96 protein-coding genes, 1 pseudogene and 1 riboswitch (2 of these 98 only partly in view) are annotated in these 115,343 nt (G+C 75.1%); of the genes and pseudogenes, 54 read left to right on the top strand and 43 right to left on the bottom strand.

The window, feature by feature from the left end; translation table 11 throughout:
• The 8 genes from ATL51_RS04900 to ATL51_RS04865 form a co-directional block, all read right to left on the bottom strand.
• Positions 1-1,256: the 5' portion of a M1 family aminopeptidase gene (locus tag ATL51_RS04900; RefSeq protein ID WP_301548894.1), read on the bottom strand. The gene continues 196 nt to the left of window position 1, outside the view; the window shows 1,256 of its 1,452 coding nt (coding positions 1-1,256); its start codon is at positions 1,254-1,256; its stop codon lies beyond the left edge, outside the window.
• Positions 1,257-1,313: 57 nt separating this feature from the next.
• Positions 1,314-2,918, bottom strand: coding sequence for a heparan-alpha-glucosaminide N-acetyltransferase domain-containing protein (locus tag ATL51_RS04895; protein ID WP_100877796.1), 1,605 nt, complete (start codon positions 2,916-2,918; stop codon positions 1,314-1,316).
• Positions 2,915-3,616, bottom strand: a complete 702-nt coding sequence (locus tag ATL51_RS04890) for a BPL-N domain-containing protein (protein WP_301548893.1) — start codon at positions 3,614-3,616, stop codon at positions 2,915-2,917. The genes ATL51_RS04895 and ATL51_RS04890 overlap by 4 nt, the downstream gene beginning before the upstream one ends.
• A complete protein-coding gene (locus ATL51_RS04885) occupies positions 3,613-8,184 on the bottom strand; it encodes a Pls/PosA family non-ribosomal peptide synthetase (RefSeq protein ID WP_301549233.1) in 4,572 nt (1,523 codons plus the stop codon). Before ATL51_RS04885 ends, ATL51_RS04890 begins: the two co-directional genes overlap by 4 nt.
• 241 nt (positions 8,185-8,425) lie before the next feature.
• A complete protein-coding gene (locus ATL51_RS04880) occupies positions 8,426-9,355 on the bottom strand; it encodes an alpha/beta hydrolase (RefSeq protein WP_100877795.1) in 930 nt (309 codons plus the stop codon).
• 67 nt (positions 9,356-9,422) lie between these two features.
• A complete protein-coding gene (locus tag ATL51_RS04875; RefSeq protein ID WP_100877794.1) occupies positions 9,423-10,151 on the bottom strand; it encodes an FAD-binding oxidoreductase in 729 nt (242 codons plus the stop codon).
• Between the two features lie 2 nt (positions 10,152-10,153).
• On the bottom strand, positions 10,154-10,759 hold the full coding sequence (locus ATL51_RS04870; protein WP_100880487.1) for a sulfite oxidase-like oxidoreductase: 606 nt from the start codon (positions 10,757-10,759) through the stop codon (positions 10,154-10,156).
• Between the two features lie 43 nt (positions 10,760-10,802).
• On the bottom strand, positions 10,803-11,297 hold the full coding sequence (locus ATL51_RS04865) for a DUF3237 domain-containing protein (protein WP_100877793.1): 495 nt from the start codon (positions 11,295-11,297) through the stop codon (positions 10,803-10,805).
• 259 nt (positions 11,298-11,556) lie between these two features.
• Between ATL51_RS04865 and ATL51_RS04860 the strand changes: the two genes are divergently transcribed.
• From ATL51_RS04860 to ATL51_RS04845, 4 genes are all read left to right on the top strand, one after another.
• Positions 11,557-13,488, top strand: coding sequence for a methylmalonyl-CoA mutase family protein (locus ATL51_RS04860; protein WP_208622918.1), 1,932 nt, complete (start codon positions 11,557-11,559; stop codon positions 13,486-13,488).
• Positions 13,485-15,695 (top strand): methylmalonyl-CoA mutase, encoded by a 2,211-nt coding sequence (gene scpA, locus ATL51_RS04855; protein WP_100877792.1) that lies wholly within the window; start codon positions 13,485-13,487, stop codon positions 15,693-15,695. The genes ATL51_RS04860 and scpA overlap by 4 nt, the downstream gene beginning before the upstream one ends.
• A 119-nt stretch (positions 15,696-15,814) precedes the next feature.
• On the top strand, positions 15,815-16,798 hold the full coding sequence (gene meaB / locus ATL51_RS04850; protein WP_073574919.1) for a methylmalonyl Co-A mutase-associated GTPase MeaB: 984 nt from the start codon (positions 15,815-15,817) through the stop codon (positions 16,796-16,798).
• A 54-nt stretch (positions 16,799-16,852) separates the two neighbouring features.
• Positions 16,853-18,034 (top strand): VanZ family protein, encoded by a 1,182-nt coding sequence (locus tag ATL51_RS04845; RefSeq protein ID WP_100877791.1) that lies wholly within the window; start codon positions 16,853-16,855, stop codon positions 18,032-18,034.
• Between the two features lie 4 nt (positions 18,035-18,038).
• On the opposite strand, the gene ATL51_RS04840 is transcribed toward ATL51_RS04845, so the two are convergent.
• The gene (locus ATL51_RS04840) at positions 18,039-18,779 is read right to left on the bottom strand and encodes an HpcH/HpaI aldolase family protein (protein WP_100877790.1); all 741 of its coding nucleotides are present in this window, start codon (positions 18,777-18,779) and stop codon (positions 18,039-18,041) included.
• 217 nt (positions 18,780-18,996) lie between these two features.
• Between ATL51_RS04840 and ATL51_RS04835 the strand changes: the two genes are divergently transcribed.
• Positions 18,997-19,839 carry a DUF1932 domain-containing protein gene (locus ATL51_RS04835; protein WP_100877789.1) on the top strand — a complete coding sequence of 281 codons (843 nt, stop codon included), beginning with the start codon at positions 18,997-18,999 and terminating at the stop codon, positions 19,837-19,839.
• Between the two features lie 43 nt (positions 19,840-19,882).
• Here the strand turns inward: ATL51_RS04835 and fdhA are convergent, their stop codons facing one another.
• A complete protein-coding gene (fdhA, locus tag ATL51_RS04830) occupies positions 19,883-21,097 on the bottom strand; it encodes a formaldehyde dehydrogenase, glutathione-independent (RefSeq protein WP_100880485.1) in 1,215 nt (404 codons plus the stop codon).
• A 234-nt stretch (positions 21,098-21,331) separates the two neighbouring features.
• On the opposite strand from fdhA, the gene ATL51_RS04825 reads away from it, so the two are divergent.
• Entirely contained in the window at positions 21,332-22,540 is a 1,209-nt protein-coding gene (locus tag ATL51_RS04825) for an acyl-CoA dehydrogenase family protein (RefSeq protein WP_073574915.1), read from the top strand.
• Positions 22,541-22,556: 16 nt separating this feature from the next.
• Here ATL51_RS04825 and ATL51_RS04820 read toward each other — a convergent pair whose 3' ends face one another.
• Together ATL51_RS04820 and ATL51_RS04815 are read right to left on the bottom strand one after the other, a co-directional pair.
• Positions 22,557-22,910, bottom strand: coding sequence for a GntR family transcriptional regulator (locus ATL51_RS04820; protein WP_062394920.1), 354 nt, complete (start codon positions 22,908-22,910; stop codon positions 22,557-22,559).
• Entirely contained in the window at positions 22,904-23,833 is a 930-nt protein-coding gene (locus ATL51_RS04815) for a hypothetical protein (RefSeq protein ID WP_100877788.1), read from the bottom strand. The genes ATL51_RS04820 and ATL51_RS04815 overlap by 7 nt, the downstream gene beginning before the upstream one ends.
• Positions 23,834-23,926: 93 nt before the next feature.
• Here ATL51_RS04815 and ATL51_RS04810 point away from each other — a divergent pair, with 93 nt between their 5' ends.
• From ATL51_RS04810 to ATL51_RS04800, 3 genes are all read left to right on the top strand, one after another.
• Positions 23,927-24,865: an alpha/beta hydrolase gene (locus tag ATL51_RS04810; RefSeq protein ID WP_073574913.1), complete on the top strand. Its 939-nt coding sequence runs from the start codon at positions 23,927-23,929 to the stop codon at positions 24,863-24,865.
• 203 nt (positions 24,866-25,068) lie between these two features.
• Complete coding sequence (locus ATL51_RS04805; protein ID WP_100877787.1) at positions 25,069-25,941, top strand: DUF742 domain-containing protein; 873 nt, start codon at positions 25,069-25,071, stop codon at positions 25,939-25,941.
• Positions 25,942-25,997: 56 nt separating this feature from the next.
• Complete coding sequence (locus tag ATL51_RS04800; RefSeq protein WP_100877786.1) at positions 25,998-26,783, top strand: LLM class F420-dependent oxidoreductase; 786 nt, start codon at positions 25,998-26,000, stop codon at positions 26,781-26,783.
• A 2-nt stretch (positions 26,784-26,785) separates the two neighbouring features.
• On the opposite strand, the gene ATL51_RS04795 is transcribed toward ATL51_RS04800, so the two are convergent.
• Positions 26,786-28,930: a putative bifunctional diguanylate cyclase/phosphodiesterase gene (locus ATL51_RS04795; protein WP_100877785.1), complete on the bottom strand. Its 2,145-nt coding sequence runs from the start codon at positions 28,928-28,930 to the stop codon at positions 26,786-26,788.
• 132 nt (positions 28,931-29,062) lie between these two features.
• Positions 29,063-31,612 (bottom strand): DEAD/DEAH box helicase, encoded by a 2,550-nt coding sequence (locus ATL51_RS04790; RefSeq protein ID WP_100877784.1) that lies wholly within the window; start codon positions 31,610-31,612, stop codon positions 29,063-29,065.
• Between the two features lie 160 nt (positions 31,613-31,772).
• On the opposite strand from ATL51_RS04790, the gene ATL51_RS04785 reads away from it, so the two are divergent.
• From ATL51_RS04785 to ATL51_RS04770, 4 genes are all read left to right on the top strand, one after another.
• The gene (locus tag ATL51_RS04785; RefSeq protein WP_167409963.1) at positions 31,773-33,602 is read left to right on the top strand and encodes an ATP-dependent DNA ligase; all 1,830 of its coding nucleotides are present in this window, start codon (positions 31,773-31,775) and stop codon (positions 33,600-33,602) included.
• 73 nt (positions 33,603-33,675) lie between these two features.
• On the top strand, positions 33,676-34,410 hold the full coding sequence (locus tag ATL51_RS04780; RefSeq protein WP_100877782.1) for a beta-phosphoglucomutase family hydrolase: 735 nt from the start codon (positions 33,676-33,678) through the stop codon (positions 34,408-34,410).
• Positions 34,407-36,791: a glycoside hydrolase family 65 protein gene (locus ATL51_RS04775; RefSeq protein WP_073574908.1), complete on the top strand. Its 2,385-nt coding sequence runs from the start codon at positions 34,407-34,409 to the stop codon at positions 36,789-36,791. Before ATL51_RS04780 ends, ATL51_RS04775 begins: the two co-directional genes overlap by 4 nt.
• A gap of 276 nt (positions 36,792-37,067) precedes the next feature.
• Entirely contained in the window at positions 37,068-39,341 is a 2,274-nt protein-coding gene (locus ATL51_RS04770; protein ID WP_167410069.1) for a HelD family protein, read from the top strand.
• Positions 39,342-39,360: 19 nt separating this feature from the next.
• Here ATL51_RS04770 and ATL51_RS04765 read toward each other — a convergent pair whose 3' ends face one another.
• From ATL51_RS04765 to recQ, 3 genes are all read right to left on the bottom strand, one after another.
• On the bottom strand, positions 39,361-39,936 hold the full coding sequence (locus tag ATL51_RS04765) for a DinB family protein (RefSeq protein WP_301548892.1): 576 nt from the start codon (positions 39,934-39,936) through the stop codon (positions 39,361-39,363).
• Between the two features lie 115 nt (positions 39,937-40,051).
• Positions 40,052-40,822 carry a gamma-glutamyl-gamma-aminobutyrate hydrolase family protein gene (locus ATL51_RS04760; RefSeq protein WP_208622917.1) on the bottom strand — a complete coding sequence of 257 codons (771 nt, stop codon included), beginning with the start codon at positions 40,820-40,822 and terminating at the stop codon, positions 40,052-40,054.
• Positions 40,819-42,645, bottom strand: a complete 1,827-nt coding sequence (gene recQ, locus ATL51_RS04755; RefSeq protein ID WP_100880482.1) for a DNA helicase RecQ — start codon at positions 42,643-42,645, stop codon at positions 40,819-40,821. The genes ATL51_RS04760 and recQ overlap by 4 nt, the downstream gene beginning before the upstream one ends.
• 370 nt (positions 42,646-43,015) lie before the next feature.
• Here recQ and fgd point away from each other — a divergent pair, with 370 nt between their 5' ends.
• Both fgd and ATL51_RS04745 read left to right on the top strand, forming a co-directional pair.
• Complete coding sequence (gene fgd, locus ATL51_RS04750; RefSeq protein ID WP_073574906.1) at positions 43,016-44,020, top strand: glucose-6-phosphate dehydrogenase (coenzyme-F420); 1,005 nt, start codon at positions 43,016-43,018, stop codon at positions 44,018-44,020.
• Positions 44,017-44,796, top strand: a complete 780-nt coding sequence (locus tag ATL51_RS04745; RefSeq protein WP_073574905.1) for an enoyl-CoA hydratase/isomerase family protein — start codon at positions 44,017-44,019, stop codon at positions 44,794-44,796. The genes fgd and ATL51_RS04745 overlap by 4 nt, the downstream gene beginning before the upstream one ends.
• A gap of 63 nt (positions 44,797-44,859) precedes the next feature.
• Here ATL51_RS04745 and ATL51_RS04740 read toward each other — a convergent pair whose 3' ends face one another.
• The 4 genes from ATL51_RS04740 to ATL51_RS04725 form a co-directional block, all read right to left on the bottom strand.
• Positions 44,860-45,729 (bottom strand): AfsR/SARP family transcriptional regulator, encoded by an 870-nt coding sequence (locus tag ATL51_RS04740; RefSeq protein ID WP_100877780.1) that lies wholly within the window; start codon positions 45,727-45,729, stop codon positions 44,860-44,862.
• Between the two features lie 218 nt (positions 45,730-45,947).
• Positions 45,948-46,898 (bottom strand): ATP-binding protein, encoded by a 951-nt coding sequence (locus tag ATL51_RS04735; protein ID WP_100877779.1) that lies wholly within the window; start codon positions 46,896-46,898, stop codon positions 45,948-45,950.
• Positions 46,895-47,812: an MEDS domain-containing protein gene (locus tag ATL51_RS04730; RefSeq protein WP_073574902.1), complete on the bottom strand. Its 918-nt coding sequence runs from the start codon at positions 47,810-47,812 to the stop codon at positions 46,895-46,897. The genes ATL51_RS04735 and ATL51_RS04730 overlap by 4 nt, the downstream gene beginning before the upstream one ends.
• Before the next feature lie 295 nt (positions 47,813-48,107).
• Positions 48,108-48,635, bottom strand: coding sequence for an OsmC family protein (locus tag ATL51_RS04725; RefSeq protein ID WP_073574901.1), 528 nt, complete (start codon positions 48,633-48,635; stop codon positions 48,108-48,110).
• A 189-nt stretch (positions 48,636-48,824) separates the two neighbouring features.
• Between ATL51_RS04725 and ATL51_RS04720 the strand changes: the two genes are divergently transcribed.
• The 5 genes from ATL51_RS04720 (at position 48,825) to ATL51_RS04700 (ending at position 52,212) form a co-directional block, all read left to right on the top strand.
• A complete protein-coding gene (locus ATL51_RS04720; protein ID WP_062403017.1) occupies positions 48,825-49,463 on the top strand; it encodes a CDP-alcohol phosphatidyltransferase family protein in 639 nt (212 codons plus the stop codon).
• 10 nt (positions 49,464-49,473) lie between these two features.
• Complete coding sequence (gcvH, locus tag ATL51_RS04715) at positions 49,474-49,866, top strand: glycine cleavage system protein GcvH (RefSeq protein ID WP_073574900.1); 393 nt, start codon at positions 49,474-49,476, stop codon at positions 49,864-49,866.
• Positions 49,867-50,049: 183 nt separating this feature from the next.
• Positions 50,050-50,502 (top strand): glycogen accumulation regulator GarA, encoded by a 453-nt coding sequence (garA, locus tag ATL51_RS04710; protein WP_073574899.1) that lies wholly within the window; start codon positions 50,050-50,052, stop codon positions 50,500-50,502.
• A gap of 382 nt (positions 50,503-50,884) precedes the next feature.
• Positions 50,885-51,361, top strand: coding sequence for a bifunctional nuclease family protein (locus tag ATL51_RS04705; RefSeq protein WP_010224693.1), 477 nt, complete (start codon positions 50,885-50,887; stop codon positions 51,359-51,361).
• 230 nt (positions 51,362-51,591) lie between these two features.
• Positions 51,592-52,212 carry a MerR family transcriptional regulator gene (locus ATL51_RS04700; protein ID WP_073574898.1) on the top strand — a complete coding sequence of 207 codons (621 nt, stop codon included), beginning with the start codon at positions 51,592-51,594 and terminating at the stop codon, positions 52,210-52,212.
• Between the two features lie 16 nt (positions 52,213-52,228).
• On the opposite strand, the gene ATL51_RS04695 is transcribed toward ATL51_RS04700, so the two are convergent.
• Entirely contained in the window at positions 52,229-52,528 is a 300-nt protein-coding gene (locus ATL51_RS04695) for a YiaA/YiaB family inner membrane protein (protein ID WP_062394965.1), read from the bottom strand.
• A 73-nt stretch (positions 52,529-52,601) separates the two neighbouring features.
• A riboswitch (glycine riboswitch) is annotated at positions 52,602-52,696 on the top strand.
• Between the two features lie 168 nt (positions 52,697-52,864).
• Here ATL51_RS04695 and gcvP point away from each other — a divergent pair.
• Complete coding sequence (gcvP, locus tag ATL51_RS04690; RefSeq protein ID WP_100877778.1) at positions 52,865-55,756, top strand: aminomethyl-transferring glycine dehydrogenase; 2,892 nt, start codon at positions 52,865-52,867, stop codon at positions 55,754-55,756.
• Between the two features lie 53 nt (positions 55,757-55,809).
• The gene (locus tag ATL51_RS04685) at positions 55,810-57,195 is read left to right on the top strand and encodes a chloride channel protein (protein ID WP_100877777.1); all 1,386 of its coding nucleotides are present in this window, start codon (positions 55,810-55,812) and stop codon (positions 57,193-57,195) included.
• An 85-nt stretch (positions 57,196-57,280) separates the two neighbouring features.
• Here the strand turns inward: ATL51_RS04685 and ATL51_RS04680 are convergent, their stop codons facing one another.
• Positions 57,281-59,173, bottom strand: coding sequence for a bifunctional sugar phosphate isomerase/epimerase/4-hydroxyphenylpyruvate dioxygenase family protein (locus tag ATL51_RS04680; RefSeq protein WP_455342403.1), 1,893 nt, complete (start codon positions 59,171-59,173; stop codon positions 57,281-57,283).
• A 4-nt stretch (positions 59,174-59,177) separates the two neighbouring features.
• Positions 59,178-60,110, bottom strand: a complete 933-nt coding sequence (locus ATL51_RS04675; protein WP_322789655.1) for a shikimate dehydrogenase — start codon at positions 60,108-60,110, stop codon at positions 59,178-59,180.
• Between the two features lie 142 nt (positions 60,111-60,252).
• Here ATL51_RS04675 and ATL51_RS04670 point away from each other — a divergent pair, with 142 nt between their 5' ends.
• Together ATL51_RS04670 and ATL51_RS04665 are read left to right on the top strand one after the other, a co-directional pair.
• Positions 60,253-60,909 carry a TetR family transcriptional regulator gene (locus ATL51_RS04670; protein WP_073574895.1) on the top strand — a complete coding sequence of 219 codons (657 nt, stop codon included), beginning with the start codon at positions 60,253-60,255 and terminating at the stop codon, positions 60,907-60,909.
• Positions 60,910-61,058: 149 nt separating this feature from the next.
• Positions 61,059-62,423, top strand: a complete 1,365-nt coding sequence (locus ATL51_RS04665; protein WP_100877776.1) for an MFS transporter — start codon at positions 61,059-61,061, stop codon at positions 62,421-62,423.
• 37 nt (positions 62,424-62,460) lie between these two features.
• Here the strand turns inward: ATL51_RS04665 and ATL51_RS04660 are convergent, their stop codons facing one another.
• The gene (locus tag ATL51_RS04660; RefSeq protein ID WP_100877775.1) at positions 62,461-63,366 is read right to left on the bottom strand and encodes a LysR family transcriptional regulator; all 906 of its coding nucleotides are present in this window, start codon (positions 63,364-63,366) and stop codon (positions 62,461-62,463) included.
• A gap of 81 nt (positions 63,367-63,447) precedes the next feature.
• On the opposite strand from ATL51_RS04660, the gene ATL51_RS04655 reads away from it, so the two are divergent.
• Both ATL51_RS04655 and ATL51_RS04650 read left to right on the top strand, forming a co-directional pair.
• Positions 63,448-65,196, top strand: a complete 1,749-nt coding sequence (locus ATL51_RS04655; RefSeq protein ID WP_100877774.1) for an acyclic terpene utilization AtuA family protein — start codon at positions 63,448-63,450, stop codon at positions 65,194-65,196.
• On the top strand, positions 65,193-66,716 hold the full coding sequence (locus ATL51_RS04650) for a CoA transferase (protein WP_100877773.1): 1,524 nt from the start codon (positions 65,193-65,195) through the stop codon (positions 66,714-66,716). Before ATL51_RS04655 ends, ATL51_RS04650 begins: the two co-directional genes overlap by 4 nt.
• 37 nt (positions 66,717-66,753) lie before the next feature.
• Here ATL51_RS04650 and ATL51_RS04645 read toward each other — a convergent pair whose 3' ends face one another.
• On the bottom strand, positions 66,754-67,839 hold the full coding sequence (locus ATL51_RS04645; RefSeq protein ID WP_100877772.1) for a DUF368 domain-containing protein: 1,086 nt from the start codon (positions 67,837-67,839) through the stop codon (positions 66,754-66,756).
• 150 nt (positions 67,840-67,989) lie between these two features.
• On the opposite strand from ATL51_RS04645, the gene ATL51_RS04640 reads away from it, so the two are divergent.
• The 4 genes from ATL51_RS04640 to ATL51_RS04625 all read left to right on the top strand — a co-directional run bounded on the left by ATL51_RS04640 (position 67,990) and on the right by ATL51_RS04625 (position 71,697).
• Positions 67,990-68,670, top strand: a complete 681-nt coding sequence (locus ATL51_RS04640; protein WP_100877771.1) for a DUF4232 domain-containing protein — start codon at positions 67,990-67,992, stop codon at positions 68,668-68,670.
• Between the two features lie 84 nt (positions 68,671-68,754).
• Entirely contained in the window at positions 68,755-70,458 is a 1,704-nt protein-coding gene (locus tag ATL51_RS04635) for an ABC-ATPase domain-containing protein (RefSeq protein WP_100877770.1), read from the top strand.
• 54 nt (positions 70,459-70,512) lie between these two features.
• Complete coding sequence (locus ATL51_RS04630) at positions 70,513-71,373, top strand: SDR family oxidoreductase (RefSeq protein ID WP_100877769.1); 861 nt, start codon at positions 70,513-70,515, stop codon at positions 71,371-71,373.
• A 126-nt stretch (positions 71,374-71,499) separates the two neighbouring features.
• Entirely contained in the window at positions 71,500-71,697 is a 198-nt protein-coding gene (locus ATL51_RS04625) for a hypothetical protein (RefSeq protein ID WP_100877768.1), read from the top strand.
• Between the two features lie 4 nt (positions 71,698-71,701).
• Here the strand turns inward: ATL51_RS04625 and ATL51_RS04620 are convergent, their stop codons facing one another.
• The 3 genes from ATL51_RS04620 to ATL51_RS04610 are packed head-to-tail and all read right to left on the bottom strand — an operon-like array spanning position 71,702 to position 75,102.
• A complete protein-coding gene (locus ATL51_RS04620) occupies positions 71,702-72,655 on the bottom strand; it encodes a 3-methyladenine DNA glycosylase (protein ID WP_376772484.1) in 954 nt (317 codons plus the stop codon).
• 27 nt (positions 72,656-72,682) lie between these two features.
• A complete protein-coding gene (locus ATL51_RS04615) occupies positions 72,683-73,744 on the bottom strand; it encodes a hemolysin family protein (RefSeq protein ID WP_073574885.1) in 1,062 nt (353 codons plus the stop codon).
• Complete coding sequence (locus ATL51_RS04610) at positions 73,741-75,102, bottom strand: hemolysin family protein (RefSeq protein ID WP_174565866.1); 1,362 nt, start codon at positions 75,100-75,102, stop codon at positions 73,741-73,743. Before ATL51_RS04610 ends, ATL51_RS04615 begins: the two co-directional genes overlap by 4 nt.
• 313 nt (positions 75,103-75,415) lie before the next feature.
• On the opposite strand from ATL51_RS04610, the gene coaA reads away from it, so the two are divergent.
• Complete coding sequence (gene coaA, locus ATL51_RS04605; protein WP_100880479.1) at positions 75,416-76,345, top strand: type I pantothenate kinase; 930 nt, start codon at positions 75,416-75,418, stop codon at positions 76,343-76,345.
• Here coaA and ATL51_RS04600 read toward each other — a convergent pair.
• Entirely contained in the window at positions 76,317-77,432 is a 1,116-nt protein-coding gene (locus ATL51_RS04600; RefSeq protein WP_100877767.1) for a M20/M25/M40 family metallo-hydrolase, read from the bottom strand. The two genes, coaA and ATL51_RS04600, sit on opposite strands and share 29 nt — an antisense overlap.
• A gap of 77 nt (positions 77,433-77,509) precedes the next feature.
• Here ATL51_RS04600 and ATL51_RS04595 point away from each other — a divergent pair, with 77 nt between their 5' ends.
• The gene (locus ATL51_RS04595) at positions 77,510-78,001 is read left to right on the top strand and encodes a MarR family winged helix-turn-helix transcriptional regulator (RefSeq protein ID WP_100877766.1); all 492 of its coding nucleotides are present in this window, start codon (positions 77,510-77,512) and stop codon (positions 77,999-78,001) included.
• A 16-nt stretch (positions 78,002-78,017) separates the two neighbouring features.
• On the opposite strand, the gene ATL51_RS04590 is transcribed toward ATL51_RS04595, so the two are convergent.
• Positions 78,018-78,848 (bottom strand): DUF427 domain-containing protein, encoded by an 831-nt coding sequence (locus tag ATL51_RS04590; RefSeq protein WP_100877765.1) that lies wholly within the window; start codon positions 78,846-78,848, stop codon positions 78,018-78,020.
• Between the two features lie 73 nt (positions 78,849-78,921).
• Positions 78,922-80,796: an asparagine synthase (glutamine-hydrolyzing) gene (gene asnB / locus ATL51_RS04585; protein ID WP_100877764.1), complete on the bottom strand. Its 1,875-nt coding sequence runs from the start codon at positions 80,794-80,796 to the stop codon at positions 78,922-78,924.
• Positions 80,797-81,067: 271 nt separating this feature from the next.
• Between asnB and ATL51_RS04580 the strand changes: the two genes are divergently transcribed.
• Together ATL51_RS04580 and ATL51_RS04575 are read left to right on the top strand one after the other, a co-directional pair.
• Positions 81,068-81,577, top strand: coding sequence for a MarR family winged helix-turn-helix transcriptional regulator (locus ATL51_RS04580; RefSeq protein ID WP_157818225.1), 510 nt, complete (start codon positions 81,068-81,070; stop codon positions 81,575-81,577).
• A 124-nt stretch (positions 81,578-81,701) separates the two neighbouring features.
• On the top strand, positions 81,702-83,765 hold the full coding sequence (locus ATL51_RS04575; RefSeq protein ID WP_100877762.1) for a serine/threonine protein kinase: 2,064 nt from the start codon (positions 81,702-81,704) through the stop codon (positions 83,763-83,765).
• Positions 83,766-83,811: 46 nt separating this feature from the next.
• Here the strand turns inward: ATL51_RS04575 and ATL51_RS04570 are convergent, their stop codons facing one another.
• A complete protein-coding gene (locus ATL51_RS04570; RefSeq protein ID WP_073574879.1) occupies positions 83,812-84,552 on the bottom strand; it encodes a sulfite exporter TauE/SafE family protein in 741 nt (246 codons plus the stop codon).
• Between the two features lie 5 nt (positions 84,553-84,557).
• Between ATL51_RS04570 and ATL51_RS04565 the strand changes: the two genes are divergently transcribed.
• Positions 84,558-85,262, top strand: coding sequence for a DUF4232 domain-containing protein (locus ATL51_RS04565; protein ID WP_322789653.1), 705 nt, complete (start codon positions 84,558-84,560; stop codon positions 85,260-85,262).
• A gap of 19 nt (positions 85,263-85,281) precedes the next feature.
• Here the strand turns inward: ATL51_RS04565 and ATL51_RS04560 are convergent, their stop codons facing one another.
• A complete protein-coding gene (locus tag ATL51_RS04560; RefSeq protein ID WP_100877760.1) occupies positions 85,282-86,784 on the bottom strand; it encodes a PucR family transcriptional regulator in 1,503 nt (500 codons plus the stop codon).
• 122 nt (positions 86,785-86,906) lie between these two features.
• Here ATL51_RS04560 and ATL51_RS04555 point away from each other — a divergent pair, with 122 nt between their 5' ends.
• From ATL51_RS04555 to ATL51_RS04515, 9 genes are all read left to right on the top strand, one after another.
• Entirely contained in the window at positions 86,907-89,294 is a 2,388-nt protein-coding gene (locus ATL51_RS04555; protein WP_301548891.1) for a xanthine dehydrogenase family protein molybdopterin-binding subunit, read from the top strand.
• A 23-nt stretch (positions 89,295-89,317) separates the two neighbouring features.
• The gene (gene pxpA, locus ATL51_RS04550; protein ID WP_100877759.1) at positions 89,318-90,043 is read left to right on the top strand and encodes a 5-oxoprolinase subunit PxpA; all 726 of its coding nucleotides are present in this window, start codon (positions 89,318-89,320) and stop codon (positions 90,041-90,043) included.
• A 15-nt stretch (positions 90,044-90,058) separates the two neighbouring features.
• On the top strand, positions 90,059-90,304 hold the full coding sequence (locus tag ATL51_RS04545) for an acetyl-CoA carboxylase (RefSeq protein WP_020625095.1): 246 nt from the start codon (positions 90,059-90,061) through the stop codon (positions 90,302-90,304).
• The gene (locus ATL51_RS04540; protein WP_073574874.1) at positions 90,301-91,653 is read left to right on the top strand and encodes an acetyl-CoA carboxylase biotin carboxylase subunit; all 1,353 of its coding nucleotides are present in this window, start codon (positions 90,301-90,303) and stop codon (positions 91,651-91,653) included. Before ATL51_RS04545 ends, ATL51_RS04540 begins: the two co-directional genes overlap by 4 nt.
• A complete protein-coding gene (locus ATL51_RS04535) occupies positions 91,650-92,522 on the top strand; it encodes a 5-oxoprolinase subunit B family protein (RefSeq protein ID WP_100877758.1) in 873 nt (290 codons plus the stop codon). Before ATL51_RS04540 ends, ATL51_RS04535 begins: the two co-directional genes overlap by 4 nt.
• Complete coding sequence (locus ATL51_RS04530; protein ID WP_073574872.1) at positions 92,519-93,490, top strand: 5-oxoprolinase subunit C family protein; 972 nt, start codon at positions 92,519-92,521, stop codon at positions 93,488-93,490. The genes ATL51_RS04535 and ATL51_RS04530 overlap by 4 nt, the downstream gene beginning before the upstream one ends.
• Positions 93,491-93,651: 161 nt before the next feature.
• Positions 93,652-94,524: a hypothetical protein gene (locus ATL51_RS04525; protein ID WP_100877757.1), complete on the top strand. Its 873-nt coding sequence runs from the start codon at positions 93,652-93,654 to the stop codon at positions 94,522-94,524.
• A gap of 138 nt (positions 94,525-94,662) precedes the next feature.
• The gene (locus ATL51_RS04520; RefSeq protein ID WP_100877756.1) at positions 94,663-95,472 is read left to right on the top strand and encodes a hypothetical protein; all 810 of its coding nucleotides are present in this window, start codon (positions 94,663-94,665) and stop codon (positions 95,470-95,472) included.
• 69 nt (positions 95,473-95,541) lie between these two features.
• Positions 95,542-96,168, top strand: a complete 627-nt coding sequence (locus ATL51_RS04515; RefSeq protein ID WP_157818223.1) for a hypothetical protein — start codon at positions 95,542-95,544, stop codon at positions 96,166-96,168.
• A 6-nt stretch (positions 96,169-96,174) separates the two neighbouring features.
• Here ATL51_RS04515 and ATL51_RS04510 read toward each other — a convergent pair whose 3' ends face one another.
• The 4 genes and pseudogenes from ATL51_RS04510 to ATL51_RS29260 form a co-directional block, all read right to left on the bottom strand.
• Positions 96,175-96,843 carry a pentapeptide repeat-containing protein gene (locus ATL51_RS04510; protein WP_157818222.1) on the bottom strand — a complete coding sequence of 223 codons (669 nt, stop codon included), beginning with the start codon at positions 96,841-96,843 and terminating at the stop codon, positions 96,175-96,177.
• A 19-nt stretch (positions 96,844-96,862) separates the two neighbouring features.
• Positions 96,863-97,819 (bottom strand): esterase/lipase family protein, encoded by a 957-nt coding sequence (locus tag ATL51_RS04505; RefSeq protein ID WP_301548890.1) that lies wholly within the window; start codon positions 97,817-97,819, stop codon positions 96,863-96,865.
• A 98-nt stretch (positions 97,820-97,917) separates the two neighbouring features.
• Positions 97,918-98,349 carry a hypothetical protein gene (locus ATL51_RS04500; RefSeq protein ID WP_083658273.1) on the bottom strand — a complete coding sequence of 144 codons (432 nt, stop codon included), beginning with the start codon at positions 98,347-98,349 and terminating at the stop codon, positions 97,918-97,920.
• A gap of 474 nt (positions 98,350-98,823) precedes the next feature.
• Positions 98,824-99,027, bottom strand: a pseudogene (locus ATL51_RS29260) (GNAT family N-acetyltransferase); the annotation flags it as partial.
• A gap of 166 nt (positions 99,028-99,193) precedes the next feature.
• On the opposite strand from ATL51_RS29260, the gene ATL51_RS04490 reads away from it, so the two are divergent.
• Together ATL51_RS04490 and ATL51_RS04485 are read left to right on the top strand one after the other, a co-directional pair.
• Complete coding sequence (locus ATL51_RS04490) at positions 99,194-99,847, top strand: antibiotic biosynthesis monooxygenase (protein WP_073575330.1); 654 nt, start codon at positions 99,194-99,196, stop codon at positions 99,845-99,847.
• Between the two features lie 53 nt (positions 99,848-99,900).
• Entirely contained in the window at positions 99,901-103,317 is a 3,417-nt protein-coding gene (locus ATL51_RS04485) for an arabinosyltransferase domain-containing protein (protein WP_167409962.1), read from the top strand.
• A 57-nt stretch (positions 103,318-103,374) separates the two neighbouring features.
• Here the strand turns inward: ATL51_RS04485 and ATL51_RS04480 are convergent, their stop codons facing one another.
• Positions 103,375-103,902: a histone-like nucleoid-structuring protein Lsr2 gene (locus ATL51_RS04480; RefSeq protein WP_157818221.1), complete on the bottom strand. Its 528-nt coding sequence runs from the start codon at positions 103,900-103,902 to the stop codon at positions 103,375-103,377.
• A gap of 70 nt (positions 103,903-103,972) precedes the next feature.
• On the bottom strand, positions 103,973-104,122 hold the full coding sequence (locus ATL51_RS28605; RefSeq protein ID WP_167409961.1) for a hypothetical protein: 150 nt from the start codon (positions 104,120-104,122) through the stop codon (positions 103,973-103,975).
• A 138-nt stretch (positions 104,123-104,260) separates the two neighbouring features.
• Between ATL51_RS28605 and ATL51_RS04475 the strand changes: the two genes are divergently transcribed.
• On the top strand, positions 104,261-104,746 hold the full coding sequence (locus ATL51_RS04475) for a GNAT family N-acetyltransferase (protein ID WP_100877752.1): 486 nt from the start codon (positions 104,261-104,263) through the stop codon (positions 104,744-104,746).
• A 188-nt stretch (positions 104,747-104,934) separates the two neighbouring features.
• Entirely contained in the window at positions 104,935-105,414 is a 480-nt protein-coding gene (locus ATL51_RS04470) for a hypothetical protein (protein ID WP_100877751.1), read from the top strand.
• Between the two features lie 4 nt (positions 105,415-105,418).
• Here ATL51_RS04470 and serA read toward each other — a convergent pair whose 3' ends face one another.
• Positions 105,419-106,618, bottom strand: coding sequence for a phosphoglycerate dehydrogenase (gene serA / locus ATL51_RS04465; protein WP_073574861.1), 1,200 nt, complete (start codon positions 106,616-106,618; stop codon positions 105,419-105,421).
• A 141-nt stretch (positions 106,619-106,759) separates the two neighbouring features.
• Positions 106,760-107,671, bottom strand: coding sequence for a LysR family transcriptional regulator (locus ATL51_RS04460; protein ID WP_100877750.1), 912 nt, complete (start codon positions 107,669-107,671; stop codon positions 106,760-106,762).
• A 123-nt stretch (positions 107,672-107,794) separates the two neighbouring features.
• Between ATL51_RS04460 and ATL51_RS04455 the strand changes: the two genes are divergently transcribed.
• A complete protein-coding gene (locus ATL51_RS04455) occupies positions 107,795-108,544 on the top strand; it encodes an SDR family NAD(P)-dependent oxidoreductase (RefSeq protein WP_100877749.1) in 750 nt (249 codons plus the stop codon).
• Between the two features lie 78 nt (positions 108,545-108,622).
• Here the strand turns inward: ATL51_RS04455 and ATL51_RS04450 are convergent, their stop codons facing one another.
• On the bottom strand, positions 108,623-108,850 hold the full coding sequence (locus tag ATL51_RS04450) for a DUF3072 domain-containing protein (RefSeq protein WP_073574858.1): 228 nt from the start codon (positions 108,848-108,850) through the stop codon (positions 108,623-108,625).
• Between the two features lie 113 nt (positions 108,851-108,963).
• Between ATL51_RS04450 and ligD the strand changes: the two genes are divergently transcribed.
• The 5 genes from ligD to ATL51_RS04425 form a co-directional block, all read left to right on the top strand.
• Positions 108,964-110,922, top strand: coding sequence for a non-homologous end-joining DNA ligase (gene ligD, locus ATL51_RS29660; protein WP_208622916.1), 1,959 nt, complete (start codon positions 108,964-108,966; stop codon positions 110,920-110,922).
• 5 nt (positions 110,923-110,927) lie between these two features.
• Positions 110,928-111,695 (top strand): glycerophosphodiester phosphodiesterase family protein, encoded by a 768-nt coding sequence (locus ATL51_RS04440; RefSeq protein WP_100877748.1) that lies wholly within the window; start codon positions 110,928-110,930, stop codon positions 111,693-111,695.
• Between the two features lie 63 nt (positions 111,696-111,758).
• Positions 111,759-113,084, top strand: coding sequence for an MFS transporter (locus ATL51_RS04435; protein ID WP_167409960.1), 1,326 nt, complete (start codon positions 111,759-111,761; stop codon positions 113,082-113,084).
• A gap of 241 nt (positions 113,085-113,325) precedes the next feature.
• Entirely contained in the window at positions 113,326-113,667 is a 342-nt protein-coding gene (locus tag ATL51_RS04430; protein ID WP_020627709.1) for an RNA polymerase-binding protein RbpA, read from the top strand.
• A 105-nt stretch (positions 113,668-113,772) separates the two neighbouring features.
• Positions 113,773-115,343, top strand: the 5' portion of a protein-coding gene (locus ATL51_RS04425; protein ID WP_100877747.1) for a DUF885 domain-containing protein. Its footprint extends 181 nt past the window's final position; 1,571 of the gene's 1,752 nt are visible here — the first part of the coding sequence; the start codon lies at positions 113,773-113,775; the stop codon falls past the right edge of the window.

Below are 115,343 nucleotides of genomic sequence, written 5' to 3'. Positions count from 1 at the left end.
TGGTCGTAGACGCCGTCGACGAGGTCGGTGAACCCGCCGCGGGAGTCCCAGAACGACATGGGTGCGCCGATCGGGCCCGCGACGTCGCCGGGCCCGAAGCTGCCGATCCGGTACAGGTCGCGCTGGTCGGCCACCAGGGCCTGGGCCCAGGTCGCGAACGCCTCGTCCAACCACGGGTCGCGGGCCTGGTCGTTGCCGACCAGCGCGTAGAACCAGGAGTGGGCGATCTCGTGCGCGGCCAGCGACGGGCGGGTGGCGTCGTCGACGTCGCCGAACTGCAGGTGGGTCGGGAACTCGACGCCGTCGCTCTGGGTGGGCACGACCGTCAGCCACAGGTCCGGGTACGGGTAGGGCCCCAGGAGCCGTTCCAGGGCGGGCAGGAAGCGGGCGACCTCGCCCTGCCAGTCCTGCGCGGAGCCGCGGAGCTCACCGCCGCGCCGGGCGCCGGCGCGGCCCGCGGTGGGCAGCGCGACGTGCACCCTCGTGGCGCCGACCGTGGACTCGGTGACCTCGTAGGCGCCGACGGCGACCGCGACGTCGCGGACCGCGTCGGCGGCGAAGGTGCGGGTGAGCCGCCCGCCGCCGGCGTCGCGGGTGCCGGTGGCCGTCCCGACCCCGACGACCTGCTGGTCCGCCGCCGCGGTGACGGCGAGCGAGGCGAGCCGGTAGTCCTCGGCGACGACGGTCTCGCCGGACATCCGCACCGCGGGGGTGCGGACCCAGCCGCGGCCGCGGACCCAGTCCAGCACCGGCAGCGGACTGCCGAGCCAGGCGGTGCCCGCCGACGGGGAGTGCCCGATGCGTTCGGTGGAGTCCTCGCCGAGGGTGAGGGTGAACCCGAGCTGCGCGGTGACGGTGGTGCCCGCGTCGGCGCAGGACGGCAGCGGCAGCTCGACGAGCGTGCCGGGCGCGCCGTCCGGGGCGCCCGCCTGCTCGGTGCGCGGGGTGACCGGGGTGCCGTCGACGCTCGCGTCGGTGACCCGGGACGAGCCGCCGTCGGAGACGACGGTCGGCCGGTTGGTCCAGAGCCGGAAGACCAGCTCGCAGATCCGGGCGTCGGGGGTGAAGCGGACGGTCTGGCGGCCGGTGGCCGAGGACAGGTCCGGGGCGAGGTCCAGCGACGCGTCGACGACCGGGCGCTGCGGCCACGGGGCCGCCCGCTCGACCTGCGGCACGCCGGCCGCGCAGCCCCCCAGCACGGCCAGGACGACGGCGACGCCGACGAGGGCCCGGCGCCGCCGGGTCAGGTCGATCATGAGGGCGAGGCTAGCCGCGGTGCGCACGGGCGGCGACCGGCGTGCGGCACCGCCCGGCTACGCCACCCGATCGCGGGCCCGGCCGCGGAGCCGGTCCCGGACGGCGTGCGCGGGCGCCGACACGACGGTCTCGAGGGGACCGCGCCCGACCGCGCGCCGCCAGGCGAGCCCGATCCCGACCGCGACGGCGATCTGCCAGAGGTAGCCCTCCCAGGGGCCCAGGTCGTCGAGCGGGGAGTTCATGAACAGGATCGAGCCGAGGTAGAGGGTCAGCGTCATCGACCCGGCTGCGGCGAGCGGGCGCAGCAGGTGACCCAGCAGCGGACCGGCGCCGCGGACGGTGACCGAGGCCAGGAGCAGGACCGCGCCGAGCACGGCGAGTGCGGACCCGGTGGTCTGGACGACGTCGAGCGGCGTGCCCGAGTGCGGCGCGACGGTCGCCAGCCACCACCACGTCGAGGTGGGGGTGACGCCGTCGGGGTAGCCGGTGACGGCATCGGCGATCGTCGGCGCGCTGTCGAGGATCTCCGGCGGGCTCACCGCGGCGATCGCGGCGTACCCGCCGCCCGGGCCGAGCAGCCACATCGACAGCCCGGTGGCCGCCGCCGCCGCGACGACGCCGCCGGCCAGCAGCGCCGCCGCCGTGCGCCGGTCCGAGAGCCGCAGCCGTCCGACCACGATCCCGGCCGCCATGTAGGCGAGCCAGACCACCGCCGGGTAGGCGCCGGTCAGGGTCAGCTCCGACAGCAGCGCGCCGGGGTCGGTGACGAGGTCGAGCACCGAGGGGTTGCCGAGGTCGGGCACCGGCAGGAACGGGCGTACCAGGTGCGATCCGACCGGTATCCCGAGACCCAGCAGCACCGCGAGCGGCGCGAGGACCCGGGTCGGCAGCGCGACCAGCGGTATCGCGAGCAGGAATGCGATCGCGTAGTAGGGGAGGATGAGCGCCGCGATCGACGGGTCGGTCCAGCTCAGGGCCAGTGCCAGCACCATGAGGACACCGGCGCGGGTGGCGAGCATCGCCGCCGCGGCGCGCAGGTCGGGGCCGGTGCGGACCCGGGCGCGTCCGGTCATGAACGCGAACGAGACCCCGGCGAGGACGGCGAACAGCGCCGCGGAGCGGCCGCCGAACACGAGGTAGCTGGGCGTGGGGGTGCCGTCGTCGGTGGCCTCGACGAGGGCGTGCACGGCGATGATGCCGAGCAGCGCGACCCCGCGGGTGGCGTCGACGCCGAGCAGGCGCGAGGCGCGCTCGCGGGGCGGCGCGGGTTCCGGCGCGGCCGGGGGAACCGGGTCCGGGGCGGGCGTGGCCCGGGTGGTGGCCGGGAGCACGGTGGTGGTCTCCGTGGTGTCCGGTGGTGCGGACGCGGCGTGCGGGGGCCGCGCGGGTGCCGACGGGGCACCCGGGGGACCCGCGGTGCGGGGGGCCGGGACGGCGACGGTCGTCGCGGGCGCGGTGCCGGGCGGACCGGACGGCCGGCGCGGCCGGCTCGCGGTCCGGGCGGCGGCGGCGTCCGGCCGTCCCTCCGGGGCGCGGTGGGTGCCGGTGCCGGTCCGCCGGGGCGCGCCCGGTACGGGGACGAGGGCGGGCGCCGGTGGACGGGGCGGCGCGGGGCGGTCGGCGCCGCGGCGGTGGGTGCCGGGCGGTTGCGGTCGGGTCATGTCAGAACCTCGTCGATCAGCTGGTGCCCGAGGTCGCGGGCGTCGGCCGGGGGCAGCCCGGCGTCGGCGAACCAGTCGGGTCCGGCCTCGGGATGCGGGCCGACGACGCCGACCCGGCCGTGCCCGAACGGGGTCACGGCGGCGGCGACGAGCCCGTCGGGGTAGCGGGCGAGGACGGTGCCGGAGTCGAGCAGGAAGTGCGGGCCGTCCTGGAAGAACAGGGTGCGGTCGCGGCCGCGCCAGTCGAGCCGGACCAGGGCGTCGCCGTCGTGGCCGACGGTGGCGCCGGGGGAGTCGATCCAGCGGTCGGTGTCGCCGGGCAGCAGGCCGAACCCGGGGGTGGCCCCGGCCAGGTAGCCGCCCAGGCAGAACCCGAGGTAGCGGCCGCCGTCACCGACCCAGTCGCGCAGCGGGCCGGCCGCGGGCCGCATCGTGCGCCACGCCGCGGACAGGGTGCCGCCGCCGGGCTGGGCGTAGAGCGTCGCGCGGGCGAGGGTGTCCGCGGTGAGCGGGAGCCGTTCGCGCGGGCCGGTGTAGTGCACGTCGAACCCGTGCCGCGAGGACGCCAGCAGCGCCGCCACCGACTCCGCGCACCCCGTCGGCCGCGACGCCGGTCCGCGGTAGACCAGCGCCACCGGGCGGTCGCCGGCGGAGGGGGCCGGGCCGCGGCGGCCGAGCAGCCGCCCGAACAGGCTCACCGCGGGCCCGGACCGGAGCGGGCGGGACGGTGGTCGCGCGGCTGCGGCACCGGGGGCGGGGCCGTCCCCGGTCCCGGCCGGGGCGGCACGGCGGGGAGGGTCCGTGCGGTGCGTTCCGCGGACCGCGCCGCGGGGACCGGGACGCGTGCGGCGGTACCTGCTCCGGTGGTCGCTCCCCCGTCGCCCGCACCGACGACCGCGCCGGCGCCATCGTCGTGGCCCGCGGCGGCGTGGCGGTGCCGCGCACGGGGCGTGCTGCCCGGCCGGGCGGGGGCACGGCGGTCGTGTCCGGCGCCGGCGGGCCCGGTCCCGGGGGCACCGGCCGAGCCGGCGGCACCCGCGCGGTGCCGGCCGGTGCTGCCGCGGCGCGGGGCCTGGCGCCCGGCCAGGACCGAGCGCATCCGCAGCGTGCGGCCCGGATCGTCGGTCCCCTGCACCCGGGTGAGGACCATCGTGCGCTCCGGGTCGACGGCCGCGACCCGCACGGTCCCGGCCACGGTCTCCGGCGCCGCGGCGGGCTGCACGGCGGGCGGCACGGCAGGCGGCACGGCCGGTGCCGCGTCGGCCGGTGCGGCGTCGGGCACCGCGCGGGCGGTGATGCCCCGGTACCGGGAGCCGGGCGGCAGGTGCTCGCCCTTCATCACCAGCGACAGCGGGTCGAGCCGCGCCCCGGCGCCGACCACGGCGTCGTAGAGCACGATCGCCCGGTCCCCGACCGACGCGCCGTCCGCGACCGACACCGTCGACATCTTCATGACCCGGTCCTCGAACAGGTGGGTCTGCAGCGACACGTCCCGCCCGACGACGGCGTCGTCCCCGATCTCCACCAGGTCGTACTCGGTGAGGTAGGTCGTCGACACGCAGGTCCGCCGCCCGATCCGGGCGCCGAGCAGCCGCAGCATCGGCGGCAGCAACGGGGTCCCGGACAGCATGCTCAGCAGCCCGGGCACCGCGGAGGCCTCGTAGAGTCCGGTGACGAACTCCGAGCGGCGCACGAACCGGCTCCACAGCGGCTCGGTCCGCGGCCGGTAGGTACCCACGACCAGCCACTTCACCGCGGCGACCAGCAGGACCAGCGCGAGCGCCGAGGCGAGCGCCAGCAGCGGTGCCGCGAGCACGACCTGCCACGCGGCGCCGGTGCGGGCCACGCCGGACAGCCCCTGCAGGAACAGGTAGATCGACACCGAGATCGCCGAGGCGGGCAGCGTGGCCCGGAGGAACTCGATGCCGAGCCGCTCCGCGACGCGGCGCCGTGAGGGCGCGAACGTCAGCGACTCCGGGTGGTCCCCGGAGTCCTGGCGCACCGGCAGGTGCATCGCCGGGGACCCCAGCCAGGTGGTGTCGTGCGGCACGCCCGACGCCGGGGGCACCGTCGCGACGCCGATCAGCGACTCGTCGCCGAGCGTCGACCCGGCCGGGACGACGGCGGCGTTCCCGACGAACGCGCGCCGCCCCACCAGCGTCGGACGGCGGACCATCCAGCCGTTGTGGAAGGTCGCGCTGCCCACGCTCGCCATGTCCGCGACGAAGCTGCCCTGGGAGATCGTCAGCATCTCCGGGTCGATGTGCGAGGCGGTGGACACCTCCGCGCCGCGCCCGATCCGGGCGCCGAGCAGCCGCAACCAGCCGACCGTGTAGAGCGTCGAGTACAGCGAGTTGGTGTAGCTCAGGCTCATCTCGAGCAGCGTGTCGCCGAACCACTTGCGCAGCCCCAGCGCGGAGCGCGCCGGGAAGACCCCGGGCCCGGTGCGGGGCGCGACGGCCCACCGGCCGACGGCCACCAGTACGCACACCGTCACCACGAACACCGGCCCGACCAGGGCCGCGACGAGCAGGGCGGGGCCGTCGCCGAACAGCAGCAGCGACGACCACACCAGCAGCACCGCCGGGACGAGCGCCAGCAGCGACACCAGCTCCAGCGCGACGATCCCGGCCAGCGCGGCCGCCCGCTGCGGCCGCGTCCAGGACGGTGCCGGGCCGCGTTCGGTCAGCTCGGCGACCGCGGCGTCGGCGGCGTCGGGCACCGCGGGGGACCCGGCCCAGTGCTCGGCGGGCGGCACCACCTGGTCCGCGGCGAGCGCGGACTGCTCCCCGACGACGGCGTCCGCGCCGACCACCGCACCCGGTTCGACGACCGCGCTGGCGCCGACGTGGGCGCCCTCGCCGACCGCGATCGGGGCGACGGTCACCCAGCCGTCGGCCAGCGTCCAGGGCCGCAGCGCGGCGCCGTAGCCGACGGTGGCGCCGTCGCCGATCCGCAGCAGCGCGGGCATCGACAGCACCGAGGTGCCCAGGTGCACGTCGCGGCCCACGGTGGCGCCGAGCATCCGCAGGTAGGCCGGGGCGAGCGGACCGCCGGACAGCACCGGCAGCGGTGACATCGACAGCAGCAGGTCCGCGGCCCACAGGCGCAGGTGCACCCGTCCCCACATGGGGTAGCGGCCGGGTGCGACCCGGGCGGTGAGCGCGCGCACCGCGAGCGGGGCGAGCAGCCAACGCTGCAGCAGGAAGATCGCGGTGGCGCCGAGGGCGAGCTGGGCCAGCACGTCCGGGGCGACCCGGCCGCCGTGCCAGGCGTACACCCCGGCCGCGGGCAGGGTCATGACCAGCATCAGCACGAACAGCGCGGCGCCCTGCGTGGTCCCGGCGGCGGAGTAGCGGCGCCGCGAGTGGCGCAGCGGCTCGGGGCGCGGTGGCGGGGGCACGGAGCCGTCGCCGCCGTCGCCCGCCGCGTCGGGGTCCAGTGCCGCGGCCAGGCCGCGGACCGTCGGGTGCTCGTACAGGTCGCGCACCGCGGGGGAGCGGCCGACGCCGCGCTCGCGCAGCAGGGTCACCAGCCGCGCGGCGAGCAGCGAGTGCCCGCCGAGCTCGTCGAAGAAGTCGGCGGTGACCGAGACCTGGCCGGCGTCGAGCGCCAGCACCTCGGCGAGCACCGCCCGGACCCCGGTCTCCAGCTCCGTCGACGGCTCGACGTGCGGGCCGTGGGTCACCACGATCCGCGGCCCGGACGGGGCCGGCAGCCTCGGCCGGTCGACCTTGCCGCTGGGCATCATCGGCAGCGCGTCGAGCACCTCGAGGTAGCCCGGCACCATGTACTCGGGCAGCCGGGTCCGCAGCAGCTCGTGCAGCGCCGCCCGGTCCACCGGCCCGCCCGGCCCGCCCGGCCCGGCGGCCGGGACGACGTAGACGGTGAGCTCCTCACCCGTGCCGTCGTCGGTCCTCGCGACCGCGGCCACGGCGCTCTCCACGTCGGCGTGCTCCAGCGCGACGGTCTCGATCTCGCCCAGGTCGACGCGGTGCCCGCGGATCTTGACCTCGTCGTCGGCGCGGCCCAGGTAGACGATCTCGCCGTGCTCGTCGAACCGGGCGAGGTCACCGGTGCGGTAGAGCCGCCCGTCGCCGTCAGCCGGCGCCGCGGGGTGGTGGACGAACCGGTCGGCGGTCTTCTCCGGCAGGTTGACGTAGCCGATGCCGACCCCGGGCCCGCCGATGCAGAGTTCGCCGACCTGACCGCGGGGGACCTCGCGCAGGGTGTCGTCGAGGATCACCGCGGAGTAGGTCGGCACCGGACGCCCGATCGTGACCGGCTTCCCCGGGTGCAGCTCGCCCCAGGTGCAGGTCACGGTGGTCTCGGTGGGGCCGTAGGTGTTGAGCATCCGCCGCCCGGGGCGCGCCCAGCGCTCCACCAGCCCGGCCGGACAGGCCTCGCCGCCGACGAGCAGGGTGCGCAGCGCGGGCAGCTCCCGCGGGATGGTCGCCAGCAGGGTCGGCACGCAGCACAGCACGGTGACACCGGTGTCGGCGAGGAAGTCGCCCAGCTCCGCGCCGATCCGGCGCGAGTCCGTCGGCCCGACGACGAGCGTCGCCCCGGCCGCGAAGGTCGGCCAGATCTCCTCGATCGAGAAGTCGAAGGAGATCGTCATGCCCTGGTGGACGCGGTCGTGCGGGCGGACGTCGTAGACGCGGGTGATGACGTGCACGAAGTTGCAGATGCTCGGGTGGGCGATCGCGACGCCCTTGGGCCGCCCACTGGAGCCCGAGGTGTAGATGATGTACGCCAGCGGCGCCGGGTCCGGGTCGGGGGCGACCGGGGCGAGCGGGTGACGGGGGAGCGCGGCGACGGCGTCGACGCAGGTGTCGAGCAGCACCAGCCCGGGCGTGGGCAGCTCACCCGCCAGGTCCGAGGTGGTGACCAGCAGGTCCAGCCCGGCGTCGTCGCGGATGTAGCCGACCCGGTCCGCCGGGGCCGCCGGGTCGATCGGGACGAACGCGGCGCCGGTCTTGCCGATCGCCAGCAGCACCGCGTAGGTCCGCCAGGTCCGGTGCAGCAGGATCCCCACGCGCCGGCCCGGGCCCGCGCCGAGCCCGGCCAGGTGGCGGGCGAGCTGGTTCGCGCGCGCGTCCAGCTCGGTGTAGGTCAGCTCCAGGCCGCCGTCCTGCAGCGCGACCGCCCGCGGGGTCCGGGCGACCGTGGCCTCGAAGAACCGGTGCAGGCGGTCCGGGTGTCGCGCGGGCGCACCGGCCGGGGCCGGGCGCGCCACGGCGACCCCCGCGCGGGGCGGGGACATCGTCACGTGCCGTCATCTCCCTACACGGCGACGGAACGCTTCCTCCGGTCCGGCGGGGGAGCACCCTGTGGGTTCAGGGGTACGGACCGGTGAGGCCGCCGTGGTCCCCCGTGACATCGCCACGGGGGCGGGGGCCCGTTACGGCGAGCGAGTAAGCGATAGGTGCTCAGTTTTACGGAGTGTGGCCGCTCACAGATGGTGCTACCCCAGCCGGGGTCTGCGGGTCCTCCGTCCGGCCCAGTCAGGCGACGGCGAGCGTGCGGCGCAGGAAGTCCACCTGTGCGGTCACGGACCGCTCGAACATCGCGCCGAGATAGATGTCGAAGTGCCCGCACGGCAGCTCCAGGACCTCCGAGCCCGCCCCGGCCCGCGCGGCCACCGCGCGCACCGACGCCGGCGGCGCGATCGAGTCCCGCGCCGCGACGACGACGAGGATCGGCGCCCGCAGTCGCGCCGCCGCCGTCACCGGGCGGTTCAGCGGGATCCGCAGCGCGCCCCGGGCCCGCATGGTGTTGCGGAACCCGGGCCCGGTGATCGAGGAGTAGCCGCTCTCGGCGTCGTGCGAGGTGATCGCCGCGGTCGACCCGGGCGGTCCGAACACCGCGATCCGGTGCGGCGGTCGTCCGAGCAGCCCGGCGGCGGCGTCGCGCAGCCCGTGCCCGGTGAGGCGGGCGAGCTGTCCGGGTCCGGCGTAGCGCAGGATCTCCAGCAGCGCGGCGGTCCCGTCCATCGCCGCACCCTGGGAGATCACCGCGGCGACCTGGCCGTCGCGGGCGGCGACCGGGACGACGTGGCCGCCGGAGTACGAGCTGCCCCACAGCACGATCCGCTCGGGGTCGACGCCGGGCAGCGTGCGGGCGTGCGCGATCGCGGCGTGGTAGTCGGCGCGGTGCCTGCCGTGGTGGACGTCCTGGTCCAGGCGGGGATCGCCGGTGCCGTCCGAGGCGCCGAACCCGCGGTAGTCGAACACGAGCACCGCGCAGCCCGCGGCGGCGAAACGCTGCGCGAAGGGCAGCAGCCCGGAGTCGCGGGTGGCGCCGAAGCCGTGCGCCATGACCACGCAGGGGCGGCCGCGGTCGTTCGCGAGCGCGTCGCCGACCGGGGCGAGGTGCCAGGCCGCACAGCGCAGCCCGCCGCTCGCGAACGACGTCTCGGCGGGGGTGACGGTCATTGTCGGCTCCTGCGGTGCGCGGGCGGGGCGGCGTCATCCTGCCGCACCCCCGCGACGGGCCGCAGGGTCAGGCCCCGGTCGGGCCGAACTGCTCGATCCGGATCGCGTGGTCGGGGACCCCGGCGGCGGCGAGCAGGTCGGCCGCGGCGGCGGCGAAGGCGGGGGAGCCGCACACGAACGCGGTCTCCCCGCCGCGGACGAGCGGGGCCAGGTCGTCGAGGGTGAGCCGGCCCGCCGGGCGGACCGCGCCGGGTGGGGCGGTCCGGGTGAACACCGTGGTGACCGGGGGCCCGGTGAGCTCCTCACCGTAGAACAGGTCGTCGGGGGTGCGGACCGAGACCAGCATCCGGACCAGGTCGGGACGGCCGGTGGCGCGGGCGTGGCGCAGCATCGCGGCCAGCGGGACCTGGCCGGAGCCGCCGCCGACCAGCAGCGCGGGGGAGACCCCGTCCCAGGCGAACCAGCCGCCGACCGGGCCGCGGACCTCCAGCACGTCCCCGACCACGACGACGTCGTGCAGAAACTCCGACACCTCACCGTCGTCGAGACGTTCGACGGTCAGCGCGATCTCCGGCCGCCCGTCGGGAGCGGAGGCCACCGAGTAGCTGCGCTGTGCGGTGTAGCCGTCCTCGGCGGTCAGGCGCAGCACGTAGTACTGGCCCGGCAGGTGCGTGGCGGGCTCGGCCAGGCCGAGCCGGAACGTCCGCACCCCCGGGGCCTCGTCGTGCACCGACAGCACGGTCGCGGTCTGCCAGCGCAGGGTCCGGCGAGGGGTGGTGGCCGGGGTGGTGTCCACGGTCAGTCGCCCTGGAAGCGCTGCTCGGACCACGGGTCGCCGCGGTCGTGGTAGCCGTTGCGCTCCCAGAAACCGGGCTCGTCCTCGGCGGTCAGGCGCAGCCCGGCGACCCACTTCGCGCTCTTCCAGAAGTACAGGTGCGGCACGAGCAGCCGCGCCGGGCCGCCGTGCTCGCGGGTCAGCGGCGCGCCCTGCGCCTCGAACGCCAGCCACGCCCGGCCGCCGGTGAGGTCGGACAGCGGCATGTTGGTGGTGTAGCCCGAGTGCGAGTGCGCGACGGCGAACCGTGCCTCCGGCAGCGGCCCCGCGGCCTCCAGCAGCGTGTCGACCGCGACCCCGCTCCAGCGCATCCCGAACTTCGACCAGGTGGTGACGCAGTGGATGTCGCCGTCCCAGCGTTCGCGGGGCAGGGCGCGGATCTCGTCCCAGGTCCACTCGACCGGGCGCTCGACGAGGCCGTCGATGCGGAAGGTCCAGCGGGCGGTGTCCAGGGTGGGGGCGCGCTCGGCGGTCAGCACCGGCCACTGGTCACCGGCGTCGTACTGGCCGGGTGGCAGCCGCCGGTCCCGCGGCCTGCGCCCGACGAATCCTCGGGTCACGGGGGGCATGCCGACCACAATGCACCCCCACCCCCGGTTGTTCCCACCCGCCTCAGGTCACGAGGTAGGCGTCGTAGGCGACCGCGTCGGCGGTGCGGACCGCGGAGCCGACGAGCACCGCGGTGTTGAGCCAGGCCAGGTCCGGGTCGGCGGTCCGGGCGTCGACGACGACCCGGAAGTAGTAGCGGGCCGGGTCGACCGGCTCCCCGGCGAGCAGCGCGTCGAGGACCGGGGCCGGGCCGGTGCGGTAGCCCGCCGTCGCCAGCTGCAGCAGGTGCCCCGACCGCAGCGCCACGGTGTAGCGGGTGTCGATCACGGCGGTGCCGTCGTCGAGCACCCGCTGGCGGTCGGCGCCGCCCCGGAGCACCTCGCCGTGCAGCCCCTCGCCGTCGCGGCCGGGTCCGGCGACCGTGCCGCCGACGATGGGGATCTCCCGCTCCCGGCCGAACGGGGTCCGTCCGACCTCCAGCGGCGGGTCGAGCAGGACGTGGACGCGGGCGACCGGGGTCAGCCCGGGGACGGCGGGTGCGGGTCCGGGAGTCGACACGGCCTCAGACTGACGTCCGGGGCCGCCCGGGGCTACCCATGAGGACTACCGGCGGGGAACCGCCGGGTGTACGCCGCGAGCCCCCCGGACGGTCCCGTTGCGCCAGTCGGGTGCATCACAGGCCGTGCGCGCCTCGCCACAGCGCATGCCCCCGGCGGCACCGGCTCACTAGACTCCGCTGCACTTCGGTGGCGTCGACGACGGCGCCATCCGGCGGGCAACGAGGCCGCCCCGCGGGCCGGTGAGGAGAACAGAGCGGATGACGGACAGTGACCGCAGCGCGGTCGACCGCGCAGCCGGTCCGGAGGGCTCTGCCGTGGACGGTCCGGTGGAGCCGGAGGAGCTGGTCCTGGCCGGTGGCTTCGACCCGGTCACCCGTGACCAGTGGCTCGCCGCCGCGGACGCGGTGGTGCGCAAGTCGGGCCGGATCGGCGAGGACGCCGAGCTCGGGGCCGGGGTCGAGACCCTGACCCGCACCTCACCCGACGGCATCCGTGTCGCGCCGCTCTACGCCGACGAGGACACCACCGACCTGCCGCCCACCGGCGTGCCGGGGTCGTGGCCGTTCACCCGCGGCGCCCGCACCGACGGGCACGTACCCGACGGCTGGGACATCCGCCAGCGCCACGCCGGCACCGATCCGGCGGCCGTCCGCGAGGCCGTGCTGGCCGACCTGGAGTGCGGCGTCACCTCGGTGTGGCTGCGCGTGGGCGAGGGCGGCGTCGCCGTCGCCGACCTGGCCCGCGCCCTGGAGGGCGTGCACCTGGACCTGGCCGGGGTCGCCCTGGACGCCGGGACCGAGCAGGTCGCCGCCGCGCACGCCTACCTGGACCTGGCCGCGCGCAACGGCGTCGAGGACGCCGAGCTGCTCGGCTCGCTGGGCGTGGACCCGATCGGGCTGCGCGCCCGCGCGGGGTCCGGCCCGGACGTCGACTCGGTCGTCGAGGTCGCCCGCCGCGTCCACGGCACCTTCGACAAGGTCACCGCGATCACCGTCGACGCGACCGTGATCCGCGAGGCGGGCGGCTCCGACGCCCAGGAGCTGGGCTGGTCCCTGGCCGCGGGCGTCGCCTACCTGCGGGCGCTCGACGCGGCCGGGATCGCCGTCGCCGACGCGGCGCGGCTGCTCGAGTTCCGCTACGCCGCCACCCCCGAGCAGTTCCCGACGATCGCCGCCCTGCGCGCCGGGCGGCGGCTGTGGGCCCGGGTGCTGGAGGCCTCCGGCGTCACCGACGTGCCGCAGACCCAGCACGCCACCGTCCCCGAGGCGCTGTTCACCCGCCGCGACCCGTGGGTCAACATGCTCCGCGGCACCGTCGCCGGGTTCGCCGCGGGCGTCGGCGGGGCCGACGCGGTCACCGTGCCGCCCTTCGACGCCGCCCTCGGCGTCGCCGAGCCGTTCTCCCGCCGCATCGCCCGCAACACCCAGAACCTGCTCGTGGAGGAGGCGCACCTGGCGCGGGTCATCGACCCGGGCGGCGGCTCCTGGTACATCGAGCACCTCACCGACGACCTCGCCGGGCCGGCCTGGGAGTTCTTCGTCGAGATCGAGGCCGCGGGTGGGGCCGTCGCCGCCCTCGACTCCGGCCTGGTCGCCGAGCGGGTCGGCGAGGTCCGCGCCCGCCGCGAGGCCGACGTCGCGAAGCGGAGGACGCCGCTCACCGGCGTCTCGGAGTTCCCCGACCTGAACGAGAAGCCGGTCGAGCGCACCCCGCTGCCGCCGGCCGTCGAGCGCGGGGGACTGCCGCTCTACCGCCCCGCCGAGGCCTACGAGGCCCACCGGGACCGCTCCGACGCGCTGCTGGGCGAGACGGGCTCGCGCCCCACCGCCTTCCTCGCCACCCTCGGCCCGCTCGCGGTCTACACCGCCCGCGCCGGGTTCACCCGCAACCTGCTGGCCGCCGGTGGCGTCGACACCGTCGACGCCGGCCCGACCGACTCCACCGCGGACGTCGTCGACGCCTACGGCAAGGACGGGACGCCGGTCGTGGTGCTCTGCTCCTCGGACACGGTCTACGACGAGCGCGCCGCCGAGACCGCCGCCGCGCTGCGCGAGGCCGGTGCCGCGCGCATCCTGCTCGCGGGGAAGCCGAAGGACGAGGTGCCCGGCGTCGACGGCCACCTGTTCGCCGGCTGCGACGCCCTCGCCGTCCTCGACGACGTGTACACCCACCTGGAGGGCTCGAAGTGAGCATTCCCGACTTCACCGGCGTGCCGCTGCTGGGCGACACCACCCCCGCGACCACCTGGACCGGCTCCGCCGACGCCTGGGAGGCGCCGGAGGGGATCGGCGTCAAGCCGCTCTACACCGCCGACGACCTCGCCGGCGTCGACTTCCTGCACACCTACCCGGGCATCACCCCGTACCTGCGCGGGCCGTACCCGACGATGTACACCAACCAGCCGTGGACGGTGCGCCAGTACGCCGGGTTCTCCACCGCCGCGGAGTCGAACGCGTTCTACCGGCGCAACCTCGCCGCCGGGCAGAAGGGCCTGTCGATCGCGTTCGACCTGGCCACCCACCGCGGCTACGACTCCGACCACCCGCGCGTCGCCGGCGACGTCGGCATGGCCGGGGTCGCGATCGACTCGATCCTCGACATGCGCCAGCTCTTCGACGGCATCCCGCTGGACAAGATGTCGGTGTCGATGACGATGAACGGCGCCGTGCTCCCGGTGCTGGCGCTCTACATCGTCGCCGCCGAGGAACAGGGCGTGAGCCCCGAGAAGCTGACCGGAACCATTCAGAACGACATCCTGAAGGAGTTCATGGTCCGCAACACCTACATCTACCCGCCGCAGCCGTCGATGCAGATCATCTCCGACATCTTCGGCTTCACCAGCCGCGAGATGCCGAAGTTCAACTCGATCTCCATCTCCGGCTACCACATCCAGGAGGCGGGGGCGACCAACGACCTGGAGCTCGCCTACACCCTCGCCGACGGCGTGGAGTACCTGCGGGCCGGGGTCGACGCCGGGCTGGACATCGACAAGTTCGCCCCGCGGCTGAGCTTCTTCTGGGCGATCGGCATGAACTTCTTCATGGAGGTCGCCAAGATGCGGGCCGCGCGCCTGCTCTGGTCCAAGCTCGTGAACCGGTTCGAGCCGCAGAACGCCAAGTCGCTGTCGCTGCGGACGCACTCGCAGACCTCCGGCTGGTCGCTGACCGCGCAGGACGTCTACAACAACGTCGTCCGCACCTGCGTCGAGGCGATGGCCGCCACCCAGGGCCACACCCAGTCGCTGCACACCAACGCCCTCGACGAGGCCCTCGCGCTGCCGACGGACTTCTCCGCGCGGATCGCGCGCAACACCCAGCTGCTGCTGCAGCAGGAGTCGGGCACCACGAACGTCGTCGACCCGTGGGGCGGCTCCTACTACGTGGAGAAGCTCACCTACGACCTCGCGAAGCGGGCGTGGGCGCACATCGACGAGGTCGAGAAGGCCGGCGGCATGGCCCAGGCCATCGACGCCGGCATCCCCAAGATGCGCGTCGAGGAGGCCGCGGCCCGCACCCAGGCCCGGATCGACTCGGGCCGCCAGCCGGTGATCGGCGTCAACAAGTACGTCGTCGAGGCCGACGAGCAGATCGACGTGCTCAAGGTCGACAACGCGAACGTGCGCCGCGAGCAGCTCGAGAAGCTGGCCCGGCTCCGCGCCGAGCGCGACGACCGCGCCGTCGACGAGGCCCTGCGCGCGCTCACCGGCGCCGCGGAGAAGATCGCCGAGGGCTCGTCGCGCTCCGACGACGAGAACCTGCTCCAGCTGGCCGTCAACGCGGCCCGCGACCAGGCCACGGTCGGGGAGATCTCCGACGCACTCGAGAAGGTCTTCGGGCGCCACGCCGGACAGATCCGCATCATCTCCGGTGTGTACTCCGCCGAGGCCGGGCAGAACCCGGCGATCGACCGCGCCCGCGAGCTCGTCTCCGAGTTCGCCGGCCACGAGGGCCGCCAGCCCCGCATCCTGGTCGCGAAGATGGGCCAGGACGGCCACGACCGCGGCCAGAAGGTCATCTCGACCGCGTTCGCCGACATCGGCTTCGACGTCGACGTCGGGCCGCTGTTCCAGACCCCGGCCGAGGTCGCGAAGCAGGCCGCCGAGTCCGACGTGCACGTGATCGGCGCCAGCTCGCTGGCCGCCGGGCACCTCACGCTGGTCCCGGAGCTGCGCCGCGAGCTCGCCGAGCTGGGGCGCGACGACATCATGGTCGTCGTCGGCGGGGTCATCCCGCCCGCGGACGTGCCGGAGCTGCTGGAGATGGGCGCGGCCGCGGTGTTCCCGCCCGGCACGGTCATCGCCGAGGCCGCGGTCGACCTGCTCGGCAAGCTGGCCGCCGCGCTCGGTCACGACGACCCGGACACGTCCGCGCGGACCGGCAGCGTCTACGCCGACTGAGTCACCGCCGCCGTGACGGCGCCGCCGTCACGGTTGCTCGTCATCGTGCCGCGTCGCCGCGCCCGGTGCGCCCACCCGCGCACCGGGCGCGGTGCCGACCCGCAAGGAGAGTCCCGCCGATGGCCCCTCGCGTCCCCGACCCCGCGGAGCTCGCCCGCGGGGTCCTGGCCGGCGACCGCACCCTGCTCGCCCGGGCGATCACCCTGGTCGAGTCCAGCAGGCCCGACCACCAGCGGGCCGCCCAGGAGCTGCTCCTGGAGCTGACCCCGAAGGCCGGGCACGCGGTGCGGGTCGGTATCTCCGGGGTACCCGGGGTCGGGAAGTCGACCTTCATCGAGGCGATGGGCTCCACACTCACCGCCCGGGGGCACCGGGTGGCGGTCCTCGCCGTCGACCCGTCGTCTACCCGTACCCGCGGGTCCATCCTGGGTGACAAGACCCGGATGCCGCGCCTGGCCGTCGACCCGCACGCGTTCGTGCGGCCGTCGCCGTCGGCGGGCACGCTCGGCGGGGTCGCCCGCCGCACCCGGGAGACGATGGTCGTCATGGAGGCCGCCGGGTTCGACGTCGTCCTCGTCGAGACCGTCGGGGTCGGCCAGTCCGAGACCGCCGTCGCCGGGATGGTCGACACCTTCCTGTTCCTCACCATCGCCCGCACCGGCGACGCGCTGCAGGGGATCAAGAAGGGCATCCTGGAGCTCGCCGACGTCGTCGCCGTGAACAAGGCCGACGGCCCGCACGAGCGCGACGCCCGCGCCGCGGCCCGCGAGCTCGCCGGCGCGCTGCACATGATGACCCCCACCTCGGCGCACTGGCGCACCCCGGTGCTGTCCTGCTCCGCGCAGACCGGGAAGGGCCTGGACACCGTGTGGGAGAAGGTCACCGCCCACCGCGAGGCCCTCGACAAGGGCGGTGAGCTCGCGACCCGGCGCGCCGACCAGCAGGTCGAGTGGATGTGGCAGATGGTGCGCGACCGGCTCATGGACCGGGTGCTGCACGACCCGGCGACGGCCGAGCGGCTCCCGAAGCTCACCGCCGAGGTCCGCGACGGCGGGCTCACCCCCACCCTCGCCGCCCAGCAGATCCTCGACGTCCTGGGCTGAACCACCCGTTTCGGTCCCTGGGCGCACCCCGGACGATCGCTAACGTCGGCGACCGTGAACGACCGGATCATCCCCGGGGTGCTCGCGATCGGGCTCGGGTCGGCGCTGGTGCTCGCCGTACTCGTCCCGGCCGTCGCGCTGACCTACCGCCGCCGCGGTCGCTTCGGGCCCGGCGAGCTGGCCGTACTCGTCGCCGTCCCGGTGTACGGGCTGGCGGTCCTCGGCTACACCCTGCTCCCGCTGCCCCAGGTCGACGCGGCGTTCTGCGCCGGGCGCACCGCGGCGGACTCGCTGCAGACCCGGCCGTTCGCCTTCGTCGGCGACGTCACCCGGATCGCCGCCCGCCAGGACTCGACCGGGGTGCGGGCCTGGCTCGCGAACGCCGCGGTGCAGCAGGTGGTGCTCAACGTGGCGCTGTTCGCGCCGCTGGGCTGGTTCCTGCGCGGGGTGTTCCGTCGCTCGCTGCCGGTCACCGTGGCCGCCGGGCTCGCGGTGTCCCTGCTCGTCGAGGCCACCCAGTACACCGGCAACTGGTTCCTGTTCCCGTGCGCCTACCGGCTCGCCGACGTCGACGACCTGATCGCCAACACCGCGGGCGCGTTGCTCGGCGGTCTCGCCGCCGCCCTGGTGCGGCCCCGCTCGTGGGACGCCGGCGCCGACCCCGACCGGCCGGCCCCGGTGACGGCCGGGCGCCGGCTGCTCGGAGCCCTCTGCGACCTGGCGGCGGTCTGGGTGACCGGGTCCCTGCTCGGCTCGCTGCTGCTCGCCGGGACCGCGCTGACCGGGTACACCGGCGGGCCGCTGCCCGACTGGTTCGACACCGCGAACACCGTCCTCGGGTTCTGGCTGCCGCTGCTGGTGTTCCTGGTGGTGCCGCTGGTGGGGCGCGGCGGCACCGTCGGCCAGCGGGCGGTGCGGCTGCGGCCTGCGCTGCCCGGCGGCGGCGTCCCCGGCCGCGGGCGCCGCGTCGCCCGGGTACTGCTCGGCACCGGAGGGTTCCTGCTGCTCTCCGGGCCGTCCGGCGCGCTCGGCGTGCTCGGGTTGCTGTGGGGGATCGCGGGCCTGGTCGGGCTCCGGCGCAGCACCGGCCACCGCGGGGTGGCCGGCCGGCTCACCGGGCTCACGATGGTCGACGCCCGGGAGCCCGCCCGCACCGCCCCGGCCGACCGGCCCGCTGTGCCCGACCGCCCCGCTGTGCCCGACCGCCCCGCAGCGCCCGACCGCTCCGCGGGCTGACGGCTCAGGGCCGGGCGTCGGCCAGCTTCTCCGCCAGCGCCGACCGCAGGATCGCCTGCTCGGCGGCGAGCATCGTGAAGGTGCACCCCAGCGCCCGGAAGCGGCGGACGTGCGCGGGGGACTCGCAGTAGATCCCCACCGGTACCCCGGCCTCCGCGCACACCGCGGTGATCCCGGAGACCAGCTCGGCGTGCCGGTCGGACTCCGGGCCGCCGTCGCCCTGGGCGGCGAGCGGGAGCCCGTGCGCCAGCGCCAGGTCCGACGGCCCGACGAACACCGCCGCGACCCCGTCGACGGCCACGATGTCGGGCAGGTTCGCCACGGCCGCGACCGTTTCCACCATCACCACCGTGCGCGGGGGTGCGAACACGTCGCGGTCCTGCCACGAGGGGCGGACCGGCCCGAAGCTGCGGACCCCGTCCGGCGGGTAGCGGCACGCCGCGACCGCCGCAGCGGCCTGCTCGGCGGTGTCGACCAGCGGGACGATCACGCCGTCGGCGCCCCGGTCCAGGGCCCGCCCGATGCCCTCGGCGCCGTGGCCGGGGACCCGCACCAGCGACGGCGTGCCCGTCGCGGACAGGGCCTGCAGCATGCCCAGGACGGTGTCGTCGCCGATCAGGCCGTGCTGGGTGTCGACGCAGACCAGGTCGAACCCGACGGAGCCGGCGATCTCGGCGACGGCGGGGGAGGGCAGCTGCAGCCAGCCACCGACCGCGTCGCCGGTGAACAGGGGATCAGGGGTCATCCGACGACCGTGCCGCCCCGCCCGCCCGCCACGCCAGTCGAGACCGTCGTCCCGTGGTGTGCCGGGCGCCTGTCCGGCACACCACCGCCGTCGACGACGACACCTGGTTCCTCAACGCGCCCGCAGGCCACGCGCGTGGTGCTCGACGACCTGGCCGCCGCACTCGGGACGGGGTGAGCCCGCCGCGACGGGTGGGGCGGGGTGCCATCATCACCCCATGTCGTCGCCGTCCGCGCAGCCGGTGTCCCTGCCCGCCCGGCCGGTGGTCGGGGTCCTGCACCCCGGCGCGATGGGCGCCGCGCTCGGATCGGCGCTCAAGGCCCGCGCGGGCGCGGTGATCTGGGCCGACGCCGGGCGCTCGCACGCCACCGCCAAGCGCGCCGAGCTGGCCGACCTGCAGGCGGTGCCGACCGTCGCCGACCTCGCCGCCCGGGCCGACGTGATCGTGTCGATCTGCCCGCCGCACGCCGCGCGCGAGGTCGCCGGCCTGGCGGGCGCCGGGTTGGCCGGGCGCACCGACCGCCCGCTCTACGTCGAGGCCAACGCGGTGTCCCCGGACACCGTCCGCGGTATCGCGACACTGCTCGGCGACCGCGCGACCGTCTGCGACGGCGCCGTCATCGGCCCGCCCGCCTGGACGGCGGGCACCACGACGCTGTGGCTGTCCGGGCCGGGGGCGGACACCGCCGCCACCCTGTTCGAGCCGGGCCCGTTCGACGCCAGGGTGCTCGGTACCGCCGGGACCGACCTGGGCGCCGCGAGCGGGCTGAAGGCCTGCTTCGCGCTGCAGAGCAAGGCGGCACCCATGCTGTGGCTGGCGCTCGAGGAGGCCGCCGCGGCGTTCGGCGTCACCGGGGCCCTGCACGCCGAGCTGGACCGGGCCGGGGTCGACCACGCCGCCGCGCTGGCCCGCGCCCGCGAGCGGATGGCGGGAAAGGCGTGGCGCTGGGCGGGGGAGATGGACGAGGCGGCCGACGCGTTCGCCGCCGCCGGGGTGCCCGACGGCTTCTCCCGCGCCGCCGCCGAGCTCTACCGGCGCGCGGCCGGGGCTGGCGGGTGAGCCGGGCCCGGCACCGCGACGGCGGCACCGGACCCGGCCGGTCTCACGCCGCGACGCTGCCGTGCGGGTCGATCACGAACTTGCGGGCCACGCCGCCGTCGAACTCCTGGTAGCCGCGCGGGGCGTCGTCCAGCGAGATCGTGGTCGCGTTGACCGCCTTCGCGATCTGCGCCCGGTCGGACAGGATCGCCTGCATCAGCTGCCGGTTGTACTTCTTCACCGGGCACTGACCGGTGGTGAAGCTGTGCGACTTCGCCCAGCCCAGCCCGATCCGCACGCCGAGGGTGCCCTCCTTGGCCTTGTCGTCGGCGGCACCCGGGTCGCCGGTGACGTAGAGCCCCGGGATGCCGAGCGCGCCGCCGACCCGGGTCACCTCCATGACCGAGTTGAGCACGGTCGCGGGCGCCTCCCCGGCGTCGCGGCCGTGCCCGCGGGCCTCGAACCCGACGGCGTCGACGGCGGCGTCGACCTCGGGCTCGCCGAGCAGCTGCTCCAGCTGCTCGGCCAGGGTGCCGTCGCCGGACAGGTCGACGGTCTCGCAGCCGAAGCTGCGCGCCTGCGCGAGCCGCTCGGGGATCATGTCCCCGACGACGACCGCCGCCGCCCCCAGCAGCTGCGCGGCGTGCGCCGCGGCCAGCCCGACCGGCCCGGCGCCGGCCACGTACACCGTCGACCCGGTGGTGACCCCGGCGGTCACCGCGCCGTGGTAGCCGGTCGGGAAGATGTCCGACAGCATCGTGAGGTCGAGGATCTTCTCCAACGCCTGGTCGCGGTCGGGGAAGCGCAGCAGGTTGAAGTCGGCGAAGGGCACCATCACGTACTCGGCCTGGCCGCCGATCCAGCCGCCCATGTCGACGTAGCCGTAGGCGGCGCCGGGACGGGCCGGGTTGACGTTGAGGCAGACGCCGGTCTTGCCCTCGTTGCACATCCGGCAGCGCCCGCAGGCGATGTTGAACGGCACCGAGCAGATGTCGCCGACCTTCGCGAACAGCACGTCGTCGCCGATCTCGACGATCTCGCCGGTGATCTCGTGGCCGAGCGACTGCCCGACCGGTGCGGTGGTGCGGCCGCGGACCATGTGCTGGTCGGATCCGCAGATGTTGGTGGTGACGATCTTCAGGATCGCCGCGTGCGGAGCCTTGCGCTGGATGCCGAGGCCGTCGACGACGTCGGTGGGCAGCTCCAGCTTCGGGTAGTCGATCGACTCGACGGCGACCTCGCCGGGTCCCTTGTACACGACGACGCGGTTGTCGGGCATGGTGCGCTCCCCTCCTGCGTGGGCGCGCGGACCGCGGTCGCGGCCGCGCGGCGGCGACCCGGCCACACCGATCCCGCGCCCCCACGGGTCGGGCCGCGCCGCCCGCTGCCGACCCTCCCACCCCGTACGGACATGCGCACGCGGCGATGCGTGCCGCAGCGGTCCTGTGCCGATGGTCGGGGCCGGACCGGTCGGGTCCGGGCGGGGGCGGCCGGGACGGGTGATACTGCGCCCATGGCCAGTGACGATCTTCTCGAGCCGCCTGTCCCGGTACTGACCGCGCCGTACCACACCCCCGAGCGCGAGGCGTTGCAGAAGCAGGCCCGCGAGTTCGCCGCGACCCGGGTGCTGCCCGTCGCCGACGAGCTGGATCCGCGCAAGGGCGAGATCCCGCGCGACCTGCTCGACGAGATGGGCGAGCTGGGCTACTTCGGCATCACCGTCGACCGTGAGCACGGCGGGCTGGGTCTCGGGGCGTTCGAGTACTGCATGGTCGCCGAGGAGCTGGCCCGGGCGTGGATGAGCGTCGGGTCGATCATCGCCCGTGCGCAGGGCGCCGGGACCGCCGTCACCGACCCGGAGCGCCGTGCGGAGCTGCTGCGCCGGTCGGCCCGCGGGCAGTGGATCGGCGCGATCGCGCTGTCCGAGCCCGACGCCGGGTCCGACCTGGCCGGGGTGGAGACCCGCGCGGTCCGCGACGGCGACGAGTTCGTGATCACCGGGCACAAGCGCTGGACCGGCAACGCCAAGGCCGCCGACTTCATCCAGGTGCTGGTGCGCACCGACGACCCTGCGCCGGGGGAGAAGCGCTCCGCGGGCCTGGCGACGGTCGTCGTGGAGAAGGAGCGCGACACCTTCCCCGCCGGGATCACCGGCCGCCCGATCGACAAGATCGGCTACCACGGCTTCGTCACCTGGGACCTGGAGTTCGACGGCGTGCGGGTGCCGGTCGGCAACCAGCTCGGCGCCGGCGGCGAGGGATTCGCCGACGCCCAGTCGTGGCTGAACATCGCCCGGGTGCACACCGCCGCGCGGGCGGTCGGGCTCGCCAGGGCCGCCGTCGAGGACTGCGTGCGCTACCTGCAGCGACGCCACCAGTTCGAGCACCCGATCGGCGACTTCCAGGCCGTCCGGTTCACCCTCGCGACGATGGCCGCCCGGGTCGAGCAGGCCCGCGCCTTCTACCAGAACGTGGCGCACCGGCTCGACCTCGGCGAGCCCTGCGAGCGGGAGGCGGCGATGGTCAAGCTGCTGGCCACCGAGATGGCCGCCGAGGTCACCGCGGACGGCATCCAGCTGCACGGCGGCAACGGCTACACCACCGAGCACCAGGTGGAACGGCACTGGCGCGACGCCCGGCTGACCACGATCTTCGAGGGGACCAGCGAGATCCAGCGCAAGATCATCTCCGACCGGCTGCTGCCGCGCAGCCCGCTCGGCTGACGGCGGCGCCGCGGCGTCAGCGGAAGGCGGCCCGCACCGCGCCGAGGGCGTCGGACTCGTCGAGCCCGAGCCGCCGGGCGAGTTCGGCCAGCTCACCGGCCTTGCGCTCCAGCTCGGCGCGTCCACCGGTGGCCCGCTCGGTGAGCACGGCCCCGCGGCCGCGCCGCAGGTCGACCAGGCCCTCGTCGCGCAGCTGCTGGTAGCCGCGCAGCACGGTGTGCAGATTGATCCCCAGTGCGCCCGCGACCTCGCGGGCCGGGGGCAGCCGGTCCCCGGCGGCGGCCCGGCCGTCGGCGACCGCCCGGCGGACCGAGGCCGCGACCTGGTCCCCGAGCGGCACCGGCGACGACGGGTCGACCCGGATCAGCACGACGGTGCGGCGCCGGCCGCGCCGTGCCCGGCGCGACGGTCGAGTTCGGCGTTGACCAGCCCGGCCGCGGTGGCGGCGTCGGGCACCGTGACCACGAACCGGCGGTCGTCGGTGAGGTCGAGCACCAGCGCCTCCCCGGCCCGCCGGGCGCGGTAGCCGAGCACGGACGGCGACCGGCGCAGGACGCCGTACTCGTTCCATCCGAAGCGCTCCGGGTCGAGCTGCTCCGACCGCGCGCCGCGGACCTCGGTGAGCGGTGCCTCGGCCAGCGGCCGTCCGAGCAGCGCCTGCCGGACGTGTACCCCGTCGCCGTCGACACGGACCCGGGCGACGGCGGTCAGTGCGGTCGAGACGACGGCGGCGGCGACGAGCACGACGACCAGCACCGCGCTGCCGCCGGCCGCCAGCTGGGCGACGGCGGCCAGGAGCAGCACCGCCGCGACGACCAGGGTGGGGCGGGACAGCACGGTGCGGGCCCACAGGTACCGCTCACCGGGCGCGAGCGGGGTGCGCACCGCGCCGGCCGGGGCGCTGCCGGTCGCCGACGGCCGCGGGGCGTCCGGCCCGGCCAGCAGGTGTCCGATGCCGTAGGCGGCGGCGACCGCCGCCAGCACGCCGGCGGTCCAGGCCCAGCCCGGGACCTGCGGAGCCAGCCGGGTGCCGGGCACCCACCACACGATGACGGCGAAGGCCCAGGCGGTGCCGACGGCGCGGCGCTCCACGTCGGGCCGCCCGGAGCGCAGCCGCAGCAGCGGCAGCCCGATCGCGAGCAGGCCCACGACGACCACCGCGAGGGTGGTCTGGAGCGTCCGGCCGGGCGGCTGGGTGGCCACCAGGGCGGCCAGGCCCGCGACGGTCAGTGCGGTGGCCGGTGCGGTGGCGAGGAGCCGGCGACGGCTCGTGCGCACGACGGGTGTGGTCATGGCGTCCCTCTCGTCGAGTGATCCGAACTTGTTCGTAATGTACTAGAACAATGCTGTCTGCACATCCCCCGGGGACCGGCTAGCGTCACGACCATGGCGCTCGACCCCGCGTTCCGGACCGTGCTCGACACCCTCGCCGGGGCGGGGGCCCTGCCGCTGGTCCGCGACGGCGACCCGGTCGCCACCCGGGCCCACTACCGGTCGCTCGCCCTGGCCCGTCGCGGACCGGGGTTCGTCCCCGAGCAGGTCGGCCGGGTCGACGACGACACCGTCCCCGGCCCGGCGGGCCCGGTGCCGCTGCGCACCTACGTCCCCGAGGGCGACGACGGCGCGGCCGTCGTGCTCTACCTGCACGGCGGTGGGTGGGTCGTCGGGGACCTGGAGACCCACGACCCGGTGTGCCGGCGGGTGGCGAATGCGACCGGCGCGGTCGTCGTCGCGGTGGACTACCGGCTCGCGCCCGAGCACCCGCACCCCGCGCCGCTCGACGACGCCTGGGCCGCGCTGCTCGCCGTCGCAGGCCGGTTCCCGGGCCGGCGGCTCGGGCTGGCGGGCGACAGCGCCGGGGCGAGCATGGTCGCCGGGCTGGCGCTGCGCTGTCGCGACCGCGGCGGCCCGCGCCCGGCCGCCCAGCTGTTGTTCTACCCGGCCCTCGCGCCGGAGGGGGCGACGCCGTCGCACCGGGAGAACGGCGAGGGCTACTTCCTCACCGCGGCGGACATGCGGTGGTTCTGGGACAGCCTGCTGTCCGGCCCCGCCCCGGCCGACCCCGAGGTCGCGCCGCTGGGGGCCGCCGCGCCCGCCGACCCGTCCGGGCTGGCGCCCGCGGTGGTCGCCACCGCCGAGTTCGACCCGCTGCGCGACGAGGGCCGCGACTGGGCCGCGGCGCTGCGCGCGGGCGGGGTGGAGGTCACCGAGGTCGACGGACCCGGTCTCATCCACGGCTACGTCGCGTTCCTCGGCGTCGTGCCCGCGGCCGAGCGGATCGCCGGGCAGGCGCTGGCCACGTTCACCACGCTGCTGCGTCGCTAGCCGGATCGGGTGAACCGCTGTGCTCGTGACCTGCACCGACGAGGTCGCGTCACACGGATGTGACACGGGCGACACGGTGCGGTAGTCGTCCCGCGCCACCCTGTGGCTCCCCGGTCGCGCATCGTGACGACGACCGCACCGCGGGACGGAACGGACGACAGCGGCGCCCGTGGGTCGCCGCGGCCGCGAGGCGCGGAGGGTGGATGGCACGGTCGGAGATCGGACGCACCGGGGCCCGGTTCGGGGCGCCCCCGTCCCGGCACGCCCCCGACCCGGAGTACCCGCACGGCAGGCCGCCGGAGCCGGACCCGGAGCCCACCGTCGTGGCGGAGGAGCCGGAGTCCGGGCCGGAGAACCTGGTCGGAGTGACCGGGGCGCGGTTCGGCGGGCACTCCGCGAAGCGCACCCGGCTGAGCCGCCGCGAGCGGGCGGCGCGCCGTGCGGCGGCCCGCGTGGAGTCGGCCGGGCACCCGGCGGGCGACACCACGGCGGGCGACACCACGGCGGGCGGCACCGCGACCGGTGACCCCGCGGCGGCGGGCACCGGTCGCGGCCCGGACGGCGACGCCGGCACCCCCGGGCCCGCCGACACCGCGCCGCTGCCCGTGGTCGCCGGCCGCACCGCGCCGGGACCGGGTCGTCCGGCCGCGGCGGCGGGCCCCGCGTCCTCCCCGCCCGCGCTCCGGCACCCGGCGCCCCAGCTCATCGCGCCGCCGGACGCCGCGCCGCTCGAGGTCCCGGCGTTCGCCCCGGTCCGGCCCTACGTCATGACCGGCGGCCGTACCCGGGTCCGCGCCGAGCTGCGGCTGGAGACGCTGGTCTCGGTGCGGCCCGCCCCCGGCCCCGTCCCGCGCGCCGACTCGGTCGAGCGCGCCGCGGTGCTGCGGCTGTGCACCCGGCCCCGGTCGGTGTCGGAGGTCGCGGCGCTCGCCGCGGTGCCGCTGGGCGTCGCCCGGGTGCTCATCGACGACCTCGCCTCCGAGGGGCGCCTGGTGGTGCACGGTGTGTCCTCGGCGGAGGACGGGCCGAGCGTCGCGCTGATGGACCGGGTGCTGGCCGGGCTGCGCCGGCTCTGACCCGCCGGGCCCGCGGGTGTCCTGCGGGGCCCGCCCGCCGGGGCCAGGATGGGGACATGACCGATCCCCGTCCCGTCCGCATCGGACTGCAGCTGCAGCCCCAGCACGCCGACTACGCCGACATCCGCCGCACCGTGGCCGCCGCCGAGGAGGCCGGCGTCGACGTCGTCTTCAACTGGGACCACTTCTTCCCGCTCTACGGCGAGCCCGACGGCAAGCACTTCGAGTGCTGGACCATGCTCGGCGCCTGGGCCGAGGCGACCTCCCGGGTGGAGATCGGCGCCCTGGTGACCTGCAACAGCTACCGCAACCCCGAGCTGCTCGCCGACATGGCCCGCACCGTCGACCACATCTCCGACGGCCGGCTGATCCTGGGCATCGGCTCCGGCTGGTTCCAGCGCGACTACGACGAGTACGGCTACGAGTTCGGCACCGCGGGCGGCCGGCTGAACGACCTGGCCGCGGCCCTGCCCCGCATCCGGAGCCGCTGGTCGGCGCTCAACCCGGCGCCGACCCGCGACATCCCGATCCTCATCGGCGGCGGGGGCGAGAAGAAGACCCTGCGCTACACCGCCGAGCACGCCGGCATCTGGCACGGCTTCGGCGACGTCGACACCGTCACCCGCAAGAGCGGCATCCTCGACGGGCACTGCCGCGACATCGGCCGCGACCCGGCCGAGATCGAACGCTCGGTCGCCGTCGAGGGCGCCCCGGAGGACGACGGCGCCGCCCTGTACGACGCCGGGGTGCGCCTGTTCACCGTCGGCCAGGACGGCCAGGGCGGCTACGACCTGTCCCGGCTGAAGGACTGGATCGCCTGGCGCGACGAGCGCAACGGCTGAGCTCAGAGGTCACGCAGGAACGGGTCCCGGATCAGGTCCGGGACCCGTTCCGCGACGACCGCGGGTGCGTAGTACCAGCCCTGCGCGTTGGCGCAGCCGTACTCGCGCAGCCGCGCCGCCTGCTCCCGGGTCTCCACCGCCTCCGCGGTGACCTCCAGGTCCAGCGCGGAGGCCAGCGAGATCAGCGTGCGCAGGATGACGTCGTCGCGCTCGGCGGTCCCGGCCAGGAAGTGCCCGGCCAGCTTGAGCCGGTGCACCGGCAGGTGCCGCAGGTAGGCGAGGTTGGAGTAGCCGGTCCCGAAATCGTCGATGGCGATCTTCACACCGAGCCGGTCGAGCTCGCGCAGCGTGGCCAACGGCCGGCCGGGGGAGCCCATCAGGTCGGACTCGGTCAGCTCGAGCTGCAGCAGCTCCGGCGGCCAGTCGTGGCGCTCCAGCGTCGCCGCGACGTCGGCGACCAGGTCCGACTCGGTCACCTGCCGGGCGGCGACGTTCACGCTGATCGTCAGCGGCCTGCCCGGGTACGCGTCGGCCCAGACCCGGCCCTGCCGACACGCCTCGTCGAGGACCCGGCGGCCCAGCGGCACGACCAGCCCGGTCTCCTCGGCGAGCGGGATGAACCGGTCCGGGCCCAGAAGCTGCCCGTCGGGCCGCTGCCAGCGCACCAGCGCCTCGACCCCGATGGTCTGCTCGTCGGCCAGGCGCACCAGGGGCTGGTAGACGACCACGAAGTCGTCGCGGCGCAGCGCCTCGGGCATCTGCGAGGACAGCTCGAAGCGGGCGACGTCGTCGCGGTGCCGGTCGCGGTCGTAGAGCACGTAGCGCCCGCGACCGGCGCGCTTGGCCGAGTACAGGGTGGTGTCGGCGGCGGCGATCAGCTCGTCGATGCCCAGCTCGCCGTCGTGGCGCACCACCCCGACGCTGGCCGAGATCACGATGTCGCGGCCGTCGACGCGCACCGGGCGGCGAACGGTCCCCAGCGCGCGGGTCGCGACCTCCTCCAGCTCGGCCCGGTCGGCGGTGCGCGGCACCAGCACGACGAACTCGTCGCCGCCCATCCGCGCGACGAGGTGCCCGCCGGGCTCCAGCGCGCCCCGGAGCCGGTCGGCCAGGACCTGCAGCAGCCGGTCCCCGGCCTGGTGGCCCAGGGTGTCGTTGACGACCTTGAACCCGTCCAGGTCCAGATAGCAGACCCCCGGGCGGGCACCGGAGGAGCCCGCGTCGATCGCGGCGCGCAGGCGTTCGAAGAACAGCGACCGGTTCGGCAGCCCGGTCAGCGGGTCGTGCGACGCCTGGTGGGCCAGGCTCTCCTGCATCAGCAACTGGTCGGTCACGTCGGACACCACCGCGACGAGCAGCTGCTCGTCACCGCCGATCGGGCCGAGCAGGGTGACCACGGCGTCGATCCACACGTCGCTGTCGTCGGCGCGCCGGACCGGGCGGACCACCCGGAGCCGGTCCAGGGAGCCGTCGAGCAGCCGCGGCCGCTCCGCCCACACCTCCGGCGCCGACTCCCGGGGCACGAAGTCGGTGACCCGCATCCTCAGCAGCTGTGCGGGCGTGTACCCGGACATGACGGCGGCGGTCTCGTTCACCTCGACGAGCCGCCCGTCCGGGTCGAAGATCACGATCCCGACGGCCGCGGAGTCGACGACGGTCCGCAGCCGCAGGTCCGAGCGACGGCGGGCCTCCTCGGCGACGCGGCGGGCCTCCAGCGCGGCCCGGGTGACCTGCTCGTGCTCGGCGAGGACCAGGCTGCGGGTGGCCTCGGTGAACCCGCGGGCGAACGCCGCCAGCACGGCCGCGATCCGCCGGACCCGGGCGGCGGTGTCCGCGGCCGGCTCCAGGTGCGCCCCCAGCAGCTCCATCCCGATCTCCAGGCAGCCCGGCTGGTGGATGCGCGCCCGCACGAGGTCCCCGCCGGCGGTCGCGGGGAGGTCCGGGTCGTAGCACTCGGCCAGGGCGGCGGCCCGCAGCTGCCCGGTCACCCGGTCGACGACCGGGCGCAGCTCCGTGACCGGCAGCACCGAACGGCGGGCCAGCTCCGCGGTCCACGGGGTGGCGAGGTCGGCGGGGTCGGGGAGTGCTGCGGGGACGAGCGCCCGTCCGTGGTCGGCGCGAGCAGCGGCGACGTCGGCCTGCTGCATCCACCGCCCCCGTTCGCTCCGGTGGGAGGGACTTCCCTCATGATCGGGATGATCGGTGAACACCGTAACCGATCCGACCCGCCCGGTGGGGCCGACCGGGTTACGTCGGCGCCCCGCGACGGGCCGGTCGGGTCAGGCCGGCGACCCGTCGGTCACCTCCGTCACCCACACGACGGCCTCACCGGCCTCGTCGGAGGCAGCGAGGTCCACCTCGGCGGTGATCGCCCAGTCCCGGTCGCCTGCCGGGTCGTCGAGGACCTGGCGCACCAGCCAGCGGTCGGCCTCCTCGGTGAGGTCGAACAGCTCGGGCCCGCGCGCGTCCGGCCCGAAGCCGATCCGGTCGTGGATCGCGAAGTAGGGGGCCAGGGCGTCCCGCCAGCGGTCGGCGGTCCAGCCGGCGTCGGCGTCGAGGTCGCCCAGCTCGGCGTAGCGGCCCATCGCCGCGAGCTCCACCCGGCGGAACAGCGCGTTGCGCACCATGACCCGGAACGCGCGGGCGTTGCCGGTGACCCCGGTCGGCGTGGCGACGGCGACCTCGGCCCCCGGCGGCAGCACCTCCCCGTCGGCACCCGCCCCGGCGGCGAGCTTCTCCCACTCGTCGAGCAGCGAGGAGTCGGTCTGGCGGACCAGCTCGCCCAGCCACTCCACGAGGTCGGTGAGCTCCTCGGTGCGGGCGTGCTCGGGCACGGTCTGGCGCAGCGCCCGGTAGGCGTCGGCCAGGTAGCGCAGCACCAGGCCCTCGGAGCGGGCGAGCTGGTAGTGCGAGACGTATTCGGTGAACGTCATCGCCCGCTCGCTCATGTCCCGGACCACCGACTTCGGCGACAGGACGGCGTCGGCGACCCACGGCGCGCCGCGGCGGTAGGTCTCCAGCGCGGCGTGCAGCATCTCGTCGAGGGGCTTGGGGTGGGTGACCTCCTCCAGGCGGGCCATCCGCTCCTCGTACTCGATGCCGTCGGCCTTCATCGCCGCGATCGCCTCGCCGCGGGCCTTGTTCTGCTGGGCGGCGAGGATCTGACGGGGGTCGTCGAGGGTCGACTCGATCACCGAGAGCACGTCGAGGGCGTAGGTCGGCGACTCCTGGTCGAGGAGCTCGAACACCGCCAGCGCGAACGGCGACAGCGGCTGGTTGAGCGCGAAGTCCAGCTGCAGCTCGTCGACCACCCGGGCCCGTGGACGGGTCGCACCGTCCACGGTGTACTGCTCGACGACGCCGGAGGTGCGCAGCGCCCGGTAGATCGCGATCGCCCGCAGCATGTGCTTCAGCTGCCGCTTGCGGGGCTCGTGGTTGTCGGTGAGCAGGTGCTCCATCGCGGCGTAGGTGTCCCCGCCGCGCGACACCACGTTGAGCAGCATCGCGTGGGTGACCTCGAAGTGGCTGGTCAGCGGCTCCGGACGGGCCTGCTGCAGCTTCTCGAACGAGGTCTCCGACCAGCCGACGAACCCCTCGGGCGGCTGCTTGCGCTGCACCTTGCGGCGCTTCTTCGGGTCGTCGCCCGCCTTGGCCAGTGCCTTGGCGTTCTCGATGTCGTGCTCGGGGGCCTGCGCGACGACGGTGCCGACGGTGTCGTACCCGGCCCGCCCGGCGCGGCCGGCGATCTGGTGGAACTCGCGGGCCTTGAGGGGGCGCACGCGGCGCCCGTCGTACTTGGACAGGGCGGTGAACAGCACCGTGCGGATCGGCACATTGATGCCGACGCCGAGGGTGTCGGTACCGCAGATGACCTTGAGCAGGCCGGCCTGGGCGAGGGTCTCCACCAGCCGCCGGTAGCGGGGGAGCATCCCCGCGTGGTGCACGCCGATCCCGTGGCGCACCAGGCGGGACAGGGTGCGGCCGAAGCCGGAGGTGAACCGGAACGCCCCGATCGTCTCGGCGATCGCGGCCTTGTCCTCCTTGGAGGTGACGTTGACGCTCATCAGCGCCTGCGCCCGTTCGACGGCGGCCTGCTGGGTGAAGTGCACGACGTAGACCGGCGCCTCACGCGTCGACAGCAGCTCGGTGATCGTCTCGTGCAGCGGCTCGACGACGTAGCGGAAGTGCAGCGGCACCGGCCGCTCCACCGAGGTGATCTCCGCGGTCTCCCGCCCGGTGCGCCGGGTCAGGTCCTCCGCGAAGAACGACGTGTCGCCCAGCGTGGCGCTCATCAGCAGGAACTGCGCCTGCGGCAGCTCGACGATCGGCACCTGCCAGGCCCAGCCGCGCGACGGGTCGGCGTAGAAGTGGAACTCGTCCATGATCACCGAGCCGACGTCGGTCCCGGGGCCCTCGCGCAGGGCGAGGTTCGCCAGGATCTCCGCGGTGCAGCAGATGATCGGAGCCTTCTCGTTCACCGCGGCGTCGCCGGTGAGCATGCCGACCTTGTCCGCGCCGAACACCTCGCACAGCGCGAAGAACTTCTCGCTGACCAGCGCCTTGATCGGCGCGGTGTAGAAGCTGCGCTCACCGCGGGCCAGCGCCGCGGCGTGCGCGCCGATCGCGACCAGCGACTTCCCCGAGCCCGTCGGCGTCGAGAGGATCACGTTGGCGCCGGTGACCAGCTCCAGCAGCGCCTCCTCCTGCGCCGGGTACAGCGACAGACCGCGCTCGTCGAACGCCCACTCGGCGAAGGTGTCCACCAGCGCGGCGGGATCCGGGGGGTTCGCGGGGTCGGAGGAGCGCGGCAGCCGGTCGGTGAGCGTCATGATGGGACCGATCGTCGCAGACACCCCCGACACCGGGCGCCGCAGCGCCGAGGTGGCGCCCGCACTCGCCCGTGCGGGGGATAGCGTGGATGCCGTGGTGGGGGGCGGTGCGACGCACGGCGCCGGGCAGGCGCGCGCCGGCGCGGGTCCTGGCGCGCCCATGCCCGACCTCATCCCGCCGATGCTGCCCGCCGCGGGCGAGCTGACCGACGCGGGCGACCCGGACCGCTGGGCGGTCGAGTTCGCCTGGGAGGGCCACCGCTGCGTGGCCTACGCCCGGCCCGGCCGCGTCCGGCTGCTGTCCTCCACCGCACGCAGCGTGACCGGGTCCTTCCCCGAGCTCGCCGTGCTCGGCGACCAGGCCCCGCCGGGCGGCATGGTGCTCGACGGCACCGTCGTCGCCCTCGACGAGGCGGGCCGCCCGTCGCGCGGTCCGCTCCTGCGCCGCACCGCGACGGTGTCCCCGGACGCGGCCCTGCGGTCCGAGGTCCCGGTCGGCTACGTGGTCACCGACCTGCTGTTCTGCGACGGCCGCCGCACGTGCGAGCTGCCCTACCGGCGCCGCCGCGCGGAGCTGGAGGCGCTCGACCTGGCCGGGCCGAAGATCCTGGTCCCGCCCTCGTTCGGGCTCGACGAGGCCGACCTCGTGGTCCGGACCGCGGAGCGCTACGGCCTCGACGGGCTGCACCTCAAGCGGCTCGACCTGCCCTACCAGCCCGGGCGGCGCACCCGGAACTGGCTGCGGGTGCCGCTGCGCCGCCACCGGCAGGTGCTCGTCGCGGGCTGGGTGCCCGCCGGGGCCCCGGGCGGGGGCCGGGAGCGGATCGGCGCGGTGCTGCTGGCGCTGCCCGAGCCCGGCGGGCTCCGCTACGTGGGCCGCGTCGGGATCGGCGCCGCCGACGTCGACGCCCGCACCGTCCTGCGCGTCCCCGCCACCGGGACCCCGCCGCTCGGGGTGCCCGACGGGATCGGCGTCGACCCCCGCTGGCTGGCCCCCGGCCTGGTCGCGGCGGTCGAGCACCGGGGCCGGACGGCCGCCGGACGGCTCACCCTGCCGTCCTGGCGCGGTCTGGTGGCGCCCGCCGAGCACGACGACGACCTGGCCACCGCGATCGACGCGGCGCGCCGGGCGGCGTCGGCGGTCCGCCCGACCGTCGCGCTGCGCCGCCCGGGCCGCGGGACCGGGCACGCACCCGGGCACGGCCCGGAGACCGTCGTGCTGCCCCGCGCCGGTGCCGTGGCCGCACCGGGCACCCGGCCCGCCTCCGAGGACGGGGACGCCCCGCCGGACGCCCGCACCCCGGGCCCCGCCGGCACCGCGGCCCCCGACCGGCCCGCCCGTGACACCCCGCCGGACGAGGGCCGCCCGGCCCGGCCCGGCGCGCACCGCGCCCCGGCCCCCGACGAGACCGTCCGCATCCGGGTCCGCGACGCCGTCCCGCGCGCCCTCGTGGACCCCGTGCCGCCGGCCACCGCCCCGGACGGCCCCTGGCACGGGCCGCTGTCGCGGCGGCTCGAGCAGCACTTCGTCTACAACACCCTCAACACCATCGCCTCGCTGGTGCGCACCGACCCGCCACGGGCCCGGGAGCTGCTGCTCGGCTTCGCCGACCTGTCCCGGGCCGCGGACCGGGCCGGGGAGCCCTCGATCCGGCTCGACGAGGAGCTCGCCGCCGTGCGGGCCTACCTGCAGATCGAACGGACCCGCTTCGGCGCCCGGCTGACCACCGAGCTCGACGACCCGTCCGGGGCCGGTGTCGACCCGTCGTCGGCGGTGCCGCCGCTGTCGGTGCTCGCCGCGGTCCGCCGCGGGGTGGCCGAGGAGATCGAGCCGCACAGCGCGGGCGGCGCGGTCCACGTGCGGCTGGACCCGGACGCCCCCGACGGGCCCGCGGCCCGGGTGGAGGTCCATCCGGCGGGCCCGGCCGAGCGGCCCGCCCGCGCCCCGCTCGTCCTGTTGGTCCTGCCGCTGGGCGTGCCCGTCGTGTGACACCCGCCGGCGGGGGAGTGGCGTGCACCGCCCGGGGCGACGGACCTTCATCGATCCGGATAGCGTGCGCGCCATGCTGGGGCTGCCCGACGGCACACGCGCGTGCCTGTTCGACCTGGACGGCGTACTCACCGACACCGCGAGCGTCCACGCCGCGGCGTGGAAGCAGATGTTCGACGAGTACCTCCGTTCCCGCGACGGTGACGGGTACACCCCGTTCGACGTCAACGCCGACTACGGTCCGTACGTCGACGGGAAGCCCCGTCTCGAGGGGACCCGCAGCTTCCTCGCCTCGCGCGGGATCGAGCTGCCCGAGGGGTCCCCGGACGACACCGCGGACACCGAGACCCTGTGGGGCCTGTCGACCCGCAAGAACGACCTCGTGCAGGAGCGGATCCGCACCGACGGAGTCGAGGTCTACCCGGGGTCGCGCCGCTACCTGGAGGCGGTGAAGGACGCCGGGCTCACCACCGCCGTCGTGTCCTCCAGCGCGAACGCCGAGCAGATCCTGCGGGTCACCGGGCTCGAGACCTTCATCGACCACCGCGTCGACGGCGTCACCGCCCGCGAGCGCGGCCTGCCCGGCAAGCCCGCTCCCGACACCTTCCTCGCCGCCGCGGCCGACCTCGGGGTGGACCGGTCCGCCGCGGTGGTGTTCGAGGACGCGCTGGCCGGCGTGCAGGCCGGCCACGCGGGGGACTTCGGCGCCGTCGTCGGCGTCGACCGTCTCGACCAGGCGGACGCGCTGCGTGAGCACGGCGCGGACGTCGTCGTCACCGATCTCGCCGACCTGCTGGAGCGTTCGTGAAGCCCGACCACCTGCCCACCTTCACCGTCGAGCCGTGGGTGGTCCGCGAACCGCGCCTCGACCTGGACGCGATGGGCCAGACCGAGTCGGTCTTCGCGCTGTCCAACGGCCACATCGGGCTGCGCGGCAACCTCGACGAGGGCGAGCCGCACGTCCTGCCCGGCACCTACCTGAACTCCTTCTACGAGGTCCGGCCGCTGCCGTACGCCGAGGGCGGCTACGGCTACCCCGAGTCCGGGCAGACGATCATCAACACGACCAACGGCAAGCTGATCCGGCTGCTGGTCGACGACGAGCCGTTCGACCTGCGCTACGGCACCCTGCACCGGCACGAACGGGTGCTGGACATGCAGGCCGGCACGCTGCACCGCGAGGTCGAGTGGGAGTCCCCGGCCGGGCGCCGGGTCCGGGTCCGCTCGACCCGCTTGGTCTCGCTGACCCAGCGCGCGGTCGCCGCGATCTCCTACGAGGTCGAGCTGGTCAGCAACGGCAACGACGGCAGCGGCGCCGCCGGTGACGCCGCCCTGCTGGTGCTGCAGTCCGAGCTCGTCGCCAACGAGCAGCTGCCCGGCCGCGACGCCGACGACCCGCGCCTGGACACCGCGCTGGACAACGTGCTGGAGCCCGAGCAGTCCCGCGCCGGCGACGCCGGAGCCACCCTGGTGCACCGCACCCGCAAGTCGGAGCTGCGCTGCGGCGCGGCGATGGAGCACGAGGTGTTCGGCCCGGACGGCGTCCAGGTGTCCACCGACGCCAACGAGGACCTCGCCCGCACCACCGTCATCGCCCGGGTCAAGCCCGGCCAGTCGCTGCGCGTGGTCAAGTACCTCGCCTACGGCTGGTCCTCGCGGCGCAGCCTGCCCGCCGTCTACGACCAGGTGCGCGCCGCCATCGCCGCCGCCCGGTACACCGGCTGGGACGGCCTGGTCGCCGAGCAGCGCGACTACCTCGACGACTTCTGGGCCACCGCCGACGTCGAGATCGACGGCGACGCCGAGCTGCAGCAGGCCGTGCGGCTGGCGACCTTCCACATCCTGCAGGCCGGCGCCCGCGCCGAGCGCCGCTGCATCCCGGCCAAGGGGCTGACCGCCGACGGCTACGACGGCCACACCTTCTGGGACACCGAGACGTTCTGCCTGCAGGTGCTGTCCTTCGTCGCCCCGGAGGCGGCGGCGGACGCCCTGCGCTGGCGCAAGTCGATCCTGCCGCTGGCCTTCGAGCGCGCCGAGACACTCGGCCTCAAGGGCGCGGCGTTCCCGTGGCGCACCATCCGCGGCCACGAGTGCTCCGGCTACTGGCCCGCGGGCACCGCGGCGTTCCACATCAACGCCGACATCGCCGACGCGGTGAAGCGGCACGTGCACGCCACCGGCGACACCAAGTTCGAGCTGGAGGTCGGGCTGGAGCTGCTGGTCGCGACCGCGCGGCTGTGGCGCTCGCTGGGCAGCCACGACTCGGCGGGCAACTTCCGCATCGACGGCGTCACCGGCCCCGACGAGTACTCCTCGATCGCGGACAACAACGTCTACACCAACCTGATGGCCCAGCAGAACCTGCGCTACGCCGCCGAGGTCGCCGCGAAGCACCCGAGGTCGGCGTCACGGCTCGGGGTGGACTCCGAGGAGATCGCGTCCTGGCGCGATGCCGCCGGCGCCATGTTCATCCCGTTCGACGAGCGCCTGGGCGTGCACCCGCAGTCCGAGGGCTTCACCGACCACCAGCGGTGGAACTTCGAGGAGACCCCGGCCGAGCGGTACCCGCTGCTGCTGAACTACCCCTACTTCGACCTGTACCGCAAGCAGGTCATCAAGCAGGCCGACCTCGTGCTGGCGATGCAGATCTTCCCGGAGGCGTTCACCGAGGAGCAGAAGCGCCGCAACTTCGCCTACTACGAGGCGATCACGGTGCGGGACTCGTCGTTGTCGGCGTGCACCCAGTCGGTGATGGCCGCCCGCACCGGGCACCTGGAGCTGGCCCACCAGTACCTCGCCGAGGCCGCCCTGGTCGACCTGCAGGACCTGGCGGGCAACACCGACCACGGCATGCACATCGCGTCGATGGCCGGGACCTGGACCGCGGTCGTGCTGGGCTTCGGCGGGATGCGCTGCGAGGCCGACGGGTTGTCGTTCGCTCCGGTGCTGCCGGCGTCGCTGTCGCGGATCTCGTTCGGCCTGAAGTGGCAGGGGCGCCGGATCCGGGTCTCGATCACCCCCGAGGAGACCGAGTACCGGCTCACCGACGGCGCCCCGATGCGGCTGCGCCACCACGGCGAGCCCATCGCGCTCGACGACGAGAGCCCGGCCACCGCGCCGACCCCCACCCCGGAGTGGGTGGAGCCGGTGGAACAGCCCCATGGACGGGCCCCGCGGGTCCGCGGCTGACCGCCACGTTCCGGGTGCGGGCGGGGGTGCCGGGCCCGGCCGGCTGACCCCGGTCCGTCACGTACCGGAAGGTCGTCCACCACTGGTAGCCTGGCCAGTCGCTCCGTCGGCGACAGGCTCGTCCTGGCACCGCGCGGACACCTCGTGTACGTCCCCCCGGTGGAGGATCCCCGCGCCGTGCCCGAACCCACTTCCGCTGCCGGCTCCCCGGCTGCCGCGGCCGACCCCGCCGCGCCGGTCGACCCGGAGCTGGCCCACGAACAGTCCTACGTGGCCATGCTCTACGAGCAGCTCGAGGACCGCCGTCGCGACACCGCGCGCCGGCTGGCCGACACGCTGCGCGAGGAGACCGTCGGCACCCCGCAGGCCATCACCCAGCGCGACGCCGCGGCGGAGATGCTCACCGACCGGCTCGCCGGTCTGCGTGCCGCCGAGCACGGGCTGGCCTTCGGCCGGCTCGACGCGGACGACGGCGAGATCCGCTACGTCGGCCGCATCGGCCTGCTCGACGAGGACAACGAGTACGAGCCGCTGCTGATGGACTGGCGGGCACCCGCCGCCCGGCCGTTCTACACCGCCACCGCCGCGAACCCCGAGGGGATGCGGCGGCGCAGGCACCTGCGGACCCGGCTGCGGCAGGTCGTCGCGGTCGACGACGAGCCGCTCAACCTGGCCGAGATGACCGAGGCGGAGCGGGCGCGCTCGGGCTCGGGGCTCACCAGCGAGGCCGCGCTGCTGGCGGCGGTCTCCTCGGCCCGTACCGGGCGGATGGGCGACATCGTCGCTACCATCCAGGGCGAGCAGGACCGGATCATCCGGTCGAAGCCGTCCGGGGTGCTGGTCGTGCAGGGCGGGCCCGGCACCGGGAAGACGGCGGTGGCGCTGCACCGCGCGGCGTACCTGCTCTACACCCACCGCGACCGGCTCGCCCGGCGCGGTGTGCTCGTCGTCGGGCCGAACCCGACGTTCCTGCGCTACATCGGCCAGGTACTGCCCTCGCTGGGGGAGACCAGCGTCGTGCTCGGCACCGTCGCCCAGCTGTTCCCGGGGCTCGACGCGCGGCGCACCGAGTCCGCGGCCGCCGCTGAGCTCAAGGGCCGCGCCGAGATGGCGCCGGTGATCGCCGCCGCGGTGCGCGACCGGCAGCAGCTGCCGCGCACCCCGGTCGAGCTCGTCGTGGAGCAGCAGCGGGTCGTCCTCGACCGGGACACCGTCGCCCAGGCCCGCACCCGGGCCCGGCGCTCCCGCAAGCCGCACAACGAGGCCCGTCGCATCTTCCGCAAGGAGCTGCTGCGGCTGCTCGCCCAGCAGGTCGCCCGTCGCGTCGGCGGCGGCGAGTCCGGCCTGCTGGACCGGCGCGACGTCGACGACATCCGCGACGAGCTCGCCGAGTCCGCCGAGGTCGCGACGCAGCTCGAGGAGCTCTGGCCGACGCTGTCGCCCGAGCAGCTGCTCACCGACCTGTTCGCCGACCGTCGCCGGCTCAACTCGGTGGCCCGGCGGATCCCGGCACCCGAGCGGGCCCTGCTGGAGCGCCCGGCGCCCGACGCCGACGTGCCCCCGGACCTGCGCTGGACCCCGGCCGACGTCGCCCTGCTCGACGAGGCCGCCGAGCTCCTCGGCGACGACGGCGCCGCCCGGGCCGCCGCCGAGGCCGCGGCGCTGCGGGAGGAGGTCGAGTACGCCCAGGGCGTGCTCGACGTGCTCGACCTGGAGGAGGACCTCGACCCCGAGCTGCTGCGTGCCACCGACATCATCGACGCCGACCGGCTGGCCGAGCGCATGCAGGTCTCGCGCTACGACTCGACCGCCGAGCGGGCCGCCGCCGACCGCGAGTGGACCTACGGCCACGTCATCGTCGACGAGGCGCAGGAGCTGTCGGCGATGGCCTGGCGGATGGTCATGCGTCGCGCCCCCGCCCGCTCGATGACCCTGGTCGGGGACATCGCCCAGACGGGGGACCGCGGCGGCGCCGGGTCGTGGGACGAGGTGCTGTCGCCGTTCGTGGCCCGTCGCTGGCGCCTGGAGCAGCTCACCGTCAACTACCGGACGCCGTCGGAGATCGCCGACGTCGCCGACGACGTGCTCGCCGAGATCGACGCCTCGCTGCGGCCGCCGTCGTCGGTGCGCTCGACCGGGGTGCCGCCGTGGGCGGCGGCGCTGCCCGCCGGGGCGGACGGCGACCGGGTGCTGGCCGAGCGGGTGCGGGCCGAGCGCGACGCCGTGGACGACGGCCGCACCGTCGTCCTCGCACCGCTGGCCCGACTGGACCGGGTCCGCGCCGCCCTCGACGCCGCCGGGCTCACCACCCCCGGGCCCGCCGAGGGGGAGTCCGAGCTGGACGCACCGGTCGTCGTGCTGCCGGTCGCGGCGTCGAAGGGCCTGGAGTTCGACGCCGTCGTCGTCGTCGAGCCGCAGGAGATGCTGGACGAGTCCCCGCGCGGGCTGAACGACCTCTATGTGGCGATCACCCGAGCCACCCAGCGGCTCGGGGTGCTCCACTCCGGGGACCTGCCCCCGGTGCTCAAGCGGATCGGGCGGGCCGGCTGAGCCCGGCTCGGCGCTCGCCTCAACCTGCCCGGTGGAGATCGCGCAGCAGCGCGATCTCCGCCCCGTGGTGGATGGCCTCCCGGTGGATGTGCAGCACCAGGGTGGCCAGCGGCGCGTCGGCGTAGGGGCCCTCGGCCGGTCCGCACGGCCGGGCCAGGCCCTCGGCGCCGAGCGCGGCGACCCCGGCGGTCCAGCGGGCGTACTCGGCGTCGAGTGCGTCGAGCGCCTCCGTCGCGGTACCGGGGTAGGCGTAGGAGTCGTAGTCGACGGCCGGCCCGCCGAAATGGGAGTGCGAGCGCATCGCGAACACCCCGACCAGGAGGTGCCCGAACCGCCACGCGATCGTCGTGACCGGCGGCGGCTCCGGCGTCGGGAACGCGAAGTCGATCACCCAGTCGCCGGACCCGGCGCCCGGCGGGGTCACCGACTCCCCGCGGCGGCGCACGCCCCAGCAGCCGGGAACCGGCTCCCAGTGGTACTCGTCGTCGGTGAGCCCGGCCAGCCGCGGCCGCAGCGCGGTCTCCCAATGGAACGTCAGCTGCGCGAGCAGCTCGCCGTTCCAGTCGACACCCGTCCTCGTCCCCATCTCCGTCATGACCCCACAGTCTGGCCCCGATCGCGGACACCGACTGCCCGCGTCCACACCCCCTGTCCGGTCGGCACACCCGTTGCGGCAGGTGTGGACGCCGGACAGGGGGTGTGGATCCGGGTCAGCCCGCGAGGCGGGCCGGGCGGACGGCGCGGCTGCGGGCCCGCGAGGCGGCGGCGACCAGGGCACCGGCCAGGCGCAGGTCCTCGGCGTCGCGCTCGGGATGGGACTGGACACCGACCACCCAGGGCGCGTCGGTGCCGCCGGGGCCCGACGGGTCGCTCCACTCCAGCGCCTCGACGACGTCCCCGGCGCGGGCGGACACCCGCAGCCCGGGGGCGACGCGGTCCACCCCCTGGTGGTGGTGACAGCGCACCGTCACCGGGCCCGGACCCAGGATCTCCGCGGCCCGGGTCCCCGGCTCGGTCAGCACCGGCACCGGCGCGTACACCCCCGGTCCGGCCGAGTGCGCTCCGGCGACCTGTGCACCGACCACGTCGGGCAGGTGCTGGTGCAGCGTCCCGCCGAGCGCCACGTTGAGCAGCTGCAGCCCGCGGCACACGCCCAACACCGGGATCCCGCGGCCGAGCGCCCGGTGCAGCGCCGCCACGTCGGCGGCGTCCCGTCCGGTGCGCGGTGTGTCGGTGTGCGCGCCGGCCACCTGCCCGTAGCGGGCCGGGTCGACGTCCTGGCCGCCGGTGAGGAGGAGCCCGTCGAGGGCGTCGACGGCCTCGACGGCGCCGTCGGTCGGGGCGAGCAGCACCGGGACCCCGCCCGCGGCCAGCACCATCTCGACGTAGGTGCGCGGGACCAGCACGACGTCGTCGTCGCGCATGATCCAGTAGTCGGCCCGCTCGCTGTAGCAGCTGATGCCGATCAGCGGGCGCGTCACGAGTCCGCCCCGCGCAGCACGTCGATCACCTGGTCGCCGTAGCGCGCGAGCTTGCCCTCGCCGATCCCGGAGATCGTGCCCAGCGCGGCCCGGTCGGCGGGGGCGCGGGTCGCGATCTCCCGCAGCGTCGCGTCGTGGAAGATCACGTAGGCGGGAACGCCCTGCTCCTTCGCCGTCGCCGCCCGCCAGGCCCGGAGGCGTTCGAACACCGGCGCGAGCTCGGCCGGCATCTCCACGGCCGGCTTCGACCCGCCCCGCGACCGCGACGACCGCGCGGCGCGTTCCGGCTCGGTGCGCAGCATGACCTTCTGCTCGCCGCGCATCGCCGCCGGGGACTCCTCGGTGAACCGCAGCGTCGAGTAGTTCCCGCCGACGGTCAGCAGCCCGCGCGCGACGAGCTGGCGCAGTACGTTGCGCCACGCGACGTCGGTCAGCTCGGTCCCGACGCCGAACACCGACAGCTCGTGGTGGCGGTGCTGGTCGACCTTCGGGGTGCGTTTGCCCAGCAGGATGTCGACGACCTGCCCGGCGCCGAACTCCTGGTTGCGCTCCTTCTTCAGCCGCCACACCGTCGACAGCACCTTCTGCGCCGCGACCGTGCCGTCCCACGACGACACCGGCGTCAGACAGGTGTCGCAGTTCCCGCACCGCTGGGCATCGGGCCTCTGCCCGAAGTAGCGCAGCAGCTGCGCCCGGCGGCACTCGGTGGTCTCGCACAGCGCGAGCATCGCGTCGAGGTGCTGGGCCAGACGTCGCTTGTGCGCGGCGTCGCCCTCGCCGTCGTCGATCATCTTCCGCTGCTGGACGACGTCGGCGAGCCCGTAGGCCAGCCACGCCGTCGACGGCTCGCCGTCGCGGCCCGCGCGGCCGGTCTCCTGGTAGTAGCCCTCCACGGACTTCGGCAGGTCCAGGTGGGCGACGAAGCGGACGTCGGGCTTGTCGATGCCCATGCCGAACGCGATCGTCGCGCACATGACCAGGCCGTCCTCGCGCAGGAACCGGGACTGGTTCTCCCGGCGCACCGACGCGTCGAGCCCCGCGTGGTAGGGCAGCGCCCGGATGCCCTGCGCGGTGAGGAACTCCGCGGTCTCCTCGACCTTGCGCCGTGACAGGCAGTAGACGATGCCGGCGTCCCCGGCGTGCTCGGAGCGCAGCAGCTCCAGCAGCTGTCGGCGCGGCTCGTTCTTCGCGACGATCCGGTACGCGATGTTGGGCCGGTCGAAGCTCGCGACGAAGGCCTGAGCCCCGGTCAGCTCCAGACGCTGCGCGATCTCGGTGCGGGTCGCGTCGGTCGCGGTCGCGGTGAGCGCGATCCGCGGGACGTCCGGCCAGCGCTTCGGCAGCTCGGAGAGCAACAGGTAGTCGGGCCGGAAGTCGTGCCCCCACTGCGCGACGCAGTGCGCCTCGTCGATCGCGAACAGGGCGATCCGGCCGCGTTCCAGCAGCCGCACCGTGGACTCGACCCGCAGCCGCTCCGGGGCGAGGTAGAGCAGGTCCAGCTCGCCCGCGAGGAACTCCTGCTCGGTGAGGCGGCGCTCGTCGGCGTCCTGGGTGGAGTTGAGGAACCCGGCCCGCACCCCGAGCGCGCGGAGCGCGTCGACCTGGTCCTGCATCAGTGCGATCAGCGGCGACACCACGACCCCGGTGCCCGGCCGGGCCAGCGCCGGGACCTGGTAGCACAGCGACTTGCCGCCGCCGGTCGGCATGAGCACCAGCGCGTCCCCGCCACCGGTGACCTGCTCGACGATCGCCTGCTGCTCGCCGCGGAACGCGTCGTAGCCGAAGACGCGGCGCAGGATCTCGTGCGGGTCGCTGCTGTGCACCCGCTCCGGGACCGGCTCCGGCTCCGGCAGCCGCCCCGGCCCGGCGGGCACGGCGGCCCAGGCGTCCTCCGGTGGGGGCTCGTCGCCGTAGTCGTCCTCGGGCTCGGGCGGGAGCGGGATCTCGTCCGGGTCGGAGGCGTCGAACACGTCGTCGATCGTACGAGCCCCGCCGCGTGCGCCCCGCCCGGCACTCACCTCGCGGCACCGCCGACCGCGCCCGGGCCCGGGCCAGGGGCGTGGCCCCGGTCACCGCCCGTGTGTCGCGGGCGCCGCGGTGCTGCGCCGGACGGCCCCGGGGTGTAGCAAGACCTGCAGGACCAGCGGCGTTCGCAGACCGGGCGCCGGGCGATCACGCGAGAAGGACGGATCCGTGGATCTGAAGATCGGGTACAAGGCGTCGGCCGAGCAGTTCGGCCCCCGCGACCTCGTCGAGTACGCGGTGCTGGCCGAGGAGCTCGGGCTCGACAGCGTCTGGGCGTCGGACCACTTCCTGCCGTGGCGGCACGAGGGCGGGCACGCCCCGGCCGCACTGCCCTGGATGGCGGCGGTGGGGGAGCGCACGAAGCGGGTGCAGATCGGCACCTCCGTGCTCACCCCCACGTTCCGCTACAACCCGGCGGTGCTGGCCCAGGAGTTCGCCACGATGGCGCTGCTCACCGGCAACCGGGTCGCACTCGGCGTCGGCACCGGCGAGGCGCTCAACGAGATCGCGGTGTCCGGGCGGGAGTGGCCCGAGTTCAAGGAGCGCTTCGCCCGGCTGCGCGAGGCCGTGAAGATGATGCGGGCGCTGTGGACCGAGGAGTCGGTCAGCATCGAGGGCGAGTACTACACCTTCGTCGACGCCATGATCTACGACCGGCCGGAGCAGCCGGTGCCGATCTACGTCGCCGCGGGGGGCCCGATGGTCGCCCGGTTCGCAGGCCGGTTCGGCGACGGGTTCATCTGCACCTCCGGCAAGGGCATGGACCTCTACACCGACAAGCTCCTCCCGGGGGTCGAGGAGGGCGCGGGCAAGGCCGACCGCGACGCGGGCGCCATCGACAAGATGATCGAGATCAAGATCAGCTACGACCGGGATCCCGACGCCGCGCGGGAGAACACCCGGTTCTGGGCGCCGCTGTCGCTGACCGCGGACCAGAAGAACTCCGTCGACTCCTCACAGGAGATGGAGCGCCTGGCCGACGAGTTGCCGATCGAGCAGGTGGTGAAGCGCTGGATCGTCGCGTCGGACCCCGACGAGGCCGTCGAGCAGATCAAGCCCTACCTCGACGCGGGCCTGAACCACCTCGTCGTGCACGGACCGGGGCACGACCAGCGCCGGTTCCTGACGCAGTTCACCGAGGACGTCGCGCCGAAGCTGCGGGCGCTCGCGTGAGCGCCGCGACGGGCGCCGCCGCCGTCACCCGCGACGGGCGGGTGCTGCGCTGCCGGGTCTCCACCGGCCGTCACGGCACCCTCGACGGGCCCGCCATGGCCGAGGTCACCGAGGCGCTGCTGGCGCTCGACCCGGCCGAGACCGGAGCGGTGCTGGTGCACGGCGACGGCGAGAACTTCTGCACCGGCGGTGACGTGCGGGCCTTCGCCGGGGCCGAGGACCGCTACGCCTACGTGCACGGCCTCGCCGACACCTTCCACTCCATGCTGCGCCCGCTGGCCGCCTCCCCGGTGCCCACGGTCGCTGCCGTGCCGGGCTGGGCCGCCGGTGCGGGCATGAGCATCGCGCTGGCCTGCGACCTCGCCGTCGGCGGGACCTCGACCCGGATGCGCCCCGCCTACCCCGGCATCGGGTTCTCCCCGGACGGCGGGATGACCTGGACGCTGCCGCGGCTGATCGGCGCAGCGCGGGCGCGGCGGGTCCTGCTCACCGACGAGGTCCTCGAGGCCGAGACGCTGGCCGAGCTGGGGCTGCTCGCCTCCGTCGTCGACGACGACCGGGTGGCCGACGAGGCCGCCGCGGTCGCGCACCGGCTCGCCCAGGGACCGACGGCCGCGCTGGGCCGCATCCGCGGGCTCCTGAGCGTGACCTGGGACCGGGGGCTCGACGAGCAGCTCGCGGCCGAGGCGGACTCCATCGCGACCTGCGCCGCGGGTCCGGAGGGTGCCGAGGGGCTCGCCGCGTTCGGCGAGAAGCGCCGCCCGCAGTTCCACTAGCCACCGCACACGACGAGGGGGCGCGACCGTCCGGTCGCGCCCCCTCGTCGTGTGTGTTCTCGGTCAGCGCCCGCTGGCCGGGCTCCCCGCGACGACCCGGCGCGAGCGCTGCGGGCCGCGGCCGGTGCCGGGCATGCCCACGGCGAAGCGCCGGGCCGGGCGGTGCAGGCCCGGGCCGAGCGGCCAGCCCGCGTCGAGCGGGGCGAGCAGGCGGTCCAGCTCGGAGTCCGGGGTGGCGCCGACGCTGTTGCGCAGCAGCCGCTGGAACTCCTCGTACTCGGCGAGCGCGTCGGCGACGTGCCCGCCGGCGAGCAGAGCCTCGACCAGGGCGCGGCGCGACCGCTCGCGGCTCGGCGCGGTGGCGACGGCCCGGCGCGCGACGACGACGGCGTCGTCGTGCCGGTCGGCGGCGGTGAGCGTGCCGGCCAGTCCCTCCAGGGCGGACAGGCGCAGCTGGCGGAACCGTTCGCGCTCCACGGCGATCCACGCCGCGGTCCACGACGGGAGGATGTCGGCCTCCAGCAGCGCGGTCTCCGGCGCGCCGATCTCCCGCACGGTGCGCAGCATGCTGGGCGCGGACAGCCCGCGGATCAGGAGCATGGCCTCGGTGAGATCGACGACCACGTCGTCGCCGAGCTGCAGCCGGCCGAGGTGGTCGGCGTCGAGCAGGCCCGGTACGTCGACGCCGGCGACGGCCTCGTCGAGCAGCCGGGCCGCGGGGACGGGACCGACTCCGGGCCACAGCGTCGCGGCGAGCGCCGCGGTCGGCTGCGGCCGCCGGTGGACGGCGAGATAGGCGACCAGGCGACGGGAGTCGACCGGCAGCGGGACGGCGCGGTCGCCCGCGCGCAGCCCGAACGAGCCCAGCACCCGCACGTGCGGGGTGGAGGTGGGAGTGCTCTGCTCACTGGATCGACAGTGATCGTCGGACATGGCCGTTTCCCCGGATCGGTCGTGACGTGCGGCCCGCGATCGGCTCCGTACGGAGCCGGGGCGCGCCGGGCGGGAGGGCCTCGGATCGCGGAGCAGGCACGACGGAACCGCACCGACACGGACGGCGGGCGGCGTCTCCGTGTGGTGTCGTGGGACGAGGATAGCCCAGCAGTGCCCACGGTGTGAGATCCGGGTACGGCCGGATGGTGGGATCTGCGTCAGGCCCGGGAGAGCAGCCGGACGTGGGTCCCGTCCGGGGCCCGCCAGACGTGCAGGCTGTCGCAGAGCTGCCGGGCGATCCAGGTCCCGCGCCCCCGTGCCTGCGACGGGTGCGGCGGCGCCAGCCCGATCAGCGGCAGCGCGATCGCCCCGCTGTCCTGCACCTCGCAGACCAGCTCCCCGTCGCGCGCCCACACCGACAGCCCCGCCTCCGGGGAGCCGTGCTCGACCGCGTTGGTGGCGACCTCGTTGACCGCCTGCACCATGTCCTCGCCGCGTGCGGTGTCGAACCGGCACACCCGGGCGGCCTCCTCGACGGCGTCGCGCACCCGGGACAGCTCGAAGGTGTTGTAGGACAACGTGACGTCCGGCGGTCCGAGCAGGTGCGGCGGCGCGATCGGCAGGGCCGCGAGCACCTCGGCGGGCGGGCGGTGCCGCGGGTTCTCGGTGAGCCCGGAGACGCGCAGCCGCAGCGGGTGGTTCACCACCGCCGACTCGCCGACCGCGCCGTGCAGCGGCAGCCGGGGGTAGGCGCACACCTGCAGGACCGGTAGCCCCGCGAGGGAGATGTTGAGCGCGGCCTCCAGCTCGACCCAGAACCCGCCGTCGACGCCGTCGAGGTCCGGGTCGTGCGCGCTCACCACGAACACCGGGCGGCCCGAGGAGGTCAGCGCCCGCAGCTCCCGGGCCCGCCAGGCGGCGACGGTCTGTCCGGACTCCCGGGCCGAGCTGGTCAGCGAGGTCAGCCTGCCGAGCTCGACCTCGTCGCCGAGCTCGTCGTGCAGCGCCTGCTCCAGCGGTGCGGGCAGGTCCACTGCGACCCGGGCGCCGGTGTCCCGCGCCGCGGCCCGGGCGGCCGGCGCGACGGCGGCGAGCAGCTCCACCGGGTCGTCGGCGTGCACGAGGGCGTGCCGGAAGCCGGGCGGGCGGGGTGCGGCGTTGACCTTCACCGGAGCTGTCCTCCCGGGTACACGACCTCGGGGGCCGGAGGGTGGTCGTCGAACACGAGCTGGGGGGAGAAGGCCGCGCCGCAGCGTTCGAGCACGCGCAGCACCCGCGGCCGAACCCGGTGCAGCACCAGGCGGTGGGTGGCCGGGAAGCTCTCGGCGGCGTGCACCAGCGCGACCGCGGTGGCGACGTCGACGAACCGCACCGAGGCCAGGTCCAGGCCGATGTCGGTGGAGGCGTCCGCGGAGCGCAGCGCGGCGTCCAGGGCCGAGTGCAGCAGCGAGGTGATCTTCGAGCGGTTGCTGTGGTCGACCTCGCCGGCCAGCCGGGCGTGGCCGGTACCGAGGCGCACGATCCGGAGCAGGCCGTCGTCGTAGGCGGTGGAGCAGGGGACGTGGTCGCGGTGCAGCGCCCGCATGATGTCGATCTGCTCGGCCGGGAAGTGCTCGGTGTCGTAGGTGCACAGCGCGGTCAGCCCGCCCGCGCTCTCGCGGATCAGCCGGGCCAGCAGGCCGTCGTACTCGGGCAGGGTGCCCGCGGCGCCCGCCTCGAGCACCGAGTGCATCTGGCCGGTCATCCGGGTGCCGTTCCAGCCGAGCTCGCGGGAGCGGGCGACCTCGCCGGACATCCCGGCGTGCACCTCGGACAGCGGGGTGCGGAAGGTGCGCCGGGTCCGTTCGGCGGGCAGGATCTCCAGCTGGCCGTGGCGCAGCGGGTCGTCGACCTCGACGCCGTCCTCGACGAGGCGGCGGAGCAGGACGTCGGCGGCGCCGTCGTCGTCGAAGTAGAGGATGCGCTCGCCCCGGTCGAGACCGTGCGCGACGTAGGCGGCGGCGAGCTCGCCGAGGTGCTCCGTACTGTCCGGGACCGCGCACACGTGATCGCCGGACGTCAGCGCGTCCGCCAGTTTGATCACGTCTCACCTGCCGCGTGCGCCCCGCCGCCGCACGTCGCGGCGCCGGGCACACCCCGTCACGAACTCCTGGACGGATCAACCGTACGGAGGCCCTCGGCGGGGACCGGAGACCTCGGAGTGTGTGGGGCGCCGAACCGACGGTGACACGCGACGAGCGGATCGCCACCGGCGGGCGGCCGGGGTCGGCGGACCCGGGCCGACCAAGACGTACGGCCGTTCGGCGCTGCCCGGTGCACGCCGGACGGCGGTGGCACCCGGTGTCCGGGTGGTCACCGTCCGGCGCGCCACGGGCGGGTCAGGCGGCCGGGTTGACCGCGACCGAGGTGGTCGCGCTGCCCTGGACGGTCTGCAGGACGACGCAGTACCGCTCGGTCAGCTTCACCAGGGTCGCGACCTTGTCCTCGGCGGCGGGCGCGCCGCCGTCGCGGACGTCGACGTCGAAGGACAGGCGGATCTCCCGGAAACCGACCGGGGCGTCCTTCGCGACGCCGAGGGTGCCGCGGAAGTCGAGGTCGCCCTCGGCGCGCACGGCGCCGAGCACCTCGAGCTCCAGCGCGGTGGCCACCGCGCGCAGGGTCACCCCGGCACAGGCCACCAGCGCCTCCAGCAGCATGTCGCCCGAGCACAGCTGGGTGCCGTCGCCGCCGGTGGCCGGGTGCAGGCCCGCCTCGGCCATCGCCTGGCCGGTCGAGACCTTGCACGCCACACCGGAGCCGAGCTCCCCGTCCGCCTTCAGGGTGATGACCGCCGACTCCGGGTCGTCGCGGTACTGCTGCTTGAGCGGGGCCTGGATGTCGCGCAGGGAGATGTTGGTATCGGTCATGTCCCCATCCTCACCCCGACGGGGCGGCCCGCACACCCCGACCCGACGACTAGGGTGCCCGATGTGGGCGGGGAGAGCGACACCGGACGGGCGGCAGCGGTGCGCCGCAGCGCCCGCGAGGCCGCCGACTCGGTCCGCGAGGCCCGCGACACCGTCCGGGACACGGTGCGCGACACCGTCCGGGACTCGGTGCACGACACCGTCGGCCCGCCCACCGACGACGACCGGCTCTGGACCGTCCCGAACGCGCTCAGCATGCTGCGCCTGGCCGGGGTGCCGCTGTTCCTGTGGCTGATGCTCGGCCCGGAGGCCGACGGCTGGGCAGTCGCGGTGCTGGCGATCGGCGGGTTCACCGACTGGCTCGACGGCAAGCTCGCCCGCGTCCTCGACCAGTTCAGCCGGTTCGGCGCCATGCTCGACCCGGCCGTGGACCGCCTGTACATCCTGGCCGCGCTGGTCGGGCTGGCCGCGCGCGACATCGTCCCGTGGTGGGCGGTGGTCGCCCTGGTGGCCCGCGACGTCGTCCTCGCCGTCTGCGTGTTCGTGCTGCGCCACCGCGGCTACGGCCCCTTCGAGGTCGTCTACCTCGGCAAGGCCGCCACCTTCGTCCTGCTCTACGCCTTCCCGCTGCTCCTGCTCGGTGACGGCCCCTCACCCGCCGAGGCCGTGGTCGGCGTCGTCGCGAACGCCTTCGCCATCTGGGGCGTGGCCCTCTACCTGTGGTCGGGGCTGCTGTACCTGGCCCAGTTCCGGCTGGCGCTGCGGCGCCCGGCTCCGGGCGTCCCGGCCCCGTCGACCCGGTTCGATCACGGCGGCGCCGGGGGATAGGCTCCCCGGTGTGAGCTCGGAGATTCCGTCGGACCTGTCCTACACCGAGGCCCACGAGTGGGTGCGCCGCAGCGGGGACGGGGTGGTCCGGGTCGGCATCACCGACCACGCCCAGTCGCAGCTCGGTGACGTCGTCTTCGTGCAGCTGCCGGCCGTCGGTGACACCCTCGCCGCGGGCGACGCCATGGGCGAGGTCGAGTCGACCAAGTCCGTGTCGGACATCTACGCCCCGGTCGGCGGCGAGGTCGTCGCCGTGAACGACGGGCTGGACGCGGGCCCGGAGCTGGTGAACTCCGCGCCCTACGGCGACGGGTGGATCGTCGAGATCCGCCTGGCCGAGGGGGCCTCGCTCGACGGCCTGCTCGACGCCGAGGCCTACCGCCAGCTGGCCGACGGCGCCTGAGCCGGTCCGCCCGCCGCACCACGCGGCACGGCGCGCCGCCCTCCGTATCGCCCCGGCCGCTCCGACCGGTAGGTTCACATCCCCTGGACGTGCCGTCCGGAAGGGACCGGGACACCGGCCCCGCACCGCCCTGACCGCCCGGACACCGTCCGGGTACCGCATCCGCGAGGAGGAGTCCCCGAGGTGACCACGAACGACCCGCGCGACGTGCCACCGGAGCGCGCACCGGAGACCACGTCGGTCTTCCGGGCGGACTTCCTCGCCGACGTCGAGCAGCCGGCCGCCGAGCCCGCCGTCTCGGGTGTCGACGGGCTGCCCGCCGGGTCGGCGCTGCTCGTCGTCCGGCGCGGTCCGAACGCCGGCTCGCGCTTCCTGCTGGACGTGCCGACCACCAGCGCCGGCCGGCACCCCGACAGCGACATCTTCCTCGACGACGTCACCGTCTCCCGGCGGCACGCGGAGTTCCGCCGCGACGCCGGTGAGTTCGTCGTGGTCGACGTCGGCAGCCTCAACGGCACCTACGTCAACCGCGAGCCGGTCGACACGGCGGTGCTCGCCAACGGCGACGAGGTGCAGATCGGCAAGTTCCGCCTGGTCTTCCTGACCGGGCCCCGTGAGACGGGCGCCCAGGGCTGATCCCGGGTCCGTGCGGCGGCGCCGTCGGCGCCGTTCACGGACCCCCGCGGACGACCGGCCCGTCGCACCAGGGGTGCTCCCGTACCCCCTGGTGCGACGGGCCTTCTGCGTGGACGGGGACCGGCGGGTGTCGAGCCGACACGCCGTGCGCGACGGGCGTGTGACGATCGTCGAACGGACCCCGTCACTCCCCGTCCGGAGGCGCGCGTCGGGGCGGACCGCCGTGTAGCGTCATCAGGTGTCGGTGGCAGTGCGGTGGCAACGACACGGAGCCCGTCGGGTCCGCCGCACGGGTCAGGGCGAGCAAGGCGATCAGGGCGGCCGGGGTGGCGTGTCCACCCGGGTGGCCCGACAGGCCCGACAGGGCCGGGGAGGCGGGCTGATGAGCGAGATGCGCGTCGTGGGCGTCCGGGTCGAACTTCCGGCGAACCAGCCGATCCTGCTGCTGCGGGAGACGAACGGCGACCGATACCTCCCGATCTGGATCGGATCGGTGGAGGCGACGGCGATCGCCCTGGAGCAGCAGGGGGTCAAGCCCGCGCGGCCGCTGACCCACGACCTGCTCAAGGACGTGATCGGGGCACTCGGGCGGCGGCTCGAGCAGGTGCGGGTGACCGACCTGCAGGAGGGCACCTTCTACGCTGAGCTGATCTTCGACGGCGGCGTCACGGTGTCCGCGCGGCCGAGCGACTCGATCGCGCTGGCGCTGCGGACCGGTGTCCCGGTGCACGCCGACGAGAGCGTCCTCGCCGAGGCGGGTCTGGTCATCCCCGACGAGCAGGAGGACGAGGTCGAGAAGTTCCGCGAGTTCCTCGACTCCGTGTCGCCGGAGGACTTCCGCGGGGCCCAGCCGGGCTGATCCGTCCGGGTGACCACCGCCGTGACCCGGCGGTGGAACCGGATGGACCACGGTCCGACCGTTCACCGACGTCACCGACCGTTCGGCGGCTGTACGCCCTCCGTACCCGGCAACCCGGGCGGGTGTCCGGTACGCCCAGGTCGGCGAGCCGCGTTGACCGCCTCGGCCACTGGGCCTACCGTCATCACGACTGATGACATCCGTGGAACTCATCCACTACCCAGAGTCACATGGTAGGAGAGGTCACGGTCCCGACCGAGGGAGAACGCGCGGTGCAGACGCCACCACCCGAGGGGCCGGGTCAGGGAGAGCTGTTCCCGGACCCGCTCGTCGGTGAGGGGCTCGACGGGGTGACCGACCGCCTGGTCGGCTTCCGCGGGCCCACCGCGTGCCAGGTCGTCGGCATCACCTACCGGCAGCTGGACTACTGGGCCCGCACCGGGCTGGTCGTGCCGTCGATCCGCGGCGCCGCCGGGTCGGGCAGCCAGCGGCTGTACTCCTTCAAGGACGTCCTCGTCCTCAAGATCGTGAAGCGGCTGCTCGACGCCGGTGTCTCGCTGCAGAACATCCGGATCGCCGTCGAGCACCTGCGCCGGCGCGGGATCCGCGACCTGGCCGGCATCACCCTGTTCTCCGACGGCACCACCGTCTACGAGTGCACCTCCCCGGAGGAGGTCGTCGACCTGCTGCAGGGCGGTCAGGGCGTGTTCGGGATCGCGGTGTCCGGGGCGATGCGCGAGATCTCCGGCGTCATCAAGGACTTCCCGGCCGAGCGGGCCGACGGCGGCACCGTCGACGAGGCACCCGAGGACGAGCTGGCCCGCCGCCGCGCGCGCCGCGCGATCTCCTGACGCCGCTCCGGCAGGCCTACGCGACGGCGCGGAACGGGTCGTGCTCGGCGAGCAGCTTCTCCATCCGCGCCTGGTCGACCCGGTTGACCACGGTCAGGCTGTCCTGGCGGTCCCGGACGCACTTCGCCAGGGTGAACGCCGAGGTGATCGCGTACAGCACGGCGATGGCGAGGAACGCCTTCACCCACCCGTCGACGGGCAGGTAGACGGTTCCGACGACGACGGCCGCGAGCGACACGCCGAAGGACAGCATCGCCTGCGTGTGGAACGCGGCGGTGGTGGCCGGAGTGGTGTTCGGAGCGCTGGTGTTCGACATGGCAGGAAGTGTGACGAGCCGGCGCAGGCGGCGACGCCGCAGAACTACGCAGGTAGGCTGGCCCGGTAGTCGTCGACGCCGCGCGGGAGAGCCCCGGGGAACGAGCCCGGGCGCCGAAGGAGCAACCCCTTCCCGGAATCTCTCAGGCACACGGACCGCGCGGTCGAGGCGCCTCTGGAAAGCGACGGGCCGCACACGCACGCGGGGCGCCCGTCCGCCGACGGGGAAAGCCGGAAGCCTCCGGTGAATCTCTCAGGCGCCCGGTCTGCGGGTACGGACAGAGGGGGAGGGGCCAGTCGCCCTGCCCCGATCCGCCCGACGACCTCCGGAGGCGCCGTGAGCCCGACGTCCGAGCACCGTCCCACCCTCGCCGAGCTGGAGCGGGGGCTCCCGTTCGCCGAGCGCCACATCGGGCCCCGCCCCGATGACCTGGCCCGGATGCTGGAGGTGCTGGGCGTCGACTCCCTCGACGCGCTCGCCGCCCGCGCGCTGCCCGACACCATCCGCGACGACGCACCGGTCGGTGCCTCGCTGCCCGCGCCGGTCGGCGAGGCCGAGATGCTGGCCGAGCTGCGCGAGCTGGCCGGGCGCAACACCGTCACCGTCCCGATGATCGGCTACGGCTACCACGGCACCCGCACCCCGTCGGTGATCCGCCGGAACGTGCTGGAGAACCCGGCCTGGTACACCGCGTACACGCCGTACCAGCCCGAGATCAGCCAGGGCAGGCTCGAGGCCCTGCTGACCTTCCAGACGATGGTGTCCGACCTGACCGGGCTGCCGGTCGCCGGCGCCTCGCTGCTCGACGAGGCCACCGCCGCCGCCGAGGCGATGACGCTGCTGCGCCGGGCCAACCGCTCGACCAGCCCGCGGTTCGTCGTCGACGCCGACACCGTGGCACAGACCGTGGACGTGTTGCGCACCCGCGCCGAGCCGCTCGGCATCGAGCTGGTCGTCGCCGACCTCGGCGACGGCGTGCTGCCGGAGGGCGAGTTCTTCGGGGTGCTGCTGTCCTACCCGGGCGCCTCGGGCCGGGTCGCCGACCCGTCGGCGCTGGTCGAGGCCGCGCACGGGCGCGGGGCACTCGTCGCCGTCGCGGCGGACCTGCTGGCCCTGACCCTGCTCACCCCGCCCGGGGAGTTCGGCGCGGACGCCGCGGTCGGGTCCACCCAGCGCTTCGGGGTGCCGCTCGGCTTCGGCGGCCCGCACGCGGGCTACCTCTCGGTCGGGCAGCGCCACGCCCGTCAGCTGCCGGGACGCCTGGTCGGGGTCTCCCGCGACGCCGACGGCCACTACGCCCTGCGGCTGGCGCTGCAGACCCGCGAGCAGCACATCCGCCGGGAGAAGGCCACCTCCAACATCTGCACCGCGCAGGTCCTGCTCGCGGTCATGGCCGCCTGCTACGGGGTGCACCACGGCCCGGACGGGCTGCGCGACATCGCCACCCGCACCCACCGGATGGCCGCGGTGCTCGCCGCAGGTCTGCGCTCGGGCGGGGTGGAGATCGTCCACGACGCGTTCTTCGACTCCGTGCTCGCCCGCGTCCCCGGCCGCGCCGACGCCGTCGTCGCCGCCGCGCACGACGCCGGGATCGCGCTGCGCCGGGCCTCGGACGACGAGGTCGGCGTCGCCACCTCGGAGATCACCACCGTGGCGCACCTGCACGCGGTGTGGGCGGCGTTCGGCGTCACCGGGGTGGACGTGGCCGCGCTCGACGGGGACACCGCCGACGCGCTGCCCGCGGGCCTGCGCCGCGCGAGCGAGTACCTCACGCACCCGACGTTCCACGAGTACCGGTCCGAGACCGCGCTGATGCGCTGGCTGCGCCGTCTCGCCGACGCCGACCTCGCACTGGACCGCACGATGATCCCCCTGGGCTCGTGCACCATGAAGCTCAACGCCGCCGCCGAGATGGAGGCGGTGACCTGGCCGCAGTTCGCCGACCTGCACCCGCTCGCGCCGGAGTCCGACACCGCCGGGACCCGGGAGATGATCGACCAGCTGGAGACCTGGCTGGCCGACCTCACCGGCTACGCCGCGGTGTCGCTGCAGCCCAACGCGGGCAGCCAGGGCGAGCTCGCCGGGCTGCTCGCCATCGCCGCGTACCACCGCAGCCGCGGGGCGACCGACCGCGACGTCTGCCTGATCCCGGCCTCCGCGCACGGCACCAACGCCGCCTCGGCGATCATGGCCGGGCTGCGGGTGGTCGTCGTCGGGACCGCACCGGGCGGCGACGTCGACCTCGACGACCTGCACGCGAAGATCGCCGAGCACGGCGACCGGCTCGCCGCGCTGATGATCACCTACCCGTCGACGCACGGCGTCTACGAGGCCGGTGTCCGCGACGTGTGCGCCGCCGTGCACGACGCCGGCGGCCAGGTCTACGTCGACGGCGCCAACCTCAACGCGCTGGTCGGGGTCGCCCGCCCGGGGGCCTTCGGCGGCGACGTCAGCCACCTCAACCTGCACAAGACCTTCTGCATCCCGCACGGCGGCGGCGGGCCCGGCGTCGGCCCGGTCGCGGTGGCCGAGCACCTGGCGCCGTTCCTGCCCGGGCGCACGCCCCGCTCCGACGGCGGCGTCGGCCCGGTGTCGGCCGCCCGCCACGGCTCGCCCGGCGTCCTGCCGATCTCCTGGGCGTACCTGCGGATGATGGGCCTGGACGGGATGCGCCGCGCCACGCTGACCGCGGTGGCGGCCGCGAACTACGTCGCCACCCGGCTGCGGGAGCACTTCCCGGTGCTCTACGCGGGCGCCGACGGCACGGTCGCCCACGAGTGCATCCTCGACCTGCGCACGCTGACCAAGGAGACCGGCGTGACCGTCGACGACGTCGCCAAGCGGCTCATCGACCACGGCATCCACGCCCCGACCATGTCCTTCCCGGTGGCCGGGACGCTGATGGTCGAGCCCACCGAGTCCGAGGACCTCGCCGAGATCGAGCGGTTCGTCGCCGCGATGGTGTCGATCCGCGGTGAGATCGACCGGGTCGCCGCGGGGGAGTGGCCCGCCGAGGACAACCCGCTGCGGAACGCCCCGCACACCGCGGCCTGCCTGGCCGACGACAAGTGGGACCACCCGTACCCGCGGGAGCTGGCGGCCTACCCGACCGGGGTCACCCCGGGGGTGCACGACCGGAAGGTGTGGCCGCCGGTGCGCCGGATCGACGGCGCCCACGGCGACCGGAACCTGGTCTGCTCCTGCCCGCCGCCGGACGCCTTCGCCTGATCGGGCACCGGCCCGCCGGGTGAATGTCCGGACAGGGCGGGGATCATGGCGGGGTGTCACGCCGACCGAGTGAGCGCCTCCGGGTCCCCGCCCCCGTCCTGCGGACGCGCGTCGGGTCGAAGCGGGCCGCCACCGACCAGCCCAACGTCACCGGCGACGGCGCGTCGCCGCTGACCGTCCGGTTCTGGCTGCTGCTCGTCGTGACCGGGGTCGCCGCCGGGCTGTCCGGCATCGTGCTGATGGCGCTGCTGCACGCGGTGTCGGAGTGGGCCTGGGGTTCCGGGGCGGCGGAGGGGTTCCAGGCGGCGGTCGAGCGGGCCGACGCGTGGGGACGGGTGTGGCCGCTGCTGGTGGCGGGGCTCGTCGCCGGGGTCGGCGGGTACCTGCTGCGCCGGTTCGTGCCCGGCCGCACCGACGTCGACGACGCGATCTGGACCGGCGACGCGCGGCTCGGGGTGCGCCGCAGCACCGGCACCGCGGCGCTGTCGGAGGTCGTCGTCGGGCTGGGCGCCTCGCTCGGCCGGGAGGCCGCGCCCAAGCTGATGGGCGGGGTGTGGGGCGCGGTCCTGGCCGGCTGGGGCGGGCTGTCGCTCGAGCAGCGACGGCTACTGGTCGCCTGCGGCGCGGGCGCCGGGCTGGCCTGCGTCTACGACGTGCCGCTGGGCGGGGCGCTGTTCACCGCCGAGGTGCTCGTCGGCACCGTGCGGCTGCCGGTGGTGCTGCCCGCGCTGGCCTGCACCGCGACCGCCACCGTCGTCGCCTGGCTGTACCTGCCCGCCGGGCCGGTCTACCCCGGCCTCCCGGTCCCGGCGACGACGCCGTCGCTGCTGGTGTGGGCGGTGCCCGCGGGTGTGCTGATCGGGGTGCTCGCGACCGGCTGGGTCCGGCTGATCGGGTTCGTGTCGCACCACGGGCCCCGGCGGACGTGGTGGCGGATCGCCGCCCCGGTCGTCGCGTTCGGGCTGCTCGGTGTGGCCGGGCTGGCGTTCCCGCAGCTCTACGGCAACGGCGCGGACCTGGCCGAGCAGGCCTTCCTCGGTGGCGGGGCGCTGCTGCTGTTCGCGGCGCTGGCCGTGCTGAAGCCGCTGGTGACGGCGATGTGCCTGGGCAGCGGCGCGTCCGGCGGGCTGTTCACCCCGACGCTGTGCACCGGCGCGCTGCTCGGGGCCGCGCTCGGCGTGGCCTGGTCGGCGCTGTGGCCGGGCACCCCGGTCGGCACGTTCGCCCTGGTCGGGGCGGCCGCGATGATCGGGGCCGGGATGCAGGCGCCGCTGGCCGGCCTGGTGCTGGTGCTGGAGCTGACCGGCACCGGGTTCGGGATCGCCGTCCCGCTGGTCGCCGCGACGCTGGTGGCGACCGCGGTGGCCCGCTGGCTCGACGGGTACTCGATCTACTCGGCGCGCCTGGCCGCGCAGCCGTCGCCGGAGCAGTCGACCTGAGACCGGCGATCAGGTCCCCGGCAGCGGGACGGCGTGTGCGGGGCCGGGACCTCCCCGACGACGGCCGCGACGCCGGCGGGACCGCTCAGCCACGGGTGAGCCGGGACCGGCGGTGGGCCGCCATCCGGACCGGGGCGTCCGGCCAGCCGTGCCCGTCGTGCGTGCCGGTGCGCTGCACCAGGGCGAGGAACAGCCGTCCGCCGAGCAGCTCGGTGCAGACCTGCAGGTAGTCGCCGTGCGCGTCGCGGTCGTGCAGGACCCCGAGCTCCCGGTAGGCGGCCACGGTGTCCGCGGGCAGGTCGAGCCGGGCGGCCAGGTCGTCGTGGTAGTTGGCGGGCACCGCGAGCAGCGGCACCCCGGCGGCCCGTGCCGCGGCCGCGGTGGCGAGCACGTCGTCGCAGGCCAGGGCCACGTACTGCGGGTCGGCGACGGCCGGGCTCCAGTCCCCGCGACGCAGCACCGACACGGTCAGCGCGAGCCGGACCCGGCGCCGGGGGTCGGCGAGCGCCCGGCTGCGGACCAGCCCGAACGGGGCCGCGTACTCCCCGTCGCCGACCGGGTCGAGGCCGAGGACGGCCCGGTGGAACAGCACCGCCTCGTCGAACGCGTCGTAGGGCTGGGTCAGGCCGACGTGGTCGATCCCGGTGATCCCGGTCCCGGGGGCGGGCGCTTCGTCGACGCCCACGAAGTCGTGCGGCCAGGCCGGGCCGTCCGGGCCCGTGTCGCCGGAGGTGCGGCACAGGAAGAGCGCGGTGCCGTCCGGTGCGGGGATCTCGGCGAACTCGGCCTCCCCCGGCCCGGTCGCGCGGGGCACCGGGGAGGCACAGAGCCGGGCGGCCCGGCGGGCGGAGGCGTCCGGGTCGGGGGACTCGACGGCGATCGCCGCGACCGCACCGGACCCGGTGCCCGCCGCGTTGACGAGCAGCCGGGCACCGCCCTGCTCGAAGCGCTCCACCTGCTTGGTGCGGTGCACCCCGGTGCGGCTGAACCCCAGTGCACGCAGTACCCGGCCCAGCTCCGGGCCCGCGGTCAGCTCGACGAACGCGGTCCCGTCGAGGGACGGCGCCGCGGTGGCGACCGGGTCGGTCCCGGCACCGGCCAGCGCGGTGGCCTCGGCGAGGGCGATCAATGAGCGGCGGGCGTCGACGGCGGTGCGGACCGGGTCGGACTGGCGGAAGACGTCGTTGAACACCTCCAGCGACAGCGGCCCGGCGTACCCGGCCGCCAGCACCGGCGCGAGGAACGCCGGCAGGTCGAACCCGCCCTGGCCGGGGAACAACCGGTGGTGACGGCTCCAGGACAGCACGTCCATCGACAGCTCACGGGCGTCGGCGAGCTGCAGGAAGAACAGCTTCCCGCCGGGCACCTCGGCGATCGGGGCCGGGTCCGAGCCGCGGGCCAGGACGTGGAAGGAGTCCAGGCAGAGGCCGAGCGCGGGGTGGTCGGCGGCGCGCACGGCGTCCCAGGAGGCGTCCCAGGTGTCGACGTGCCTGCCCCAGGCGAGCGCCTCGTAGGCGATGCGCAGCCCGCGCTCGTGGGCGCGGGCGGCGAGGGTGTGCAGCTGGGCGGCGAGCAGGTCGGCGTCGGCGGCGGGGTCGACGGCGTCGGGGGACACCGAGGAGCACACCAGCACGGTGTCGGCGCCGAGCCCCGCCATGACCTCGAAGGTCGCGTCCGCGCGGCGCAGGTTCGCCGCGAACCGGTCGGGGTCGGTCGAGTCGATGTCGCGCAGCGGCTGGTAGAGGTCCACCGACAGGCCCAGGTCGCGGCAGCGGGCGCCGATCGCCGCCGGGGACCCGGGGTCGGCGAGCAGGTCCGGCGCGAAGATCTCGACGCCGTCGAACCCGGCGGTCGCGGCGGCGGCGAGCTTGTCCTCCAGCGTGCCGGACAGGCAGACCGTGGCCAGGGACAGGCGCGCGGTCCCGGTGGGCGGGGTTGCGGTGGGCACGGTTCCGGTGGGCACGGTTCCGGTGGGCACGGTCTCAGGCGACACGTGCGGCCTCCTGCTCGGCGGTGATCAGCTCGGCGAGGTGGGCGAGCATCCGCGCCGGGTCCGGTGCGACGCCGGTGAACAGCCGGAACGCCTCCGCGGCCTGGTGCACGGCCATCGCGCTGCCGTCGACGGTGCGGCAGCCCGCGGCGCGCGCGGCACCCAGCAGCGCGGTGTCCAGCGGCCGGTAGACGATCTCGGCGACCCACGGGCGGGTCGCGAGCAGCGCGGGATCGAACGGCAGGCCGGGGTGCTCGGCCATCCCCACCGGTGTGGCGTGCACGAGGCCGTCGGCGCCGGGGAGCAGCGCGGCCAGCTCCGGCAACGGGTGCCCGGTGGCCTGCGCGCCGGGGGCCAGGTGCGGGGTCACCGACGCGGCGAGCGCGGCGGCCCGGTCCCCGTCGACGTCGACCACCTGCAGGACGCCGACTCCCTCGCGGGCCATGGCGTAGGCGGCCGCGGCGCCGGCGCCCCCGGCACCCAGCAGCACGACCCGGCCCGTCGCGGCGCCGGGCAGCCCGGCCCGCCAGCCGTCGCGGAACCCGGTCCAGTCGGTGTTGTGCCCGGTCATCGACCCGTCCGTGCCGATGACGACGGTGTTGACCGCGCCGACGGCGGCGGCCTCCGGGGCGAGGGCGTCGAGGTGGCCGATCACGCGCTGCTTGCAGGGATGGGTGATGTTGAGGCCCGCGTGACCCTGGGCGCGGGCCCGGCGGAGCAGGTCGCCGACGCCGTCCGGTGCGACCCCGAGGACGTCGAGGTCGAAGCGCCGGTAGGTCAGGTCCAGGCCGTGCGCGGCGCCCTCGCGCTCGTGCAGGGCAGGCGACAGCGACGGACCGATGCCGGCGCCGATCAACCCCGTCCGCACCCGTGTGCCGGTTCCGGTGGCGTCGGTGTCGCGCCGGGTCTCGCTGCTGCTCCGCACGGATCCCTCCTCGGATCTATGTACCGTACGGTTAGTTGTACCGGACGGCGGACGGATCGGCCAGGGGAGACGGCCGGCGATCCGTAGAGTCCGGGGACGCCGCCGGGATCCCGGCGGCGTGGACCGGCGGAGGGGGACCGCAGTGGCAGCGGCACCGGAGGACGGCGTCCGGCAGCGCGACGCCGAGCGCACCCGCACCGAGATCCTGGACGAGGCGACTGCGGAGTTCGCCGACCGGGGACTGGCCGGGGCGCGGGTCGACGAGATAGCCGCGCGCACCCGGACCACCAAGCGGATGCTCTACTACTACTTCGGCTCGAAACAGGGTCTCTACCTGGCCGTTCTCGAACGGGCCTACGCCGGGATCCGGGCACTGGAGCAGCAGCTGTCGGTGTCGGACCTCAACCCGGCGCGGGCGGTGCGTGCGGTCGCCGAGCTCACCTTCGACCACCACGAGGCGCACCCGGACTTCATCCGGCTGGTCGCGATCGAGAACATCCACCACGCCGAGCACCTGCGGTCCTCCCCGTTGCGCGAGGGGCTGGCCGGGCCCGCGGTCGGAGTGCTGGAGCCGATCCTCGCCCGCGGCCGGGAGACCGGCATGTTCCGCGACGACGTCGACGCCTTCGACGTCCACGTGCTGATCAGCTCGTTCTGCGTGTTCCGGGTGGCCAACCGGCACACCGTCTCGGCCATCTTCGGCCGCGACCTGCTGGACCCGGCCCGCCGGGCGCACTACCGCCGCATGGTCGGTGACCTGGTGGTGGAGTACCTGACCGCCCGCGTCGGACAGGACTGACGGGACCGGCGTCCATCCGGCTCTTGACACGCGTCGCGGCGCAACTCACTATTCGGTACGTAACCAGACGGTACATAAGCGAGCGGCCCGCCGCCCGGGAGCCGTCGTCCACACCAGTGCCTGCAACGTCGCACACGCCGGGAGCCACCGTGAGCCAGCAACCGTCCGCCGCCGCGCCGAGCGCGCCGCAGGCGCAGCCGACACGGGCCGCCCTGGCCGCGTGGATCGGCAGCGCCCTGGAGTACTACGACTTCTTCATCTACGGCACCGCCGCGGCGCTGGTGTTCAACAAGGTGTTCTTCCCCGACTCCAGCCCGGTCGCCGGCACGCTGCTGTCGCTGGCCACCTTCGGCTTCGGCTACGTCGCCCGCCCGCTCGGTGCGGTGCTCTTCGGTCACATCGGTGACCGGCTGGGGCGCAAGAAGGTGCTGGTCGCGACGCTGATGATGATGGGGGTCGCGACGCTGGCGATCGGGTTCCTGCCCACCTACGACCAGGTCGGGGTGCTCGCCCCGGCGCTGCTGGTGACCTGCCGGCTGCTGCAGGGCCTGTCCGCGGGCGGTGAGCAGGCCGGCGCGAACTCGATGACGCTGGAGCACTCCCCGCAGGGCCGCCGCGCGTTCTTCACCAGCTTCACCCTGTCCGGGACCCAGGGCGGGCAGATCATCGCGACCGCGGTGTTCCTGCCGATCGCGCTGCTGCCCGAGGACGCGCTGCTGTCCTGGGGCTGGCGGGTGCCGTTCTGGGCGAGCGTGCTGGTGATGGTCGCCGGTGTGCTGATCCGGCGGACGCTGCACGAGACCCCGGTGTTCACCACCGAGGTCGCCGACACCGACGGCGCGCCGAAGGCGAAGGACGAGCTCCCGATCGACGCGCTGTTCCGCGGCCACTGGCCGAACCTGCTGCGTGTCACCCTCGCCGCGACGGTGGCCTCGGTCAGCACCCTGATGACGGTGTTCGCGCTGTCGTTCGCGGTCAACACCGTCGGCCTGGAGCGCTCGACCATGCTGTGGGTCGTCGTGAGCGCGAACGTCGTCGCCCTCGCCGCCATCCCGCTGTTCGCCGTCCTGGCCGACCGGATCGGGCGGCGCCCGGTGTTCATCGCCGGGGCGCTGGGCAGCGGGGTGCTGCTCGCCGCCTACCTGTGGGCCGTGTCCACCGGTGAGTACCTGCTGGTCTTCGGCATCGGCATCCTGCTGTCGGGGATCGTCTACAGCGCCGCCAACGGCGTGTGGCCCTCGTTCTACGGCGAGATGTTCCCGGCCAGGGTCCGCCTGACCGGTATGGCCGTCGGCACCCAGATCGGCTTCGCGTTCGGCGGGTTCGCCCCCACCATCGCCGCCGCGCTGGCCGCGAACAGCGTCAGCGGCTGGCTGCCGGTCGCCGTGTTCGGCGGTGTGATCTGCCTGGTGGCGGCGGCGTCGGCCTGGTCGGCCCGGGAGACCGCGCACCTGTCCCTCGACGAGATCGAGGCCGGTTTCGAGGCCCGTGACCGGGCCCCGGCCCGCGTCTGACCCGACCGCACCCGTCCCGCAGCCGGGCCCCGTGGCATCACGCCACGGGGCCCGTCGGCGTCCCGGCCGCGGCCGCCAGCACCCCGACGACGTCGCCGGGGTCGGCGGCCCGGTCGCCGCGCCACACCGCGTCGGTGCCCAGCCGCACCTGCGCCCCGGTCACCGGCAGCACGTGCACCGGCTCCCCGACGAACGCCTTGTGCGTGGCGCCGGACCCCAGCCCGACCAGCGTGAACGCCTCCCCGGCGGCGACGACGTGGGTGAGGTCGCCCGGATTGTGGGTGTCGAGCTCGATCCGCCGGTGCACGCCGTGCCGGGCGAGCAGCTCCCCGGTGGCCCGGTAGACCGCCGGCGCGGCGTCGTAGCGGATGGACACGTACGGCAGCTCCGCCAGCTCCTCGAGGCGGACCTCGGTCCGGTCGTCGAAGCCGCGCCCGTGCCCCACGACGACGGCCGCCGGCCGGGTGTCCACCCGCCGCACGGTCAGCCCGGGGTCGTCGCTCCCACCGTGCAGGAACGCCAGGTCCAGCTCGCGGCGCGCCACCGCGCGGGCCAGCTCCGCGCTGGTCCCTGGCCGGATCCGCACCGCCAGCTCCGGACGGGCGGCCCGCAGCCGCTCCAGGAACCCGTCGCGGACCGCCGCGGTCACGTCCGGCGCCATCCCCACCACGACGACCGGGTGCCCGTCCGCGGCGGCCAGCGCCCCGGGCAGCGCCTCCACCCGGGCCACGATGTCGCGGGCCCGCGGCAGCAGCGCCCGTCCGGCCGCGGTGAGCGCCATCCCGCGCGCGGACCGGGTGAACAGCGGCGCGCCGAGCTCCCGCTCCAGGTCGCGGACCCGCCGCGACAACGGCGACGCGGCGAGGTGCAGCCGGGCCGCCGCCCGGGTCAGGTTCAGCTCGTCGGCGACGGCGAGGAAGTACCGCAGATGGAACAGCTCCACGCAGCATGACCCTAGAGGTCACGTCCGCCTGCACGTATCGGTCCTGGTGGCGGCGCTGACCGGCGCCTTACCGTGACCTGCATGGCCTCCCGTCCCGTGCGCATCGCGAACGTCTCCGGCTACCTCGGCGACCGGTACACCGCCGTCGACGAGGCGATGGCCGGTGACCCGGTCGACGTCCTGATGGGCGACTACCTCGCCGAGATCACCCTCGCCGCGCTCGCCGCCGCGGCCGGGCGCGGCGGCCCCGGCTACGTCGCCTACGCCCTGGACCAGCTCACCCCGCACCTGCCCGAGATCGCCCGGCGCGGGATCCGGGTCGTCACCAACGCGGGCGGGTTCGACCCGGCCGGGATGGCGCGGGAGCTGCGCGGCCGGATCGCGGCGGCCGGGTTGTCGCTGCGGGTCGCGCACGTCGCCGGGGACGGGGTGTTCGACCGGCTCGCCGACTTCCACACCGACGGCCACGGGCTCGAGCACCTCGACACCGGCGCCCCGCTCAAGGACTGGGGGTTCACCCCGATCACCGCGAACGCCTACCTCGGCGGCTTCGGGATCGCCGCGGCGCTGGCCGCCGGCGCCGACGTCGTCGTGACCGGGCGGGCCACCGACGCCTCGCTCACCGCCGGCCCGGCCGCCTGGTGGCACGGCTGGGGCCCAGACGAGTTCGACGCGCTGGCCGGCGCGGTCACCGCCGGGCACGTCATCGAGTGCGGCGCGCACGCCACCGGCGGCAACTTCTCCGGGTTCCGGTCGGTGCCCGGCATGCTGCGCCCCGGCTTCCCGATCGCCGAGGTCGCCGCCGACGGCTCCTCGGTGATCACCAAGCACGCCCGCGACGGCGGCACCGTCACCGTGGACACCGTCACCGCGCAGCTGCTCTACGAGATCCAGGGCCCCCGCTACCTGAACCCCGACGTCACCGTGCACCTCGACACCGTGCGGCTGAGCCAGGAGGGCCCGGACCGGGTCGCGATCGGCCCCGTCACCGGGTCCCCGCCGCCGCCCACGGCGAAGGTCGCGGTGTTCGCCCCGATCGGCTACGAGATCTCCACGATGCTGTTCTGCACCGCCCCGGACGTCGAGGGCAAGGTGGAGCTGCTGCGCACCCAGCTGCGTGCCGCGCTGGAGGGGCACGTCGACTCCCTCGAGGTCACCCCGCTCGGCGTCGCCGCGGTCGACCCGCCGACCCAGTGGGCGGCGACCGTTCCGATCCGGGTGATCGCGACCGCCCGCGAGAAGGAACCGCTGCTCCGGTTCGCACCGGCCGTCGGGTCGCTGTACCTGCAGGGCTTCCCCGGCTTCCACCACGACGGGCACGCGCCACGGGCGTCGCAGCCGTGGCCGCGGATCGAGTACTGGCCCGCGCTGCTGGAGTCCGCGCTGCTCGACCACCACGCCGTCCTCGACGACGGCAGCCGGGTCGAGGTCCCGCGCGCCACCCGGACCGCCACTCCGGAGGAGACCGCGCAGCCGGTGCACCCGGAGCCGGACCTGCCCGCACCGACCGGCCCGCGCGCCGAGCTGGGCGAGTACACGTGGGCCCGGGCGGGGGACAAGGGCGGCAACGCCAACGTGGGCGTCTGGTGCCGCGACCCCGCGCACTGGGAGTGGCTGCGTGCCACCCTGACCACCGGGCGGGCGGCCGCGCTGCTCCCCGAGGCGGGGGGCCGCATCGTCCGCCACGAGTTCCCGCACCTGCGCGCGGTGCACCTGGTGCTCGTCGGGCTGCTCGGCTCGGGCGGCTCGGCCAACCTGCGCGTGGACCAGATCGGCAAGTCCGTGGGCGAGTACCTGCGGGCCCGGCACGTGGAAGGACCCACCGCATGACCACCCCCGCCGCCACGACCGGCGACGCCACCGCCGAGCGCATCCTCGCGAACGTCGCGTCCCCCGCAACCGACGACGCCTTCGACCCCGGCGCGGCCCTCGACGGGCTGCTGGGCTGCGTCGGGATGAGCGGCGCCGACGCCGGCGGGCGGGTCGGCTTCGTCGGCGCCGACCCGGTCGTGCCCAGCGCGCTGCGCCTCGGCGGCGGTGCGGCCGTCGCGCTCGCCGCGAAGTCGGTCGGGATGGCCGCGGTGCACCGCGACCGCGGCGGCGACGGCCAGGACGTCACCGTCGACGTGCGCCGCGCCCCGCACCGGCTCTGCCCGTTCTACGACCGCCGCTGGGAGCTGGTGAACGGCCATCCCGCCGCCAGCCCGGCGATCACCTCGCAGGCGCTCGGGTTCTCCTTCCACCGTACCCGCGACGACCGCTGGGTGATGCCGCTCAACCCCTATCCGGCACTGCGGGCCCGGGCGGAGACCTTCCTCGGGGTGCCCGAGAGCGGCGTCGCCGACGCGGTCGCCCGGTGGGACGCCGCCGAGCTGGAGGCGGCCGCGAGCGACGCCGGCATCGTCATGCCGATGGCCCGCACCCCCGCCGAGTGGCTCGCGACCGAGCAGCACGCGGCGCTGGCCGGCACCCCGCCGATCACCCTGCGCCGCATCGGCGACGCCCCGCCCGAGCCGTTCCCGCGGCGCCGCCGCGCCGACCTGCCGCTGGACGGGCTGCGCGCGCTCGGGATGGGTCACGTCATCGCCGGCGCCGGGACCGGCCGGGCGCTGGCCCTGCACGGCGCGGATGTGCTCAACATCTGGCGCCCCACGGAGTTCGAGCACGACAGCACCTACGTCACCGCGAACGTCGGCGTGCGGTCCGCCACGGTGGACCCGCACGCCGCCGACGGCGCCGCGCTGCTGCGCGGGCTGCTCGCCGACGCCGACGTGTTCTACGCCAACCGTCGCCCCGGCTACCTGGCCCGGCTCGGGCTGTCCGCCGAGGAGGCCGCCGCGGTGCGGCCCGGCATCGTGCACGCCTCGAACACCCTGCACGGGCCGGTCGGGCCGTGGGCGCACCGCGTCGGGTTCGACCAGTCCGCGGGCACCCTGGTCGGGATGATGACCCTGGAGGGCGGCTCGGCCACCGACCCGACGGTGGCGCCCCGGCTCTCACCGATCCTGGTCGTCAACGACTACATCGTGTCCTGGCTGACCGCCGCCGGGGTCGCGGCGGCACTGCGCCGCCGCGCGGTGGAGGGCGGCTCCTGGGCGGTGGAGGTGTCGCTGGCCCGGGCCGCGCTCTGGATGCTGGAGCTCGGGGTCCTCGACCTCGGCTACGCCCGCGAGGTCGCGGGCACCGGCGAGCGCCACGCCTACCCCGCCCCGGAGACGTTCACCGCGCAGACACCGCTGGGGCACTACCAGGGGGTGACCGACCAGGTCACGATGAGCGCGACGCCGGGGGAGTACCGCACGGTTCTCGTCCCCCGCGGCTCCGGACGCCCGGAGTGGCTGGAGCGCTGAGCCGGGCGCCCGGCCACCGGGATCCCGGGCCCGCCGATCAGCGGTCGCGGCGCGGCGGCGGCTCCACCCGGGGGATCGGGCGGGTCACGTCGGCGTGGTCCACGGTCGGGTCCGCGGTCCGGTCCACGGTGCGGTGCGCGCCCGGGTCCGCGACGGGGCCCGGGACGCGGTCCATGACCTGGGTCGCGGCCTGGTCGGGGGCCTGCTCGGGGGCGCGGCCGGAGGTGTCGTCCGGGGCGGCCGGGTCCACCGACCCGTCCATCCGCCGCTCGACGGCCATGATCGCCAGGACGGCCGCCGCGCCGGCCGCGGCCGGCAGCAGCATCCACCACCAGCCCGGGTCGGGCGCCAGCACACCGCGGGCGTCGTCCTGCCAGGGCCACAGCGCCCGCAGCGCCCCCAGCAGCACCCCGATCATGATCACCATCAGGGTGCGGCGGTGGTGCTCCAGCAGCCAGGTCAGCACCGACACGAAGCTCGCGAGCCCCAGCACGGCGCCGAGCCCGAACACGGCGATGTAGGCCAGGTCGAGGTCGCGCACCGCGCGCAGGGTCGGCTCGTAGAGCCCGAACACCAGCAGCAGGAACGACCCGGAGAAGCCCGGCAGCACCAGCGCGCACACCGCGATCGCCGCGGCCAGTCCGACCAGCGGCATCGGTGGGCGGCCCTCGCCGGCGGCCGGGGGGAGCGCGCTGACCGCGAACGTCACCGTGAACGCGACGACGACCAGCGCCCACTCCCGCAGCCCGCGCAGCCGTCCGGTGATCCGCAGCGGTACCGCCACCGACGCGGCGACCATCCCCAGGAACACCGCCCGGGCGCCGACGGGGTGGTCCTCGATCAGCCCCGGGAGCACCTGCGACGCCGCCACGACCGCCAGCACCATGCCCAGTGCGACGGGGAGCAGCAGGCCCCAGTCCAGCCGTCGCAGCTCCTCGCGGGGCGCCACGTCACCGCCCGCCGCGCCCGGAAGCAGACCCCGGGCCGCGGCGACGAGGTGGGCCCCCTGGGCGATCAGGCGCTCGTAGATCCCGACGACCAGGGCCATGGTCCCGCCGCTGACCCCCGGGACGGTCTCGACCACGCCGATCGCGGCCCCACGGGCCAGGTGAATACCGGACATACGCGACAACACAGGGCAGGACGGTACCGACCGGGCGACGATCGGGGACGGACGGGTGAATTCTCGTTCGCATCACGAAGGATCGGGGCAACCGGTTGCGTGCCGATACGTCCGAAGAGACGTACAGACCATGACGATCGGGGGACTGACATGGACGGGTACGTCCTGCACCGCACCGCCCGCTGGGCCGTGACCATCGCCGCCTGCGGCGCCGTGCTGGCCGGTTGCGGGGGCGGTGGTGACTGGCCGGCGGCCGCCGGGTCCGGTGGCGCCTCCGCCACCCCGGGTCCCACCGCGCCGACGACGAGCGCCCCGGTGTCCGACGCCGGGGGTGCCGGATCGGCCGGGGGAGCCGGGAACGGTGGTACCCACACCGGCACCGGTGGCGCCGAGGCGGGCGGCGACGAGCGCTGCCACACCTCCGAGCTCGCCGGCTCGGTCGCGGCCGACCCGGGCGGCGGCGCCGCGGGCTCGTCGTACGTGACGCTGACGCTGCGCAACCAGGGCGGCCGCACCTGCTACGTGCGGGGCTTCCCCGGTGTGTCCTACGTCGGCGGCGACGACGGGCACCAGATCGGCCCGGCCGCCGCGATGCAGGGCGGGCACGGCGACCCGGTGCGCCTCGCCCCCGGCGGGACCACCGGTGCGACACTGCGGGTGGTGAACGTGCGCAACTTCGACGAGGCGGCCTGCCGCCCGACGGCCGTGCGCGGCCTGCGCGTGTACCCGCCCGGCGAGACCGACTCGCTGTTCGTCCCGATGGAGGGCACCGGCTGTGCCGCCACCCCGCCCGGGGACCAGCTGGTGATCCAGGCGTTCACCGCGCGCTGACCCGCACCCGGGCCCGGTCCGCCGCGGACCGGGCCCGGCGGGGTCCGCGGGTGGCCGCCACGACGGTGGAGGAGAGAACCCCGCATGACCCCGTACGACCGCCCGGACGCGCCCCGCCGGCGTGGCGACGTCGCCGCGCTCGGTCACCGGCTGCAGGACCTCGACGGAGCCTCCTACCGCTCCTACAAGGGCCTCACCGGCGTCTGGTCCGGTGAGGACGGCTACGACCTCGAGATCCGGACGGTGCAGGCCGACCCGTTCGCGCCGCCGTCGCGGCTGCGGGTGACCGTGCCCGCCCGGACCGCGGGACTGCCGCCCGGCCTGCACCGCGGCGCCGTCCGCGCGCGTGCCCTCGGCGGGTTCCTCGCCCGCGCCCTGCGCCGCGCCGTGGAGCACAGCACCCTGCGGGTCGACGCGGGCGGCCAGGAGGTGCTCGACCGCAGCGCGGTCCGCATCCGGCCCGACGGCACGGTCGTCGCCGAGCTGTCGGTCCCGCTGCCCGGCCGTGGTCGCCGGATCGACGGCGGGGCCGCGGCCGCCGCGCTGACGGTCGTGCTGCCCCGCGCGGTGCTCGGCGCGCTGCGCTGGGAGACCGCCGACACCGCCGCGGCGCAGGAGTTCGTGGAGACCGTCGAGGACGCGGGTGCCCTGCGCGACGCGCTGGCCGGTCGTGGCCTGGTCGGGTTCGTCGCCGACGGCGCGGGGCTGCCGCGGCTCTCCGGTGTCGACGACCGGCCGCTGGCCGGCGGGGTCCCGTTCGTCTCCCCGCCGGAGCTGCGGGTGACCCTGGACGTCCCGCACCGCGGCACGGTGACCGGGATGGGCGTCCCCGAGGGGGTCACGCTGATCGTCGGCGGTGGCTACCACGGCAAGTCCACGCTGCTGCGCGCGCTGGAGAGCGGCGTGTACGACCACGTCCCCGGCGACGGCCGTGAGTTCGTCGTCGCCCGTGCCGACACGGTGTCGGTACGCGCCGAGGACGAGCGCTCGGTGCAGCGCGTCGACGTGTCGGCCTTCGTCACCGGTCTGCCGTCCGGTAATCCCACCGACGACTTCTCGACGGAGTCGGCGTCCGGGTCGACCTCCCAGGCCGCCGCCACGGTCGAGGCGCTGGAGGCCGGTGCCGGCGTGCTGCTGATCGACGAGGACACCGCCGCCACCAACGCCATGATCCGCGACGACCGGATGCGCGCGCTGATCCCGGCCGAGCCGCTGGTCCCGTTCGTCGAGCGGGTCCGGCCGCTGCACCGCGGGCACGGGGTGTCCACCGTGCTCGTCATGGGCGGGTCGGGGGAGTACCTCGACCGCGCCGACACGGTGGTCCTGCTGCAGGACTACACCGCCTCCGAGGTCACCGGGCGGGCCCGGGAGATCGCCGGGCGGGCGGACGAGGCGGGCGACATCGCGTTCCCGGCGTTCGCGCGCCGCGAGTTCGACCCCCGCAGCGTGGACGCCTCGGTGCGCGGCCGGCGCCGGGTCACCGCCCGTGGCCGCGGCCGGCTCACCTTCGGCGCCGACGACATCGACCTGTCCGCGATCGCCCAGCTCGCCGACCCCGGCCAGACCACCGGCGTCGGGTGCGCCCTGGCCGCCCTCGACCTGCGCGGGGTCACCCTCGCACAGGCCCTGGACCGGCTGGAGGAGGCGGTGCGCCGCGAGGGGCCCGACGCGATCACCCGGGGCGCCCCCGTGGACGTCGCGGTCCCGCGGCGGCACGAGGTCGCGGCCGCCCTGAACCGACTGCGACCGGCGCGTGTGACCCACCTCCACAGAAACGGTCAGATCTGACTGTTACAGTGCGCTCCGAGCACGTGCACCGACGCACCGTCACCGGAGGACCCCATGACCCAGCCTGCCCAGCGGGACCTGAACGGCCGCACCATCGTCATGTCCGGCGGCAGCCGTGGCATCGGCCTCGCGATCCTGCTCGCGGCCGCCCGCCGCGGCGCCAACTCCGTCATCCTGGCCAAGACCGACCAGCCCGACCCGCGGCTGCCCGGCACCGTGCACACCGCGGTCGCCGAGATCGAGCAGGCCGGCGGGAGGGCCGTCGCCGTCGTCGGTGACGTGCGGGTCGAACAGGACGTGGACCGCGCCGTCGCGACCGCCGTCTCGACCTTCGGCGGCGTCGACATCGTCGTCAACAACGCCAGTGCGCTGAACATGAGCGGCACCGCCGACGTCACGCCCAAGCGCTACGACCTCGTGCAGTCGATCAACTCGCGCGGCACCTACCTGCTGACCCGGGCCGCGCTGGACCACCTAAAGGCCTCCGACGACGCGCAGGTCCTCACCCTGTCCCCGCCGATCAACCTCGACCCGAAGTGGCTCGGGGAGTTCCCGCCCTACATGCTCTCCAAGTACGGCATGTCGCTGCTGACCCTGGGCTGGGCGCACGAGTTCGCCGGCGACGGCATCCGGGCCAACTGCCTGTGGCCGCGCACCACCATCGCCACCGCGGCCGTGGTCAACCTGCTCGGCGGCGACGACGCCGGCAAGCGGGCCCGCACCCCGGAGATCATGGCCGACGCCGCAGTGGCCGTCCTGACCGACCCGGCCCGCCCCACCGGGCAGACCTTCCTCGACGACGAGGTGCTCGCCGCACACGGCGTCACCGACCTCGCCCCGTACGGCGACTCCGAGCACAACGACATCGACTTCTTCATCGAGGGCACCGACCCGGCCGACCTCCCGGCGCACTAGTGCTCCGACGGTGACCGGTTGACCCCATCGGGTGAGGCCCGGAACCGGCGGGACCGGGTGCGCGACCCCTCACGACGGCGCGGGCACCCGTCCGGCCACCCCGGACCGACGACGAGGAGCACCCGAGTGCGACACATCGCCACCTTCTGCGGCAGCTGCAACTGCGGATGCCCCGAGCTGTACGTCGACGACGCCGCCGCGCCGGAGAAGCGCATCGTGGTCACCGACGACTTCGGCCAGCGCGTGCAGATGAGCGTGGACCAGTTCGCCGACCTGGTCGCCTCGGCCCGCAACGGCCTGCTGGACGACCTCGTCGCGGGCTGAGGAGCTAGGCGGTCGCGGGGCCGTCGGGGACCTCCCCGGCGGCCCCGTCGTCGTTCCCGGGACGGTCATCGGCCCCGGCGAGGCGCCCCGCGAGGTCGATCAGCTCCTCGCGCAACGGCGCCGCCCGCTCGGCGAACCCGGCCTGGGCGCGGGCGTACTCGGCGCGCCCGGCGGGGGTCTCGATCGGCACCGGGTCGAACCCGTGGGCGGACAGGTCGTAGGGGGAGGCCCGCATGTCCAGCTCGCGCACGTCCGCGGCCAGGGCGAAGCAGTCGGCCACGACCTCCGACGGCACCGCCGGGGCGAGCTTGTAGGCCCACTTGTAGAGGTCCATCGTCGCGTGCAGACAGCCCGGCTGCTCCATCTCGACCTGTCGCTCCCGGGTCGGGACGAGCTCGTTGCGCGGGGCCGCGGCGTCGGTGAAGAACCGGTAGGCGTCGTAGTGGGTGCAGCTGATCCGTGCCGACTCGACGACGGCGTCGGTGCCCGCCCGCCCGAGGCGCAGCGGCACCGTGTCGCGGTGCCGGGCGTCGTCGGTGCGGTAGACCATCGCCCACTCGTGCAGGCCGAAGCAGCCCAGCCGGGGCGCCCGGGAGCGGGTCGCGGTGAGCAGCCGGTGCACGAACGCCGCCGTCGTCCGCAGCCGCGCCGGCGCCGCCGCGGGGTCGAACAGCACCGTGCCGTCGGGCCGGGTGACGTGGCCGGGGCGGTCGGCGAGCTCCGCGGCGTCGGCCAGCGCCACGCCGGGGCCCGGGTTCCAGCGCTCCAGCTGGGCGGGGCGGTGGGAGTAGTAGGTGAACAGGAAGTCCCACACCGGGTGCGGCTCGCCGCGCCGGCGTCGCTCGCGGTGCGGCACGGTCCACACCGCGACCCGCTCCCGGTGCGCCGCCGCCCGCGCCCGCCACGCGGCGCCGTCGAGGACGGGCACGGCGGTGGTGGGCGCGGACGGGGTCGGCACGGTGTCCGACGGTACGACCCGCCCGGGTCAGGCCGGGGTGCCGGGGGCGTGGGTGGCGTCGCGGACGCTGCCGACGAACGCCTCGGTGAGGTCCTCCATGGTGACCACGCCGACGGTGGTGTCGCGCTCGTCGACGGCGCGGGCCAGGTGTGCCCGGGCCGCCCGCAGCGTCGCCAGCGCCTCGTCCAGGCGGGCCGAGGCCGGGACCGAGGGCAGGCTGCGGACCCGCTGCGGCGGGATCGTCGCCGACTCGGAGTCGGCGAGGTCCAGCACGTCCTTGACGTGCAGGTACCCGGTGAGCCTGCCCTGGGCGCCGCGGATCGGGAAGCGGGAGTACCCGGTCCGCTCCACGGCCTCGGTGAGCGCGGAGACCGTCGTCGACCCGCCGGGGCCCGCGTCGAGGCAGACCAGGTCCTCCAGGGCCACGACGACGTCGGAGACGGTCGCCTCCGCGGAGGAGAGGGTCCGCTCGATCCGGGAGCTCTCGGAGTCGTCGAGCAGGCCCTCCCGGCGCGAGTCGCCCAGCATCTCGGCGAGCTCACCGGTGGTGAACGCGGTCTCCAGCTCGTCGCGCGGGGTCACCCCGACCAGGCGCAGGGTGCCGTTGGCCATCGCGTTGAACAGGTCGATGAACGGGCGGGTGACCCGGGTCCACACCAGGAACGGCGGGACCAGCAGGATCGCCGCGCGTTCGGGGCCCGCGATCGAGATGTTCTTCGGCACCATCTCGCCGAGCATCATGTGCGCGACGACCACGATCATCAGCGACACCGCGAACGCGACCGGGTAGGCGAACGCCTCCGGCACCCCGACGGCGGCCAGCGGCCCGTCGATGAGGTGCGCGACGGCGGGCTCGCCGAGCCGGCCGAGCAGCAGCGAGGCGATGGTGATGCCCAGCTGGGAGGCAGCGAGCATCCGGGACAGGTCGTGCGAGGCGTCGAGCACCCGCCGCGCCCCGGCGGACCCGTCGTCGGCCATGGCCTCCAGGCGGTCCTTGCGAGCCGAGATCAGCGCGAACTCCGCGGCGACGAAGAACGCGTTCACCCCGAGCAGGGCGACGGCGGCGAGCAGTGCGAGCAGGTCGTTCACGCCGGCACCGCCCCGGACGCGGCCGTGCGCTCGTCGGCGCCGCGGGTGACGCGGACCTCGGCGACCCGGTTGCGGTCGCGGCGCAGGACCTCGAGGGTCCACCCGTCGACCACGACGGTGTCCCCGACGTCGGGGATCCGGCCGAGGCGGGCCACGACGAGCCCGGCGAGGGTCTCGTACTCCCCGTGCGGCATCCGGAAGCCGGTGGCCTCGTCGACCTCGTCGTCGCGCATCAGCCCGGACAGTGCCCAGACCCCGTCGCCGAGGCGGCGCACCCGGTTCTGCTCGCCGCGGTCGTGCTCGTCGCGGACGTCGCCGACGATCTCCTCCACCAGGTCCTCCATGGTCACCAGGCCCGCGGTGCCGCCGTACTCGTCGACGACGACGGCGGTCTGCAGCCCGGCCGCCCGCAGCCGGGTCATGAGCTCGTCACCGTCCAGCGACGACGGCACGGTCTCGACCGGCCGGGCCAGGTCCCGCACGGCGGTCTCGGCGCGGCGGGCCGGCGGGACCGAGAACGCCTGCTTGACGTGCACCAGCCCCAGCGGGACGTCCGGGTCGCCGTCCACGACCGGGAACCGGGAGAACCCGGACCGGCGGGCCAGCGCCACCAGGTCGGTCACGGTGTCGGTGGCGTCGATGGTCTCCACCCGCACGCGCGGGGTCATCAGGTCCTCGGCGACGCGGTCGGTGAAGCGCAGCGAGCGCTCCAGCAGCACCGCGGTGCCCGGGTCGATGCTGCCGCTCTCGGCGCTGGCCCGGACCAGCGAGCTCAGCTCGCCGGGGGAGCGGGCCGAGCGCAGCTCCTCGGCGGGCTCGATCCCGAAGCGGCGCACGATGGCGTTGGCCGCGGTGTTCAGGCCGGTGATGAGCCAGCGGAACGCCGCGGCGAACCCGGCCTGCAGCCACACCACCGAGCGCGCCACCTCCATCGGGTGGGCGATCGCGAGGTTCTTCGGGACCAGCTCGCCGAACACCATCGACAGCACCGTCGCCAGGACCAGCGACAGCACGGTGGCAGTGCCCGAGGCGATCCCGGCGGGCAGCCCGACGGCCTCCAGCACCGGCCGGATCAGCTCGGCGACGGCGGGCTCGGCGATGTAGCCGGTGGCCAGGGTGGTGGCGGTGATGCCGAGCTGGCAGCCCGACAGCTGGAACGACAGGCCGGCGTGCGCCCGCTGCACCGAGCGGGTCCGCCGGTCGTCGCTGCGGGCGACGGCGGCGTCGATGCGGCTGCGCTCGAGCGCGGTGAGGGAGAACTCCGAGGCGACGGAGACGGCGGTTCCCAGGGTGAGCGCGACGACCGCGAGCAGCCCGAGACAGGAGAGCAGGACGGACACGGAGCTCAGGGCCTCCATCAGGGAGAAACGGTGCACGACGATACGGTCGCCGTGCCCGGCCCGCCCGACGGGAGCTGCGAGTGATCTCACGGCGTCCCGACGGTGATCCGGGCCGTGACCGGGGTCTAGGTTGGTCAGCCATGACCACGGCGACGTCGCCCTCCGCACCGCTCCCCGCGCCACCGGGTCCCCCGGACGGCCGCCGGGGGCCGGTGGCCGGGGCTCCGACCGCGGCGCAGCGGTGAGCGCCCCGCAGCCGACGCCCCCGTCGGAGCGCGCGACCCCCGCGGCCGCGGCGCCCCCGCAGTACGGCGGCCGGCGCAGTTCCGGGCTGGCCCGGGGCAGCGCCTCACCGTTCGTGGACTTCGACCGCCGCTCCTGGGCGCAGCTCGCGTCCTCGACCACGGTGCCGCTGTCGGCCCAGGAACTCGAGCAGCTGCGCAGCTACGGCGACTTCGTCGACCTCGACGAGGTCCGCGAGGTCTACCTGCCGCTGTCGCGGCTGCTCAACCTGCACGTCGAGGAGGGCGGGCGGCTCTACCGGGCCTACCGGCGCTTCCTCGGCTCGGGCGGGGCCCGCACCCCGTTCGTGATCGGGATCGCGGGCTCGGTCGCGGTCGGCAAGTCGACCACCGCGCGGCTGCTGCGCCTGCTGCTGGCCCGCTCCCCGGAGCACCCCGACGTGCAGCTGGTCACCACCGACGGGTTCCTCCACCCCAACGCCGAGCTGCAGGCCCGCGGGCTGATGGAGCGCAAGGGCTTCCCGGAGTCCTACGACCGCCGCAAGCTGCTGCGGTTCGTCTCCGAGATCAAGGGAGGCCGCCCCGAGGTGACCGCCCCGGTCTACTCGCACCTGGTCTACGACATCGTGCCCGACGAGCAGCTCGTGGTCCGCAGCCCCGACATCCTCATCGTCGAGGGCCTCAACGTGCTCCAGCCCGCGGTCGCGGGCGCGCTGACCGTGTCGGACTTCATCGACTTCTCGGTCTACGTCGACGCCGCCACCGCCGACGTCCGCCGCTGGTACGTGGAGCGGTTCCTGCGCCTGCGCGAGACCGCGTTCCGGGACCCGCAGTCGTTCTTCCGCCGCTACGCCGAGCTGGACCACGACGCGGCCGTCGCCCGGGCCGAGCACATCTGGGCGACGATCAACCAGCCCAACCTGGAGCAGAACGTGCTGCCCACCCGCTCACGGGCCAGCGCGGTGCTGACCAAGGGGCCGAACCACGACGTCACGCGGGTGCGGCTGCGCAAGCTCTGACCAGCGCCGGGACCAGGGCGTCGGCGGCCTCGCCTACCCGGGCCGCGGAGCAGGTCTCGTCGGTGACGTGCGCCAGCTCGGGGTCGCCGGGCCCGTACACCAGCACCGCCGGGTCCCCGAGCGCCGGGACGAGCACCGACGCGTCGGTGAAGTAGGACGCGAACGCCGCCGGCCCGCCGTACCCGAGCGCCGTCGCGGCCGCGGCCGCCCGCGGGTCGGCCGGGTCGGTCCCGACGGCGGGCAGGTCCAGGCGGACCTCGACGTCCGGGACGCCGCGGTGGGAGGTGGCGGCCAGCGCGGCGCGCGCGATCCCGGCCACCTCGTCGCGGGCGGTGGCGGCGTCGAGGCCGGGGACCAGGCGCAGGTCGACCTCCAGCTCGGCGCGGTCGGGCACCAGGTTGGGCTGCAGCCCGGCGTGCAGCGTCCCGGGGTTGGCCGTGGCGGCGCCGTGCGTCGCGCTGACGGGCCAGGTGTGGTCGTGCAGCGCCGCCGCGACCCGGCCGAGCGCGACGAGTGCGTTGTCGCCCAGCTCGGGGCGCGACCCGTGGGCGCCGACCCCGTGCTGCACCAGCCGCAGCCACAGCACGCCCTTGTGGCCGTGCAGCACCCGGTTGGCGGTCGGCTCGGCCACCACCAGCAGCGGTGACGGCTCCAGGCCGGCGAGCAGGCGGGCGCCGTCGCCGCCGGTCTCCTCGCCGAAGGTGAACACCAGCTGCAGCGGGGTGGCCGGGTCGCTGCGCAGCGCCGCGACGACGAGCGCCGCGACCCCGGCTTTCATGTCGGTGCTGCCGCGCCCACGCAGCCTCCCGTCGACGACGTCACCGGCATGCGGGTCGAACGACCAGCCCGCCGGGTCGGCGGGGACGGTGTCGAGGTGCCCGGTGAGGGTCACCGGCGGACGGCCGTCGCCGCGGCGCGCCACCAGGTTCGCCCGCGCCGGGTCGGCCGGGTCGGGCTCGGTGCGCACGGTGAAGCCGCCGTCGTCGAGCAGGCCGGCGAGCAGGTCGGCGGCCGCGCGCTCCCCGCCGCCCCGGGTGTCGAGGGCGATCAGCGAGCCGGCGAGGGCGACGGGGTCGGGGGTCTCCATCTCCCCGACCCTTCCACGACCCCGCCGCCTCCGAGGGCCGATGCCATTGCTCATCACTTCTTTGGCAGAATGGGGCGATGAGTGAGGGATCGGGCAGCGAGTCCGGCGGCTCCGGCGGCACCGTGGTGTCGAGCCGCTTCGAGACGAGCGACGACGAGGTGGCCTCCCGGCTGCGGCTGGCCGTGGGCCGGCTGAACCGCCGGATCCGCATCGACGGCTCCGAGTCGCTGCCGCCGCTGCAGCTGTCGACCCTGGTCACCGTCGAGCAGCACGGCCCGCTGCGCCTGTCGGAGCTGGCCCGCCGGGAGGGCGTGACCGCACCGACGATGTCCCGGGTGCTGTCCGCGCTGGACGACCAGGGCATGGTCGAGCGCGCCGCGGACCCGGGCGACGCCCGCGGCGTGCTCATCTCGATCTCCGCCGACGGGCTCGACCGGCTGCGCGAGGTCCGCAGCCAGCGCACCGCGCTGGTCGCCCGCCGGCTCGACCGGCTCGACGCCGCCCAGCGCGCCGCGCTGGAGGCCGCGCTGCCCGCGATCGAGGCCCTGATCGTCGCCGACGAGGACTGAGCGCTGCCGGGTCCCCTCAGGCCTCGGCGCCGTCGACGGTGACCACGACCCGGGAGCCGTCGTCCCGGCTACCGCCCGCGACGGACCGCAGCCCCGCTACCCGCGCCGACTCCGGCAGCGGGTCGGGGTAGTGCCAGAACACCTCGGCCAGCCGGGTCCCGCCGGGCAGGTCGGCGTGCTCGTAGTGCGCCTCGCCCTTGTAGGGGCAGCGGGTGCGCAGCCCGCTCGGCGTGGTCGGGACGGCGACGTCGGCGGCGGGCAGGTACCAGCGGTTCGGCAGCCCGGTCTCCGACAGCACCCACGGGTGCTCCGAGCGGGCCAGCACCGTCTCGACGCCGTCGGTCGCGACGTGGGTGACCACGACCTCGCGGTGGGTCGGGCGCACGTCGACCCGGGTGTAGGGGTCGGTCAGGTGGGCGAAGACCTGCTCGTCCTCGTCGTACCAGGCGTCGGCGGCGTTCCAGTACACCGCGGCGAGCCCGCGCAGCCAGGGTGCGGCCGCGACGGGCTCGGGGTAGTGCCAGACGGCGTTCTCGGCGACCCGGTCGCCCACGACGAGCGACCGGTAGGACGCGTCGCCCTTGAACGGGCAGTGCGTGGTGTGGCCGGTGGCGACCAGCACGTCCTGGTCGAGGTCGGTCTCGGGGACGTAGAGCACGGGCAGCAGGTTCGACTCGTGGACGAGGAACCCGCCGCGGGTGTCGAGCACGGTGCGCCCGGCGAACTCCGCCCGCACCCGCCTCGGGAACGGATGCATGAGCAGCTTGTGCGGCGGGCCGTCGATCGCGTAGTTCACCGTGGTCGGCGCGTACGGCGACAGCGGGCCGTCGGTGCGGGTCAGTCCCATGTGGCCTCACCTCGTGGGTGGTCGTGCGGGTCGGTACCCACACAACCACCCACGGGGAGAACCTGCCACGGGGCTACAGCGAGAGTTGCACGTCGTAGTCGCCGATCCAGGTGTTGAGGTCGATGATGCGTTCCAGCTGCATCCGGCGGCCCATCGAGTTGGCCTCGTGGCCACCGCCCTCGTCGAGCCGGCGCCGCACCGCCGCCCGGTCCACCAGCGGCGCGACGGGCGCGTCGTCGCCCTGCCCGACGATCTCGGCGACCTGGTCGCGCAGCGACTTCTCGTAGGAGTCGTCCTGGGTGGAGGGGTAGGGGCTCTTGACCCGCTGGACCACCGACTCGGGCAGCAGGTCCTTGGTGGCGTGGCGCAGCAGCGACTTCTCCCGCCCGTCGAAGTTCTTGTGCGCCCACGGTGTGCCGAAGACGTACTCGACGAGGCGGTGGTCGCAGAACGGGACCCGCACCTCGAGCCCGACGGCCATGCTCATCCGGTCCTTGCGGTCCAGCAGCACCGGCAGCCAGCGGGTCAGGTAGAGGTAGCAGATCTCGCGCATCCGGCGCTCGTGCGGGTCGTCGGCGGCCGGGCCGGTCAGCTCCGGCACCTCGGCGAGCGCGGCCCGGTACTGGTCGTCGAGGTAGCCGGGGACGTCGAGCTTGTCCCACAGGGCCCGGTCGAACAGCCCGGGGTCGGACTGGTCGGCGTTCATCATCCGCCCGGCCAGCCAGGGGAAGGTGTCCGCGGCGACGGTCTCCGGGTCGTGGAAGTCGCGGTACCCGCCGAACACCTCGTCGGCGGACTCCCCGGACAGCGCGACCGTCGACTCCGTGCGGATCGCGGAGAACAGCAGGTACAGCGACGAGTCCATGTCGCCGATGCCGGCGGGCAGGTCGCGGGCGTGCACCGTGGCCCGGCGCACGGCCGGGTCCATCATGTCCTCGGTGCGCAGCACGATGTCGCGGTGCGAGGTCCCGACGTACTCGGCGACCTCGTGCACGTAAGGGGAGTCGGGGGTGCCGCGGGCGTCGTCGGCGACGAAGTTGTCGGCGTAGCCGACGAAGTCCACCGCGAAGGACCGCACGGTGCCGTCGACGTGCTTCGCGGCCAGCGCGGTGAGCGCCGAGGAGTCCAGCCCGCCCGAGAGCAGGGTGCACAGCGGGACGTCGGCGTAGAGCTGGCGCAGCGCGGTGTCCTCGAGCAGCTCGCGGACGTGGTGCACGGTGGTGTCGACGTCGTCGGTGTGCCCGGTGTCGGTGAGCTGCCAGTAGCACTCCTCGCGGACGCCGCCGTCCCGCGAGACCCGCACGACGCAGCCGGGCGGGACCTCGCGCATGCCGCGGAACACCGCGTTGGACATGTCGGAGACGAACGCCAGCGCCCGGCGCAGCCCCTCGGCGTCGACGACCCGCTCGGCCTCGGGGTTGGCCAGGATCGCCTTGGGCTCGGAGCCGAACAGCACCCCGTGCGGGGTGGGGTAGTAGTACAGCGGCTTGATGCCCAGGCGGTCACGCACCAGCACCAGCTCGTTCGTGCCGGAGTCCCACAGGGCGTAGGCGAACATGCCGTTGAGCCGGCGGGCGACCTCCCGTGGGTCCTTCGCACCCCACTCGCGGTGCGCCCGCAGCACGACCTCGGTGTCGCTGGAGGTCCGGAACCGGTGCCCGGCGGCGGCGAGCTGCTCGCGCAGCTCGCGGAAGTTGTAGGTCTCGCCGGAGTAGACCATGTGCAGGGCGGGGGCCCCGCCCTCGTCGAGGGTCATCGGCTGGCGGCCGCCCTCGATGTCGATGACCGCGAGCCTGCGGTGGCACAGCGCCGCGGGACCCTGGGCCCACACGCCCTGCTGGTCCGGTCCGCGGCAGGACATCGTCTCGTTCATCGCCGCGAGGGTGCGGGCGTGCTCGTCCGCCCCCAGGTCGTGTCGGTAGTCGATCCAGCCGCAGATTCCGCACACGGTTGAGCGCCTCCTCGATCTCGTGGCCCGGGCCGCGCCGCCCGGTAAGATCGATTGCAACGCTAATGATTGCGAGCCGCAACACGTGGGTAACACGACGTGGCCGCTCCGTCCGGTGATGGGCGGTTCGTCCAGCGCTTTCGACGAGGGGCGTCGCTGATCACACCCGTTCGGCGCAGCATCATTGCGTGAAGGCGCACGAACCTTTCGATCCGCTTACGTGATTGCGATCGTCAATGTTGCAGTCCGCAACGTGTGTAGCATGCGAATCATGACGGAACGTCCGATTGGCCCGATTGACGACGACGCAACCGTGGCGACCGGCGGTCTCGCCACGGCGACCCAGGACCCGCTGCACTCGCTGGAGAAGCAGATCACGCTGCTGGTCCGCCGCACCATGGAGTCGGTGTGGTCCCACGGCTACGGCGCGAACGACGCCGTGGACCGCTACACCTACCCGGTCCTCATGCTGCTCGACGACGAGGGCGCCCTCTCGCTCACCGCGCTGACCGGCAAGCTGGGCGTCTCCAAGCCCACCGCCAGCCGCCAGGTCTCGCGCCTGTCGCGGGCCGGCCTGGTCGACGTGTCCCCGCACGAGCGCGACCCCCGCTCGGTCAGCGTCACCCTGACCCCGGCCGGCCTCGCCGCCCGGGAGCAGGTCCGCGAGGCCCGCCTGGCGCCGCTGCGCGAGGTCATCGCGCACTGGCCGACCCACGACCGCGACTCCCTGGCCGAGCTGCTCGACCGGTTCAACACCGACCTGGACCTCTTCGTGCGCTGACCCCGCTGCACCCGCCCGCGCGCGCCCCCGTGCACCCGCTGCTCCGCCGGGCCCCACCCGGGTGATGCGATAGTGGGCAGTCCGGGTGGCCGCACCCGGAGCGAGTTCGGGGGTGAGGACGGGCGTGGACGCGCTGGTGGCGCTCGTCGCCGGGGTTCTGGAGGGCATCCGCGGGCTCGGTGTGCCGGACGTGTGCCCGGGGGACTGGGCCTGGTCGGTCACCGCGCTCGGCGTGCTGACGGGGCTGCTGCCCACCGCGGGTGCGGCGCTGGTCGCGCTGCTGCGCCGGGGGATCGGCTCCGGGTCCTCGTCGGGCTACGGCTCGGCCGAGTCCGTGCTGCTGGCCGGGATCGGAGTGCTGTCGGCGGGCCTGCTCCCGCTGGCGGTGTTCGTCGGGGCGGGCGGGGTGTTCAGCCGTGCCACCGCCGGCGTGCCGGCCGTCCCCGGGCTGAGCCCGTCGGCCACCTCGTCGATCCGGGTCGAGACCTGCAGCGTCGTCGGGACCCAGAGCAGCTACCTGGGTCGCGGCACCGTGGCCGGGTCCATCGGCGGGGACGTCGTCACCTCGGTCACCTCCGTCGCCCTGCTCGGCGTCGTGCCGCTGCTCGCGACCGTGCTCGTCGCGGTCCAGGCGCGCACCGCGCTGCGTCGCGGGCCCCGCTGGCCCGCCAAGTTCTTCTGGCTCCCGCTGTTCGCGCTGATCGTGCTCACCGGCGGGGTCCCCGCGGGCACCGCCGAGCACCTGTGGGTCGGCATCCTCGCCGCGAGCCTGGCCGGGGTGCTGATCGTCCCGCTGTTCCCCGCACCGTCGCGGGCGACGGTCGAGCGGATCCGCGCCGGGCGCGACGCGCCGCCGCGCCGCGCCGAGCCACCCGCCGCGGGACGCACCGGCACCGGGTCGTCGCGGGCCGGGCGCGGTGGCGGCGACGGGCTCGCCCCGCAGTCCGGCGCCGCCGCGACGCCCAGCGTCGCCGAGCGGCTCGCCCAGCGCTTCTCCGCCCGCGAGACCCCGGGCACCGCCGGGACGAACGGCACCCGCGGGCCGTCCTCGGTCGAGCAGTCCGCGCCCTACGCCGGGTTCGCCGCCGCGCCCCGTCCGCCGTCCGGGTACGGCGCGCTGCCGCCCGCCGGGTACGCCCCCGGCCCGGCCGGGCGCCCGCCCGCCGGACCGCCGCCGTTCACCGGCCCGGCCGCGCACCCCGCCGCGGGTCCACTGCGCGGCCCGGTGCCGGGAGCGGCCCGCGGCCCGGCCTCCGGTGCGGGACGGCCCCCGGCGGGGCCGCCGCGCCGGCCCACGCTCGTCGCACCCGTGGCGGGCGGTCCGCCGCGGGCGCCCCGGTTCCGGCTGATGCGCCGCCTCGGCGCCGGTGGTTTCGGCGGGGTCTGGCTGGCCCACGACGCCAAGCTCGGCCACACCGTCGCGGTCAAGTCCGCGCACGCCGCGGACCCGGAGACCGAGGAGCGCATCCGCCGGGAGGCCGCCGCGCTCGGCGCGCTGCGCCACCCCTGCTGCGTGCAGATCCACGACCTGCTGCACGCCTCGTCCGACCCGGGCCTGCAGGGCATGGACGGGCTGGTCATCGTCATGCAGTACGTCGACGGCATGTCCCTGGGCCAGCTCGTCGGCGAGCAGGGCCCGGTGGACGACATCTCCGCGGCCCGCATCTGGACCGGCATCGCCGGCGCCCTGCACACCGCGCACCGTGCCGGGGTGCTGCACCGCGACATCAAGCCCGGCAACATCGTCGTCGACCCGCAGGGGCACCCGCACCTGATCGACTTCGGGATCGCGCGCAAGCAGGGCGACTCCACGCTGACCCAGACCGGCTACGTCCTGGGCACGCCGGACTACCTGGCGCCGGAGGCCGCGGCCGGGAAGCCCGCCTCGCCCGCCTCCGACGCCTGGCAGCTCGCGGCGGCGGTGTCGTTCGCGCTGAGCGGGCACCCGCCGCGCGGGGAGTCCGCCGACGCCGTCGCCGGGCTGCGGGCGGCCGCGGCGGGGGCGAAGCTGACCCACCTGCCGAGCCGGACCGCGCACCTGGCGCTGCTCAAGCAGGCGATGCGCACCGAGCCGCACCGGCGCCCGGACCTGCCCACGGTGCAGGGCAAGCTCGACGGCTGGCTGCGCCGCCACGGGCACCGCGCCGACGGCCCGGTCACCGCGATGCTGGAGTACCGCCGGGGCTGAGGGCCCGGTCCGCCCACGGCGCTGCGCAGGGCCGTGGGCGGACCGCTCAGAGCCAGGCCTGGACGAACAGCCGCAGGGCCAGGCCGAGGCCCGCGACCGCGATGCCGATCCGGACCAGGCGGGCCGGGAGACGCCGGGCCACGACCGGGCCGAGCCGGCCGCCGATGAGCAGGCCCAGGGCCAGTGCGGGCACCGCGGCCCACGCGACGTCGCCGAGGACCGCGAAGCCGACCGCGGCGACGGCGTTCGCCGCCCAGGTCAGCACGTTCTTCAGCGCGTTGGCCCGCAGCAGGGTCGCGCCCGGCAGCGACAGCGTGAGCGCCAGCATCATCACCCCGGCCGCGGCGCCGAAGTACCCGGCGTAGACGGCGACGCCGAACACCCCCACCGCGACGCCCGGCCCGGGCGGTCGCGGTTCGGCCGCGGGCCGGGGCGGGCGCAGGAGCAGCAGTGCCGCGACCGCGACGAGGAACGGTACGATCCGCTCGAAGCCACCGGCCGGGGTGAGCAGCAGCAGCCCGGCCCCGGCCGCGCCGCCGAGCAGCGCCGGGCCGATCCAGCGGCGCAGCTGCGGCCCGGCGCCGCGCAGCTCCGGGCGGGACCCGGCGACCGCGCCCGCCCCCTGGAACAGCATGCAGACGGTGTTGGTGATGTTCGCCGTCGTCGCGGGGAGCCCGACGGCCAGCAGCGCGGGGTAGGAGAACAACGACGCGAGGCCGGCGACGGCGCCGATCAGGCCGGCCGCGATGCCGGCACCGAACAGCGTGAGCAGCTGCCACGGGGTCACGGACGGTGCATCTCGTTGTCGATGCACAGGACCCTACCCGCCGCCCGGTGAGGGGCACGACCACGTCACAATGGCGCCGATCGGCGCAGCGACCTGCGTCGGAACGGGGGTCACGGTGGTGGGGCCGCGCGAGGCCGGGGTGGGTGCCGCCCTGCTGCTCCTGCTCGCGGGCTGCGGCACCGCGGGCCCCGACGTCGCTGCCCCCCCGCCCGCCCGTCCCGGCCCTCACGGCCGCGACGACCCCGCCCCCGGCGACCACCCCGTCCGCCCCGGCCGACGACGGCGGCCCGGCCGGTCCGTGCACCGGCGACACCCTCGACGTGTCCGCCACCGCACCACGCACCGACGGGCCGGCCGCCGTCGCCGACCTGGTGTTCCGCAACACCGGCAGCGCCCCCTGCATGCTCGACGGCTACCCCGGGGTCGCGTTCGTGGCGGGCAACGAGGGGACCCGCGTCGGGCCGCGGGCCGCGATCGACGGGCCCCGGGCGCGGGTGCGGCTGGCGCCGGGGGCCGCGGCGACGGCGCCCCTGCGGGTTCGGGCGACCACGTCGTACCCGGAGGCGGACTGCGTCCCGGAGCAGGCGCGCGGGCTGCGGGTCGCCCCGCCCGGTGGCAGCGGCGGGACCTTCGTGCCGCGCCCCGGCCCGGTGTGCTCCGCCGACCCGGCGCCGCCGCAGGCCACGGTGGGGTCGGTCGCCGCCCGGTAGCGATCGGCGGGGAGCCCGGTCAGGCGGGGTCGGTGGTGTGCAGGGCGAACCACAGCTCGGCGCGGACGCCGGGGGAGTCGAGGTCGCGCTCCAGCAGCGCGGCGGCCCGGGTGATGCGGGCCCGCAGGGTGTGGCGGTGCACCCCGAGCCGGGACGCGGCCGGGTCCCACTGCCCGTGGTGGGCCAGCCACTCCCGCAGGGAGGCGACCAGGTCGCCGCGCCGCTCGGTGTCGTGGCGGACGAGCGGGGCCAGCACGGCGTCGGCGAAGGCGGTGGCGTCCTCGGGGCGCACCAGCGACGCGAGCCCGCTGCCCGCGAGGTCGGCGAAGCGCAGCACCGCCCGGTCGCGGCGTTCGGCGGCGTCGAGCGCCCGGCCCGCCTCGCGCAGTGCGCGGCCCAGCTCACCGACCGGGGCCGGCGTCGACACCCCGGCCCGCACCCCGCGCACCCGTCCGGCGACCTCCAGCACCGCGGGCACCGAGCCGGCGCCGACGAGCGCGGCCACCTGCCCGTCGAGCTCGGCGTGGAAGGCGACCCCGGGGGCCCGTTCCAGGGCGTCGAGCAGGACGGCCGGCGGCGCACCGGTGGCCCGCCCGCCGAGCGCGACCGCGACCAGGTCCCCGCCGGGCAACGGGCCCCAGGTCTCGGCGAGCACGTCCTCGGCGCCGCATCCCGGCAGCGAGGCCAGCGCCCGCAGCACCGCGGTCCGCACCCGGCGCTCGGCCCGCCCGGCCGCGGCGCTGCGCGCGTGGGCCAGGGTCAGCACCGACACCGCCGAGCCGATGAGCTGCCGGTCGACCGGGGTGAAGCGCCGGTCCCGCCCGACGACGAGCACCGCGGGCCCGATCAGGCGCACCGGCTGCAGCACGACCTGCCCGTCCCCGACGGCGACGGTGACGCTGGACGGCCCGGGGTGGTCCCGCACCCGGTCGATCTCGGCGCGGAGCAGGACCGCGCGCCGGGCCGCCCCGGCGGGCGCGGACCGGCGGACCCGGCCGTCGGCCCCGGAGATCAGCGCCCAGGCGCCGAGGCGGTCGGTGAGCCGGTCCAGCACCCGGGCAGTGCCGGTGTCGGGGTCGTCCTCGCCCAGGGCGGCGGCGGTGAGCGCCCGCTGCGCCTCGTCGGTGCGGACGACCTCGGCGTAGCGGTCGGCGGCGCGGGCCTCGGCGACGGCCTTGGTCAGCGCCAGGAACGGGGTGCGCTCGGGGATCTCCAGCAGCGCCAGCCCGGCCCGCGCGCACGCCTCGCGCAGCGCGGGGAGCAGGTCGTCGTGTCCCAGACCGCAGCCGAACCCGAGCCCGGCGAGGCCGTGCGCGACGAGCCGGTCCACGTAGCCGGCCGGGTCGGGCGCCGGTCCGAGCCCGGTGGTCAGCAGCAGCTCGTCGCCGTCGAGATAGGGCGTCGGATCGGACAGTTCGCTCGAATGCACCCACGTGAGCGGTCGATCCTGATCCGCGGACGGACACGCGAGCCGCAGTCCGAGACTGCGGCTCGCACACAGCGTGCGCAGCGTCAGCGCCATCTGGCCCCCTGCCGGATCGGCGTGTACCGGACATCGAACTGGACAGTGCGGACACTACCGCGCCGGCGTGTTCCGGATCACGCTGTCCGGCACGGACCGCAGTCGTCGTCAGAAGGAGCGTTGTGACCGCCACGCAGGAGACCGGTACCGCTGCGGCACCGTGGGTGGGAACCCGCATGCAGCGCAAGGAGGACCAGGCGCTGCTCACCGGCCGGGCCACCTGGACCGACGACATCGCCCCGCCCGGCACCCTGCACATGGTCGTCGTGCGCAGCCCGCTGCCGCACGCCCGGATCGTCGCGGTCGACACCGCCGCCGCGGCCGCCGTCCCGGGGGTCCGCGCGGTGCTCACCGCCGCCGACGTCGACGACGAGTTCCTCGCCGGCATCCCGTGCGGCTGGCCGGTCACCGAGGACATCCGCATCCCCGACCACCGCCCGCTCGCCCGCGACGAGGTCAACCACGTCGGCGACGGCGTCGCGGTCGTCCTCGCCACCAGCGCCGCGGCCGCCCGCGACGGCGCCGACCTCGTCGACGTCGAGTACGCCGAGCTGCCCGCCGTGGTCGACATGGCCGACGCCCTCGCCGACGGCGCCCCGGTCGTGCACGAGGAGATGGGCACCAACCACTGCTACACCTGGCCGCTGGCCACCGGCGACGTGGACACCGCCTTCGCCGAGGCCGAGGTCGTCGTGTCCGGGCGCTACCTGCAGCAGCGGGTCGTCCCCTCGCCGATGGAGCCGCGCGCGGTGGTGTGCGTGCCGGACCCGGTCGGCGCCGGGTTCACCGTCTACACCGCCACCCAGGTACCGCACTTCGTGCGCGACATCCTCGCCGCGGTCACCGGCATCCCGGACACCCGTATCCGGGTCGTCGCCCCGGACGTCGGCGGCGGGTTCGGCGCGAAGCTGAACGTCTACGCCGAGGAGTTCCTCGCCCTCGTCCTGGCCCGCCGGCTGAGGGCCCCGGTGAAGTGGACCGAGACCCGCTCGGAGCACCACCAGGCCACCACGCACGGCCGCGGCCAGATCCAGGACGTCTCCGTCGCCGCCACCCGCGACGGGAAGATCGTCGGGATGAAGGTGGAGCTGCTCGCCGACATGGGCGCCTACCTGCAGCTGCTCACCCCGGGCATCGCCGTGTTCGGCGCGTTCACCTTCTGCGGGCTCTACGACTTCGGGCACTACTCGTTCACCGCGAAGGGCGTGTTCACCAACCTCACCCCGACCGACGCCTACCGCGGCGCCGGTCGCTCCGAGGCCGCCTACGGCCACGAGCGGATCATGGACGACCTGGCCCGCGAGCTCGGCTTGGACGCCGCCGAGGTACGGCTGCGCAACCTGCACCCCAAGTTCCTCGAGCCGCGCACCGTCCCGTCCGGGGTGCAGTACGACTCCGGGGACTACGAGACCTGCATGCGCCGGGCGATGGAGCTGGTCGGCTACGACGAGCTGCGCGCCGAGCAGGCCCGCCGCCGTTCCTCCTCGGACCCGGTGCAGATCGGGATCGGGTTCGGCAACTTCACCGAGTCCGGCGGGCTGTCGCCGTCGAAGGTCGCGGCGGGGGTCCGGCTGCAGTCCGGCGGCTGGGAGCAGGCCACCGTGCGCATGACGACCAGCGGCAAGGTCGAGGTCGTCACCGGCACCTCCCCACACGGGCAGGGCCACGAGACCGCCTGGTCGCAGATCGTCGCCGACCGCCTCGGTGTGCATCCCGACGACGTCGAGGTCCTGCACGGCGACACCCTCGTCGCGCCGTTCGGGCGCGACACCTACGGCTCGCGCAGCCTCGCCGTCGGCGGCACCGCGGTGCACCTGGCCGCGGGCAAGGTGCTGGACAAGGCGATGCAGATCGCCGCACACCTGCTGGAGGCCGACGAGAAGGACCTGGAGTTCACCGGCGGCCGGTTCTCGGTGGCGGGGACGGCCGGGCCGTCGGTGACCATCCAGGAGGTGGCGGGCGCGGCGTCGCTGGCGAACGACCTGCCCGAGGGCATGGAGCCCAACCTGACCGCGGACTCGGCGTTCGACCCGCCGAACTTCACCTGGCCGTTCGGCACGCACGTGTGCGTCACCGAGGTCGACACCGAGACCGGGTTCACCCGGATCCGCCGCTACGTCGCCGTCGACGACTGCGGGGTCGTGGTGAACCCGACGATCGTCGAGGGGCAGCTGCACGGCGGCATCGCCCAGGGCATCGGGCAGGCCCTCTACGAGCACGCCACCTTCGACGAGGCCGGCAACCCGACGGCGGGCAACCTGGCGTCCTACGCCGTGCCCGCCGCGACCGACCTGCCGCACTTCGAGCTCGAGCAGCTGGTCACGCCGTCGCCGACGAACCCGATGGGGGTCAAGGGGATCGGCGAGTCCGGCGCGATCGGCTCCTCGCCCGCCGTGGTGAACGCGGTGATCGACGCCGTCGCCCACCTCGGTGTGACCCATGTGGACATGCCCGCGACGCCACAGGCGGTCTGGCGGGCGATCAACGCCGCGTCCGGCCAGACTGCCTGAACCCACCGGGAGGGAGACCGGACATGGTGGACATCAACTGTGACATGGGCGAGTCGTACTCGATCTACCACTGCGGCGACGACGAGGGCCTGATGCCCTGGGTGACCGTCGCGAACGTGGCGTGCGGCTTCCACGCCTCCGACCCGCGGGTCATGGCCCGCACCGTGGCGCTGGCCCAACGGCACGGGGTGAAGGTCGGGGCGCACCCGTCGCTGCCCGACCGGGAGGGCTTCGGGCGCCGCGAGATGAGGCTCGACCGCGAGGAGCTGACCGCGGGCGTCGTCTACCAGATCGGGGCGCTGGCCGGGTTCCTGCGCGCCCGCGACATGGAGCTCAACCACGTCAAGGTGCACGGCTCGCTCTACGGCATGTCGGCCCGGGACCCGGAGGTGGCCGCCGCGATCGCCGACGCCGCCGACGTCTTCGGCGCCCCGCTGGTCGGCATGGTCGGCACCGTCCACGAGCAGGTGTGGGGTGACCGGCCCGCGGGGTTCGTCGCCGAGTACTACGCCGACCTGGACTACCGCGACGACGGGTCGCTGATCATCACGCGTGAGCACGAGGCGTTCGATCCGGTGCGGTCCGCGGAACGCGCCCTGCGCGCGGTCACCGAGGGGAAGGCGACCTCGGAGAACGGCAAGGAGCTCACCGTGCGCGCCGACTCGGTCTGCGTGCACTCCGACACCCCGAACGCCGTCGAGCTCGCCCGTGCCGTGCACGACGCGCTGAAGCCCCACCTGAGCAGCTGAGAAGGAGTACCCGCAGTGCCCCGACACGAGGTCGTCTCCCCGATCCCCGGCGTGTTCTACCGCCGTCCCGACCCCGGCAGCCCGCCGTTCGCCGAGGACGGCGCCGCCGTCACCGACGACCAGGCGATCGGCCTGGTCGAGGTCATGAAGTCCTTCCACCAGATCCCGGCGGGCGCCACCGGTACCGTCGTCGAGTTCCTGGTCGGCGACGAGGACGAGGTGGACGCCGGCCAGCCCGTGGCGGTGGTGGAGACGGCATGAGGCTGCTCGTCGCGAACCGCGGCGAGATCGCCGTCCGGATCATCCGGGCCGCGCGGGACCTGGGCATCGGCACCGTCGCGGTGCATTCGAAGGCCGACGCCGACGCCCTGCACGTGCGCCTGGCCGACACCGCCGTGGCGATCGGGCCCTCGCCCGCGTCGAAGTCCTACCTGGTCGCCGACGCGATCCTGGCCGCGGCGGAGGAGACCGGCGCGGACGCGGTGCACCCCGGCTACGGGTTCCTGTCCGAGCGGGCGTCGTTCGCCGCCGCCGTCGCCGGTGCCGGCCTGACCTTCGTCGGCCCGGACGCGGCGACGATCGAGCGGATGGGCGACAAGGTCGCCGCCCGGGAGGTCGCCCGCGCCGCGGGGGTCCCGACCGTGCCCGGTACCCCCGGTGGTGTCGCCGACGCCGACGCCGCGGTCGCCGCCGCCCAGGAGGTCGGCTACCCGGTGATGCTCAAGGCCGCCGCGGGCGGCGGGGGCCGGGGCATCCGGGTCGTCGCCGACGCCGAGGCGCTGCGCACCGCGTTCGGGCAGGCCTCGACCGAGGCGGAGAAGGCGTTCGGCGACGGCACCATGTACCTGGAGCGGTTCGTCGAGCGCGCCCGGCACGTCGAGGTACAGGTCCTCGGCGACGGCCGCGACGCCGTCCACCTGTTCGAGCGGGAGTGCTCGCTGCAGCGCCGCAGGCAGAAGGTCGTCGAGGAGGCGGTGTCGCCGGGGATCACCGGGGCGACCCGCGAGGCGATGACGGCCGCGGCGGTCGCGCTGTGCCGCGAGGTCGGCTACACCTCGGCCGGCACCGTGGAGTTCCTCGTCGACGACGAGACGGGCGAGTTCTTCTTCATCGAGATGAACACCCGCATCCAGGTCGAGCACCCCACCACCGAGCTCGTCACCGGCATCGACCTCGTCGCCGAGCAGCTGCGCGTCGCCGCGGGGGAGCCGCTGCGGTTCACCCAGGACGGCATCTCCCGGCGCGGGCACGCGATCGAGTTCCGGGTCTGCGCGGAGGACCCGGAACGGGACTTCCTGCCCCAGCCCGGTGGCGTCGGGCGGGTCACGCTGCCGGCGGGGCCGTGGGTGCGCTGCGACACCTGGCTGGAGCCCGACGGGACGGTCCCGCCGTACTACGACTCGCTGCTGGCGAAGGTCGTGGTGTGGGGTGCCGACCGGACCGAGGCGCTGGCCCGGTCCCGGCGTGCGCTCGACGAGTTCTCCGTCGCCGGGATCCCGACCACCGCCGGGCTGCTCCGCACCCTGGCCGGGGAGCCGTGGGTCGCCGACGCCGACTTCCACACCGGGACCCTCGAACACTGGCTGGCCGAAGGGAAGGGGACCTCATGAGCGCCCGCTACAGCTGGGGCGGCGACGAGTTCGTGTTCGTCGAGCTGGCCGAGGACATGAGTCTGCAGGCCAACTTCAAGGCCGTCGCGATCACCAACCTGCTCCGCTCCGAACGTCCGGACGGCATCCTGGAGATCTGCCCGGCGAACGCCTCCTACCAGGTGCGCTACGACCCCGACGTGCTCGACCCGCACGCCCTGATGGCGCAGCTGACGGAGCTGGAGACCCGGGTCGGCGACGCGCTCGGGGTCACCCTGGACTGCCGGGTCGTCGAGATCCCGGTGCTCTACCAGGACCCGTGGACCACCGAGACCCTGATGCGGTTCCGCGACCGCCACCAGGACCCCGAGGCCACGGACATCGAGTACGCGGCCCGCATCAACGGCTACGCCGGGGTGGACGAGTTCATCGCCGCGCACTCCGGCTCGCCCTGGTTCACCTCGATGGTCGGCTTCGTCGCCGGGCTGCCGTTCAAGTACCAGATGGTGCCCCGGGACCGGCAGATCGTGGTGCCGAAGTACCTGCGTCCGCGCACCGACACCCCCAAGCAGACCGTCGGCTACGGCGGCTGCTTCTCCTGCATCTACTCGGTGCGCGGCGCCGGGGGCTACCAGATGTTCGGCATCACCCCGGCGCCGATCTACGACCCGACCCAGAGCAAGCCCGACTTCACCGAGCACATGGTGTTCATGCGGCCCGGGGACATGGTCAAGTTCCGCGGCATCGACCGCGACGAGTACGACCAGCTCCACGCCGCCGCCGAGGCGGGGGAGTACCGGATCACCGCCCGTCCGGTGGCGTTCGACCTGCAACCGTTCCTCGACGACCCCGACGGCTACAACAAGCGCCTGCTGGAGGTGCTCGCGTGACACGCATCGAGGTCCGCAAGCCCGGTCTGTCCACCACCGTGCAGGACGGAGGCCGCTCCGGCTACTACCACCTGGGCATCCCGCCGTCGGGCGCGCTGGACCAGTACTCGCTGACCTGCGCGAACGCGCTGGTCGGGAACCCGGACGGCGCCGCCGCACTGGAGATCGTCTACATGGGCCCGGAGCTGGTGTTCACCGGCCCGGCGACCCTCGCCGTCGCCGGGGCGACGATCGCCCCGAAGGTCAACGGGTCGGCGGTGCCCGTCTGGGAGTCCTTCGACGTCGCCGAGGGCGACGTGCTGGCCTTCGACTACCTCAAGGCCGGCGCACGGGCCTACCTCGCGGTGTCCGGCGGGATCGACGTGCCGGAGAAGCTCGGCAGCCGCGCCACGTACGCGCTCGGCGCCCTGGGCGGGCTCGACGGCCGGCCGCTGGCCGAGGGCGACGTCCTGCCCGTCGGGTCCGGCACCGGCCGGGCCGGGCTCGTCGTACCCGAGGACCTGCGGCCGTCGCTCGCGAAGGACGTCGAGGTCCGGGTCGTGATGGGGCTCTACGACCACCGGCTCACCGACCGGGGCCGCGCCACCTTCCTCGACACCACGTGGACGCTGACCCCGGTCGCGGACCGGATCGGGTTCCGCTACACCGGCGGGGAGCTGGAGACCGTCGACCGTGAGCCGCCGTTCGGGGCGGGCCAGGACCCGTCGAACATCGTCGACTCGCCCTACCCGATCGGCTCCATCCAGGTCCCGGGCGGTGTGGAGCCGATCGTGCTGCACCGGGACGCGGTGTCCGGCGGCGGCTACATGATGGTGGCGACGGTGATCTCCGGGGACCTCGACGTCGTCGCCCAGTCGGCGCCGCGCACCCGCACCCGGTTCGTGGCGGTCGACCTGGAGACGGCGCTGTCGCTGCGGGCCGAGCGGAAGGACCGGCTCGCGCGGATGCACAGCGCACTGGAGCGGTGACACCGCTCCCGCTCACCCGTTCGGGCTGGCCCCGCAGCGCCGTCTGGTCCAGACTCGACGCTCGGTGGCGCGGGGCGGTACCGGACGTGGGGGAGGGCCGAGCGATGAGCGGCAGGCACCGGAGGGCGGCGGGGGCCGGACTGGTCAGGCGTGTCCTGGCCGTGACGGTCCCCGTGGTCGGGGCGATCGCACTCGCCGCGGCGGTCGTCGTCACCGTGACGCCGGGGGAGCAGCCCGTCGCGGCGCAGGGAGAGCAGGGGGAGCAGACCGGCCCCGGCCCGGCCGCGCCGCTCGCCGCCGGTCCCGCGGTGCCCGGCGGTGGCTCCCCGGCGCGGATGGCCGACCCGGCACCGCTCGCGCAGGCACCGGTGCGGGCGGCCGCCGAGGCCGCGGCCGCGGCGCCCCGGAACCCCACGGCGGGCTCGCCCCGGGAGCCGGGGGCGCCGGGTGCGGCCACCGGCGCGTCCGGCCCGGTCCGGTCCGGCGGGGGTGGTGCGTCGCGCTCCGCCGCACCGCCGTCGACGACCGGCGGCGCGGACGGCCCCGCTGCGGCGCGCCCGGGTGGCGGCACGGCCGATGACCGCACCGCGCCCGGACCCCTCGCCGTCGCGCCCGGCACGGGCACTGCGCCGGCACCCGGCCAGGTCACCGCTCCGGACGACACCGCCCCGGCCGACGACACGCCCCCGGCCGACGACACCGCACCCGACGACGACCCCGCTCCCGGTGACGACGCCGCTCCCGGCGACGACACCGGGTGGTCCGCCCCGTCCCGGCCGACGGTCCCGCGGCCGGTGGTGCCCGCTCTGCGCTCGGCCGTCCCGCCCCAGGCCGCCCCACGGTCCGCCGCGCCGCCGGACGACGACCCGGCCGGCAGCGGTTCCTCCGGTGTCTCCCCGGGCACCGTCACACCGGCCGACCCGGACACCGGCGCCGCGGACGGGGCGCTGCTCCGGCTGCGCCTGCGGATCGCCGAGACCCCGCCCGTCGACGTCCGGGTGCCCGGACCCGCGCTGTCGCTGCTCGGGGGCTGAGCCCGGCCGCCCGTCCGGGCGGTGCGCAGTTCACTCCACCGGGACGGCCCACGACGGCGACGCACCCGTTCGGTGCATGGCCGTACCGCCGTCCGCCGGTGACGATCACCCCATGCGCACGGCGAGCGGCTCCACCACGTGACCGGCCGGCACCGGATGCCGGGCGGGCCCGGCCCGGCCGGCCCGGACCCCGTCGGGCCCGAGGCGTGGCCGAGCTCCGCTGCCCGCTACCGGGGCGCGACCGCGACGGCACCCGTCGGCCCAAGGGAGGCGCCACGACCGGTCGAGGGCCGGGCCCGGCCGCCGCGGGGCCGCCGGCGTCTCCGCGTCACCCTGGCCGGGGTCGTCCCGGTGGTGCTGGTCGCGTCCGTCACCGTCGCCGGTCTCCTCGGGACCGGGGTGCTCGGCGGGGTCGCTCCGGCGGACCAGCGGGTCGACGACCACGTCCCGGTACCGACCTTCGCGTCCGGCCCGTCCGTCGATGACGCCTCGTCGATCCCGATGCCGTCGCGCTGGTACGGCTCCGGCACCGGGATCGCGCCCACCACGGCACCGGTCGCGGCCCGCGAGACGCGCGCGGCCGCCGTCGCCGACGGGGCGGTGCGGGCGGCCACGGCCCGGATCGCCGAGGACCGCCGGATCGCCGAGGAGCGCCGGGCCGCCGAGGCCGCCGAGGCCGCCGCACAGGAGCGCCTGGCCGCGGAGCAGCGCGCGGAGCAGGACCGTGCCGCGCAACGGGCCCGGGAGCGCGCCGACGCGCGCCGTCGCGCCGCCGTCCCCCCGACCGGGGCACCCACGACCCCGCCCGCCCCGACCACCACCCCGGCCCCGCCGACCGGCACCGAGCCCGACGACGCCCGGACCGCGACCCCCGCCCCGACCGACGACGCCCCGCGCACCGAGGGCGTCGTCTGTCGTGTCGTCCGGTTCGCGATCGTCCCCTGCTGAGGCCCGGCCGGGCTCGGCAGGTTTGAGCCCCTCCGGCTCCGGCTACCGACAGTGCAGGAGGCGATCACGATGAGCGCACGGCACCGACGTCCACGCACCACGCCGGGCCGCCTGGCCCTGCTCGGCACCGTCCCGCTGGTCGGCGGTGCCGGTCTGGCGGTCGCCCTCGTCGGTGGCGCCGACGACACGGACCCGGCCCGGGACATCACCCCCACCGCCGCAGCCGCCGATGGCACAGCGGTCGACGGCACAGCGGCCGATGCGACCGACGCCGTCGCTGTCCCCGGAGGCGGCGAGATCGTGCTGGACGCCGTCGGCGGGGCCCGCGACGCCGCCACCCGGGCGGGCGACGCACGGACCGCGGGCCGGGTCAGCACCGTGGCCGCCGAGCTGCGCGACCAGGCACGGGCCCGGGCCGACGCGGCCCGCGCCGCCGGGGACGCCGAGCTCGCCGCCTACCACCGCGACGAGGCGGCCCGGCAGGACCGGGTCGCGGACGTCTCGCGTCCCGTCGTGCCCGACGAGCCGACCGGCGACGACGAGTTCACCGGCACCTCGCCGCTCTGCCGCGCCGCGGACGTCGTCCGGCTCGGCCCGCTCACCGCGGCCGGACCGCAGTGCGACGAGGACCCGTGGATCGCCGGCCAGGTCGAGGACGCGATGCGCCGCGGCGGCCTCGACCGCCCCGTCGGCTGACCCGGCCTACGGCTCGAGCACCGTCAGTCCCAGCGCCGCGCAGATCGCGCCCGCCTGGGTGGGGGAGACGATCGCCCCGCGCAGCTCGCGCGGGGTGTCCGGGGTGACCTCGCCGAGGTCGCAGCCCCGCAGGTCGGCGCCGTCGAGCCGGGTGGACCGCAGCACCGTGCCACGCAGCCGGCACCGCTCGAACCGGACGTCGCGCAGGTCGGCGCCGGACAGGTCGGCCTCGGACAGGTCGCAGTCGGCGATCCGCAGTCCCCGCATCGCCACGTCGCGCAGGTCCGCCAGCTGCAGCGAGCAGTCGTCCAGGACGAACGACGCCGTCAGCCCACGCAGTCCGCGCAGGACGGTGCCGATCATCCGGCAGCCGGTGAACCGGGTGTCGCCGAGGGTCGCCCCGGCCAGCCGGGCCCCGGACAGGTCGACCCCGCCGAGCACGGCGTCGGTCAGGTCCGCCTCGCGCAGATCGGCCCCGGCCAGCGACGTCCCGGTGATCCGCGCCCGGTCCAGCCGCACGCCGCGCAGATCCGCCCCGGCGAGCGAACCGCCCCGCAGGACCAGTCCGGCGAGGTCGGTCTCCCGCAGGTCGGTCTCGTCGAGGACGGCCGAGCCGACCTCCACGCCGTCCCGGGCCGCCGCGAGCAGGTCCTCCGCCGTCGTCACCGCCGTCACGGGCGACAGCGTGGCACGGTCAGGACGCGGCGGGTGCGTCCGGGCCCACCGGCAGGCAGCGCACCGGGTTCGCGTGGGCGGGGTCGAGCGCGTTGAGCACGTGCTGCAGCGTGACCGGGTCGAACGCGACGGCGACGTGCTCGGCGAGGTCGGTGGGGCAGCCGTCCTGCAGGACGATGTTGTGCGCGCCGTCGAGCAGGCCCGAGGTGTAGGGGACGACCAGCTCGTCGTAGCGGGTGAGGATCATCGTGTAGTCGACGCCGTCGGCGCGGGGTCCGCCGTCGGAGTTCATGCGCTGCAGGAAGTCCGAGCCGTGCAGGAACTGACGGCAGGACGCGCACAGCGGGTCGAGGACGGTGCCGACGGCCGGGCCGAGGCCGAGCTGCTCGCCGGTGCGGTTGAGGAACGCCAGCCCGGCGGTGCTCGTGCCGTCCCAGAGCGGTGTCAGGCCGACGTAGCGCCGGACCTCGTCGGCGCCCCCGAGGAACCGGACGTAGTGGTTCGGCATCAGCGAACCCTCGGAGTGGCCGACGATGTCGACCTTCGCGGCACCGGTGGCCCCGCGGACCCGGTCGACGAACGCCGCGAGATCGGCGGCGCTGTCCTCCATCGGGGCGAGCCCGCCGACCTGGGTCAGCGGCGGCGGGGCCAGGGGGTTGCGGCCGTAGGTCAGGGAGAACACGCAGTAACCGCGCTGGGCCAGCTGCGGGGCCATGTAGGCCCAGTTGTTCCCCTGGTTGGCCGAGAGGCCGTGGACGAGGACGACCGGCTCCGGGTGCGCCTCCGACGGCCGGCAGCCCCAGTCGTTCGACCCGGGCGGGGAGGGGTCCAGCAGGTCCTGCACCGACGCGACCTGCTCGGGCTCCGGTGCCGCCGCCTGGGCGGGCGGGACCAGCGCGAGGCCGACCGTGCACACCGCGACCGCGATCGAGACGACCGCCGCCCACCTGCGCCGGTCGTTGCCCTGTCCAGCCACCAGCCGCCTCCTCGGATGCCGTCGTCACGAGGATCAACGACGACGGTCACCGCAGGTTGCGCACCGTCACCGGACAGGGCCGTCCGGGGGAAGGGTGGCTACTCCGTCCGATCCTGCCCGGTGCTCCCGTCCGGCTCCGTGGTCCCGTCGTGCCGGGGAACCTGGTCCTGGCGGGGACGTCCGCCGCGGCGCATGTTCCCGTTGGTGGTCCGCCGGGTCGGGTCGACCAGGCGTTTCCACTTGGCCTGGGCCGCCTGTCGGCTCGACAGCTGGGCCTGGACGGCGTCGGCGACCTCCTTCCAGGTCATCCCGCCGGCCCGCAGGGTGCGGATCAGGTCGCGCTCGTAGTAGTCGGCCAGCCGGCGCATCTCCTGCACCAGGGCGTACCAGGCGGCCGCCCCGTCGTGGGTGAGGACGCCGTCGGCCGCCCGTCCCTTCATCCCGTCCAGTTGTTCGGTGATGGACTCCCGCTTCTTCGCGATCGAGGGGTCGGCCCGTTCCAGCCAGCGCTGCGCTTCCTCGTACCTCATGATGTCAATGGTTCATTGACGCGTACGCGCGGTCAACCGTTGCGCGACACCGGCGTGTCGCGGGGGAGTGGGCCACGACGGCCGCAATGCCGACCGCCGGCGACGCCGGAGTGCCAGTCGTCGCCGGCGGTCGGCCCAGGAGGCGCTGGGAGCGCCCTGTACGGCCCTGTGCGGACCGCCGCGGTGGGGGCCCCGGCATCCGGCGGACACGCACGACCAGACCGGTCCTGTGCCCGCTGAACCTCCCGGACGCGGCGGGCGCGGCGCGGACCGATGTACCGGAGGCGGGCAGGGCGAGGCGAGGTGCATGCCCGTGGCTTCGAGGCACCGGTGGTGCTGCTGGTCCCGGGGCCGGACAACGGGGTGGCCTGTTCCTTCTATGGTCAATGTTTCATTGACGCTGTCTTCATGTCGACGAAACGACGACACACAAACCGCCACGACAAGGCGGAGGCCGCCCCGGGGGAGCGGCCGTCAGATCAGGGGGAGGCTGAAGCCGTCGTGGGTCCGGAGGAACCCGAGGCGCTCGTAGAACCGGTGGGCGTCGGTACGGGACCGGTCGGAGGTGAGCTGGACGAGCGCCGCGCCACGTCGACGGGCCTCGTCGACGGCGTACCGGACCATGGTCGCCCCGAGCCCGTCGCCGCGCCGGCCGGCCTCGATCCGTGCCCGCAGCGCGACGACGGCCGGCACGTCACGGGCCGTGGCCCGGCGCAGGACGGGTACGGGCACGGCGGGACCTCTCGCCGCGGGACGGCGGGGGAGCGGGCTCCGGAGAGTGTCCCGGAGTGATGTCGTGCGGCCGGGCTGGGAGTCCGCCGGGTCAGCGGTCACCATGACGGGCATGTCCCTCGACACCCGCGACCGGGCCGACGGCACCACCCCCGCCGCCGCGTCCGCTCCCGTTCCGACCGGCGGCGACCCCGTCACGGTCTCGTTCACCCGTCGCGCCGACCCCGGTCACGCCGCGGAGATGACCGCCTGGATCCGCTCCGGCCTGCTCATGGCCGAGGGGTTCCCCGGCTTCCTCGGCGGCGGCTGGGTCCGCAGCCGCGACGGCTCCGACGAGTGGCACATGCTGGCCCGCTTCGACTCCCCGGAGTCGCTCGGGCGCTGGGAGGCGAGCCCCGAGCGCCGCTGGTGGCTCGGGTCCGCCCAGGGCCTGGCGGAGATGACCCGGGCCGAGCGCCGCACCGGGATCGAGGGCTGGTTCGACCAGCCCACCGCGGTGGAGACGGCCGGCCCGCCCCAGGTCACACCGCCGCGCTGGAAGCAGGCGACGACGATCTGGCTCGTCTTCTTCCCGATGAACCTCCTGGCCACGGTGACCCTCGGCGCGCTGCTCGCGGACTGGCCCGTCGTGCCGCGGCTGGCGGTCACGACGATCGTCCTGACCCCGGTCATGGTGTACGTGATGCTGCCCTGGATCACCCGTGTGCTGGGGTGGTGGCTGCAGGGCAGGCGGTTCCGCGACCGGCACCGCGTCCCGGTGGGCTGATCACCCCCGGGGGCTCCCCGGATCACGCGGAGCGAGGCCGCTACCGTCGTTCGGTGCTCACCTCCGAAGCGACGGTCGCCGCGCCGGCTCCGGTCGACACGCTCCGCGACCGTCGACGCCTGCACTGGGCGGGCCGGCTCGGTCTCCTGGCGTTCGTGCTCGCCGTCGCGGTGCCCTTCCTGCCCGTGGTGCAGCACACGACCACGATCGTCTGGCCGTCGGTGGCGGACGGCACCGCCGACGTCAACGCGCCGCTGGTCGCGCTGCGCCCGGAGACGATGTCGGTGGTCGTCCCCGCCGACGCGATCCGCAGCCTCGACGACCGCGCCGACGGCTCCGCCACGGTGCTGTCGACCGTCCCGCCGGAGTCGCCGGAGGGCGCCCGCTCCGGGATGGTCCTGACCGTCGCCGACGGCCAGCTGGCGCTGGTCGACCGCGGCCAGCAGCTCGCGACGGCGCCGCTGCGGGCCGGCCCGTCGGAGGTCCGGATCACCTCCGACGGCACGTCCACCACGATCGACCTGGGCTCCGGGGCGCAGACCTTCGAGGGGGACCTGCGGCCGCAGGTCGTGGGGATCTACTCCGACCTGGACACCGCGCTCGACCCGACGGCCGGCACCGCGGTCCGGATCACCCCGGACACCCGCTTCGACACCAGCCCGTCGGTGTGGAAGACCGCGGCCACCGTCGTCGCCGCGGTGGCGCTGCTGGGCTCGCTGCTCGCGCTGGCCGGCGTCGACCGGCACCTGGGCCGCAGCCCGCACCGGGCGGGCCGCGACGCCATCGGCGGTCTCGCCGGGCGGTGGCCGCCGCGGCTGCGCCGCTGGTGGTCCCGTGCGAGGCCCCGGCCGATCGACCTGATCGTCACGGTGGTGCTGGTCGGGTGGGCGGCGATCGGGGGCCAGACCTCCGACGACGGGTTCACCCTCGGCATCGTCCGCGACGTCCCGACCTCGGGCTACGTCGGCAACTACTACCGCTGGTACGACGCCGCGGAGGCGCCGTTCGGCTGGTTCTACGATCTCTACGCGCTGTGGGTGCGGGTCTCGGACTCGCTGCTGTGGCTGCGGCTTCCCTCGGTGCTGATGGGGATCATGGCCTGGTGGCTGGTCTCCCGGGGCCTGCTGCCGCGCCTGGGCCGTCAGGCCCGCCGCTCGCGGGCGGCGACCTGGGCCGCCGGGATGGTGTTCCTGGCGTTCTGGATGGCCTACAACTCCGGGCTGCGGCCCGAGCCGGTCGTCGTCGTGTGCTCGCTGCTCGCCCTGGTGTGCGTGGAGCGGGCGCTGGCCCTGCAGCGGCTGCTGCCGGTCGCCCTGGGGCTGTTCGCGGCGTCGATGGCGGTCGGGGCGAACCCGGCCGGGCTGATCGCGATCGCGCCGTTCATCGCCGGCGTGCGTCCGCTGTGGCACCTGCTGTCGGCCCGGGTGCGGGCGGTCGGCGCCGTCCCCGTTCTCGCCCCGCTGCTGGCCTCCGGCACCGCGATCCTGATGATCGCCTGGGCGGACCAGAGCTGGGCAGCGGTGGTCGACTCCACCCGACTGCGGTCCGACATCGGCCCGGACTGGCCCTGGTACACCGAGATCGCCCAGCGCTACGCGCCCCTGTTCGAGGGGCTCGCGGACGGATCCATCGCCCGTCGGTTCCCGATCCTGCTGGTCATCCTCTGCCTGCTGGCGTGCGTCGTCGTGCTGATCCGGCGCAACCGGATCCCCGGTGCCGCGCTCGGGCCCGCCCAGCGCCTCATCGGCAGCACCGTGATCGCGCTGCTGATCTTCGCGCTCACCCCGACCAAGTGGACCCACCACTTCGGGGACCTGGTCGGTCTGGGCTCGGGCATGGTGGCGCTCGCCGCGATCGCCACCGGCTCGGACGTCCTGCGCTCGCTGCGCAACCGGCTCGCGTTCCTGTCCGCGGTGTTCCTGGTGGCGGCGCTGTCCGCGGCCGGGCCGAACCTGTGGTGGTACACGAACAACTGGGGCGTGCCCTGGGCCGGCGAGCAGGTCACCGTCGCCGGCTACGAGCTCTCCACGATCCTGCTGCTCGTCGCGCTGCTGCTCGCCGCGGGGGCCGGGGTCGAGCACCTGCGCGGGATCCGCGAGGAGCGGCACCCCGACCAGTTGGCGGGTGTCGAGCGCGCGCTGGGCCGGATCCCGCTGCTCGGGCGCTGGGTCCGGGCCCGGGACTGGCGCCGCGACGCGTCATCGGCGCTGCGGGCGACCCGGCGGCTGCGGCTGACCTCGGCGCCACTGGCGGTGCTGTGCGGGCTGCTCGTCACGTTCAACGTGTGGTCGATGGTCTCGGCCGTCCAGGACCGCTCCGGCACGTGGACGATGGGTGCCGACGCGCTGTCGCACCCGTTCGGCGGGTCCTGCGGGCTCGCCAGCCAGGTGTTCGCCGAGCGCAGGCCCGTCGACGGCGTGCTGCCCCCCGCCCCGGAGCCGACCGGAATGGCCGCGCCGGCCCGCTCCGGGCTGCTCCCGACCGTCGCGCCGCCGCCCCCGCCGGGGGAGCCGACCTCGACCCCGGCACCGCTGGCCCCGGGGGTGGTCCCCGCCAACAGCCCCGACGCGCAGCTGCTCGACCCCAACAGCGGGGGCAGCGGCTTCGTCCGCGACGGGATCCCGCCGACCGGCGGCGGCACCGGCGCCTCCGGGTTCGAGTACGTCCTGTCCGGTGGGCTCGGCAGCGACGCGGCACCCGCGTTCGGCAGCTACGTGCCCCGCAGCGACCGCAACACCGGCACCCTGCGAACCCCGTGGGTGATGCTGACCGCCGAGCAGCGCGCCGGCACCACGCCGCTGGTCGTCACGGCAGCCGGGCGCCTGGGCAACGGGAACCGGCTCACCGTCCAGTACGCGACACGGTTGTCGGACGGGCGGGTCCGCGTCGTCGAGCAGACCACCCTCGACGACGGCCGGGTGGAGGAGATGCCGTGGCGCGAGCTGCGGTTCGACCTGCCCGAGACCGCCCGAGCGGCCACCGAGGTCCGGATGGTCGTGCAGGACAACTCGCTCGGCGCCGACGGCTGGCTCGCCATCGCGCCGCTGCGGGCGCCGCAGCTGGCGCCGTTGTCACAGGTCGTGGGCGACCAGCCGATGTTCCTCGAGTACCCGGTGTCGCTCGCCAGCCCGTGCCTGCACCCGTTCCGGACCTCCGGCGGCGTCGCCGAGGTCCCCGCCTACCGGCTGCAGGCCGACGGCAGCCAGATGCGTGCCGACGGGGAGGGGTGGTCGTCCCCGCAGGCCGGTGGCCCACTGGGCTGGATCACCGTGATCGGCAAGCAGACCGAGCTGCCCACCTACCTCGAGGGCGACCCGGGGCGGGACTGGGGCAAGGTGCAGGCGATCCAGCCGTACCGGCCGAACGCGGTCACCCCGACCCTGGAACGTCGCGATGTGGACCGTTCCGGGCTCTACAGCTCCGGTCCGCTGCCGGCGCCGCCGCCGGGCATCCCGTCACCGAGCCGGTGACGGCGGGCCCGGGCCGGTGACGGCGGGCCCGGGCCGGTGACGGCCCGGGGAACGGGGTCAGCCGCTGAACTCGACCGCGGGCGCCGCGGAGGACTGCCTGCGCTCCGCGGGCCCCTCGTCCCCGGTCTCGCGGTCCGGGACGGCCCGGGCTGCCGGCACGGCCTCGGCGGCGGGCTCGTCGGTGGCCGGTCCCTGCGGCGTGACGCCCGCGGCCTCGCCGGCACGGGCGCGGCGGTGGGCCTCGACGACCTCGGACGGGATGCGGCCCCGCTCGGACAGCGTCCACCCGTTCTCCCGGGCCCAGGCCCGCACCGCGCGGTTGTGCTCGCGGGTCGCGGCGTCCGAGCCGTCCGCACCGCTGCGCCCGGCCGACGGCGCGGACACGCCCGCGTTGCGTCCGGTGCGCGGGGACCCCGCGGTACGCGCGACCCCGACGAACGGGGCGAGCGCGTCCCGCAGCGCCGCGGCGTTGTCCGCGGTCAGGTCGATCTCGAACCGGCGGCCGTCGAGCCCGAAATCGACGGTCTCGTCGGCGTCGCCGCCGGTGATGTCGTCGACCAGCCGGATCGTCTCGACCTTCGCCACTGCAGTTCCTCCCGGTTCGCCGCCCCGGATTCACCCGGGGGTCGCCGGAAGCATAACGACGGAGGTTCTCCTAATCGTGGGCGCCCGGCCGGGCGGAACGGCGGAACTCCCGCGCCCGGACCACACTCGGCCTGGTCGGACGCACCTCACGCAGCGTTCCGATCAGGACGGCGAGGCCGATCAGGACAATGACCAGCAGTACTGCGACGACTGCGCCCACGGTGTTCTCCTCGCCGGTCGGTACGCGGCCACCCGCCGCCGGTCAAAGTGCGATGTACCGACGATAGGAGCGTGCCGAATGGGTCGGCGCGCTATTTGAGCAATTCACGAGCCGTGCCCGCCGGGGGGAGGGGCCAGGATGGAGCACGTGCAGATCGACATCGACGACCTGTCCGGGGCGCAGATCCGGCGGTTCCTGGCCGGGCACCTCTCCGACATGCGCGCCCAGGGGCCACCGGAGAGCACACACGCGCTGGACCTCGACGGACTCCGCGGGCCCGGTGTGACCGTCTGGGCCGCCCGCGACGACGACGGCACCCTCCTCGGCTGCGGCGCGCTGAGCGAGCTGGCGGCCGGCTCGGTGCCCGAGCACCCGGCAGCGGAGATCAAGTCCATGCGGGCGGCCGAGCGGGCCCGCGGTCGCGGCGTCGGCGCCGCGGTGCTGACCCGGCTGCTCGACGCGGCACGCGGGCGGGGGCACCGGGCGGTGTACCTGGAGACGGGCGCGGGGGAGTACTGGGCCCCGGCGCGGCGGCTCTACGAGCGCTTCGGCTTCACGGTCTGCCCGCCGTTCGCCGACTACCCGGTCGATCCGCTGAGCGTGCACTACCGACGCCTCGTGTGATCCGACGATCATGTGATCCCGCTCTCGCCCGGATGCCGGACGTGATCTAGAATGCTCTACGAGCCGTAGAACACGGTGCCGACGCCGGACCGTTCGAGGGTCCTCCCACCCGGGCGTCGGGCCCCACCGCGCCGCCTCAGCGCCGGAGGTCCGTCCCGGGACGCGGGGACGGAAATGAGGCCACGGGGATGACGGTCGAAGCCGGTCTGGTCAACGCCGACCTGCGCCGCAAGCGGTCGGTGGACCTGGCGCAGCTGATCCACGAGCAGCACGGGGGACCCGTGACGGCGCTGCGCGAGGCTCTGCTGACCTACCCGTACCCGCACCCGGTGGCCGACTGGCACCGCGCGCGGACCGTCGTCCCGGCGATGCGGGGGACCGGCGAACTGACACTGGTGGCCTCGACCGCACCGGACCGGAGCTCCCCGGCGACCGGCGTGGGGATCTGGGAGCTCGCCGTCACCGGGTCGGAGCCGTTGGCGCGCGGCGAGGCCGAGGGGTGGGCGCGCGCGCTGTTCGGGTACCGCTGCGCGCCGCTGGTGTACCGGCGCCGGACGGGCGGGCTGTTCCACCGCCCGACCGGCGTCGAGTTCGTCGTCTTCCACGGGGTGCACGGCCCGATGCACCCCTCCGACGTCGAGGAGTACGGCGCGAACGCCTGCGCCTGAGCGCTCAGAGCCGGTAGGACCGCAGCCAGACGGTCTGGGCGGCCCGGCGGAGCGCCGAGAGCACGTCCTCGGGCAGGACCTGGTCGGTGTCGGTCAGCACGTAGCCGAGGTCGCCGCCGGTGGACAGCGACTGCCCGACGACGTTGACGCCGGCGTCGGCCAGCAGCCGGTTGATGTCGGCGAGCACACCGGGGGTGCTGGTGTGCAGGTAGGCGGTCCGGAACACCCCGGGCGGGTTCAGGGCGCCCACGTTCGGCAGGTTCACCGACAGGGGAGTGGCGCCGAGCTGCACGAAGTCGAGCAGCTTGCGCGAGACGAAAGTGCCGATGCCCTCCTGCGCCTCCTGGGTCGACCCGCCGATGTGCGGGGTCAGGATGACGTTGTCCAGGCCGCGCAGCGGTGAGTCGAACTCGTCGCCCTGGGCCTTGGGCTCGACCGGGAACACGTCGACGGCGGCGCCCGCGAGGTGCCCGGACAGGATGTTCTCCCGCAGGGCGTGCTCGTCGGTGACCATGCCGCGCGAGGCGTTGATGAACATCGAGCGGGGCTTCATCCGGGCGAACTGCTCGGCACCGAAGAGGCCGGCGTTGCCGGGGCGGCCGTCGACGTGGATGGAGACGACGTCGGACTCGGCCAACAGCGCGTCCAGGCTCGGCATCCGCCGTGCGTTGCCGTGGGCGAGCCGGTCGGCGGTGTCGTAGAACACGACCTGCAGCCCGATGGCCTCGGCCATGTTGGAGAGCTGGGTGCCGATGTTGCCGTAGCCGACGATGCCCAGGGTGCGGCCGCGGAACTCGTGCGCGCCCTTGGCGGACTTGTCCCAGACGCCCTCGTGCATCCGCTGGGTCTTCTCGGTCAGCCGCCGCGCCAGGACCACGATCTCACCGATGACCAGCTCGACGACGCTGCGCGTGTTCGAGTACGGCGCGTTGAACACGGCGATGCCGCGCTCGGCCGCCGCGGTGAGGTCGACCTGGTTGGTGCCGATGCAGAAGCAGCCGACGGCCAGCAGGTCCTTGGCAGCGTCGAGCACCTCGGCGGTGATCGTGGTGTTGGAGCGGATGCCGAGCAGCTGCACACCGGCGAGCGCGTCGTGCAGTTCGTCGCCGCCGAGCGACCCGGGTCGGGTCTCGACCTCGAAGCCGTCGCGTCGGAACGCCTCGGCGGCGCCGGGGTGGATGTTTTCCAGCAACAGGACCTTCACGCGTCCAACCTAGGACGCCGGGAGGTCTCGGAGGCACCGGGGCCGGGTGATCCTTGCGGCATGACGCCGTACGGGGGATAGGACGGTCGTCTCGGTGGGCAGGCCCGCAACGCTCGAACTGTCATAACGTGCATTATCGGCTCAACGGATCAGTGCGTCCTGCGCCGTGTGAACCGTCCGTCCCCAGTCCTGCTGCATCAGCTGGTCGAGCAACGCCGTCTCCGCTCCGCCCGGGGCGCGTCGCACGCCGGCGAGCACCGGCTCCGACAGGGCCGGCCGGAGCGGCCGCGTCAGGTGCTCCCAGCCGTCGGGTACCGCGGAGAACGGCACCACCGTGACCCCCAGACCTTCTGCGACGAGTCTGACCGCGGTCGAGATCTGTGAGGCCCGGCCGACAGTTCGCGGGGCCGGCCCGTGGTCGGCGAACAGACCGGTCAGGTACTCGTCGAGCTTGCTGGCACGGCGGAAACGCACCCATCCCTCACCCACGAGGTCGTCGAGGGCGATCGGCTCGGCGCGTCGCAGCAACGGATGGTCCGGGGGCAGCACGGCGACGTAGGACTCCTCTCCCAGCTCCCGCACGTCGAACAGGCAGCCCGGCGGGATCTCGTGCACCAGGACCATGTCGAGGGTGCCCTGGCGGGCGAGTCGCTCCATCTCCGCCGGGTCGGGTTCCTCGTGGATGGTGACCTGCAGGCGCGGATGCCGGCGGCGCAGCTCGCCGAGCGCGCGAGGAAGTTGACGAGCCCCGAACCCCAGATAGACGGCGATCACGAGCTCGCCCGACAGATCACCGCCGGCAGCCCGGGCGGCGATGAAGGCCCGCCGGGAGGCCGTCGTGGCGACCTCCGCCTCGGCCAGGAACGCCCGCCCCGCCACGGTCGGACTCATACCCTGCGGGGTGCGTGTGAACAGGCGCACCCCGACCTGCTTCTCCAGGGTGCCGATCTGCTGGGACAGCGACGGCTGGGCCATGCCCAGCCGTTCGGCGGCGGCGGTGATGCTGCCCTCCTCGGCCACGGTCAACGCGTATTCGTACTGCCGCAGGTTCACGCCGTACCACCTCGATAGACACTCTCTATGGCAAACATAGTGACAGGCCAATTGTGCCTATGGCAATGCGGTGTCACCGTTCGGTCCGTGTCTACTGCTCGGTCGAACGGAGAAGGAACGGGAATGCGTCTCGACAACAAGGTCGCCCTCGTCACCGGCGGAGGGGCGGGGCTGGGTCATGCCATCGCCGCGCGATTCGCGGCCGAGGGTGCCCACGTGTTCATCACGGGTCGCCGGAAGGACGTACTCGACGACGCGGCCGCGTCGATCGCCGGCAAGGTCACGGCGGTTCCCGCGGACTCCACATCGGCCGCCGACCTCGCGGATCTCGCCGAGACCATCCGCCGGGAGGCCGGACGCCTCGACGCCCTCGTCGCCAATGCGGGCATGATCGAGCGAGCCGACCTCGGCGAGGTCACCGAGGACCACTTCGACCGCACCTTCGACATCAACGCGCGCGGGACGATGTTCACCGTCCAGACGATGCTGCCTCTCATGCCGGTCGGCGGGTCGATCGTCCTCGTCGGGTCGATCCAGAGCACCAAGGGTCTTCCCGGGTCGACGACCTACAGCGCCGCGAAAGCGGCGGTGCGGTCCTACGCGCGCGTGTGGGCCGCCGAGTTCGGCGGTCGCGGTCTGCGCGTCAACGTACTGACCCCGGGCCCCTTCGACACCTCCATCATCGACGGACAGGCCGAGTACTTCGGCGAGGACCCCACCGCACTGCGCGCCCGGATGGCGACGCACGTCCCGCTGGGCCGCCTCGGCCGGCCCGAGGAGCTCGCCGGTGCGGCCCTGTTCCTCGCCTCGGACGACAGCACCTTCATGACCGGTGCCGAACTCTGCGTGGACGGCGGCATGGCCCAGGTGTGACCGCTGCCGTGGCGACGAGGGGCGCGCCGACGGCGACGGTCGCCGGCGCGCGACCGTGACGCCGTGGCGTGCGCGGGCTCAGTTCCCGCGGCCGGTCGCGTCCTGCAGCTCGTCGATCCGCTTCGAGGCCTCGGCCTTGGTCATCGCGTCGAGGTTCTCCGGGGCGTCCTGCCCGGCCTGCTGCAGCAGCGTCTCCAGGTAGGAACGCTGCGGGCCGGTCATCGGCTCGTCGCCGGTCGTCCAGTCCGCGGGGTCCTTCTCGGCCGTCCCGGGGTCGACGGCGTCGGTGCTGTGGTCGTTGGTCATGGGTCGAACGTATCTTCGACCGGCACTCCCCGCACGTCGAGCCGTCCCCGCCCCATCGGAACTGTCATAACGGTGACCCGGTCGGTGTCGGTGCCGGTCACTACGCTGCCGCTGTGCCCCTGGACGAGTACCGCCGCCGGCGCGACGCGCGGCGCACGCCCGAGCCGGTGCCCGAGCACGACGCCGGGCCGCCGGGCACCGTCGGCGACCGGTTCGTCGTCCAGGAGCACCATGCGACGGCGCTGCACTGGGACCTGCGGCTCGAACGCGACGGCGTCCTGGCGTCGTGGGCGGTCCCCAAGGGACTACCGGAGGACTCCGAGACCGTCCGGATGGCCGTGCGGACCGAGGACCATCCGCTGGAGTACCTGGAGTTCTCCGGGGAGATCCCGCACGGCGAGTACGGCGGCGGCGGGATGGCGATCTGGGACCACGGCCGCTACGACACCGAGAAGTGGAACGACCGCGAGATCGCGTTCGTCCTGCACGGCGGGCGCGTCCGCGGCCGCTTCGTGCTGCTGCACCGCAGCTCCGGCGGGCGGAAGGACAACTGGCTGCTGCGCCGCACCCGGGACCAGCCCGACGACATGGACGCCGGGGGTGAGCCGCTCCCCCACGACGTCGTCCTGGCCGTCCCCCGCCCCGCCGACCGGCTGCCCACCGGGGACGGCTGGACGGTCCGCCCGGTCTTCGGTGGCCGCCGGGTGCTGGTGCGGGTCGACGGCGGCCGGCTCTCCCTGCGCCCCGTGGACGGCGACGGCCGGGCCGGGGAGCCGTTCGACCCGCCGGGTGCGCTGCGGGGCCTGGGGCCCGCCCTGGGCGCCGGGGGGCACCTGCTCGACGCCGAGCTGACCGGCCGCGGCGAGCTGTGGGTCGCCGACGTCCTGCACACCGGCGGCCGCGACGTCCGGGAGCTGCCCGCCGAGGAGCGTCGCGCGCTGCTGGAGGAGCTGCCCCTGGACGGGCCGCACCGGCGGGCGGCGCCGTCGTACCCGAACGCGGACGCCCGGCTGCTCGACGCGGTGCGCGACCAGGGCCTGCCCGGGGTGGTCGCGGTCCGGACCGGTTCCCGGTACCCCGAGGGCGCGGGCGACGACTGGCGGGAGGTCCGGGTGGACGGTGCGAGCCGGAGGGCGGCACAGCGCGGGACCGCACGGCGCGAGGGGTACGGGCGGGCGTCGCTGTCCAACCCGGACAAGGTGCTCTACCCCGCCACCGGCACGACCAAGGCCGACGTGCTGGGGCACTACCTGGCCGTCGCCGAGGCGATGGTGCCGCACCTCGACGCCCGGCCGGCGACGCTCAAGCGCTGGCCGGACGGGGTGGAGGGGTCGTCGTTCTTCGAGAAGAACGTGGCCCGGCACGCGCCGGACTGGCTGCGCACCGCCCGCGTCGGGACGCCCGGCGGCCGGTCGGAGTCCGCGGACTTCGCGGTCCTCGCCGACGCCGAGGGGCTGGCCTGGGCGGCGAACCTGGCCGCGCTGGAGCTGCACGTGCCGCAGTGGCGCCTCGGCCCGCGCGACGGCCGCCACCCGCCGGACCGGGTGGTGTTCGACCTGGACCCGGGTGAGGGCACGACGATCGTGGAGTGCTGCCGCGTGGCGCTGTGGGTGCGGGACCTGCTCGACGAGCACGGACTCGTGGCGTACCCGTCGACGTCGGGCGGCAAGGGGATGCAGCTCTACCTGCCGGCGCGGGTCACCGATCCGGAGCGGACCAGTGAGTTCGCCCGCGAGGTGGCCGAGCGGCTGGCCGAGGAGCACCGTCGCGAGGTGATCGCGGTGATGACCCGGGCCCGTCGGCGCGGGAAGGTCTTCGTCGACTGGAGCCAGAACAACACCGCCAAGACCACCATCGCCTCGTACTCGCTGCGCGGCCGTGAGCGCCCCACCGTCGCGACCCCGGTGACGTGGGCGGAGGTCGAGGGCTGCCGCGAGCCCGCGGACCTGGTGTTCACCCTCGACGACCTGCCGGCCCGGCTGGACACGCACGGGGACCTCATGCACCCCCTGATCGACACCGAGGGTTTCCGGCTCCCCCGTGGTGGCGTGATCGGACGGGTGCCAGGCTGACCGCCGTGCACCACCCGTACCTCGACGGTCCGCACCCCCGCGCCTACGCCCACCGTGGCTGGCACATCGGGGAGCTGTCCGGTTGCGAGAACACCGTCGCCGCGTTCATCGCCGCCGCCGACCACGGTCTGCGCTACGTCGAGATGGACGTGCACGCCAGCGCCGACGGGGTGCCGTTCGTGCACCACGACCCGACGCTGGACCGCACCACCGACGGCACCGGCCGGATCGACGCGCGCCCCGCCGCGGAGCTCGACACCGTGCGGGTCACCGGGGCACAGCGCACCGAGCCGCTGCCGCGGCTGGCCGAGGTACTCGACGCGGTCCCCGGGGTGCGGGTGACGATCGAGCTGAAGTCGGCCGAGGTCGTCGCTCCGACGTTGGCGGTGCTCGACGCCGCCGACGCCTGGGACCGGGTGTGCCTGGGCTCGTTCTCCGTCCGCCGGCTGGGCGTCGCCCGGGCGCTGGCCGGGCCGAGGCTGTGCACGTCGATGGGGCAGGCCGAGGTGGTGGCGCTGCGGGCCCGTGCGTGGGGCGTCCCGAGCCGGCTGCTGCCGGCGTCGGCGGGGGTGTTCGCGCAGGTCCCTCCGATGTTCGGGCCGATCCCGGTGGCGTCGGACCGCCGGTTCGTCGAGGCGGCGCACCGGGCCGGGCACGAGGTGCACGTGTGGACGGTGGACGAGGCCGAGCAGATGCGACGGCTGCTGACCCTCGGGGTGGACGGGCTGCTGTCCGACCGGCCGGACCGGCTGCTCGACGTCGTCGGGAGCTGACCGGGTGGGCGCCTGCGTAGATGATCGGAGGCCGGGTCCCGCGGGCGTCGATACGCTCGCGCCGTGACCGCCTCGACCGCTCCGACCGCAGAGCCGGCCCCGCCCCGCCGATCCCGGCTGTGGGCCTGGGGGCTCTGGGACTGGGGCTCCTCGGGGTTCCAGCACATCGCGCTGACCTTCGTGTTCTCGGTGTACCTGACCGACGCCGTCGGGGCGGACCTGCCGGGCTCGGTGAGTGCGAACAGCTGGCTGGCGTGGTCGACGGCGGCCGCCGGGGTGCTGATCGCGCTGATGGCGCCGGTGGTCGGGCAGAGCGCGGACCGCACGGGGCGGCGGCTGCGGGCGACGGGGGTGTGGACGGCGCTGGTCGTGCTCTGCATGGCCGGGATGTTCTTCGTCCGCGACGACTGGTCCTACCTGTGGCTGGGCCTGCTGCTGCTGGCCCTGGCGTCGATCTTCGCCGAACTGGCGGCGGTGTCGTACTACGCCCTGATGGCGCAGGTGTCGACGCCGGCGACGGTCGGGCGGGTGTCGGGCTTCGGCTGGGCGCTGGGCTACATCGGCGGGATCGTGCTGCTGCTCGGGGTGTACGTGTTCCTGCTGTCCGGCGACGGCGGGCTGCTCGGTGTCCCGACCGCCGACGGGCTCGACGTGCGGATCGCGGTGCTGGTGGCGGCGGTGTGGTTCGCGGTGTTCGCCGCGCCGATGTTCCTGCTGCTGCCCGAGACGCCTCCGGTGGCGCCGGACGCCCCGAAACTGGGTGTGGCCGGTTCCTACCGCAGGCTGGTGACCGACCTGCGCGCGCTCTACCGGGCCAGCCCGCACACCGTGTACTTCCTCGGGGCGAGCGCGCTGTACCGGGACGGCCTCAACGCGATCTTCGCCTTCGGCGGGGTCCTGGCGGTGACGGTGTACGGACTGGAGCCGGGGCAGGTGCTGATCTTCGGCGTGGCGATCAACGTGGTGTCCGCCGCCGGGGCGCTGCTCGGGGGCAGGCTCGACGACCGGTTCGGCCCGAAGGCGGTCGTGGTCGGCTCGCTGGCCGGGCTGGTCGTGGTCGGGGTGGTGCTGCTGTTCGTGTCCGGGCCGACCATGTTCTGGATCTTCGGGCTGGTGCTGGGGCTGTTCGTGGGGCCGGCGCAGGCGTCGTCGCGGTCGTACCTGCTGCGGGTGTGCCCGGCGCAGCAGGAGGGCCAGCTGTTCGGTCTGTACGCGACGACCGGGCGCGCGGTGTCGTTCCTGGCGCCGGCGCTCATCGGCCTGTTCACCTACGTGTTCGGCTCGGACCGGGCCGGGACGATCGGGATCGTGCTGGTCCTGGCGGCGGGACTGGTCGCATTGCTGCCGGTGCGCTCCCCCGGCCGTGCACCGCTCCGGTCGGCTGTGTGAACACTCGTCGACACCCGGGTGGGCACCGTCACACATGGCTGACACGTCACATCGGAGTGTGTAACGGGCGGCGATAGGGAACACTGGCCCATCGGGCGCAGAGCGGGTTACCGCGAGGTAACTCGAGCGGGTCTGTTCTGCCCTGCCGCCGGAATACCGTAGCTCCACGTACGTTACACCCGGTGGCGAAGACGTAACCGTCGAGGTGCTCCCTCGACATCGCGCTACAGGAGGGTGACGCATGGCCGACCGCGTTCTGCGTGGCAGCCGGCTCGGGGCTGTCAGCTACGAGACGGACCGCAACCACGACCTGGCGCCGCGGCAGATGGTCCGTTATGTGTCCGAGTCCGGCTACGAGTTCCAGGTGCCGTTCGCGAACGACGCCGAGGCTCCCGCGACGTGGGAGTCCCCGCAGGGCGGCGTCGGTCGTCGGGTGGACGGGACCGAGCCGGAGCAGAAGAAGCAGAAGCCGCCGCGTACGCACTGGGACATGCTGCTCGAGCGCCGGTCGATCGCCGAGCTCGAGGAGCTGCTCGACGAGCGCCTGGAGCTGCTGCGCGAGCGGCGCGCCGAGATCGCCTGATCCCGGCCGCACCGCAGGCACACACCGGACCACCACCCGGTGACCACGGAGCCCGGATCCCTCAGGGGGTCCGGGCTCCGTCGCGTGCGGGCATGATGACCGGTGATGAACGATCAGCAGACCGGCACCGCCAGCCCCTCCCGCCCCGCTCGAGCGGTCCGCGACCTCGCCGACGACCACGTCCGGCGCCTCGCCGAGCTCGACCCGGTCCTCGCCGGCGACCTCGGCTGGACCGAGCGGCAGGACGAGCTGCCCGACCTCTCCCCCGACGGCACCGCCGCGCTTGTCGCCGCCTGCCGGGAGACCCTGGAGCGGCTGGACACCACCACGGGCGCCCGGCAGCCCGCCGACCCCGACGAGCGTCGCTGCGCGCGGCTGCTGCGTGAGCGTCTCGGCGCCCAGCTCGACCACCTGACCTCCGGGGAGCCGTTGCGTGCGGTGCAGGAGCTGTTCGGACCGCTGGCGACCCTGCGGACCGCGTTCACCCTCATGCCCGTCGACGGCGACGAGGACTGGGCCACCGTCGCCGCGCGGATGGCGCGGGTCCCCGAGGCACTCGCCGGGTACCGGGCGTCGCTGGCCGAGGGCCGCCGTCGCGGGCTGTTCGCCGCGCCGCGCCAGGTGGTGCGGGTGACCGAGCAGATCGACGCCTGGAACGGCGACGCGGGCGGCCGTGGCTGGTTCGCCGGGTTCGCCGCGGACGCCTCCGTCGGTGACGCCGTGCGCGCCGACCTGGACCGCGGTGCGCGGGAGGCGACGGCGGCGCTGGGCGAGCTGCGGGACTGGCTGGCCGCGGAGTACCTGCCGGCCGCGGAGGGGACCCCGGACGGCGTGGGCCCCGACCGGTACCGGATCGCGAACCGGTTCTGGAACGGCGCCGACATCGACACCGTCGAGGTCTACGAGTGGGGCTGGTCGGAGTTCCGCCGGATCCGCGAGGAGATGGCCGTCGAGGCCGCGCGGATCGTGCCCGGCGGCAGCGTGCGCGAGGCGATGGAGTTCCTGGAGACCGACGGGGGCTCGACCGGGGTCGTCGTGGGCGGGGAGGCCGCCCGGGCGCACCTGCAGAAGATCATGGACGACACGATCGCCGAGCTCGACGGTGTCCACTTCGACCTGTCCGGCCGGCTTCGGGAGGTCGAGTCCCGGCTGGCGCCGGCGGGCAGCGCGGCGGCGCCGTACTACACACCACCGGCGCTGGACTTCTCGCGGCCGGGCCGGACCTGGCTGCCCGCGAGCGAGGACGACCGCTACCCGCTGTGGGACCTGATCAGCACCTGGTACCACGAGGGCGTCCCGGGCCACCACCTGCAGCTGGCGTCGTGGGCGGTGCGCAGCCGGGAGCTGTCGACGTTCCAGACGTCGCTGGTGGGCGCGGTGAGCGCGGACGTGGAGGGCTGGGCGCTCTACGCGGAGCGGCTGATGGACGAGCTGGGCCACCACTCCGACCCGGGGTCGCGGCTGGGCTACCTCAACGCCCAGATGCTGCGCGCGGTGCGTGTGGTGATCGATCTGGGGATGCACCTGTCGCTGCCGGTCCCCGACGACTCCCCGGTCGGTGCCGGTCAGCGGTGGACCCCGGAGCTGGGGCGGGAGTTCTTCGGCCGGCACGTCGGCGGCGGGGACGCGATGGCCGACTCGGAGCTGCTGCGCTACCTCGGCGGACCGGCCCAGGC

The sequence above is a fragment of the Pseudonocardia alni genome (assembly GCF_002813375.1).
GTDB classification, from domain to species: domain Bacteria; phylum Actinomycetota; class Actinomycetes; order Mycobacteriales; family Pseudonocardiaceae; genus Pseudonocardia; species Pseudonocardia alni.
This window is presented reverse-complemented; position numbering and strand designations above follow the sequence as displayed.

Excerpts from the sequence above, each read along its gene's own strand:
- ATL51_RS04645 (WP_100877772.1), bottom strand. The coding sequence starts at position 67,839 with ATGTCCGGTATTCACCTGGCCCGTGGGGCCGCGATCGGCGTGGTCGAG.
- ATL51_RS04805 (WP_100877787.1), top strand. The coding sequence starts at position 25,069 with ATGGCACGGTCGGAGATCGGACGCACCGGGGCCCGGTTCGGGGCGCCC.
- ATL51_RS04515 (WP_157818223.1), top strand. The coding sequence starts at position 95,542 with ATGAGCGCACGGCACCGACGTCCACGCACCACGCCGGGCCGCCTGGCC.
- ATL51_RS04785 (WP_167409963.1), top strand. The coding sequence starts at position 31,773 with ATGCCCGACCTCATCCCGCCGATGCTGCCCGCCGCGGGCGAGCTGACC.
- ATL51_RS04780 (WP_100877782.1), top strand. The coding sequence starts at position 33,676 with ATGCTGGGGCTGCCCGACGGCACACGCGCGTGCCTGTTCGACCTGGAC.
- meaB (WP_073574919.1), top strand. The coding sequence starts at position 15,815 with ATGGCCCCTCGCGTCCCCGACCCCGCGGAGCTCGCCCGCGGGGTCCTG.
- ATL51_RS04590 (WP_100877765.1), bottom strand. The coding sequence starts at position 78,848 with ATGGGACTGACCCGCACCGACGGCCCGCTGTCGCCGTACGCGCCGACC.
- ATL51_RS04725 (WP_073574901.1), bottom strand. The coding sequence starts at position 48,635 with ATGACCGATACCAACATCTCCCTGCGCGACATCCAGGCCCCGCTCAAG.
- ATL51_RS04655 (WP_100877774.1), top strand. The coding sequence starts at position 63,448 with ATGGCCTCCCGTCCCGTGCGCATCGCGAACGTCTCCGGCTACCTCGGC.
- ATL51_RS04840 (WP_100877790.1), bottom strand. The coding sequence starts at position 18,779 with ATGACCCCTGATCCCCTGTTCACCGGCGACGCGGTCGGTGGCTGGCTG.
- ATL51_RS04450 (WP_073574858.1), bottom strand. The coding sequence starts at position 108,850 with ATGACCAACGACCACAGCACCGACGCCGTCGACCCCGGGACGGCCGAG.
- ATL51_RS04630 (WP_100877769.1), top strand. The coding sequence starts at position 70,513 with ATGACCCAGCCTGCCCAGCGGGACCTGAACGGCCGCACCATCGTCATG.
- ATL51_RS04815 (WP_100877788.1), bottom strand. The coding sequence starts at position 23,833 with ATGACCACACCCGTCGTGCGCACGAGCCGTCGCCGGCTCCTCGCCACC.
- ATL51_RS04870 (WP_100880487.1), bottom strand. The coding sequence starts at position 10,759 with ATGCCCCCCGTGACCCGAGGATTCGTCGGGCGCAGGCCGCGGGACCGG.
- ATL51_RS04610 (WP_174565866.1), bottom strand. The coding sequence starts at position 75,102 with ATGGAGGCCCTGAGCTCCGTGTCCGTCCTGCTCTCCTGTCTCGGGCTG.
- ATL51_RS04600 (WP_100877767.1), bottom strand. The coding sequence starts at position 77,432 with ATGGAGACCCCCGACCCCGTCGCCCTCGCCGGCTCGCTGATCGCCCTC.
- ATL51_RS04640 (WP_100877771.1), top strand. The coding sequence starts at position 67,990 with ATGGACGGGTACGTCCTGCACCGCACCGCCCGCTGGGCCGTGACCATC.
- ATL51_RS04765 (WP_301548892.1), bottom strand. The coding sequence starts at position 39,936 with ATGACGGAGATGGGGACGAGGACGGGTGTCGACTGGAACGGCGAGCTG.
- ATL51_RS04430 (WP_020627709.1), top strand. The coding sequence starts at position 113,326 with ATGGCCGACCGCGTTCTGCGTGGCAGCCGGCTCGGGGCTGTCAGCTAC.
- ATL51_RS04560 (WP_100877760.1), bottom strand. The coding sequence starts at position 86,784 with ATGGCGCTGACGCTGCGCACGCTGTGTGCGAGCCGCAGTCTCGGACTG.
- ATL51_RS04860 (WP_208622918.1), top strand. The coding sequence starts at position 11,557 with ATGACGGACAGTGACCGCAGCGCGGTCGACCGCGCAGCCGGTCCGGAG.
- ATL51_RS04635 (WP_100877770.1), top strand. The coding sequence starts at position 68,755 with ATGACCCCGTACGACCGCCCGGACGCGCCCCGCCGGCGTGGCGACGTC.
- ATL51_RS04580 (WP_157818225.1), top strand. The coding sequence starts at position 81,068 with ATGACGGAACGTCCGATTGGCCCGATTGACGACGACGCAACCGTGGCG.
- ATL51_RS04470 (WP_100877751.1), top strand. The coding sequence starts at position 104,935 with ATGACGGTCGAAGCCGGTCTGGTCAACGCCGACCTGCGCCGCAAGCGG.
- ATL51_RS04795 (WP_100877785.1), bottom strand. The coding sequence starts at position 28,930 with ATGCAGCAGGCCGACGTCGCCGCTGCTCGCGCCGACCACGGACGGGCG.
- ATL51_RS04500 (WP_083658273.1), bottom strand. The coding sequence starts at position 98,349 with ATGAGGTACGAGGAAGCGCAGCGCTGGCTGGAACGGGCCGACCCCTCG.
- ATL51_RS04825 (WP_073574915.1), top strand. The coding sequence starts at position 21,332 with ATGGCCAGTGACGATCTTCTCGAGCCGCCTGTCCCGGTACTGACCGCG.
- ATL51_RS04705 (WP_010224693.1), top strand. The coding sequence starts at position 50,885 with ATGAGCGAGATGCGCGTCGTGGGCGTCCGGGTCGAACTTCCGGCGAAC.
- ATL51_RS04650 (WP_100877773.1), top strand. The coding sequence starts at position 65,193 with ATGACCACCCCCGCCGCCACGACCGGCGACGCCACCGCCGAGCGCATC.
- ATL51_RS04790 (WP_100877784.1), bottom strand. The coding sequence starts at position 31,612 with ATGACGCTCACCGACCGGCTGCCGCGCTCCTCCGACCCCGCGAACCCC.
- ATL51_RS04595 (WP_100877766.1), top strand. The coding sequence starts at position 77,510 with ATGAGTGAGGGATCGGGCAGCGAGTCCGGCGGCTCCGGCGGCACCGTG.
- ATL51_RS04540 (WP_073574874.1), top strand. The coding sequence starts at position 90,301 with ATGAGGCTGCTCGTCGCGAACCGCGGCGAGATCGCCGTCCGGATCATC.
- ATL51_RS04490 (WP_073575330.1), top strand. The coding sequence starts at position 99,194 with ATGTCCCTCGACACCCGCGACCGGGCCGACGGCACCACCCCCGCCGCC.
- ATL51_RS04800 (WP_100877786.1), top strand. The coding sequence starts at position 25,998 with ATGACCGATCCCCGTCCCGTCCGCATCGGACTGCAGCTGCAGCCCCAG.
- ATL51_RS04880 (WP_100877795.1), bottom strand. The coding sequence starts at position 9,355 with ATGACCGTCACCCCCGCCGAGACGTCGTTCGCGAGCGGCGGGCTGCGC.
- ATL51_RS04835 (WP_100877789.1), top strand. The coding sequence starts at position 18,997 with ATGTCGTCGCCGTCCGCGCAGCCGGTGTCCCTGCCCGCCCGGCCGGTG.
- ATL51_RS04740 (WP_100877780.1), bottom strand. The coding sequence starts at position 45,729 with ATGTCCGACGATCACTGTCGATCCAGTGAGCAGAGCACTCCCACCTCC.
- ATL51_RS04455 (WP_100877749.1), top strand. The coding sequence starts at position 107,795 with ATGCGTCTCGACAACAAGGTCGCCCTCGTCACCGGCGGAGGGGCGGGG.
- ATL51_RS04535 (WP_100877758.1), top strand. The coding sequence starts at position 91,650 with ATGAGCGCCCGCTACAGCTGGGGCGGCGACGAGTTCGTGTTCGTCGAG.
- ATL51_RS04695 (WP_062394965.1), bottom strand. The coding sequence starts at position 52,528 with ATGTCGAACACCAGCGCTCCGAACACCACTCCGGCCACCACCGCCGCG.
- pxpA (WP_100877759.1), top strand. The coding sequence starts at position 89,318 with ATGGTGGACATCAACTGTGACATGGGCGAGTCGTACTCGATCTACCAC.
- ATL51_RS04885 (WP_301549233.1), bottom strand. The coding sequence starts at position 8,184 with ATGTCCCCGCCCCGCGCGGGGGTCGCCGTGGCGCGCCCGGCCCCGGCC.
- fdhA (WP_100880485.1), bottom strand. The coding sequence starts at position 21,097 with ATGCCCGACAACCGCGTCGTCGTGTACAAGGGACCCGGCGAGGTCGCC.
- ATL51_RS04895 (WP_100877796.1), bottom strand. The coding sequence starts at position 2,918 with ATGACCCGACCGCAACCGCCCGGCACCCACCGCCGCGGCGCCGACCGC.
- ATL51_RS04810 (WP_073574913.1), top strand. The coding sequence starts at position 23,927 with ATGGCGCTCGACCCCGCGTTCCGGACCGTGCTCGACACCCTCGCCGGG.
- ATL51_RS04475 (WP_100877752.1), top strand. The coding sequence starts at position 104,261 with ATGGAGCACGTGCAGATCGACATCGACGACCTGTCCGGGGCGCAGATC.
- ATL51_RS04770 (WP_167410069.1), top strand. The coding sequence starts at position 37,068 with ATGCTCTACGAGCAGCTCGAGGACCGCCGTCGCGACACCGCGCGCCGG.
- ATL51_RS04700 (WP_073574898.1), top strand. The coding sequence starts at position 51,592 with ATGGTAGGAGAGGTCACGGTCCCGACCGAGGGAGAACGCGCGGTGCAG.